Source organism: Vagococcus salmoninarum (assembly GCF_003987495.1).
GTDB lineage: Bacteria > Bacillota > Bacilli > Lactobacillales > Vagococcaceae > Vagococcus_D > Vagococcus_D salmoninarum.
Genome location: NZ_NGJU01000003.1, coordinates 57,672 through 160,567, shown reverse-complemented (window position 1 = coordinate 160,567; position 102,896 = coordinate 57,672). Strand labels below are relative to the sequence as shown.

The window sequence follows — 102,896 nt, the reverse complement described above, 5'->3', positions numbered from 1 at the left end:
AATCTTCCTCCCTGAATTGGTCTTAGCAACTTTATTCTAACTGGAAAGTTCATATGTTTCTATTTTTTTGTGTAAAAATAGGCGTGAATGAATTTCTTCATCCACACCAAAAATTATACAGCCAAAATTAAAAGTTGAGAAAGGAGCTAAGGCTTTTTTCTCAACTTTTTTCTTAAGAAAATTTAATATGTTTGCTTTTTTAGAATGCTTAGTTTAAATTTAGTCTAATAGCTAGAGGGAAATCCTCTTAATTTGAATAAAAGGAGCCGAGGTAATGAGACAATTTCAAAAATCGAGTAAATTAGAAGGTGTTAGTTATGACGTTCGTGGACCAGTTTTAGAAGAAGCCGATCGGATGATTGAAGAAGGCATTAATATTTTAAAATTAAATACCGGTAATCCAGCAACATTTGGTTTTGATGCTCCTAATGAGATTGTTCGTGATTTAATTATGAATGTACGGGATTCTGAAGGCTATTCCGATTCAAAAGGCATCTTTTCAGCCCGGAAAGCCATTGAACAATATTGTCAGTTAAAAGGGTTTCCGAATGTCTCCATTCATGATATATACACAGGTAACGGGGTCAGTGAATTAATTACGATGAGTATGCAAGGGTTACTGAATACAGGGGATGAAGTCTTAATTCCGATGCCAGATTACCCCTTATGGACTGCCTCTGTGTCTTTAGCTGGTGGCACTCCAGTTCATTATATTTGTGATGAAGAAGCCGAATGGAATCCAGATTTAGCGGATATCCGCAAAAAAGTAACGGCTAATACGAAAGCAATTGTAGTAATTAATCCTAACAATCCAACGGGTGCCTTATACCCGAAAGAAATTTTAGAAGGAATTGCCCAAATTGCTCGTGAAAATGATTTAATTATTTATTCAGATGAAATTTACGATCGTTTAGTGATGGACGGTTTAGTTCACTTGCCAATGGCGACGATTGCTCCAGATTTATTTGTAGTGACTTTTAACGGTTTGTCAAAATCTCATCGGGTAGCTGGTTTCCGCTGTGGCTGGATGGTCTTAAGTGGTAATAAGAAAAACGTCCAAGGTTATATTGAAGGCTTAAATATGTTAGCTTCGATGCGCCTCTGTTCCAACGTCTTGTCCCAACAAATCATTCAAACCGCTCTTGGTGGCTATCAAAGCAGCGATAAACTTTTATTGCCTGGGGGCAGAATCTATGAGCAACGGGAATTTATTACGAAAGCCTTAAATGATATTCCTGGAATTACAGCAGTTAAACCGAAAGCCGCCTTTTATATTTTTCCGAAGATTGATGTGAAAAAATTCAAAATCAAGAACGATGAACAATTTGTCTTAGATTTTCTACATGAACATCATATTTTAATGGTTCATGGTGGTGGCTTTAATTGGCAACAACCAGATCATTTCCGAGTAGTCTATTTACCAAAAGTCGATGAATTAGCAGAGATGACAACGAGTATGCGAACCTTTTTAAGTACTTATCAACAAAAATAACTATGAACTTAGCCGACTAATTGTCGGCTTTTTTTTATTTTAGTTGAAAAACATCTGAGAATAAATAGTTATAAAACAATAAAAAGGAGCAAGGGTTTTCTAGAAAAATTGCGCTCATAGTATGGGGGATAAGCCTATCAGTCATTTTTCTGAAAGTTTCAACACAATTTGAAGAAGTAATTACATTCCAGAGCTCTTGATATCAGCTTGAAAATGCCTTAAAATGTGAATTAGCATATAAGTAGAATGGAGCAGAGGTATGTACAAATTTGGTTCAATTATTAAGAAAATTAGGAAAGACCGCCACTTAACTCAGAAGATGTTAGCTGAAAATGTCTGTTCTCAAAGTGTTCTAAGTCGGATTGAAAATAATGAAGAAGTTCCTAATGTTGTTGTGATGCAACAGTTGTGTCATAAACTAGATATTTCAATTGACCAAGTGATGAATCAAGATTCAAAAACAATTAAAACTAATAGCCGTTGGCTGCATTTAATGGATTATTATTATCGTTCAAAAGACTTTAAACAATTAAAACAGTTAATTGACCAAGAGAGTGTTGAGAAATCTTTATTTTCAGATGAAGATTATCAAAAGTATTATTATTATTTAGGTTCCGCTATTTACATGTTAGATGGGAATCTAAAGCAATCTTTAGAATTAGTCCAAAAAGCCTTAAATATTACTTATACTAATAAAAAGAAAATTGTCTCTGATATGGAAATTCTCTTATTAAGTGAGTTAGGAAAAGTCTACTTTGAAATGGAAGACTACGAAGTTGGTGATTTCTTTTTGAAGAAAAGTATTGCGTTGTTTTACACAATACCAAGTGAGCGTCATCAAATTGAATTAACTAAAATCTTTTATAATGCCGCTGTTGCCTGTCTGAATGTTGATAAATACGAGCTAGCTTTAGAGATGATCAATCAAGGAATTAACTGGTCCCGTAAAAACAACAGTTACTATTTCTTAGATGAATTACTATTATTGAAAGGCATCGTCTATGAGGACAACGACCAATTAGCAGAGGCTGTGAAACTAGTGGAAATAGCTAATATCATTAAAATTATTGCAAGTAATGACGAATTGTAATAATGGTATACACCAATCTTGACAATTCCATAAAAGAGGCGTAATTTTATAAGTGAAAGAACTAAAACAAAGAAAGAAGGCTTATGATGAATTCTTATATTAAAGCAGATAAATTCTTTTTAAAAAGTGGTGTTGTTGGACCAGGCTATTTAGAACTTAATGAAGGGCTATTTGGCAGCTTCCTGAAAGAAGTTCCAGCTAACGCTAAAGTTCAAGATTATTCTGGAAAATGGATTGCTCCTGGTTTAGTTGATACCCATATTCATGGCTTCATGAACCAAGACGTAATGGATAATAATCCAGAAGGTCTTAAAATTATGTCAGAAGGCTTATTATCATGTGGGGTGACCGCCTTTTTACCAACGACTTTAACATCTTCCCGTGATTTATTAACAAAAGTTGCCAAAACGATTGGTGAAGTTAAGGAAGAAGTGACTGGGGCTAAAATCAAAGGCATTTATTTTGAAGGCCCATTCTTTACTGAAAAATATAAAGGGGCTCAAAACCCAGGTTACTTCTCTGATCCAAGTCTGGAAATCTTTAATGAGTGGCAAGCAGCTTCAGGGGGAATCATTAAAAAAATCGCTTTAGCACCAGAACGTCAAGGAGTGACTGAATTTGTTGAAACAGTCACAAAACAAGGGGTAGTTGTGGCTTTAGGACATAGTGACGGCACTCTTGAGGAAGCACAAAAAGCTGTTGAAGCAGGCGCAAGCGTCTTCGTACACGCCTTTAACGGCATGCGTGGCTTACATCACCGTGAACCAGGCATGGTCGGGGCAACGATGACTCTACACGATGTCTACGCAGAATTAATTTGCGATGGCCACCACGTTCACAAAAATGCCATGGACGTTTTAGTCAAAACGAAAGGCCATGATCACATTGCCTTAATTACTGACTGTATGATGGCTGGTGGGATGCCTGATGGGGATTATATGTTAGGGGAATTCCCAGTAGTTGTGGCTGAAGGAACTGCTCGTATGCAAGACGGTAACTTAGCTGGTAGTATCTTAAAACTAAAAGAAGCCTTAAAAAATGTCGTTGACTGGGGCATGGCAACACCAGAGCAAGCCGTCATGATGGCAAGTTTAATTCCCGCAGTGAGTTGCAACATTGACGACACTTGTGGTTTAATTGCTAAAGGTCGTGAGGCTGACTTTATCGTCTTATCAGATCAAATGGAATTAGAAGCGACCTTCTTAAATGGCGAACTACGTTACGAAGCTTAACTATTAATTAGTAATATAGAGACACCTCAAAATTTTGAGGTGTTTTTTTATTTTGTGGGTTTTTAAAAATAGTTTAATCTTTTAGCATAAGTGGCAAGAATCAGGGAAATAGTTAGTAGTTTTTATAGAAAATCAAAGATGTTGAAGAGCGCAAACAAGGGGGAATAGGAAATGTTGATTAGCGTGAAAAAGATTTTTTAGTAGTTAAAGCTAAAAAAATCAAGAGCGACTACCTGATAAGTTAGTATAAAATGGCACTGAGATTAGAATTAGATTAAAAAAAGATTGTTTTATTCTAATCGTTATAGTATGATACTTATTATATTAGAAAAAGGGTGGTTGTTTATGAAATTAAAAAAATTGGTTTATTTAGGTTTTATCTCAACAGTCGTTTTAACACTTGCTGCATGTAGCACGGACTCGGGAACCGAAGAAACAGCAGCAACAGGTGAAGAAACTTTAGCAAAAGAACAAGTTGTAAGTTTTGGGATTCCACAAGAAGTGGCCTCATTAGACTTAGCAACTGCAACAGATAAAGTCAGCTTTGGTGTGCTGAACCAAATTTACGAAGGGTTTTACCGCATGAATGCTAAAAATGAACCGATTCCTGCTGGCGCGAAAGCCTTAGCTGAAAAAAGTGAAGATGGTTTAACTTATACATTAGAACTAAGAGATGATGCTAAATGGAGTGACGGTGAACCAGTTACGGCTCAGGATTACGTTTACGCTTGGCAACGAGTGGTCACACCAGCAACAGCATCAGAATATGCCTACTTATTTGAATCAGTAAAAAATGGCGCAGCGATAATTAAAGGTGAGGCTGAACCGAAAACCTTAGGAATTGAAGCGGTCAGTGACAGCGAAGTCAAGATTACTTTAGAAACGCCAACTCCTTATTTTGATTCATTACTAGCCTTTCCAACCTTCTTCCCACTACAAGAAAAAACAGTGGAAAAATATGGCAAAGACTTTGCTAATAGTAGTGAAACTGCGACTTATAACGGACCTTTCGTTTTAGCCGATTTTGATGGGGTAGGCTCTGATTTAGAATGGTCATACAAAAAGAATGATCAATATTGGGATGCAGAAGCGGTTAAATTATCAGAAGTTAAGGCTGTCGTAGTTAAAGAAGCTTCAACGGCATTAAACTTATTTGAAGATAACATGTTAGACGATGTTATTTTAACTGGTGAATTAGCTCAACAATACCGTGACAATGATAGTTATATCGGCGAGCGTGATGGTCGAACAGTCTACATTGATACGAATAAAGGGGACAAAGATTCCCAATTTAACAACTTAAACTTACGTAAAGCGTTAGCCTTAGTCGTTGATGGTGAAGCGATTGTTAATAGTGTCTTGGGCGATGGCTCAACAGCCTCAACAGGAATTGTCCCAAGTGAATTAGCCGTCAATCCAGAAACGAAAAAAGATTTTGTTGAAGATTCAGGTGCTCATAAAACTTTCGACTTAGAAGCCGGTAAAGACTTCTTTGAAAAAGCGAAAAAAGAGCTAGGGGTTGAGACGATTAAGTTTGATATCTTAACCGATGATAATGACTCAACTAAAAAAATTGCTGAATACTTACAAGGGGTTTACAAAGAAACTTTAGGAATTGAAGCAACAGTCACAGCGGTCACAAAACCAATTCGTTTAGATCGCATGTCAAAAGGTGACTTTGAAATGGGACTAACAGCTTGGGGAGCAGATTATAATGACCCGAGTTCGTTCTTAGATTTATTTGTCACTGGGAACTCATATAACCGAGGACTTTACACGAATCCTAAATATGACGCCTTGATTGAAAAAGCTAGTACGACGGATGCCACTGATCCAAAAGCTCGTTGGGCGACTTACTTAGAAGCTGAAAAATTATTATTGTCTGAAGATTATGGGGTTATGCCAATCTATCAAGTTGTCGAAGGACACTTACGTAATCCGAAAGTTAAAGGCTATGTCTCTCACACAGCAGGAGCCTCTTACGATTACAAAGATATGTACGTCATTGATTAGAAATTAAACAAATAAACCCGTTCGCCCTAAAAGGTGAACGGGTTTATTTATTTGAAGAAACGGGCTAAGAAACCTTTTTTAGGTTCTTCTGTGACCGGACTTATATCTAAGTCAGGAAGCTCTTCTGCTTCATTTACTAGTGATTCATGAGGTTGATAAGTCGGTAAGGTGTGGGACACTAATGTTTGTTCTTCATAGGCGACAAAGAAATCAATCACTGCTTGGGGGAAGACTTCGATGTCAGCAGTCATAAAGGACTTAGGAATGACAAAGGTCTGGTGATCATTAGCTAAAATAAAGTCACCATCAATCGTCATCGCCACGACTTCAGCCCCTTCTTCAGTTAAAAAATCAGGCGAAAGAGTCACTTCCGATGCTAAATGCGCAACATTATTTAAAAACAAACGTTTAATTCTAGCTTGGTCTAACAAAAAATAGTCGTCGTATTGAAAAATTCGTCGTTCATCAAAATAGTTAATAAACGTTGTGACTTTCTTGTCAGCAATCCGGTATTGTAAGACGATAAAGACTTGTTCCATCTGGCCCATCTCCTAACGTAAATTTAAAATACTAATATTAAAATTGATACTACCTTTGTCACTAACACTTTGGCCTTGCATATGAATTTCTGTCGGCTTTAAGTCTTTAGCATCATCGTAGATTGGAATTACTCGGTAACGGACAGTTTCACCATTATCAACGGCCACTCTGATCATGTTCTCGTATTCAGTCATTAAAGGACTATTAACAGGATCTTGATAGATAGTAACTAAGTTTTGTAAACTATCGCCACTGCCACCAAATTGGCGCCCAATTAAGTGTCCCCGGGAGTGGCCATAAGGTTCTAAACCTGAGATGAAACCTGGGGGCTTAACATCACGATTGGCTTTTGTTCCAGTGTTGATCATTTTCTTTTTGATTAGAGCATCACCGCCAGTTGCTCGTTCAAGACTATCTAACTTGTGATAAGTCACCCACCCAGTGCTAGAATCAATTAATTCTTCTTTAGTAAAGGTGGCAAGTCCATGATCGATTATGCCTGGGTTTTCTCCTAATTCAGGCTCAGCAGTCTGATTAGGCTTATTTTGAGGTGTTTGTTGAGTGGTTTTCGGACCATCAACACCAAAGTAATCTTGAATAATTTCTGGTACTTGGACTCCTAAGGAACCGAGTAATAATAAAACTAAAATCCCAATTGTTGCAATGGTTGGATTTAGTTTCGCCTTGCTATTTCTTTTTTTTGCCATGTCATTCCCCTTTTCTCTCATTTGATATTATACGTAACTTTAACTAATAACTCAAAGAAAAGTGTGTAAAGTTTCGGTGAAAGCCGTGAACAAGTCATTTTATATGTGTTAAAATAGGAATAGATAAATAATAAGCTGAAAATAGCTTAGTAACTAATACAAATAGCAATCAGTAAGATAATAGGAGCGGATGTTAATGAGCTATGTAGAGTTATCAGGAGTTTTTAAACGATACCAGATGGGTGAAACAACCATAACAGCTAATAATGATATTAATTTTTCAATCGAAAAAGGGGAGTTTGTTGTAATTTTAGGGCCAAGTGGCGCTGGCAAGTCAACAGTTCTAAATATTCTTGGCGGCATGGATCAAGCAGATGAAGGGCAAATCATTGTTGATGGAACTGACATCGGTAAATACAATGAACGAAAATTAACGACTTACCGGCGCTTAGACGTAGGTTTTGTCTTTCAGTTTTATAATTTAGTTCCTAATTTAACGGCAAAAGAGAATGTGGAGTTAGCTTCACAAATCTCTCCAAATGCCTTAGATGTAGTAGAAGTCTTAAAGCAAGTCGGTTTAGGGGAGCGGCAAGGAAACTTTCCTGCCCAACTTTCAGGTGGGGAACAACAGCGGGTGGCGATTGCCCGAGCCTTAGCTAAAAATCCTAAATTACTTTTATGTGATGAGCCAACAGGCGCCTTAGATTATGAAACGGGCAAACAAATCTTGAAACTGTTACAAGACAGTTGTCGCCAAACTGGTACGACAGTCATCGTCATTACTCATAATTCAGCGATTTCGCCAATGGCGGATCGGGTCATCCGGATCAATGATGCTCAAGTGAGAAGTGTCGTAATGAATGAGCAGCCGATGCCAGTAGAAAATATTGAGTGGTAGGAAGTGAACCAATGAAAAAGAAAGCTTTATTAAAATCAGTTTATAGAGAAATTTTTGAGTCGAAAGCCCGATTTCTCTCCATTCTAGGGATTATTCTTTTAGGTGTTTGTTTCTATGCCGGTATCAAAGCGACTGGCCCAAATATGAACAATACCGCTAGTCGCTACTTTCAAGAGCAGCAATTAATGGATTCCCGTTTAATTTCAACGATGGGTTTAACGAAGGAAGACTTAGCGTTACTTGAAACTGATCCGAACATCGAAAAAGTTCAAGCCACTTATAGTAAAGATGTCAATATGAGTAACATTAATCGGGTAATTAAGTTTTACGGTTATGACTTACAGGCTAAAGATCAGTTGAATCAGTATCGTGTAATCGAGGGCCGTTTACCTGAAAAAAACAACGAAATTGCTTTAGATAATTTAGCAGCAATCTTCAAAGATTATAAAATCGGTGATACGTTTAAAATTGAAGCTGACAAGAAAGTTTTAGCAGATTTTAAGCTTAAAGAATACACTGTAGTTGGTTTCGTTAACTCGCCAATGTTTATTGAAAATATGTCCCGGGGGACAACGACAGTTGGGAAAGGCTCGATTGACTACTTTGCAGTCTTGCCAGTTGAAAACTTTCAGCTCGATTATTATTCTGAAGTTTTCCTAACGTATAACAACACTCGGAAATTGTTAGCCTATACACCGGAGTACGAAAAAGCGATGGAGGCGAACACAAAAGAATTAAAAAACTTATTTCAAGAACGACCTCAAAAAAGGTTAGCGGAAATAAAAAAAGAAGCCGAAAAACCTTTGAACGAAGCTAGAGAAAAGCTCAAGGAGGGGGAAGCTGAATTAGCTAAGGCGAAAAAAGAATTAGCAAAAGGTCGTGAAGATTTAGCTAAAGGTGAAAGGGAACTAGCGAATGCAAGAGCCCTTTATCTTGAGAAAATCGCAGCTGGTGAAAATGAGTTATGGTTAAATAGTCAGAAACTAGCTGAGGGAAAGCAAACCCTTGAAGTTGAAAGTGGCAAACTAGCCAGTGGCCGCCAAAAGTTAGATCAAAGTAAGGTGCTATTAGACCAAGGGGCAGCGGAACTAGAAACTCGAGGGATTGATCCTAATACGAATGTAGCAGAACTTCAAGGCCAACAAAGTGAGTTAATCGAACTGACTAAGTTAGCTCAAAATTTGGCAACGGACATTACTCAAACGGTTGCCGCTATTGAAGTAGGTGAAAGAATTCCAGAGAAGACTTTAAATAGTTGGTTAGCTAGTTTAAGTAACTATTCTGAGGAGTTAGCTGACTTAGGGGATGTCGAAGGAGCCTTAGCTTTAGTTGGTTCAACGCCAATGACTGAGGAAATTAAAAGTCTTGTTGCCCAAGCCGCAAGCCGTTTACCAGAAGCCACGACAGAAATTAATCAACAACTTGCTCAATTAGAGGAACTAATCAAGGCTTTATCCACTTACCAAGCAGGTCTTCAAGAGTATCAAGCAGGCGAAAACCAGTACCAAGCAGGCCTCGCCCAGCTAGCGTCAGCTAAAACTGAGTTAGCTAATGGTCAAGTCGCCTTAGACCAAGGCTATCGTGACTTGGAGCAAGGGCGAAGTGACGGCCAAGCGCAACTTGCTCAAGGTGAAAACGAACTTGCTGAAGCTGGAAGGAAGTTAAGAGACGGCGAGAAAAAACTGAAAGAATCAGCCGAAAAATTAAAAGATGGTCAAAAAGAACTGGCAGATAAAGAAGCCGAGTTAGCCAAAATTGAAAAACCGACTTATTACTTCTTTGATCGAGAGGATACGTTAGGTTATGCTGAATATCATGAAAACTCTAACCGGTTATCCTCAATAGCCACGGTCTTTCCAGTGTTCTTCTTTATGATTGCGGCCTTAGTTAGTTTAACGACAATGACCCGGATGGTTGATGAAAAACGTGGGGAAATTGGGACGTTGAAAGCTCTTGGCTACTCAAATGGTGAGATTGCTTTGAAATACATTGTTTACGCGACAGCAGCTAGTTTAATTGGTGCTGGCCTCGGCTTAATTATTGGTTTCAATGTCTTTCCCAAGGTAATTATTGATGCTTATGGCTCCTTGTATAATATCCCTCAAGGGCAAGTCATCTATTATTTAAGCTATTCACTGCAATCTCTGATTGTCGCCTTGATGTGTACGTTAATCTCGGCTATGGTCGTCTTACGTTTCGATCTATTCAGTACCCCAGCCATTTTAATGCGACCAAAGGCACCAAAGGCTGGGCAACGAATTTTCTTGGAACGATTGACTTTCATTTGGAAACGTCTGAATTTTAATCAAAAAGTAACTTTTCGGAATTTATTAAGATATAAGCAACGAATGTTTATGACTGTCTTTGGCATTGCCGGCTGTATGGCTTTAATCATTACAGGATTTGGTTTACGTGATTCGATTTCAGATGTTGTTGATATTCAATTTAGTAAGCTATGGCATTACCAAGGCATTGTGACTTATCAAGAAGAAACAACGAAAGAAGCAGAGCAAGTATTTGAAAAAGCCGTTGAAGAATTACCAGCCTTAAGTAATCGCCTCGTAATTGCCCAACAATCGATGGAAATTCGTCAAAAAGGTAAAACGACTCAAACAGTTACAGTCGATACACCAGAAGATGTTTCGATGATTAGTAAGTTCGTTCTCTTTAATAATCGAAAAACCGGGGAAGTTTACCAATTAGACGATCAAGGTGTGTTGATCAACGAAAAGTTAGCCAAAATGTTTGATTTAAAAAAAGGGGATACCTTTGAACTAACGACGAGTGATAATCAAAAATACCTAGTTAAAATTGCGAATATTATTGAAAATTACGCCATGCATTTTGTCTATATGACACCAACTTATTATGAATCAGTCTTTAATAAGCTACCGGACTTTAATTCAGAGTTGTTGTTATTTGATGGTGAAGTAACCGAAAAACAAGAAGATCAAATTTCAGAACGTTTAATGGCCTTAGATAAAGTTGTTAATGTCAGTTTCTTAACAACGACAAGTAATGCCATGGACGACACGATTGATAGTTTAAACATTGTCGTTTGGGTCTTAATTATCTCCGCTGCCTCCCTAGCCTTTATCGTTCTATATAATTTAACGAATATTAATATTTCAGAACGAATTCGTGAATTATCAACGATTAAAGTCTTAGGATTTTATAACAATGAAGTCACGATGTACGTCTATCGTGAAAATAACATTTTAACAATTTTAGGAATTGTTGTTGGGTGCTTTGTCGGTAAGTTACTTCACACATTTGTGTTAAGTACAGCTGAAGTCGATATGCTGATGTTTTCCCCGACTATTCATAAGATGAGTTACGTTTACTCGGCACTCTTGACTCTCTTCTTTTCTTTCGTTGTGATGTTAGTCATGCATCGTAAATTAAGAAAAGTTGATATGATTGAAGCCTTAAAATCAACTGAATAAAAGAAACCGTTAGTTCCCCTGTAGATTAGGGGGAACTAACGGTTTTTTCTTATAATAAATTAAGTTCTTTAGCTTTATTAACGGCATCGGAACTATTGTTAACTTGTAGCTTTTGATAGGCTAATGAGACGTGGGCTCGAATAGTATTAATCGAAAGGTTAGTAATCGTCACAATTTCTGAGAATTTGTGACCTTCAGCTAATAATTCAATCATCCGTAATTGTTGTTTGGACAATTTGATGTCAGCTGAAGTGGCGATTGGCAAAATCCCTGGTTTCTTGTTCGCCACTTCCTTTGTTAAAACGAGAATCTGGCTGAGATATGTTAAGAGTGTTTGAGAACTGTCAGGTAGTTGATTTAAACGATTTCGTAATTTAGACAAAATCGGCAACAATGCCGCCCCTTCATCAGCATACACTCTTATAAAATGATAAGGTTCAGTTTTTTCAATAATGTCTTTCATCAAAAATAAGGCTTGTTTTTGATGACCGAGAGACCAGTAACTAATCGCTAGTAAAGTGGTCACTTCAGCTTCATCGGCTAAACGTTGGAACTCTTGGGCAAAAGCTAAGATTTTTTCCCCTAGGAGAATCCCCTCATGAGTCCGCCCAGTTAAAAGGTAGGCACGAATAGTTGTAAAATGTTGAAACAAACGATAAATTTCGATGGAATCAGAAGGTGTCACATAATAACTATCGAGCCAAGCTTCTGCTTGGTCTCTTTGGCCTGACCAAATTCCAAGTCGGTGAGTATAGGCTGCATAATTAGGCGTTAAATAGTAATTACTCGTCACATTTAACCAGTTTTCTAATTGGTGTTTTAATTGTTGAAAGTCTTTGCGGTTTCCTAATAAGTAATGGAGATGGAGGAGTTGCATTGACAAAGCAAAATATAACTCATGGTTTGTTTCATCATTAATTTTGGCAAACCCTTGGGTAGCTAATTGATAGGCTTTTTGTAAATCATTACTTTCTGTGGCCAAACCAGCATAAACCGTGGTCATCGTCTGTTCAAAAGCATGTTGCAACAAAACTTTGAAATGAGGCTCAGTTAGAGCTCTAGCTTCTAGGTTTGCTAGCTCATAATAATCAATTAATCCTCGATGAAGAAAGGGGACTTGTAAAGTTAATGAAATCGTACTACCAGAATGGGTTTTCGATGGTGTATCTGGGAGAGAAACAAATTGAGTAATTGAGCTAGTTTTTTCTAACAAAGTTTGGCGAGTATCTAAGCCACAGACTAAGACAATCTCTTCTAAGACGTGAGGGGAGTCAACGGCAATTTTTGCAAAGTTAAGGAGTAGCTGATCAATATGTTCGGCTAATTTAGTCCCCCGACCTGTTAAGTAGTAGTACCATGCTGGAATTAAGTGGAAAGCCGGTTCCCGTTCAAAAAGGACCGCTGGAATATTCATTGCTTGAAATTTTAAAATCGTATCAACGTATTGTTCGGTGCTCTCCTTGTAATCTTGATACTGGCTATCATTTAATAGAGTGACAATCATTAAGTCTTCATCACGACTATTAATCGCAGCTTGACGGGCTTTAAATAGATCATTTTGCTTTAGATAGTATTGGGTCAGACGGCTGTAGACATCTGTCATAATCAACTGGGGGTTTTCATGTATTTTTCCCCGTAAAAATTCAGTAAACAAGTCATGATAGCGGAATGTCTCATCGGTCACACTTTGAATCATCATGTTTTCAAGAGCTAACTGTTGGAGATAATCAAAAGCTTGGGGATCTTCAGTCACGATTAAACAAAGCTCTGAGGTAATCTCTTCTAAAACACTTAGTTTAAGCAATAACTCACGAGTAGCCGTCGACCATTTATCCCACAACTGTTTTTCAATAAAGGCACTTAACCGATTTTCAGTTTCATTTTGCGGTAAAGCAATGGCTGGACTCATGGCTAATGTTTGGAGAGCAATTGGCCAACCCTTAGTTTGTTTATAAATTTGTTGATTTTCAGCAGTCGATAGCTGATAACCAGTCTGTTGATAAAAAAGGCTGACATCTGTTTCTGAAAAAGCTAAATCATCAGCAGTAATGTGACCAATTTTATCTTCACCATAATGATTAGTTAAATCATCAGGTAACTCCCTGCGGCTAAGGATCACAATCTTTGTTGAAAGTGAGAGTCTTTTTAAAATAAAGGGTAGTGACTTTATAATTTTAGGGTTAGTAATGACATGGAAGTCATCTAAAACTAAGGTATAAACGTCTTGATTAGTACTAAAAGCAGCTAAGGCGAGAATGGTGTACTCGACGGGTGAAGAAGTAAATTCAGGATCAGCAACAATTTTATGAAGGGGGATGTTGTCCGGTTGGGCCACAAGCAAAGCATTACAACAAATTTTATAGAAGAGTCCTGGTAAGTTATCGTATTCATCTAAAGAAATCCAGAGGGGCGTTGACTGTGACGCCGACAACCAATGGATAGTTGAGGTCGTCTTGCCATAGCCACCAGGTGCTTGTAAAAAGATGATTCGTTTATCAGTATTTTTTGCGAATAATTGACTGATAGATTCCCGAGGTAAAAAATTTGTTGGTAATGCTTCAGCAATTAATTTTTCATTTTGAATTGATCTATTATCCATCATAGTCCTCCATGTTTATAACTGATTAAGTTATTGCGGTAATCATCAGTTATTGTTTATAAATGAATTATAACTTGTGTGAAACTAAATGAGTATAAAAAAGCCTTAATAGTAGTTATTAGGAATAAAATCAGTAATTTGGCGAGAAATTAAGTAAAAACTAACCTCTTTTTTTTTTACCTCAGGATAAATGAAAAAAAGCTCAATCTTGTGAAAAAGATAATTAAAATTGACCTAACCTTCAAGGGATTGTTGAAACCAACCAGACTAGATAAACTAGAAGTAGTCTAAGAGATGACTCATAGGAAATTTAAATAAGTTAAAGAGGTAGGAGTGAATATAATGAAAAAAAAGTGGCAGATGTTAATTAAAATCTTAGTGATTTTATCTTTAACCTTACAAGTGACACCACTTATCGGACTGGCGGAAACAATCACAAACTCCGTAGCAGCTAGCAACCAATTACAGGAAGCAACCAAGGAAGAGGAGCAATTATTATACGGTCAAGAGTTAGCCGCATTTTTAGCCAATTACTCAGAAGCAGAACAAGTTCTTGAAATCAAAAAACTCACAAAGGAGCAAGTTGTCAGTTTGGAGAAATTTCACAAAGAAGAGGAAGCGGCCAGGGAATTAGCTGATTCAAGCCTAGTCAGTGATGAAGTCCTAGAGTCAACTCATACTTCAACAGCCGCAAGCTTTTCAGAGAGGCAGGAAATAGCTGAAGAGACGACAACAGAACTAGGAGTAGAAAGTGTTGAGAGTCTGACAAGCTCCTCAGAGTCAGAAACCGTGACTAGTGACGAGTCTGAAGAAGAAGCCGAAGGGCCTTTTGATCCAAGTTCGATTACTAGCTTTTTGAGTCCCGGACCGTTAATGAGTGCCTTTGAACAAGGTTCTACTGATAATTTACAGTTAAGTAAAAAGGCGACTTATAATCCATCAACTAAGCAAGTTGATTTTCAATTAGAAGCCTATGCTAAAGGGAGCATAGTGACTGAAATGCGACCAACAGACGTCGTCTTAGTCTTAGATACTTCAGGTAGTATGGCGGAGAGTTTTGGTAAAGTCACTAAAATCGGGGCATTGAGAACAGCCGTTAATGGTTTTGCTGATACATTGTTTTCAGCTGCAAATAACCCAAGTACTGACCAATACCACACAATTAAGTTAGTGACCTATAATTCTAGTGCGACTCTTAACAGCCAAACTTTTCAGACTAATCGACCAAATGATCGTGAGAAATTAAAAGAAGTAGTCAAAAATCTCAGAGTTAATGGCCAAACCCGCCATGACTTAGGTATGAGTCGCGCCGAGAGTGCAGTTAAGGCTAATCGTTCATCAGCAAAACAGGCAGTCATTTTATTTACTGATGGCAGGCCAGAAGCAAGTGGCTATTCAGCCGGATCAATTGCTGGTGCGGCAATCAGCAGTGCCTACCGTTTAAAAAACAATTTAGCTGCGACAATCTACACTGTAGGGATTCAAAATAATGCGAATCCGCTCATTACTAGTAGTAGTGACATTCCTAATAGTATGCTGAATGGAATTTCAAGTAATTACTTACAGGCACAAGTTTCTAATTTGAATAATTACCGAGATACCTTAGCCCTTGGAAGCTATTCAAATAATGGCAATTACTATTTAACGCCGAATAATGCGAATGATTTAGCGAATATTTTCCAACAAATTGCAACTGAAATGGGGAAAATCGAAGGTTTAAGTTTAAGAGATATTTTGTCGGAGGAATTGTTTTTACCAACAGTTGATAATATCCCGAATAATTTAAGTGGGGTAAAAGTTTATCGTAGTTGGGAATACCAGCCTGGATTAAAGGCAGAAACTGACGTTCAACTTAATTATCAGCAAGACAGCAAATCTTTAACAATTGAAAATTTAACTTTAGAGCCAGTGATTTTTGACGGTAACCAACAACCAACACCAGCCACTCGGAACAATAAAATAATCATCCGCTTTTCTAGTGACATTCAGCCAGATTTTATGGGTGGAAATCAAGTCTTAACAAATCAAGCTGAATCAGGGGCCTTTACTAAAAATGAAGATGGCTCTGAAACTGAGATAAAACGGTTTGAACAGCCAAAAGTAAACATCCCTTTAAAGGCGAGTGGTTTAACAAGTCAAAATCAAAAAACTTATATTGGGAATCAAACGAGTTTAAGTGATTTCTTTACGAAGGCCCAAGTCTTAGATGGTAAAAATAACCGTTACACGACAGTAACTTACCAAATCAAACAAGCTGGAAAAATGTTAGTTGAAAAAACAATTCCGGCTGGTACTGCTTTTAAAGATGAGGCCTTTAGTCAAGTTGCTGTAGAAAGCCAAGACACAGTTTACGATCTTACTTACCGGGTATCATCAGCCTTGCCGCCTTTAAGTGGGACAACAGGTGTTGCGGATATCAACAAATCAGAAAAATCTGAAATTTATCTCTTTTATCCAGAAATTAAAGCATTGGACAGAAAAATCTACTTTACAAATCAATTAGATCAAAGGCAACAATTACCAAAAATTATTAATTGGCAACACAGTAAAGCAAGTGAGTTAAAAGACTTAAGGTTTGTAGGTAACGAACCAAGTGTCATCAAAGGAACCTATGAGTTACCGACGACCTTAACCCCACCTGAAGTAACTGGAAGGATTAAAACGGTTCAACTGAGTAATCAAAAAATAATTTCAGACAAGGAGTTAAATCAAACGACGAAGGACTTAAGTTTTAAAGTCTTTATCTTTACACCTACGGTTACAAGTACGAATACAACAATTGACCTTGGTAGTCAAACGATTTTAGCGGAACGATTAAAAACAGTTACTTGGGAAAATAAGTTGACTGAGCTTGCAGGAATTGAAGGGGAAGAGCCGCTCTTAACATTCCAAGCAGCTGTCTTAGGAACAACAACTAAGCTGACGAAAGATCGTCCAGAAGCAGAAACCGCTTATTATTGGCAAGTTAATCAAGGAGCCACCGATATTAGTTCAGTCGTAACTTTCCTTAATAATGACTATCAAAAGAATCAGCAACCTCAAGGGGCTCACTTTACGATTGATGTTCGAAGGAGTCAATTAATTATTAATAAGGAAATAAAAAGTAGTGAACAACGGAACTTTGGCGAAGAGTCCTTTATCTTTGAAATCACTTGGAGTCAAGGGGATGTCAGTGAAACGTATCATCAAGTCATTACTTTAGCTAGCAATCAAAGAACTGGCACAGCAACCTTAAGCTCTTTAAAACCTGGTAATTACCAAGTGAAAGAGTTAACTGAATGGTCTAGTCGTTACTTGGCTGAAACTAAGGAGTTTCAATTAGCCTTGACAGGAGATCAAAAAGGTAGCGTGACATTCGTAAATGTTTTAAATAATAATCAATGGTTAACTCATGAAAGTCAGGTTGAAAATAAGTTTCAAGCTAAGTAGAGAAAGAGTTGAATGAGATGGGAAAGAGATGGGAAATTTTTAGCCGGTTTTTACTAGGCGGTTTAGTTGCCTTAGGTTTACTAATTGTCATTAGTCGCGCTTTAGGCTATCAATTTTTAGTTGTGTTATCCGGTTCGATGGAACCAACAATTCCAGTAGGGAGTTTAATTGTTGTTGCGCCAAGGACACTTGAACAATTATCCGTGGATGATGTGGTGACCTTTAAGAGTCAGCATAATCAAGGAACAGTCGTCACTCACAGAGTAAAGAAGCTTGACCAGAATCAGCAGTGGGTAATGACTCAAGGAGATGGCAATGAGCAGCTAGATAGCCAACCAGTGACTAAAGACCAGTTGATAGGGAAAGTTACCATAAGTTTACCAGCTTTAGGCTATCTCGTGACGTGGCTTAAATCAAAAATAAGTCTTTTATTATTACTAATTTTTAGTTTGATTAGCTTGGGTCACTTAATCTGGCGCAAGTTAATCAATCCACCAAAAAGTCCGGGACTACAAAATGGGTGAAGAGATGGGAGGGGGATCAAATGGGAAAAAAAAGAATGCTTAAATTAGGCTGGTTAGTTAGTTTAGTTGCCTTAGTTTGGTTAGTAACGAGTACGACTCACGCTTGGTTAGTCGAAAGAACAACGACTTTAGAAAACAGCCTACTCGTTGGTAAAGTTGACAATGAAATTATTGAAGAGTTTGATCAACAAGTTAAAAAGAATGTTACCGTTAAAAATACTGGTAATATCACTGCTTTTATCCGAGTTAAAGTTATCCCAAGTTGGCTAGAGCCAGAGACTGGCGTAACTTTAGGGCTACCAGCAGAAGGGACTTATAGTTTGAGTTTTAATGAAACGGATTGGTTTGAATCAGCGGGGTACTGGTATCATCGTCAGCCAGTCGCCAGTCAAGGGGAAACCAGTGTTTTAATTTATGAAGGTCAACCTAAGGCGGATTTAGCCACAGCTTATGAGGGGAAACAATTTAAGTTAGAGATTATGACTCAAAGCGTCCAAAGTGAACCACTAGAAGGAGTCATTGGGCTTTGGGGAATGAATCCCCAAGCAAACAATTAACTAATAAAAAATAGGAGGAATTATAATGTTTAAAACAAAAAAGAAAATGGTTGGAATAATTGGTTTAGGTGTAGTTGTGATGTTAGGAATTGCGAGTACATATGCCTTTTTAAGCGATCAAACAGCGCTAATCGCGAATACCTTTACAGTCGGTAAAGTTGGGATTTCTTTAGCAGAACCAGCTTGGGAGTTAGCAGGGCCAGAACATAAAATTGTTCCAGGCGGAACGTTAGAAAAAGATCCAACCTTAACAGTTAAGGCGGACAGTGAAGAAAGTTACGTCTATTTAGAACTCGACTTTTCTAATGATTTAGCTGAATTTACAGCTTACTATGAGCTTGATTACCATGCTGACTGGGAGCTAATTGCTTCAACGCCCCAAAAGAAAGTCTTCGCATATAAAGAAACAGTCGCAACGAGTAAGCAAGGGACAACGTTACCAGCTTTATTTACAACGATTAGCTTCTCAGAGGAATTAACTAGTGAGACATTAAGCCAGTTAACAGCACCGCAAATTAATGTTAAAGGCTATGCTATTCAAGCACAAGGAATTGCTACTGCTTTAGCCGGTTGGCAAGAAGTTAGTAAATAAGAGAATGAAAAAAGGGGGAATCCTTAATGACTAAGAGAAGATTAGGAGTATTATTATTAAGTTTGTTAATCGTCGGCAGTATTTACACAACTTACGCTTTATTTAATAGTAGTCAAACGAAAAAAGGGATTATTACGACAGGGAAAGTAAAAATTGCCCTTAATGACTTGGACGGCTTAGGCAATCCTTTTACTGAACCAAGTGCAAAGATGGTTCCAGGAGATGACATGCAACGAATTGTCACAGTCAAAAATGAAGGCAACAAGCCAGTTTTTGTCCGAGTCAAAGCAACAAAAGAACTCGTTGATGCGAAAGTCGATTTCAGTCGTGATGATCTCGCTTTAATTTCACTGAATTATGCAACTGATTGGCAAGTAGGGGCGGATGATTATTACTATTATCAAAGCCCCTTAGTGGCCGGGGGCGAAACTACGCCTTTATTTACCCAAGTTAGTTTGAGTAAAGAAGCTGATAATCGTTTTAGTGATCAAAAAATTGCAATCACGTTACAAGCAGATGGGGTTCAAGCAGACAACAATGGGTTGAATAGCTTAGAAGCAAGTGGCTGGCCTAATTAATTAAAGTACGTCACTTGGAGGTGAGTAAATGAGACATAAGACTAGCTTTCAAAGAAGCTTGTTAGTCCTAAGTTTGTTGTCCTGTTTCGTATTAGCTAGTAAAGTCGAGGCAGCTGATTTAAAAGCTAGCTATTTAACTTATCAAGGTAAAAACAAGACAGGGCAAGCTAATTTTGTTTTAGAGTCAGCGGATTTATTAGGTAATTTTAAAGAGATAATGCCTGGGGATCAGGTCACTCAAAAACTAACGATAAAAAATGACAGTCAGACTCAGACGGCAATCAGTTTGGCGGTCTTGAGTACAGATGAATTTGATTTGAGTTTCTTAGAGCAATTAACATTAAGTTTAAGCCAAGGGGCAAACACTTTGTACCAAGGTCGAATTAACGAGATGACCCAAGGCCAGAGCATTAGCTTAGGAGAGTTTAAAAAGAACGAAGAAAAAGTCTATCTATTACGTTTAGATGTGCCTTTAACTCTAGCTAATGCTTATAATGGTTATGAAACGATTTCTGAATGGACCTTTGTTGCCACAGATCAGCCAAGGAAGCCAGAAGAACCACAAGAACCACAAGAACCACAAGAACCACAGAAACCAACTGATCCACCAAGTCAGCCTAGTGGCCCTGGAAAGCCAAGCCAACCAGGAACAATTATCAAGAGACCTGGTAGCACGCAAAAATTGCCACAGACAAGCGAGCTTAATCATGGCAGCCTCTTAGGCTTTGGTTTATTGTTACTCTTAAGCGTTAGTTTAATTTTTCAGAAGAAATCTGAAGTATCAGAATAGGCAATATTTTTTAGAAAAATAGTTAAGAAACAATGGACTAATAAAAAAATTAAGACTGGACAACTAAGTCCCAGTCTTTTTTTGTGAGGATTAATAGAAGGGAAGTTCAATCTTATCGTAAATTTAACTCTTTAAAAGCGGAAGCCCTCAGCCTTTAGACTGATTTTTTACAAAAATGTTACGATTGTCCTATGTTTTTGTTACAAAGGTTGGTAAAATGAAGGTACAGGCTAGAACGAGAAAGGAAGTGAGCAGAATGTTAGGTGGGTATCAGTTAGAAACTATTTATTTTTACGTCTTAGTTGTCTGTGCTGGGTTAGCAGTTCTCTTGTTTGTTTTTGGTGATGTCTTTGATTTTGATGGGCCACTAGATCCGATGTTACTAGTTCCATGGATTGCCTTTACAGCCCTTTTTGGCTATATTGGCGAGCGCTTTTCAAGTTTAAACGGCTTAGTTGTCTTCCTTTTAGGCGGCGCTGTCTCAACCTTACTGGTGTTCTTGTTGAACTTCTATATCTTAGTACCACTTAGAAATTCTGAAGCGACAATTTCAGTATCGGAAAAAGACCTAGAAGGGCGAACAGCTACGGTAATGACGCCGATTCCTTTAAAAGGGATGGGTGAAATCCAAATTAAAAGCGTGACTGGCTCCATGACGAGACCAGCAAGTTTTTATGAGCCCCAAGAACAAGGGATTGCCAATGGTGAACTAGTCTTAATTATTGAAATAAGAGAACGTGTTTGTTACGTTGTGCCTTATGAAGAAAGCTTTTTAGGTTAAATAGAGGAGGAAAAAAAATGCTTTTAGTTGTAATTGGAATCGTCGTTTTTATTTTATTAATGTTGTTGATCATTTTTATTTCAAAATATCAAACAGCTAAACCAGATGAGGCACTAATCATCAGTGGTAGTTACTTAGGAACAAAGAATGTCCATAAAGATGAATCAGGTAACAAAGTTAAAATTGTCCGTGGTGGCGGGGCTTTTGTCTTACCAGTCTTTCAACGTTCAAACCGTTTAAGTTTGTTATCAAGTAAACTAGATGTGTCTACCCCTGAAGTTTATACTGAACAAGGTGTGCCAGTCATGGCTGATGGTACTTCAATTATTAAAATTGGTTCATCAGTTGAAGAAATTGCTACAGCAGCTGAACAGTTTTTAAGTAAAACTCGTGGTGACTTAGAAAATGAAGCTCGTGAAGTTTTAGAAGGTCACTTACGTTCAATCTTAGGTTCGATGACTGTCGAAGAGATTTACCAAAACCGGGATAAATTTAGCCAAAGCGTTCAAGAAGTAGCTAGTGTCGATTTAGCGAAAATGGGCTTAATTATTGTTTCATTTACGATTAAAGAAGTTCGTGATAACAATGGTTACTTAGATTCATTAGGTAAACCAAGAATCGCTCAAGTGAAACGTGATGCCAATATCGCCGAAGCAGAAGCTGATAAAGAAACGCGGATCAAACGTGCTCAAGCAGAAAAAGAATCACAAAAATCAGAATTAGAACGTCAGACAGAAATTGCTGAAGCTTCAAAAGAAAAAGAATTAAAACTAGCTCTTTATAAAGAAGAGTCAGACGTGGCCAAAGCCAAAGCCGATCAGGCCTATAACTTACAAAGTGCCCGTGCACAACAAGAAGTTGTTGCCCAAGAGATGGAAGTAAAAATCATTGAGCGTCAAAAACAAATTGAATTAGAAGAAAAAGAAATCACTCGTCGTGAGAAACAATACGATTCAGAAGTGAAGAAAAAAGCCGATGCAGATCGTTATGCTAAAGAACAAGAAGCTTTAGCTGGTAAAGCTCGTGAAGTCGCTGAAGCTGAAGCAGAGAAATTTAGAATTGAAGCGATGGCCGAAGCCAATGCCTCTCAAGTTCGCTTAGAAGGTAATGCTGAAGCTGAAGCAATTCTCGCAAAAGGTGCTGCTGAAGCCGAAGCGAAAGCTAAGATTGCCGAAGCCTTTAAACAATATGGTGAAGCAGCTGTGATGAGTATGGTCATTGATATGTTACCAAGCTTAGTTAAAGAAGCAGCACAGCCTTTAGGCAATATCGAGAAAATTTCAGTTGTTGATACAGGCCAAGGTGGCGAAGGTAGTGGCGCTAACCGCATTACTAATTACGCGACTAACTTACTTGCATCATCACAAGAAACCTTAAAAGAAACAACTGGTTTAGATTTAAAAGAAATGTTGGAAAACATGACTAAAAAACCTAGCCATAACATTGTTAATTTAACAGATAAAGACGAATAAAAAAATCCCCTGACAACTCAAGATTGTCAGGGGATTTTTTATTAGTGAAGTTTTCAAAAATTTTTCCTTACTAATTTAGCGTTTTCTCTTAGCTTTTTTGCTAATATTAGTTTCTTTCGTAATGTAGAGTGGGCGTTTTTTGACTTCAGTAAAGACGCGCCCTAAATATTGACCGATAATGCCGATACAAAATAATTGGATGCCACCTAAAAGCAAGATGACACTAATTAAGGAAGGCCAACCAGAGACTGGATCACCATAGAGTAGCGCCCGACCAACGATGAGGACTAAGAAAATTAGTGAGAGTAAAAAAGTGAAGATTCCAATAAAGGAAGCGATCGCTAAAGGGAAAACGGAAAAAGAAATAATTCCTTCAAGAGAATATTTAAGTAGTCCGAAAAATGACCAAGAGGTTTCGCCAGCAATTCGTTCGCGATTTTCAAATTCCAAATATTTAGTATTAAAACCGACCCAGCTAAAGATCCCCTTGGAAAAGCGATTATATTCCGTTAATGAGAGAATGGCATCGACCATTTGTCTCGTCATTAAGCGGTAATCACGAACACCGTCAATAATTTCAGTGTCGGAAATCCGATTGATAATTTTATAAAACTGGCGAGCGAAAAATGAGCGTAGAGCAGGTTCATCTTTCCGGTTAACCCGACGTGCCCCGACACAGTCATAAATTCCTTCTTCTAAAACTGCTACCATTTCTAACAATAGTTCTGGCGGGTCTTGGAGATCCACATCCATGACGGTCACATACTGGCCACGAGCCTCAGCTAAACCGGCATACATGGCCGCTTCTTTTCCGAAGTTACGGGAGAAGGAAAGATACTTAATCAGATCAGGGTCGATTGCCGCTAAGGCTTTAATAATGTCTAAAGTAGTATCTTTCGAGCCATCGTTAATAAAAATAAACTCAAATTCGTAAGGAGTAAGTTTTTTTTCGATTTTTTTCATTGCTTGATAAAAGAAAGTGATTGTTTTTTCTTCATTGAAACAAGGAACAACAATACTAATTAGGTTTTCCAATAATGCCATCCTCCAGTGTCTAAAAAGTCATGACTTACTTCTTAGTTTGATTTTCAAGTAGTTGATGTTTTAAGTCGTTAATTTCTGCTTGTTGTTCAGTAATGATTTCTTCTTTAGTTTTTAAGGGAACGAGTGGCTTCGCCCTTTTGCGGGAGGGGAAAACATGGTTGACGACAATCGCGACTAAGGTCCCAATAACAGTGTCCATAATTCGAGCAATGGCGTAACTGAAAGATTCAGTTTCAGGAACGGTTAAGACGATGATAAAAAAAGTCGCACAAGCCCCAATGATTCCCGGGTTAAAATTAAGTCCATCAGAAAAAATGATGATAAATGCAATTAAGCAAGGAATTAATAATAACTCAACATAAAAATTATAATTAAAAAATCTGAAAGTTAAAATATAAACAAGGGCTAAGACACCACCTAGCAAGTTACCAACGATGCGATAAGTACCAAAAGAAATCGTCGTAGAGACATCTTCCCGCATAGCGAAAACAGCAGCTAAACAAGCAATCATCGGAGTGTCACGGTCTAAGATTTGAAAAAGCAAGATACAGAGCATCACTGCTAAACAAGTTTTGATTGTTCTTAATCCAATCCGAAAGGGGCCAGCAATCATTTTGATTTCTCCTTACTTTTGGGTGCTTCTTTAATAAAGGTTTTGATTAAACTTAAAGTATAAGTGTTGTTGGCTTCGGCTTCTTCACTAATGATGTCCATAGCGCCATAAGTTCGTTGCACAATCGATAATTCTTCAGCCATATTATCTGAAGGCAAGTCAGCATAAAAATCAATTTCTTGGGCAATACTCGTCTCAACGTAAATACTCAATGAGTCAAAATTACTAATGATGATTGACAGGCTGTTACTAATTAATTTTAACTGAGCGTTATCAACATCAGCCCCATTGTTTTTAATTGTTTGGTCCAAGCTTTTTTTATGTTTTTTGATGGCCTTCTGTTGACTAACCATCTCTTGATGTAACTCTTGACGTAACGTATAATTATCGAAAATCGCCCCAGTATCCTCAGGAAAAAGACCAGTTTCTGGGCTGGCTTCCATGTCCGTCGTGAAAGCTTCAGGAATCTCATTTAAGTAGAGTGATAGTTGTTGGTAATTTTTAGTTTGGGTTTCAATATTGACTTTTAAGTCATTGACACTATTTTTTGCTTGCTCTAATTCTTCAGTAATACCACAGGCGCCAAGAAATAAGGGTAAGAAGATGAGCACTTTTAGAAACATTCGTTTATTCATTGTCGACCTCCTAATTTATACTATATATCATACCACAGAAACCAGGTTTCTTAGTTATTTAAAAGAAATTAGTATCGGAATAATGTTAGATTCATGGTATCCTTGAAGGAGTGATTAGGAGGGATTAAATGCCATTAAAAGTTGGAATGAGAACAGTTAAGACGGCTGTTTGTGCCGCAGTCGGAATTATTATCGCGCAGAAAATTGGTTTGCTGTATCCAGCCTCAGCAGGAATTATTGCGCTATTAAGTGTGACTAACAGTAAACGGTCCGCTTTTAAAACGGCGATCTTACGGGTTGGGTCATTGGCATTAGCAACGAGCATTGCTTTTATCTTTTTTAAACTCCTGGGCTTTAACGCAGTGGCTTTTGGTGTGTACTTACTAGTGTTTATTCCCCTGGCAGTTAAATACGGGATGTCCGATGGGATTCCTGTCAGCTCAGTGTTAATCACCCATTATTTAGTTGAGGAAAGTCTTTCCTTGAGTCTGATTAGCAATGCCTTTACGTTGCTAGTCATCGGTGCTGGTTTAGCCTTACTGGCTAACTCTTATATGCCAAGTAAAATCAAACTTCTAAAAGGAAACCAAGAAAAAAATGATGAAAAAATTAAAGCCTTGCTTTACGGAATGGCCTCTTACTTAGATGGGACAGCTGCTTCAATCTCCTGTGATAACTTACTAGTCAATGTGATTAAAGACTTAGAGAGCGCCGAAGAGGAAGCTAAGCGTCATGATGAGAATCAGTTGTTAGGAGAAGATGTTTATTTCTTAGATTATTTTGCCATGCGTCGACTTCAAGTTAACGTCTTAAGTAAGATGAATGAGTTAGTGAAAGTCATTAGTCATGAAAAAGGTAATGTGACTGGGGTTCAAAATCTTTTGTTAACAACAGCTGATAATTTATCAATCGAAAACGATGGTCAAAAAATGAGCGCGGAAATCCAGTTAGTTTTAGCTGCTTATCGTCAAGCCCCGTTACCTAAAAGTCGAGAAGAATTTGAAAATCGGGCAAATCTTTATCAATTATTAAACGAGTTTCAACGTTTTATAGACATTAAAATAACTTATTCTGAGAAATTAAAAACGTAAAAAAAACATCTTCCTGAAGGAAGATGTTTTTTTATTAAAGCCATTGGCTGCGCATAATATCCATTAAAGCCATAACATCCCTAGTTAGTTCTAAAGAGGTATTCTTTAATTCACCAGTAATTAACTTTGACATATTTATGACTTCATAATTCATAGCTAAGCTACTTTGCCCGACTTGGAAGTTTTCAACATGACCATCGAGAAAGGTAATCGTACAAAAGTCAGCTCGAGGGTAATCAGTAATCGTTAGAAAGGCTTTTTCAAAAGCCACAATCCCTTGTTTAGGCATCTTTGCTTGGAAACTTAAGGCCACAGTGGCCATTTCATTTTGGGGATTACGTAAAATAGTGACTGATTGCTCATCTACCCCAGTAGTAAAGGGAAGCATTGTCGATTGGACAAAGTTTGGCTGCTCTGACAAAAAGAAGCGAGTAAAAGCTAGGGCGTAGGTGCCAATATCTAGGATGGCCCCTCCTGCTAATTCTTGATTAAAGAAACGATTAGTTGGATCAGCTTCTTTGTAGCTACCGAATGAGGCTTGAATCATTTTTAAGGCACCAAATTCATCACTGTCAATTCTCGTTTTTAACGCCTGGTATAAAGGCATATTAAAAATCGTCATGGCTTCAGCTAAGACTAAGCCTTTTGCTTGAGCAAGGGTCTGAGCTTCGATTAGTTCTTGACTATTCATCGTAATCGCTTTTTCACATAAAACATGTTTATTATTATTTAAAGCTAATAAAATACTATCAAGGTGATGGTTATGTGGTGTTGCGATATAAATGACATCTATCTCAGGGTCTTTGACAATCTCCTTGTAACTACCATAGGCTTTGGGGATTTGATGAGCCTGGGCAAATGTTTCAGCTTTGGCTAGGGATCGTGAGGCGGCACCAATTAAATTCCCTGTTTCAGGGTCAAATGTTTCGGCAAATTGAGTGGCAATCTCACCTAAGCCAATAATTCCCCAGTTAAATTTTTTCATAATGGAACGCTCCTTTACTTGTCTCTAAAGGTATTATAACAGAAGGTTTTTTATTAGTGGAAAGTAAATCTTAAGAATTGTCATCTGAAGTGCTTTTTTTTGTGAAACAAGGTAAAATGAAATAAGAGAGGTGAGGTAAATGCATCAAGCAATGGTAAAAATAATTGTCGACCAAATTATTAGTCAATTTAAAACAGAAAGTCAATTTTGTGCAAGTTATTTAGAAATTTCCTTAAATGATTGGCAAGCTTGGAAAGATGGTACGCTGGTCCTCCAAGGCGAAGACATGCAAAAAATCAAAAGTCTGTTTTCTGATTACGAGTGGATGCTCATGCAAAAAATTATTAAACAAACAATTTTATTTCCTGAAAAAAGAAACTATGTTGTATTAGAATATAAAAGAGTCAAATCATTAGTCGCTAAAAAATGGATTCGTTCTGGTGAGGCGATGGTGGAGTTAATTAGTCAACGAGATTCCCATAATAAAGTTGGGATGGCTAGTCAACGTAAAGAAACAATCAATTTACGGGTTTTTTTAGATTACGATTTGTGGGGTTATGATGATATTCTAGAGTTTTGTTTACCAGCAGTTGTTCAACAGCAGATTGAAGACTCCCCAGTAGATTTACTAGAGTGGGTAAACGAAAACTTAACAGATACATACGTTCTAGACGATAAGAATTAAGTGGGGAGAATAATGATTAAAAAAATAATAAATGTGTTGTCTTTAGGGATCGTCTTAATAATGGTAGTGATTTTCTTTTTACCTAAAGAAAAAGCCCAACCTGAGTTGACGGCTAAAAGTCAAGAAGCTAAACCAAGTTCTAACAGTGTCCCTCAGGAAGAAGAGCTGTTAAAAGAGTTACCAAAGGTCAAGAAAAGCGATTGGCAGTTGCTGCTAGTTAATAGTCAACACCCAATCAAAGCTGAAGGGTCTAAACTTATACCTATGAAAAATAGCTATGAAATAGATGAACGAGTTTATGATGCTTATTATGCCTTTGAAGAAGCTGCCTTGAATGCCGGTTATTCGTTAACTGTTTTATCAGCCTATCGCTCAATTGCCCATCAGCAAGAAGTCTTTGATAATGGGGTGGCGGAACAGTTAGCAGCTGGTTTAAGTCAAAAAGAAGCAGAGTTAAAGACGAAAGAGTACATCACAGTACCGGGAACTAGTGAACACCATACAGGTCTGGCTGTGGATGTCGTCGATCAAGAATGGTACAACCAAGGTCGGGGCTTAGAAGATGGTTTTTATGACACCCCTGCTGGGAAATGGATTGATCAAAATGCCAGTAGTTATGGTTTTGTTATCCGTTATCCGAAGGGGAAAGAAGAAATCACTGGAATTAATTATGAGCCTTGGCATTTACGCTATGTTGGTAATGAAAGTGCGAAATTTATGGAAAAACATCAATTGGTTTTAGAAGAGTATTTGGAACTATTAGAAAAGTAGGGAAAGAATGACTAGCAAAACCACTAAAAGAAGACGACCAAAAGGAAAGCGGAAAAAACAACAGTTGCGAATTCAACGACTGTTTTTTTGGCTGATGATCACAGTTGTAATAGGAGCAGGCTATTTCTTTGCCCTCAACTTACTTACAACTAAAATTATGACACCTAGCTATGACAGTGGCCCAAGGAAAGAGGATTTTATTGATGAGATCAGTGATCACGCTCAAAAGCTTCAAAAACAATATGGCATCTTACCTAGTATCATTATTAGCCAAGCGATCTTAGAATCTGATTGGGGCCAAAGTCAATTAGGTCGAGAATACAATAATTTATATGGCATTAAAGCCTATGGTCAGGAAGAAAAAATTGGCTTACTGACAAAAGAATTTGTTGATAATAAGTGGGTTGAAATTGTCGCTGATTTTCGCGTCTATCCAAGTTGGGAAGCTTCTATGGAAGATCATGCCCAACTCTTTATTAACGGTGTTTCTTGGAATCCCCAACTTTATGAAAAAGTAGTAGCCAGTGACAATTATCTAAGTGCTGCCCAAGCGTTGCAAGAGGCTGGTTATGCCACTGATCCAACTTACGCTCAAAAAATAATCAAAGTAATTGAAACCTATCAGTTAAATAACTACGATTAATAAAGGGTTAGTTATTGAACTTTGTTTATATTATGGTATAATAACTTATTGTTATTTTATTTTTACTGAAAGCTACTTTAATAAACAAAGGAGACTTAAAGATGAAAAAAGAAATTAAAGCTCTGTTAAACATTCTTGGAATGTTGGCATTCATCACTGTATTTGGCGGGACCAGCTTAATAGCTGATGCTAGCACCTTACAAGCTTTACCGAACACTGGTGAAGAAATTGCCAAAACTGGGATTATCATTGGTGGTATTATTTTAGTCATCTTAATCATTATTGTTTTGATTAGACGAAAAAAAGAAAACGAAGAAGAAGAATAGCCTAAAAAGTCACTTAGTTACTAAGTGGCTTTTTTATTAATGAGAAAAACTTAATATTAAAGGATAAAATCGGAATAATATTAAGAATTGACTTGATAAAAAGGTGAAAATGATAGATAATTAAGAAAACTTTTTGAAAATTACAGCTTGTATATGATCATAATTGGTTGATCGTCTCTACCTAGTGCCGTAAACACTGGACTATAAGCAAAAAATAGGATTACCTAACCTTTTTTTGCTATTTTATTTAATAGTAAAAGAAGGTTTTTTTGTTTAGTAAAGCCCGTAATCAAAAGGATTGATAATACTAAGGGGGATCATTATGGAAAGTTTAAAGCAAAAAATTCAGCAAGATGGGACAGTTATCGGGGAAGAAGTATTAAAGGTTGATAATTTTTTAACGCATCAAGTCGACCCAAAATTAATGGCTGAAATTGGTCAAGAATTTGCTCGTTTATTCAAAGCAGAAGGGATTACGAAAGTCGTGACAATTGAGGCTTCGGGAATTGCACCGGCGATTTTTACTGGTTTAGTTTTAGATGTACCAGTTATTTTTGCGCGAAAAGCGAAAAGTCTGACAATGAAAGAAGAGTTATTAACGGCAGAAGTCTATTCCTTTACAAAGCAAGTAACGAGTAATGTCTCGATTTCTCAAAAATTCTTATCAGCAGATGACAATGTCTTAATCATTGATGATTTTTTAGCAAATGGGCAAGCGGCTTTAGGGTTAGTTGAATTATGTCGTCAAGCAGGTGCTAAAGTAAATGGCATTGGTATCGTGATTGAAAAATCATTCCAAGACGGTCGTGAACTGTTATTAAGTAAAGAGTTACGGGTTGAGTCACTAGCAAGAATTGTGTCATTAGCCAATAATCAAGTGACCTTCGTTCAGGAGGAAAACTAGTGGGAAAGACAAAACAAGAAAGTAACGGCAAAGCAGCCGTCTTAGGCTTACAACATTTATTAGCAATGTATGCAGGAGCAATCGCAGTACCATTATTAATCGGAACAGGTCTCGGCTTTAATTCAGAACAAATGACTTATTTAATTTCAATTGATATTTTTATGTGTGGTGTGGCAACCTTATTACAATTAACAGTCAATAAGTATTTTGGGATTGGGCTACCAGTCGTTTTAGGTTGTGCGATTCAAGCAGTCTCACCGTTAATTTTGATCGGTAGTACTAAAGGCATCGGCACGATGTACGGGTCAATTATTGTAGCAGGAATCTTTATTGTCTTAATTTCAGGGGTCTTTTCTAAAATTGAAAAGTTCTTCCCGCCATTAGTAACTGGAACAGTGATTACTGTGATTGGTTTAACGTTGATTCCTGTGGCAATTGAAAAAATTGGTGGTGGCAATAAAACGGCTGAAAATTTTGGTGATTTACAAACTGTCGGCTTAGCCTTTCTAACGATCGCCTTAATTTTAGTCATTCAAATCTGGGGCAAAGGGTTCGTACGCTCAATTTCCGTTTTAGTTGGATTAGTTGGCGGGACTTTAGCAGCCTTAGCGACAGGCATGGTAAATTTTGATGCAGTCAAAGAAGCGACTTGGCTCCATTTACCTCAACCTTTTTACTTCGGCTTGCCGAAATTTGATTTAATGTCTTCATTATTAATTATTGTGATTTCAATTGTTAGTATGGTTGAATCAACTGGTGTCTACTTTGCCTTAGGCGATATTACAAATCAAAAAGTTGGGAAAAATGAATTGAAAAAAGGTTACCGGGCAGAAGGTCTGGCGGTAATTTTAGGGGGAATCTTTAATACGTTTCCTTATACCGGCTTTTCGCAAAATGTGGGCTTAGTTCAATTGTCAGGAATTAAATCTCGTCGTCCGATTTATTTCTCAGCTTTCTTTTTAATGGCTTTAGGCTTACTACCAAAAATTGGGGCAGTTGCTCAGATCATTCCTGAACCAGTTCTTGGGGGAGGCATGTTAGTCATGTTTGGCATGGTAGCAGTTCAAGGCATGAAGATGTTAAGTAAATCAGATTTAAGTAATGAAAAGAACTTATTAATTATTGCGATTTCACTAGGCTTCGGCTTAGGGTTTAATATTGTTCCCCAAGTCTTCTCACAATTCCCTCAAGCCCTGCAAATGTTTACTGGCAATGGCATCGTGATGAGCAGTTTTACAGCAATGTTGTTAAACGGGATTTTCAACTACGACACTCTAAAAGCACCCAAGGCAATTGCTTTTAAGGAACAAACTTAATAATCCCGCCTAAAAGGAATGGCTAGAATTCTAAAATTTTACCTAAATGCTTACGAAAGCTTTGACACCGTCACTTCTCGTTGTTAAACTAAGAGAGTGATTGTCGAGAAGACCTTGACAAAGGAGTCAGAGAAAGTGAGGGGTAAGCATGTCGAATTTATTCATACCGGGCCAAACAATCGGAATTGTTGGCGGCGGCCATTTAGCGCGACTCTTAGCCTTATCAGCAAAGTCAATTGGTTTTCAAGTAGGAATCTTTGATCCTAAAGAAGGTTGTTCAGCAGCTGAAGTTGCTGATTGGCAAATTGTCTCGACTTTTGATGATGAATTGGCACTAGTTAAAATGGCCGAAAAATGTGATATTTTGACATTCGAATATTCTTTAGTAGCGATCGAAGTCATTAGAAAATTAGATGAATTAGTCACAATTGTTCAAAGTGATGAGCTTTTGGCGTGCCCTCAAGACCGCTTATTAGAACGACGTTTCTTAGAAGAGAGTAATATTAATATTGCTCCCTACGGTATTATTAGTCAAATTTCAGATATTGAAGGGTACATTGATTCAATTGGGTTTCCATGTATTTTGAAATCAGTTCACAAACGGGAAGGTCAAGAAACGCAACATTTAATGACGAAAGTTTCGGATATTCGCGGTTGTTTACCTTTAATAAAAGAAGGTAAATGTATTCTGGAAGCCTTGATCCCTTTTGAAAAAGAGATTGCAGTCATGGTTGTTGGCAATGGCAATGGCGATTATACAACCTTTCCAGTAGCAGAAACATTTTATGATGAAGACAAGCAGTTTGTGAGTGCCGTTGTCCCAGCGGATATCTCAACTGAAATCGTCGAAGAAGTCTATCGAATTGCCGATAATTTAGCAGTTACGTTAAATTTGCAAGGTGTAATGACGTTAGAGATGTTTATCACTTCATCTGGCATGATTTATGTCAATACGATTAATCCCGGTCCACACGATGCAGGCAGTTATTCGATGGAAGCGACTAATTTGTCACAATTTGATGCTCATGTTCGTGGTATTTGTGGTTGGCAACTGCCTGAGGTGAAACTACAGTCAGCAGCTGTTTTGCTGCAAGTTCAAGAATCCCAGCTCGTTGAGACAATCAGTTATATTCCTTTTAAAAAGAATTGGTATCACCATTACTATGGCAATGACAGCTTGAATCAAAAAGAAGTTGTCGGTCATATTACGGCGTTAACGACTGACATTGAGGGAGAACTTACAAGTATTAGAGAGACACAAATATGGCATGATAAATTTTAAAGAGATAAAGGAGTCAATAAAATGATTGAACGTTACACTCGCCCAGAAATGGGAGCAATTTGGACAGATCAAAACCGCTATGAAGCCTGGTTAGAAGTTGAAATCTTAGCATCGGAAGCATGGGCTAGTATGGGAGAAATCCCGGAAGCAGACGTTGCCAAAATAAGAGCGAATGCTAGCTTTGAGATTCCTCGCATTTTAGAAATCGAAGCCGAAACAAGACATGATGTGGTGGCTTTTACTCGTTCTGTATCTGAGTCACTAGGTAACGAAAGTAAATGGATTCATTATGGTTTAACGAGTACTGACGTTGTTGACACCGCTTATGGTTATTTATTAAAGCAAGCCAATGATCTATTAAGAGCTGATTTAGAACGTTTTACTAAGGTAATTGGTGAAAAAGCTAAAGCCCATAAAAAAACCGTTATGATGGGGAGAACCCATGGTGTTCATGCGGAACCAACGACCTTTGGTTTAAAACTGGCTTTATGGTACTCAGAAATGAAACGGAACATTGAACGGTTTGAGCATGCAGCCAAAGGTGTGGAAGCAGGGAAAATTAGTGGCGCAGTTGGGACCTTTGCAAACACGCCACCGACAGTTGAAGCTTTTGTTTGTGACAAGTTAGGAATTCGCGCTCAAGACATTTCGACCCAAGTCTTACCTCGAGATTTACATGCTGAGTATGTTTCAGCAATGGCAATTATCGCTACAAGTATCGAAAAATTCGCAACGGAAATTCGCGGCTTACAAAAATCGGAAACTCGTGAAGTTGAGGAATTCTTTGCTAAAGGGCAAAAAGGCTCATCAGCGATGCCTCACAAGCGCAATCCGATTGGTTCTGAAAATATGACAGGTTTAGCACGGGTCATTCGTGGTCATGTCTTAACGGCAATGGATAATATGGTTTTATGGCATGAGCGAGATATTTCTCATTCGTCAGCTGAAAGAATTATTATTCCAGATACGACGATTTTACTCGATTATATGTTGAATCGTTTTAGCAATCTAGTTGAAAACTTAACTGTTTTTCCGGAAAATATGAAACGTAATATGGAAGGCACATTTGGTTTGATTTATAGCCAACGTGTGTTATTACAATTAATTGATAACGGAATGACTCGTGAAGAAGCTTATGACTTAGTTCAGCCTAAAACTGCCTATGCTTGGGATCATCAAACACAATTTCGTCCGTTACTTGAAGCTGACGAAAAAATCATGAAAGTGTTAACCATGTCTGATTTAGACAATGCCTTTGATTATAATTGGCACATGAAACATGTGGATGATTTGTTTGTACGTGTTGGTTTAGCTTAAATAAACTAAGAAAGCATCTTTGCGAAGATGCTTTTTTATTTCATCAATTTTAGATAATTAGGAGAAAAGTGACAAATATGAGAAAAAAAAGAGTTGAGGAACGGGTTTATGACTATTTAAAAAGTCAAATTGACAGTGGGGTAATTGGCGAAAACACTAAAATTATTGAAGCCGACGTCGCAGAAGCATTAAGTATTAGTCGTTCACCAGTTCGGGGAGCTTTAAAATTGCTAGCAGATGAAGGGTATTTAAAATTAGCTCCTTACAAAGGCGCAGTAGTTGAAAGTCGCCAAATGACGAAAACCACTTATGTTGAACAATTACATGTCTTTGAATTATTGCTGATTCAGTATTTATTTCAAGTTGAGAGTAAAGGCTTAGAGCTTGATTACCTGAAGTTGGCGTACGCTTTGGCGGACTTGGAAAAAGCCTTGAAAAGTAAAAAAGGGAGCAAAGCTAAAGAGCTACAACTTATTTTTTTCAAGGAATTACTAGTTGCTCAAAAGAATGATTATTATAAAAGTTTATTAGTGACTATTTTAAAAGCCCTACTCAAAGCTGATTTTCCAGAGTTAATAGAAATGCGAGAAAACAGTAATTTGTTTTACTATCATATGAAGCAAATGGTCAAGTATTTACAAGAGCAAAAATTTCCCCAAGGCCGCCGGGAAATTCGGATTTTAGTCAATAGTTTAACGTTAGCGGTGATTGATCAACAAGAGCTTGGGGCAACAAAAAAATATGAAATGTAATTGGTTTCATAGTATAATGAAAGGGTCGTATAATAAGGAGGGAATTTCCAGTGAATTATCTTAATTTAGGTGGTAATGAACAGTTAAAAGTATCGCAAGTAGCATTAGGTTGTATGCGGATGAATGCCTTATCAGATCGTGAAGTCACATCATTAATTGAAACAACAGTCAGTGAAGGGATAAACTTCTTTGACCATGCGGATATTTATGGTGGTGGTGAGTGTGAAGCAATCTTTGGTCGTGGCTTAAAAGCTAGTAATGTTAAGCGGGAAGAGATTTTTATTCAAAGTAAGTGTGGCATTCGTCAAGGCTTCTTTGATTTTTCGAAAGAGCACATTATCAACTCTGTGGATGGTATTTTACAACGTTTAGATGTTGATTACTTAGATGTCTTAGCCTTACACCGTCCAGATACCTTAGTTGAGCCAGAGGAAGTCGCAGCTGCCTTTGACCAGTTAGAAAGCCAAGGCAAAGTTCGTCATTTTGGTGTTAGTAATCAAAAACCGATGCAAATTGAACTATTGGAGAAAAGTCTTAAGCAGCCTTTATTAGTCAATCAATTACAGTTTGGGATTATGGCTACTGGGATGGTCGATCAGGGCATTCATGTCAATATGCGTGATGAAGCAAGTGTTGACCATGACGGCAGTGTCTTGGATTATTCCCGTTTGCATGATATGACGATTCAAGCATGGTCGCCTTACCAATTTGGCTTTTTCGAAGGGGTCTTTTTAGATAATGACCGTTTCCCTGAATTAAATCAAGTCATTGATAAATTAGCTAATAAGTATGGCGTAACTAATACTGGGATCGCAACCGCTTGGATTAGTCGTCATCCAGCTAAAATCCAAACAATTTTAGGAACAATGAAAGAAAGTCGCATTCGTGAAGTGGCAGCAAGCACGAAGATAACTTTAACGAGAGAAGAATGGTACGAGATTTACCGCAGTGCCGGCAACATTTTACCATAATAAGTAGTCAAAGACTGGGATGATTTTATGCCAGTCTTTCTTACTATCAAGGAAGCTTGCGATTGACATGAAATGGGTTCCACCAGTTATAGTTAAACTAAAAGGTGGAGAAAGCCCATGTTAGGATTGATTGAAATTACCGCCGAAGAGACGGCCAGTCATTATGTCAAAGCTGTGATTAATCATAAGTGGTTAATCATTCATCAAGGAATTTTGCAAAGTGAAGGCTTCTTTCAAGCGTTGTACTTGCCTGAACTTATGAATGTGACTAAAGGATTAGAAACAATCAGCTTTACATATGACAATGCGACTTATCGCATTAAAAAACAAGAAACAGCCCTTTTTAACTGGTGTCAAAGGGTCTTATAAGTAGTAGAAAGGGGTGACGAGGATGTCAACCATTCATGATATTGCCAAAATAACCGGTTATTCAGTGTCGACGATTTCTCGGGTCTTAAATAATCATCCCTATGTTTCTGATGAAAAAAGGGCTCGGGTCAAAGCAGTCATCAAAGACTTAGACTATATTCCAAATAGTAACGCCCGTAGTTTAAGTTATGGTAAGTCATTACAAATTGGGATCTTATTGCCTTTAATTAATAATTCGTGGTTTGATGAAATGACGAGTGGTGTCATTGAAGAGGCTAGCAAAAAAGGCTATACAGTGACAATCCTGCCAACGAACTACGAAGCGGAATTAGAAGATAAATACTTAACAGGGGCTTTGGCGAAAGCTTATGACGGCTTAATTATTTTGTCACGAAAAAGTTCTTTAGAAAAAATCGCCGAGTATGCTGAAAAAGTCGCGATTGTTTGTTGCGAAGAAATCGGTGATTACCCAATTTCCGCTGTTTATATGGAACGTCAGCAACTTTATCAGAAGATTTTCTTAGAATTGAAAGAGGCCAATCAGCTACCAATCGGCATTACCTTAAGCCGAGATGAGCTAGCTAGTCCAAGTATGAAACAGACATTAGAAGCTTTCACGGTAGTTTTTGGTGACTTAGAGCAAGCAGTTATTTATCGTGAGTGCCGGAGCTTTGAAGAGGGCCTGGAAGCTGGCCAATTTTTTAAAAATCACGAGGCACAGCCAAAAGCAATTTTCACTAATGGTGATGAAGTAGCAGCTGGTATCGTGACATCCTATGATTCCAGTGAAAGACCAATCATTATTGGGCAAGGGAATCAATTATTAAGTCAAGTCTTGAATTTTTCTTCAGTGGCTCACCCCTTAAAAGAAATTGGGCGCGCGGCTTTTAAAGAACTTTTTACAGAAGGCCATCATCAGATTGAGCTGACCAGTCAGTTGATTAAACGTGAGGCCCTTAATTAAATGACTTAATAAAAAAAGAATTTAGCCAATTAAGGTCTAAATTCTTTTTTTGTTAAGTCGATTAACTGTGACGTGTTAGTCTCAATTTGCTGGTAGAGACATTGGCTGAGCTGCTTGCGGGAAATTGGCAAGACAGCTTTAAAAGCTTTACTAACAAGGGGCAAGCAACTAGCTATGTAAATCAAGGGACCTAAAACTAAGGTGCTAGGTTTTTGCCAACTAGTGACTAGTCCAGGTCGAATGATCACGACTGGATTAGTTAGCTCAGTCAGCTCGTTTTCAGCTTTGCGCTTGCTAAGGAGATAACTTTGAGGAATTCCTGGACCAGCGGCACTGGCGGAAAGAAATAGATAAGGGATTTCTGGCTGTATTTTAACTTCTTGACTAATTAACCGGTTAGCTAGAACAATCATCCGTTCATAAGTCAGTCCCTGGGCCGGCGTTTCTTTAATAATGCCAATTAAATTAATAACTGCCTGAGCATTTTGTAAATAAGGGTGCCAAGTTGTTTCAGTCAAAACATCAACAGCGACCCAAGTCATCAAAGGTGAGTCCCTCAGGGGGAAGTTATTTCGAGGTCGACCGTGTTTGGATAAACTAATAACGGGCTGACCGTTACTTAATGCCAGTTGAATAATCCCTTGACCAACAAAGCCGCTACCACCAAAGATGATAAGAGGTTTTTTCATAGAGGACTCCTTCCAAAAGTTAGTTGTCAATCAATCATACCATGAAACTGTCGACCCAGAATAGTTTAAGGAAGTTAGTGTTTTACAAATATGGCGTAATATGTTAAAGTGATAGAATTATCAAGAAGGGCTCAAGAAACCGTTTTAGACTAATTATTAGTCGAAAAAACCATTAATCTTGGTGTGACCTTCTTTAAAATAGTCTGTTAAACAGAGGCGTCGGTAAGAACGTGGACTCTGTTTTTTTCTGATAAAAACTGAAAGTTGGAATTAATGTGAGTATCTTAACAATAGAAGATTTAAATTATGCTTTACCAGATAAAGTCTTGTATCAAGAAGGCAATTTAGCCCTGAATCGTGGGGAACACATGGGCTTAGTTGGTAAAAATGGTGCAGGGAAGAGTACTTTAATTAAAATCTTAATCAATGAAACTTTACCCGATTCAGGTAAAATCACTTGGCAAAATAATTGTCGTATCGGCTACTTAGAACAGTACTTAGCTATTGAAGAAGGGCAAAGCATTCGTGATTTTTTGCATACGTCTTTTAGTCAATTATATAAATTAGAAGAAGAGATTCAAAATCTTTACGCTGAGTATGGTGAGAGCCTGGAAGACAGTCTCTTAGAAAAAGCTGGCAAGAAACAAGAACTGCTGGAACAACAAGGCTTTTACACGATTGAACAGACCATTGAAAAGATGTCTTATGGTTTAGGAATTGTCGCCATTGGTTTGGACAAAAAATTAAGTGAATTAAGTGGCGGTCAACGTTCGAAAGTTTTTCTAGCTAAGCTCTTACTAGAAGAACCAGACGTCTTACTACTAGATGAACCAACGAACTATTTAGATGATACACATGTCCAGTGGTTAGCGGAATTTCTGAATGAATTTCCCGGTAGCTACTTAGTCATCTCCCATGACTATCATTTTTTAGATCAAATTACTAATTGCATTTGTGACATTGAATTTGGCCGGTTACAAAAATACCCTGGCAACTTAAATAAAGCCTTAAAGCTCAAAGAAATTGCCAACGAAAATTACGTTAAAGACTACCATGCTCAACAAGAAAAAATTGACAAACTAGAAAAATATATCCGTAAATACAAGGCCGGTTCTCGTTCGACGATTGCTAAAAGTCGAGAAAAGCAGTTGAATAAAATTGATCGGATATCCGCCCCTGAAAAAACGTATCAGTCGGCATTTGAGTTCCCAGCCAGTCCAATTTTAGCTAACTATCTGATTGAAACGAAAGATTTAAAGATTGGTTATCAGGCGCCCTTACTACCGGCGATTAATTTAATTGTCCAAAGAGATGAAAAAGTTGCCATTAATGGCTTTAACGGAATTGGTAAATCAACGTTGTTAAAAACCTTAATCGGCCAAATCAAACCTCTAGGTGGCAAGGCTATTTTACCAGAAGGGGTAGCTATTAATTATTTTTCACAAGACTTAACGTGGCACAATCCGAGTTTAACACCTTTTGATTACGTGCGAGAGGCTTATCCGGAATTAAACGATAAAGAAATTCGTACCCATTTGGCTCGCAGTGGTATTCATGATGACAATGTCAAAAAAGCCATGAAGTTTTTAAGTGGTGGCGAACAAACAAAAGTAAAATTATGTATTATGACGATGATTAAAAGCAATCTCTTGATCTTAGATGAGCCGACGAACCATTTAGACACTGATACGAAACGATCCCTTAAACAGGCGATAGCAGCTTATGAGGGGACGATCTTAATCGTTTCTCACGAACAAGATTTTTACGACCAACTAGTTGATCGGGTCGTTAATATTGAAGAGTTACAAATCTGATGCTAGCCTTTTGAAAATATGATAAACTCATAGTAATTAAAAGAATAGAAAAGTTGAGGTTAGTTTAAGTGAAAGCAAAGATGCGGCGGAAAAAATTTCCTAAATTATCGACTGTCCAAATCATTACGTTAAGTTTTTTAGGAGTGATTGTGATAGGGACCATTTTATTGGCTTTACCGATTTCAAGTGTGTCAGGTAAAACTAAGTTACTTGATGCGGCTTTTGTAGCAACCTCTTCCGTGTGTGTAACTGGCTTAACAACAGTTAACACGGCTGCTCATTGGAGTCTTTTTGGGCGAGTAGTCATTTTGTCATTGATTCAAATTGGTGGTCTAAGTTTCATGTTAATGTCTTTAATTTTTACGATGGTGATTGGTAAAAAAATTAATTTTGGGACACGCTTAGTTTTAAAAGATGCTTTGAATTTAGAAGGGACGAGTGGGGTTTTAAACGTTGCTTTGTACGTAGTTAAATTTACGTTTATCGTTGAAACGATTGGTAGCTTGTTACTTTTAATTTCTTTTGGTCCTAAGTACGGCTTTTGGCAAGGCCTAGGCTACAGTGTGTTTCACGCTGTTTCAGCTTTTTGTAATGCTGGTTTTGACTTATTTGGGGACAGTTTAGAAAGTCTCCGCAGCAATAGTTTTGTCTTAATTGTTTTAGGTAGTCTTGTGATTGCTGGTGGCTTTGGTTTCATTATTTGGAAAGAACTATTGCTCTGGTTTAAAAAGAAACGCATGTCGACTCACACGAGTTTAACTTTAACGGTGATGGGAATTCTCTTAGTTACTTCCTTCGCTTTATTTTTAATATTTGAGAAAAACTTAAGTCATTATGCAGGAGAATTAACAGTTTGGCAAAGAGTAGTCAACACCTTTTTCCTAGGAGTAACACCACGAACAGCTGGCTTTAATAACTTGCCTTACAGCGAGTTAACGGATGCAAGTTTGATTTTAACGATGATCTTGATGTTTATTGGGGGAAACTCTGGCTCAACAGCAGGTGGGTTAAAAACCTCGACTTTAGGAGTCCTCGTCTTACATGCTTGGGCGAGTATTCATGGCCGAGAAGTCACAGTTTACCGTGAAAGAACGATTAGTCAAAAAGTCATTATGCGTGCCTTTGCCTTATTCTTCATGTCAATCTTCATTGCTATTTTAGCGATTACAGTCTTGACTGTCACTGAAACAATTCCTGAAAGTTTTGGGATTGAATACATTGTGTTTGAAGTCTTTTCAGCCTTTGGAACAGTTGGGGTAACGATGGGCTTAACGCCAGATTTAACAAGTATTGGTAAAGGGATTATTATGTTGTTGATGTTTATCGGTCGAGTAGGAGTCTATACTTTCCTCTTATCAATTTCCAAAAAGCAACGAATAAATGATACCCGTATCCGTTATCCAGAAGAACATATTATGGTGGGATAATTTAAAAGCTAGCAACCTCATTGTCAGAGGTTACTAGCTTTTTTAGGCTGTAACAAAATAGAAACATATGAACTTTCCAGTTAGAATAAAGTTGCTTAGACCAATTTAGGGCGGAAGATACATATGTTTGATTATGATATAATTTAAAAGACTCAAATATCACACTTTAAGGCGATACTAAATAAACTGTTTATTAAGATATGCGTATTTATTTTTTTAGTATTTGAACTATTAAAAAGAAAAGATACTATTTGCTAGATAAATATTTTATCATTTGGAGGAAACAAGATGCCCGAGAAAAAAATTTCACTTAAAATCCCCTCAGAACTAGTCGACACCTTACAATTAGAGATAGGTAAAGAAGTCCCAATAAACATTGACGGCGACCGCGTCTATTTTAAAACCAAACAGCAAAAACAAGCGATATCCTTACGAACCTTTCTTATTCCATCTGTAATTTCCAGTTTGATGTTTATCTTCTTTTTTTCCGTTAAGAGCATCAACCAAATTCCATTAACTGGCAGAGTATCGATTGCCAGCTTAGTCATCATTATTGGCCTTTTTAGCGGCATGATCAGCTTTTTACTGATTTTCATTAAAGCTAAAAAAGAAAAAGTTATCACTCAATCGAAAGATATTTATTGGCGGAACTTGCCAGCCGTTATGTTATCTATTTCAATTGCACTCTTTTTATTTTTACTCACATTCTTTAAAATTATTGGTCTAGTATTTAAAGGAGCCTCTTTCGATCTCTATACTGCGACATTGCTCTTTCTGATTTTCGTTAGCATCATTAATTACATTATGATATATAGTGCACTGACAGTGACACCATCATTATAATAAATGTCTTGATTCTCGTATTCGTATGTGGGGTTGGCCTAGCAATGGTGACAAATCGGGATTACCTTTGGTGGCAACATAATTTTAGTTTCCTAGGAACTAGTGAAGCGAGGCAGCGGTGGGAGTTTAACTTAACCTTGATTCTTTCAGCGATACTAATGATTGCTTTAATTGATTATCTATTTGTTTACTTAAATCAATCTCTCAACGCCAAAAAAAGATTGCTGACACTAAAAATTTTATTAATCTTAACTGCAATTAATTTAGGCGGTGTTGGGGCTTTTCCATACAGCGCCAACAGCCTCTCAGGTAACCTTCACAATATTGTTGCGGCTAATCTCGTTTATTTGATTGTTCTGTTGATTATCTCAATTCGCTGGTTACTCCCACAAATCAGTAAGCAGTTTTTGACTACTTCCTATCTACTTGGTGGTCTACTCGTCTTATCATGTGTGTTATTCTTAGGTGTTCATTACTTATCATTGACTGCTTTTGAGTTAATCGCTTTCATAATTGCTTTTAGTTGGATTTTACTCTTACTACAAGCCTTGCAACAGCTCACCCACCAGGGACAAAATTTAACTATCACTGTGATAGAACTCGCCAATGATACTAATTAATACAGTCAAAAAGCCCTCTTAGATCAGAGGGCTTTTCATATATGGCTTCAGTTAATTAGTTAAAAGTACTAACTTTCGCTCGTTTCTTTTGAAGCCTCTGATTTATCTGTCAATAAGGCAATCAAAGCAGCTTGTTGTTCTACGACTTCCACTAACCGTTCATTTAGCTCAATTTGGCGGCTCGTTTTAGTTCTAATCATTCTCTCTCGCAGTTGTTGATAAACGTTCAAGTGTGCCACTCCTTCAATTAAGTGTCCCACTAAAATTATCACAATGGCCATAACACTACAACCAACTAGCCAAGTTTTTAAGACAAGTAACGTCTGCCAACTGCTATCTAACAATTTAGGTATCCCTGCTATTGCTGAAGTTTTATTCACAAACTCTTTCAGTTGTTCCACTAACCCGAGAGCATTAGGAATAAAACTGTCTAAATTTAAATTGGATTTAAGAACGATCTCTTGAAGAGTATACTGAATTTCTTTAACTTCCTCTACACTCAAACTTGAAAGTCGGGAGTTGATGACCTCATAGGTCTGATAACTCGTTAGGGTCATTTTTGTTAGAATAACCATCAATGATCCGACGAGAAACAAATAACCAACAGTCACAATCTTTTCACTTAACCGCCAACTTTGTTTCTTCTTTAAGCTCCATAATAAATAAAAAATGATGCTTAACCCTGTAACGACTAAAACTAATTCAATAACAACTAGAATAATCATGTCAGTGGCCATTAACTGTAAATTGATAGTCAAATTGTCAACCCAATTATCTGATGAAAAAAAGCGAAGAATGCTTCCAATCTTTAAGCGAAAATACTTTTGAATAATGCTCTCAAAAAAACTCACTTGATTGATAACCATGATGCCTAACATCAATAAATACCCCAAACTACTTAGATGAACCGCCATCCTTAAATGTTTGTTCTTCTTAATTTGTTCAACTGTCATCCATTCTCCTACTTTCCTTTTAACCGTTGGCCAAAGCTATTTGAACACTGTTTATACCTATAATAATAACTACTTTAGTGTACCTTTAAGGACTCATTTTTACAAAATTTAACACACATTTCCTCAAAAAAGAAGCAACTTTTTCTGTACCATTGCTACCACGTTTCTACTTGTGTTTTATTTCTGACAGTCAATTCTGTCATGATTTCTCTAGTTGTTTTTCTTTCCAACGTCATTCGTATATGCAGCTTCTTTAACTTCTAAAGGGTATGAAATTTGTTTGACCATAAAAAAACACCTCCGTTTTCTTCATTTTACAGGAATTCAACGGGGGTGTTTTTATATTTCTTTCAACCTATGGGAGCAGTCTCCACTTTCATAGGGTTGTGTGACACTTTTTTAGTTATTCAATAATAAAGTCATTAATAAGAGCAAAAGGAATAACCAGTCGTTTGTTTAATTCTGCCACACGTTCAACGTCAATTGCTGAAGAGTCATTCACTTCAACTAAGGCTGACTGATCGTAAAGTTTTTCAACTTTACCTGAAAAGTGTTCTTCTAACAAAGGGCTGTTGCATTGATACGTGTTACCAATCACGATTAAATCCGCTTCCAATAGATGCCACCTACAATCTTTTCATACATAAGAAACGGAAAAAAATCTTATGTATAATTAATATAGTATCATTCTACGATAGTTAGAGAGTAATTTCAATGATTTTTTTCATTTATCTACCTTTAATTAGAACGAGAGAGCAAGCTAATGCCTAAAGACGAACAATTAACTGAGGAATTATCAATATTTAAAATAAATCAGCGATATAACTTGCAAAGTTCGGTGATTTAAGGTAAATTAACTTAGGAAGCAAACGAAAATATTGTCAGATATTGTTAATGTTCGTGTTTTCTTTCTAAAAAATGAGTAAAACTCAACAGGAGGTTATCAAAATGAAAATTTTCGATTATGAAGATATTCAATTGATTCCAAACAAATGTATAGTAGAAAGTCGTTCAGAATGTGATACTAGCGTAGTGTTAGGGAAACATGAGTTTAAAATGCCAGTAGTGCCAGCTAATATGCAAACGATTATGGATGAAACAATTGCAGAATGGTTAGCTGAAAATGGTTATTTTTACATTATGCACCGTTTTGAAGAAGACCAACGGATGCCTTTTATTAAAAAAATGGCGGAAAAAAACTTAATTTCTTCAATAAGCGTGGGCGTTAAAGCTTACGAATATGATTTTGTTAAAACTTTAGCAACTGAAAACTTAGTGCCAGACTATGTGACGATTGATATCGCTCACGGTCATTCAAATGCAGTGATTAAAATGATTCAACATATTAAAGAGCAGTTACCGGAAACTTTCGTGATTGCTGGCAATGTCGGCACACCAGAAGCCGTTAGAGAGTTAGAAAATGCTGGTGCAGATGCGACGAAGGTCGGCATCGGTCCCGGAAAAGTCTGTATTACTAAAATAAAAACTGGCTTTGGCACAGGCGGTTGGCAATTAGCTGCCTTACGTCGTTGTAGTAAAGCCGCGCGCAAGCCTTTAATTGCTGACGGTGGCATTCGAACCCACGGTGACATTGCTAAGTCTGTCCGTTTTGGCGCTTCAATGGTGATGATTGGTTCCTTATTTGCTGGTCATGAAGAATCACCTGGTGAAACAATTATCGAAGATGGTGTCAAGTATAAAGAATACTTTGGTAGTGCCTCAGAATACCAAAAAGGTGAGAAGAAAAATGTTGAAGGTAAAAAAATCTTACTCCCTTACAAAGGACCTTTAGCAGATACTTTAAATGAAATGCAACAAGATTTACAATCAGCCATTTCTTATGCTGGTGGGAATGATTTAGAAGCCATTCGTAAAGTCGATTATGTGATTGTTAAAAATTCGATTTTTAATGGTGATTCAATTTAATTGTTAATAAAAACGCCCAATTAGAGAAATCCTCTAGTTGGACGTTTTTATTTAAAATCAATTTAAGTTTAAGAGTAAAGAGCGTCGTGATTAAACTTTATGTAATCGAAAGTGAGACTTTTGATGACGCGACTGACTTTAATTAAGAGAGGTGTGGCGAGGAGGGCGGCTAAACATAGTAGCACCCCTAGTAAAAAGTTAAAGATGCCAAAGGTTTGGACACCGATAATGTGGGCGCCAATAATTAAGAAAGGTGAGACTAGGAAACTAAAAGCAGTGACCCAAGCTGAGAATAGTAAGGCGTAAACTGTTACAAATAAAGCAATTCCGATCGTAATATTAAAAAAGGTTAAACCAATTAGAGCAAAGACATTTATTTTTTTCATTTATTTCTCCTCCATGACTGTTATAACTTAATTTAAGTTTAACTTATCCAGGGATTAAAGAACATCGATCTTTATACGTAACAATTAATCAGCCTAAAGTCTCAGTTAAAACTACTTGACCTGTCGTAGTAATAACGCTAAGATTTAATTACTACGGCAGACGTAGTATATCAGGCGTAGTAAAAAAGGAAGTGAGTAGATGATTAGTAGTGATGTGATTCGTGGCTACAATGATCCAATGATATTATCGATTTTAATCAAAAATGATTCTTATGGCTATGAGATTTCCAAACAAATTAAAGAAATTTCAGAAGAGAAATACATCATTAAAGAGACAACTCTTTACTCAGCATTTACCCGTTTACAAAAAAAGGGCTTTATCGAATCTTATCCTGGTCAAGAAACCTTTGGTAAAAAGCGCACTTATTACCGAATCTTACCAGCTGGGTTGGATTATTATCTTGAAAAACGAGCCGAGTGGGAGATTACTAAAGATGTAGTTAATCAATTTATTGGAGGAGAAATAGATGAAAACAATTAGCGATTACTTAGATACAATGTTTTTAAATTTACCACATACAAGTGAAGTCAAACAATTAAAAATAGATTTGTTGGCTAATATGGAAGATAAGTACCGGGAGTTAAAAGACTCAGGGCGAACTGAAAATGAAGCGATTGGCACGGTGATTGCTGAGTTTGGAAATATCGAAGAAATTTTAGAAGAATTGAACATTCCATTAACAGAGGCTGAAGAAGTAATCGATAGTCAAGACTTACCGGTGATTCATTTATCAGAAGCCTTAACGTATATTGAAGATAAGAAAAAAATTGGTTTAGGTGTAGGAGCAGGCGTTTTAGTCGCGGCGATTGCCGTTGGGTTGTTTATTTATCTGAGCCTAGGTGTTCAGGGAAGATATGTTGATTTTTCACCTCTAGGCTTTATCCCTTTAATCTTGTTCGGAGGAATTGCCGTCGGCTTGTTTATCGTCTTTGGCATGAAAAACGCCCATTACGAATTTTTGCAAAAAGGCTTTGTCATGACTGAAAGTACCCGTCAAACAATTGAGGCTGAAAAAAAAGCTTATGAACGCTCCCATATTGTCAGCATTGTAATGGGGATTGGCATTTGTTTAATCTCACTCTTGCCTTTATTATTTAACTTGAATTATAATGGTCACCGCCCTCAAGTTCCTTATGGCAGTATCGCGTTACTACTGATAATTGCAGCTGTAGGTGTCTTACTATTTATTTATTCAGGCAATATTTATTTAGCTTATAACATTTTATTAGACTTTGGTGAAAAGCGTCAACCTAGCCCGCTTGAGCAAAAAGTCAAAAAACAAGAAGCGGCCTTTGAAGCAATTTACTGGCCAATTGTCGTTGTGATTTTCTTCCTTTGGAGTTTTGCTGGGCACAGAGATCGCTGGAGTTATACGTGGGTTATCTTCCCACTAGCAGGTGCTCTCCAAGAGGCCGTCAAACAATACTTAAAATCTAAGACGTATAAATAAAAAAAGTTTCGCTTCTTTAGTTATTAAAAGAAGCGAAACTTTTTTATTTAAAATTAAGAGTTGTTCGTTGATAAAAGGTATCAACTATTTTTTTCACTGGATAATATAACAGGGTCACGATAATAATCGTTGAAATAACGTTAATGACTGACGTTGGAATGGTGGTTGCTGAAGCGATAATCGCTGGTTTTAAGTCAGCGCCTAAGATTAGCATTTTGACAATGCCTTTTAAAAAGGTCATGGCAAGTTTTGCTAAGCCAGCAGCTATTGCCACAGCAGTCACTTTGTAAAGAGGTCGGTCTTGTCTTCCTAGAGCGATGAAGACTAAAGTTGCCACCCCTCCAACAATAAAACTTTCAAAAATAAAATAAGGGGCTTCAGCAGCATAGCCATTTAGGACGTCAAAGATGGCAAAGCCCATCCCGCCGGCTAAAGCGCCTTTACGGTAGCCTAATAATAAAACGGCTAATAGTAAGACGGAATTACCTAAGTGAATAAAGGGTGCACCAACAGCGGCGGGCATGGGGATGCGAATCATCGTACCGACAAAGGTTAAAGTAGCAAAGAGTGCAGTTAAAACGATGTCAGCTGTTGTAATTCTTTTTTTAGTTGTCATAGTAAGTTCCTCCAGAACAGCAATAATTAGTCTTTTTTCATAAATAAAGGGTTAGCTTGGCCATAAGCGCCGTGCCAAACGTGGCCTAAGAATGGGTTGATTTCAAGGCCATTTTGAATAGCTGCTGCCACAAAATCTTTTGCTAGAATGACAGCCTCTTTAACAGTTAAGCCCTGACCTAAGCCAGCAGTAATTGCCGCAGCAAAGGTGCAGCCGGCACCGTGATTATATTCGGTGTCGTATTTTTTATTTTCTAATAAAGTAAAGTCAACGCCGTCGTAAAAAACATCAATGGCTAAGTCGCCAGGTAGTCGTTTGCCACCTTTTACGATGACATTTTTCGGTCCTAAGGCGTGAATTTTAACTGCGGCGGCTTGCATATCTGCCACCGATTTTAATTCCCCAAGGCCTGATAAAATCCCTGCTTCAATTAAGTTAGGCGTTGTAATTGTTGCTACTGGTAATAGGAACTCAACCATTGTCGCCACATTTTCAGGTTGTAATAATTCAGTCGTTCCTTTACAAGCCATAACAGGGTCAACTACGACATTTTGTTGGTTAAACTCATCGATGAACTGACGGGCTAACTTGATCGTAGCAATCTCACCGAGCATACCGGTTTTTAGGGCTTGGATAGGTGCCCCAGCAAAAATTGTTGTTAGTTGTTTTGCGACTAAATCCGCATCTAGGGAAGTCACAGTATGAGACCAACCAGCTGTTGGATCCATTGTCACAAAACTCGTAATGGCTGAGAAGCCAAAAGTTCCAAATTCTTGAAATGTTTTTAAATCTGCTTGAATACCTGCGCCACCACTTGAGTCGGAGCCGGCAATTGTCATTATTTTAGGAATCATTATTTACCTCCAATTACTTGATAGCTTTATCATAACTGAGGAAGTCTTTGACAAAAACAGCCAATTGGGTTATTTTTAACTCATCCAATTAATTGAAGGAGGAATAGCCGTGTGGGAATTAACAAGGTTACCTAAACAACCAATTTATCAAAGCATCGTCCAATTGATCTTAGAACACATTAAAACTGGTCGTTTATTACCAGGGGAGAAACTCCCACCTGAACGAGAGCTTGCGACGTTGTTCGGAGTTAATCGCTCGACTGTTGTTCATGGGTTAGATGAACTTGAAGCCATGGGAGTGATTATTCGCAAACAAGGGAGTGGCACATTAGTTAATGAGGGCAAGTGGGGCGTTTATACTGGGAGTCGGACTAATTGGCGGACTTACTTAGCCCAAGGATCTTTAAAAGAAAGTCATCCTTACTTAGCCAAACTGCAAGGGTTAGTTACAGCCGATGATCCAGAGCTGATTGACGGGTTTACAGGTGAACTGCCATTAGACTTGATTCCAAGTATTGACTTACCTAATATTTCTTGGAAAGAGTTTATCAATGAAGAAAAACGGCAAGATCTACGTGGCTATCAACCGCTACGTCAAGGAGTTATCAAACAGTTAGCCCAGGAGAATCACTTAATGATTAATGATGACGAGTTACTGATTACTTCTGGGGCACAGCAAGCCTTGTTTCTAATTATTCATGTCTTACTAAAAAATGGTGACGGGGTGGCGATTGAAGACCCGTCATCCTTCTATGGGTTATCACTTTTCCAAGGAGCGGGGATTCGTCTCTTTGGGGTGCCTTTAGATTCTGAGGGGATGAAACTGACAGAGTTAGAAGAGTTAATTATTCGCCGAAAAATAAAATTAGTCTTAGTCAATCCCAACTTACAAAATCCGACAGGGAAAACGATGAGTGAAAGTAGGCGCCAAAATTTAGTCGCTCTCTGTGGAAGTTATCACATTCCGATTGTGGAAGATGATGTTTTCGGTCAATTGTTCTTTGATAAAAAAAGGCCAGTTAGTTCATTAAAAGAACTCGATCCTAATAATGTGATTTACATTGGTTCTTTGTCAAAAATATTAGGGGGAACAACGAAAATTGGCTGGTTAAGTGCACCTAATCGGGTTGTCTTACAGTTAGCCGAAGCTCATCAAGGAATTGATGCTAGTCTGAGTGTCTTCCCTCAAGTTTTAGCCTCTTACGCGTTACAAGATCAGACTTACGAAAGTAAACTAGTCGCTTTACGCCAGTCTTTATGTCAACGGCGAGATCGATTAGTCGCCTTATTAGAGGCAGAATTAGGGGATAAACTTACTTTTGAAATACCTTTAGGGGGATATTTTTTATGGGTGACAGTTATTAGTAAAGAATTAAAGCAGACGGATTATGACTTGCTCCTAAAAAATAAAATTTTAATTAGTCCTAGCTTCTTATTTGGTGGCGATTATCAATCGATGAGGATCAATTTTGCCCGGTTAACCGAGGACCAAAGTAGTCACTTAGTCTCAGTTTTAAAGCAAATGTTGGCGTGATTTCATAAAATATGTCATAGTTAAAGTAGTAAAAGTCAGAAAAGGGAGATAGCCAATGACGGAAATAATTGATTTAATGTTAGAACATCGTAGTTATCGTGATTTTGAAGCAGGTCATGAGTTAAGTCCTGAAGAACTTGCTAGTATACTAGCAGCGGCACAACAAGCCCCAAGTTGGATGAATGGTCAGTTTTACAGTATGATTGTTCTGAAAGATCGAGAAATTAGGGAACAGTTAGTTGCTTTAAATCCAGGAAATCCTCATATTTTAAACTCTTCAGTCTTTATTTTATTTATAGCTGATTTTAATCGGACGTATCACGTTAGCCAAAAGTATCACGTCCCTTACCAAATAACTAATAATCATGATGCCTTAATTACTGCCACGACAGATGGGGCCTTAGCTTTTGAAAATGCCTTAGTGGCAGCGGAAAGTCTTGGTTATGGCTGCTGTCCAATTGGTAGTATTCGAAAGCAATCACTAGCAATTATTGACTTACTTAATTTACCGGCCTATACGTTGCCCTTATTTGGTTTAGCCATTGGCAAACCAACTGTGGCAATGAAGGTTAAGCCTCGTTTACCAAAGGGGGCAGTCATTCACTACGATGGCTATCAAAGTTATGACTATGCTTTAATCGAAAGCTATGATCAAGTCATGGCAAAATTCGGTGAGAAGCGGGAAACTAAAGCTTGGAGTCAGAAATTTGCCGATTACTTTGCGAATGCCAAGCTAAGTGATTATGATGAAGTCTTACGACAACAAAAGTTTATTGATTAATTAAAAACAACTATTTGAATCAATCAAATAGTTGTTTTTAATTTTTAAGTGTAAGCGTTTGCTTTAATAGTAGAAATATGGTATAAATTAATTATAAGGAGTCAGAGAAATTCCCTTAAAGAACAGCCAAGTAAATAAAGACTGTTTGTCAGAGAGCATTACTAAAATAAAATAACTCTCTAAAGGAACCATTTGATTTCAAAAGAAAAGGAAGTGGGAATTTGAGTAACTCCTTATTAAGAAAATATGATCTGACAGGCATAGCATAGTACCGATCGTGCAGACGTAAGAGACTCGATCAATAACGTATAAACGCTAACTTGCTCCTGTTAGATCTATTTTTATGGAAAAAATTAAGCGTGGAAGGTAGGACTCGAACCTACACCTCGTAGTTAAGCTGTGTGCTAACTACTTTATGGGGAAAACCACCTTGGTTCATCCACGAATTATGACTTACTAAAGCTATCATACAAGTTATTGTTTAAAAATAGGTAAATAATCTAGGACTAATCTGTGACTAATTGTGACTTATTTAAATGTCAAAGCAAAGAAATTTTTTTAAAAAAATAAAAAAAGTCAAGGAATATCTGTCCTGATAACTCCCCAAAAAATATATTTATACATTTAGAAATGGTGAAATAACAAGATAAATCAGTAAGTTTAAGGAATGGGAAGTGTGCTTGTCATTTTTTATAACAGGAAAGATTTGACAAATTAAAGTTTACAGGCTAACATCGTAAGTGAATAGAAAATAAAATAATCTGTTAGGTGAGGCTCCTATATGGAAATACGCTGCTGCCCAAAAACATCGAGAGATGCCAATGGGTCAACTGGAATTGTCGAGAAAGGCTCTTCTTAATGTAGCTGACACTTGTGTCTAAGCCATATAGTGCTAAAACTCGACGATGAGATTAGCTTTTTTGCGTTGCAATAAATACGTATTGTAGATGCACTTCTCACGTGGAGAAGTGCATCTTTTTATTGTTTCAGACTATTTTATTAATAAACTATGAGAGGGTGAAGGAAATGGCAAAAAGCGGATTAGCTGAGCCGAGTGAACCAGGGAGTCATCGATGGCAGAGTAGTCAAAGTAGCCATTTCTTCTTAAACATTGTTTGAGAAAGCCGGCTAACTTAGTGCTCTGCAACTAAAGAAAAGAAGGAGTAGAGCCATGAATAAAAAAACAAATAAAAAAAATATTGCAATCAATAATCGTCAAGAAATGAAAGATTCAGAATTAAAAAAATTAGCGGCCTTATCTGAAAGAGAATTAATGATGGAGTTTCGCACTTCTGCCGCCGGTTTAACCAAAGAAGATGCTGAGAAACGGCTAGAAGAATTTGGGCCTAATGAAATTTCAGCACAAAGTCCTACACCAGCTTGGAAATTATTTATTCAATCTTTTCAAGATCCTTTTGTTTACGTCTTAATGTTGTTATTAATCGTTTCAGCCTTAACAGGTGACTATGAAGCAGCAATTATTATGGGAGTCATGATTTTGTGTAGTGTAATTATTCGTTTTATTCAAGATTATCGGTCGCAAAAAGCTAGCTTTGAATTAAAAGAAATGATTGAAAATACGTGTGCGATTACCCGAGATGGGGTTACGACAGAAATTCCCATGGATGAAGTTGTTCCAGGCGATATTGTTTCGCTATCAACAGGGGATATGATTCCTGCTGATGCGGTCTTAATCTGGACGAATGATTTGTTCGTCAATCAGTCATCATTGACTGGTGAGTCGATGCCGATTGAAAAATTTGTTGAAGCAGGCATTGATCAAGAAAAAATTAAGTCAGATGACTTAACAGCCCTTGATATGGAAGATTTAGTCTTTATGGGGACAGATGTTTTAAGTGGTCAAGGACGAGCCATAATTTTAAGAACTGGGGAAGGCACCTTCTTCGGCGACATTGCCAAAAATGCGTCGGTAAAGCGTGGGGATACCGCCTTTGATATCGGCATTAGCAAAGTAAGTAAATTACTTTTACGAATGGTTGCTGTGTTGTTCCCAGTAGTCTTATTGCTAAATGGTTTTACGAAAGGTGACTGGAGTCAAGCCTTTTTCTTCGCAATTGCTGTAGCAGTTGGTTTAACGCCAGAAATGTTACCGATGATTGTAACGAGTAACTTAGCCAAAGGGGCCCTAACTCTTTCTAAAAAGAAAGTGATTGTTAAAGAACTGGCATCGATTCAAAATTTAGGCAGTATGGATATTTTATGTACAGATAAAACTGGGACGATTACAGAAGATCGGGTCGTTCTAGTTGAACATGTTAATCCTTTAGGGGAAGATTGTGACGCTGTTTTAAATATGGCTTACTTAAACTCTAAATATCAAACAGGGTGGAAAAACTTAATTGACCACGCAGTAATTAATTTTTATGATGAATTTCCAGAAAAGCACACCTTTAAAGAAATTGAAAAAATTGATGAAATTCCCTTTGATTTTAGTCGTCGTCGCTTAACTGTAGCAGTTGAAGTCGATGGCCATCACTTGATGGTGACTAAAGGGGCAGTTGAAGAAATGGAAACTGTCTGTACTCATGCGGAAATTAATGGTGAGTTAGTAGAATTAACTGATGAATTGCGCCAAGAAATGCGGGCAGTCAATGTTAAAATGAATGAACAAGGGATGCGAGTGATTGCTGTTGCTTATCGTCAAGACGTTCATAGTGAGCCAGTTTATTCAGTTAAAGATGAAAAAGAGATGACCTTGATCGGTTTTGTTGGTTTCTTAGATCCAGCCAAACAATCAGCCATCACTGCCATTGCTTCATTACAAGGTCATGGCGTGAATGTTAAAGTCTTAACCGGTGATAACGAAATTGTTGCCCGAAAAGTCTGTAATGATGTTGGGATCAGTGTGGATCAAGTCTTAATCGGTAATCAAATTGCGGAAATGACTGATGATGAGTTACGTAGTAAAGTCGACGACATTAACTTATTTGCTAAATTGTCACCAATGCAAAAATCACGGATTATTAACTTACTCCAAGAAAATGGTCATACCGTTGGTTTCATGGGTGACGGCATCAATGACGCCCCAGCATTAAGAAAAGCCGACATCGGTATTTCTGTTGATACGGCGGCGGATATAACGAAAGATGCTAGTTCGATTATCTTATTAGAGAAAAGTTTAAACGTCTTAGAAGATGGTATTTTAGAAGGTCGGAAAGTCTTCAGTAATATGATGAAATACATTAAAATTACAATTAGTTCTAACTTCGGGAATGTCTTTTCCGTCCTCGTAGCGAGTGCTTTTCTACCATTTTTACCAATGCTTTCGATTCAATTACTAATTCAAAATTTAATTTACGATATTGCTCAATTAACAACACCTTGGGACAATGTTGATGAAGAAGACATCATTAAACCAGTTTCTTGGGAAACGACCGGTCTTTTAAAATTCACGTTATGTATTGGACCAGTTAGTAGTATTTTCGATATTATGACTTTCGTTGTGATGTGGACAATCTTTGGTGCTAACACAGTTGCCGAACAAGGGTTATTCCAAGCGGGTTGGTTCTTAGTTGGTTTGATTAGTCAAACCTTAGTCGTTCACATTGTTAGAACAGAAAAATTACCGTTTATTCAAAGTCGTGCCAGCTGGCCTTTAATTATTTCAAGTCTAGCAGCGATCGTGGTTGGTTTAGTGATTGCCACAACATCTTTACGTGGGGCTTTTGATTTTACAGCCTTGCCGGTTAGTTACTGGCCATGGTTGATTGGTATTTTAATCGCCTATATGATTACTACTGAAGTTGCTAAACGAATTTACATTAAATTTAATAAAGAGTGGCTATAAAAGAGTTATCGGACTTCCTAGGAATAGGAAGTCCTTTTTTTTCTGTTAAATATTAAAAGCTATGTTATATTAATTATGAGGGCAATAGGGATAGAGAGGTGAGGTTATGCTGGAATTAACAATCTTAATGTTGGAACGAAGTGGCTTAATAGTCATATTAGCCTTTGTTTTGATGACAATGCCGTATTTAAAGAATTTAATGAACCATCGTAAGGAAAAGAAAACAATTATTCTTCTAATTGTTATTTTTGGCTTTTTTGCAATTATTTCGAATTTTACTGGCGTTGAAATTAACAACAATTTATTAATTTTAGATAAACCGATGCATGGTTTGTCAGCTAATTCATCTTTAGCCAATACACGGGTTTTAACGATTGGTGTCTCTGGTTTAGTCGGTGGCCCGATTGTCGGCATCGCTGTCGGTTTAGTATCAGGAGTGACCCGTTTTTTCCAAGGAGGAGAAAGTGGCATAACTTACGTCGTTTCCTCATTACTAATCGGTAGTCTCTCAGGCTTATACGGCTTACGAACATTAAAAGTTGATCGTTTTCCCAAAGTATCTCAAGGAATGATGATTGGTGCTTTAATGGAGATTGTCCAAATGGTCTGTATTGTCACTTTTAGTTCTAGTTGGGCTAAAGGGTTAAGTTTAGTCGAGTTTATTATTATCCCAATGACTTTAGCAAACAGTATTGGGACAGCGGTTTTTTTGTATATTATCAAATCATCACGGGAAGAGGAAGAGCGAACAAAAGCTGTTCAAACTCAAGATGTCTTGAATTTAGCGAATGAAACCTTACCTTTATTTCGAACAGGTTTAACCGAAACTTCTTGTACGGAAGCGGCTGAAGCAATTAAAGAGTTAATCAAAGTTTCTGCCGTAAGTATTACTAACCAAGAACGAATCTTAGCCTTTGTTGGTGAGGGCAGTGACCACCATCAACCTAGCTCGGAAATCTTAACAGACTTATCTAAACAAGTGTTAAGAGAAGGGAAAATTAAAGAAGTCAAAACCGCGGCAGCGATTGGTTGCCATCACCCAGCCTGTCGTTTAACGGGAGCAATTGTGATTCCCTTAATCATTAATCAGCAAGTCGTGGGAATTTTAAAACTGTATTTTACAGATACGACTAAAATCACTTTTGTCGAACGGCAATTAGCAGAAGGCTTAGGCCGGATCTTTGCCAGTCAAATCGAATTAGGGCAAATTGAAATTCAAAATATGTTACGCCAAGATGCTGAGATTAAAGCCTTACATTCCCAAGTTAACCCCCACTTCTTATTCAATACTTTAAATACCTTATCGGCGTTGATTAGAGTTGATAGTGAAGCTGCTCGCAAATTGTTATTAGAATTTAGTCATTTCTTCCGTTATAACATTGAGGGCAGTCGCGGGCAATTACTGCCCTTGCATCATGAACTGCGGTATGTCGAGGCTTACGTTAAATTAGAGCAAGCCCGTTTTCCTAATAAATATCAAGTGTTACAAGACGTTCAGCCAGAAGCTTTAGACAGTCTCTTGCCACCTTTTATTATTCAAGTCTTAGTTGAAAATGCCTTTAAACATGCTTTTGGTTCAAGAATAAAAGACAATCAAATTATTGTCAGTGTGGCGGTTTCAGAAGAGAAACTGTCAATAAAAGTCACTGATAATGGCCAAGGCATTCCTAGCCAACGCTTAGTGCTACTGGGTCAGGAGCAAGTAAGCTCGATTAGTGGTACAGGGTCAGCTTTAGACAATTTAAATAAACGTTTAAAAGGCTTGTTTGGCGAAGGTGCAGGTTTAAAGTTCGTCAGTTCTGAAAAAGGCACAGAAGTTTCCTGTGTTGTACCAGCTATCAAGGAGGAAATTAAATGAAGATTTTATTAATCGATGATGAACCTTTAGCTCGAAATGAATTGAGTTATTTGTTAAAAGAAGCAATGACTGACTTAGAAATCTACGAAGCTGCAACAATTGCTGAAGGGGTTGATCAATTATTACTGCAAGAACCAGCGATCGTCTTTTTAGACATTCATTTAACGAATGAAAGTGGCTTAACGTTGGCGAACAAAATTAATAAAATGGCTAAATCACCCTTAGTTATTTTTGCAACAGCTTATGATAACTATGCCGTTAAAGCCTTTGAACTAAACGCTCAAGATTACTTAGTCAAACCCTTTGAATTAAGTCGAGTAACAGCCGTTTTAGCAAAAGCCGTAAAAAGACTAACTGAGGAACCAGTCCCGGCAAAAAGTGACTTAAAAGAGCTTGAAGATATTCGTTTGCCTGTTAAAACGAAAGAGCGAATTTATTTAGTTCCTTCAGCGGAGATTATCACAATTAGTGTGGCAAATGGTGTGACAGAAATTAATACTCCGACGCAAAAATACGCAATTCTCGAGCCCTTAAATGGGATTAGTGAAAAGTTGCCTTGTCAACGCTTTTTACGGGTTCATCGAAGTTACTTAATCAACTTATTTGAGATAAGTGAAATTCAACCTTGGTTTAACCAAACTTTACAAGTTACGATGTCTAATGGTGATAAAGTCCCTATTAGCCGTTCTTATTTAAGTCAATTTAAAGAACGAGTAGGCTTGACATAAGCTTCAAGTATTTCAGGGGAGTAAGTATGTAAGTCAGCCGAAAAATAGGCTATTCTAGCCAATAAACATCTCAGAGAACAGCCTCTTTAGTAAACTACAAGTATAGCAAAGAATGAAAACGCTAACTTTGCAGTGAAGGAGAGACTAAGATGTTAACATTATTAGGTGGTATTGGATTACTTTTAGTTGGTTACTTAGTTTATGGGAAGTACATTGAAAAGAATTTTGGAATCGAACCCGGACGGGAAACGCCCGCCGAAGTTTTGCGGGACGGTTATGATTTTGTCCCAATGTCAAAAGGAAAAAATGCAATTATTCAATTACTAAATATTGCTGGTACAGGTCCAATCTTTGGGCCAATTATGGGGGCACTTTACGGGCCCATCGCTTACATTTGGATTGTCGTTGGCTGTATTTTCGGCGGGGCAGTTCACGATTACATGACAGGGATGATTTCGTTACGGAATAACGGTGCTCATTTGCCGGAATTAGCTAGTAAATATTTAGGAAAACCAGTCAAACATGTCGTTAATATTTTTTCAATGTTGTTATTAATGCTTGTTGGAACAGTCTTTGTCACAACCCCAGCAAGTTTGATTAAAAGCATTATGCCTAGTTGGTTATCTTTAAATGTCATTATTGGTTTAATCTTTCTCTACTATATAATATCAACGATTTTACCAATTGATAAAGCTATGGGGAAAGTCTACCCATGGTTCGGCGGAATCTTAATAATTAGTACAATTGCCATTGGTTTGAGTTTGATTTTTGGTGGTCACCAATTACCTAACTTAACGCCTGCTACAATGAGTAACTGGCATCCGAAAGGAACCCCAGTCTTTCCAATTTTATTTTTCACAATATCTTGTGGGGCGATCTCAGGTTTCCACGCAACACAATCACCAATGGTTTCGCGAACTGCACGCAATGAAAAAGAAGGTCGCTTTGTTTTTTATGGCATGATGATTGCTGAAGGCGTGATTGCCATGATTTGGGCGGCAGCTTCAATGAGTTTATTTAATGGGCAAACATTAAGTGCAATGATCGACAATGGCACACCATCAATTGTTGTTAATCAAGTGTCTTACATGTTGTTAGGTAGTGTATTTGGCACTTTAGCGATTATGGGCGTAATTGTCTTGCCGATTTCTTCAGGTTTATCAGCTTTTAGAAGTTTACGGACAATCGTTGCTGATTACCTACACATTAAACAAGACACATTAAAGAAAATCTTAATTGTCACATTGCCTTTATATGTCATCTCATTATTTTTAACGAAAGCCGACTTTAATATGTTATGGCGCTACTTTAACTGGGCGAATCAAGTCACTGCGGTAGTCGCATTGTTAGTTGCCACGCGCTACTTATACTTAAAAAATAAAAATTATTTTGTTGCCTTAATACCAGCAGTCTTTATGATGTTTGCTTGTATCATTTATATATTAAGTGAACCGATTGGCTTGAAGATGGGCCTAGGGCCAGTAACTTATTTAACTGGTGGAGTAATCACCATTGGAATAATGATCGTATTCGTTATTAGTGGTAAAAAACAAAAAGTAACGACTGACCCAGAAGATCAATTATTCAATGATCATTTACCAATTAGCACTTTTATAAATTAATATTATTAAAAGTTCAATTGTTAAACAAATTAATTAATTCACTAACTATTGTCATTTTGAAGTTGTCGGAAAAAATGAAACCGTTGTTGCTTAAGGAAAATAAGCTAGCGGTTTCATTTTTTTAATTCTTTAGTTTTGTGAAATAGCTAAAATGGCCTAACTAAGTCAGCATAAGTGTTGATAAATCAGAGTCCTCTCCTTTATAATTAAGATGTTATAGAACAGAGTAGACTTTTGAGTAGTACAGAATATGACAGGGCGGAAGGGAGGAGAAAGAGCCGCTGTAAAAAGTATTTGAATATAGTGAATCTTTTCACTATATGTAACAGAATAAGCTTCTGTGGCATTATTGTGAGAAATGAGATTTTTAAAGCGATATACTTGCATTAGTTAATGTCTCGTGTTAAATTAAGGATGTAAAGGCAGGGAATACTAATACAGATTTTCTGCTCTGTTTGGAAACAAACAACAATCAATTATGGATAAAAGAGAGGATTGTGTAACAATGGCGACTAAAAAGAATAACGTACTTGATTTTGAAGCTATGTTAGCGAATATGAGTGCTGATTTTTCAACTCTACAAGTACTAGATGAAAACGGAAAAGTAACAAACCCGGATCTAATGCCTGATTTAAGTGATGAGGAATTAGTAGCACTGATGACAGATATGGTATGGGCACGTGTCCTAGACCAACGTTCAACAGCTTTAAACCGTCAAGGTCGATTAGGTTTCTACGCTCCGACAGCTGGACAAGAAGCAAGTCAATTAGGTAGTCACTTTGCATTAACGAAAGAAGATTACTTATTACCAGGATACCGTGATGTCCCACAATTAATTAAACATGGCTTACCATTGAAAGAAGCTTTCTTATGGTCTCGTGGTCATGAAGCTGGTAGCAAATATGCACCAGAATTAAAAGCTCTACCACCACAAATTATTATTGGTGCTCAATACGTACAAGCTGCCGGTGTGGCACTTGGACTTAAAAAACGTAACAAAGCAAACGTTGCAGTAACTTATACTGGTGACGGTGGCTCATCTCAAGGAGATTTCTATGAAGGAATTAACTTTGCCGGAGCTTACAAAGCTAACGCACTATTCTTCATTCAAAATAATGGCTATGCGATTTCGACACCACGTGAAAAACAAACAGCCGCTGTAACATTAGCTCAAAAAGCTGTAGCAGCTGGAATTCCTGGTATTCAAGTTGATGGAATGGATGCTTTAGCAGTCTATGCCGTAACTAAAAAAGCCCGTGAATGGTCAATCGCTGGTAATGGACCAGTTTTAATTGAAGCTTTAACATTCCGTTACGGACCACATACTTTATCAGGTGATGATCCAACTCGTTACCGTACGAAAGACATCGAAGATTACTGGGAAAAACGTGACCCATTAACTCGTCTACGAATCTTCTTAACTGAAAAAGGTTTATGGTCAGAAGCTAAAGAAGAAGAAATTATTGAAGCAACTAAAGAAGAAATTAAAGTAGCAATCAAAGAAGCAGATGCAGAACCTAAACAAAAAGTTTCAGGATTCTTGAAAAACATGTTTGAAGTTTCACCACAAAGCATCCAAGAACAAATTGCATACTACGAAGCGAAGGAGTCGAAATAAAAATGGCACAACTTACAATGATCCAAGCAATTACAGAAGCACTTGCAATTGAATTAGAAAATGACGAAAATGTCTTAATGTTCGGTGAAGACGTTGGTAATAACGGCGGAGTCTTCCGTGCAACAGAAGGCCTACAAGCAAAATTTGGTGAAGAGCGTGTCTTCGATACTCCTTTAGCTGAATCTGGTATTGGTGGTTTAGCTTTTGGTTTAGCTTTAGAAGATTACCGTCCAATTATGGAAGTTCAATTCTTTGGTTTTGTCTTTGAAGTATTTGACGAAATCATTGGCCAAATGGCTCGTACTCGTTACCGTATGGGTGGCACTCGTGCGTTACCAATCACTATTCGTGCGCCATTCGGTGGTGGAGTTCATACACCAGAAATGCATGCTGATAACTTAGAAGGTTTAATCGCTCAATCACCTGGTATTCGTGTCGTTATTCCATCGAATCCATATGATGCTAAAGGCTTATTAATTTCAGCTATTCGCGACAACGATCCAGTTGTTTTCCTTGAGCACATGAAATTATACCGTTCATTCCGTGAGGAAGTACCAGAAGGCGAATACACTGTGCCTTTAGATAAAGCGGGAATTACTCGTGAAGGAACAGATATTTCAATTATTACTTACGGAGCAATGGTTCGTGAGTCAATTAAAGTTGCTGATAAATTGGCTGAAGAAGGTATTTCAGTTGAAATCATCGATTTAAGAACAGTGGCACCATTAGACGTTGCAACAATCATTGCTTCAGTTGAAAAAACTGGCCGTGTTGTTGTTGTCCAAGAAGCCCAAAAACAAGCCGGTGTTGGCGCTCAAGTCGTTTCAGAAATTTCAGAACGTTCAGTTCTTTCATTAGAAGCTCCAATTGGCCGCGTCTCTGCTCCAGATACAGTTTACCCATTTGGTCAAGCCGAAAATGCTTGGTTACCAAATGCAGCTGACATCGAAGCGAAAGTAAGAGAAATTTACGAATTCTAATTCAACTAAAGACAAGTTAGAAGTTTAGAAACAAATAGATGGGAGTCTGCCTTAGGCAGCTCCCTTAACTAGAAATTACTAGGAAAAGAAGGGAAGAATGCGATCATGGCATTTAAATTTAAATTACCAGATATCGGTGAAGGCATTGCAGAAGGCGAAATCGTAAAATGGTTCGTAGCAGTTGGCGACACAATTAACGAAGATGATACGCTTTTAGAAGTACAAAATGATAAATCAGTGGAAGAAATTCCATCTCCAGTTACCGGGAAAGTTTTAAACATCCTTGTCGGTGAAGGGGTTGTCGCTAATGTTGGCGATGTTTTAATCGAGATTGACGCACCTGGTCATGAAGACGAAGAACCTGCAGCACCAGTTGCAGCAGCAACACCGGCTCCAGCAGCACCAGCAGCATCAACTGGTGGCGTGTTCCAATTCAAATTACCAGACATCGGTGAAGGAATTGCCGAAGGGGAAATCGTCAAATGGTTTGCCGCAGTTGGTGAAACAATCAATGAAGACGACACACTTTTAGAAGTTCAAAATGATAAATCAGTGGAAGAAATTCCATCGCCAGTTACCGGAAAAGTTGTTAATATTCTTGTTGGTGAAGGCGTAGTTGCCAATGTTGGCGATGTCTTAATCGAAATCGATGCTCCTGGCCACAATGATGCTGTTTCAGCAGCACCAGCGGCACCAGTAGCAGCCGCAACAACAGCGCCAGCTGCCGTTGCAACAGAAGTACCTGTTTCAGCTAACCCGAACAAACGTGTCTTAGCGATGCCTTCAGTTCGTCAATATGCTCGTGAAAAAGGCGTGGATATCTCATCAGTTGTTGCAACTGGTAAAGGTGGACGTGTCATTAAAGCGGATATCGATGGCTTTACCGCTGGCGGAAGTGTTGCAACTGAAACTGTGGCAACAACAACTGATGCAGCAGCGCCAGTAGCTAAAGCAGCAACACCGGCAGCACCAGCAGTACCTTATGTTGGTCAAGGTGGCGAATTAGAAACACGTGAAAAACTGACACCAATGCGTAAAGCAATTGCTAAAGCAATGGTGACAAGTAAACATACAGCACCACATGTCACTTTATTTGATGAAGTTGAAGTGTCTAAAATGTGGGATCACCGTAAGAAATTTAAAGATGCAGCTGCCGCTAAAGGCACTAAATTAACATTCTTACCATACGCTGTTAAAGCATTAGTTGCGACTATGAGAGACTTCCCAGTCTTAAATGCGACAATTGATGATGCCTCACAAGAAATTGTTTACAAAAACTATTACAATATCGGAATTGCTACAGATACACCAAGTGGTTTATTCGTACCAAACATTAAAAACGCAGATTCAAAAGGCATGTTTACAATTGCTGATGAAATCGTTGAAAATGCTGGTAAAGCCATTGAAGGTAAATTAGCAGCTGCTGAAATGCGTGATGGCACTGTAACGATCAGTAACATTGGTTCCGCTCGTGGAGGCTGGTTCACACCAGTTATTAACTACCCTGAAGTAGCTATTTTAGGTGTTGGTACAATTTCACAACAACCAATCGTTAACGAAGACGGCGAACTTGCTGTTGGTCGTGTGATGAAATTATCATTGAGCTTTGACCACCGTATCGTTGATGGTGCAACTGCTCAAAATGCTATGAACAATATTAAACGTTTATTAGCAGATCCAGAATTATTATTGATGGAAGGATAAGGTGAGAAACTAATGGTAGTAGGAGATTTCGCTCTAGAATTAGATACAGTAGTAATCGGCGCTGGACCTGGAGGGTACGTAGCAGCTATACGTGCCGCTCAAATGGGTCAAAAAGTTGCGATTATTGAACGTGAGTATATTGGTGGAGTTTGTCTTAACGTAGGGTGTATCCCTTCAAAAGCACTAATCAGTGCTGGACATAAATACCAAGAAGCCTTAGATTCAGCTATTTTCGGTGTAACAACTGAAAATGTTAAATTAGACTTTACAAAAACTCAAGATTGGAAAGACAACGTTGTTGTTAACAAATTAACAACAGGTGTTGAATTCCTTTTAAAGAAAAACAAAGTTGAAGTAATTAAAGGTGAAGCGTTCTTCGTTGACGAGCACACTCTACGTGTTATCCATGAAGACTCAGCTCAAACTTATGAATTCAACAATGCGATTGTGGCAACTGGTAGTCGCCCAATTGAAATTAAAGGCTTTAAATTCGCTGGCCGTGTCTTAGACTCAACAGGCGGTTTGAATTTACCAGAAGTTCCTAAAAAACTTGTCATTGTTGGTGGCGGTGTAATCGGGGCTGAACTAGGTGGCGCTTATGCTAACCTAGGTGCTGAAGTAACAATTCTTGAAGGGTCACCACAAATTTTACCAACTTTTGAAAAAGACATGGTTAAATTAGTTGAAAAATCATTCAAAGATAAAGGCGTTAAAATCGTAACTAAAGCAATGGCTAAAGAAGCTGTTGACAATGGTGACAGCGTAACTGTTAACTATGAAGTTAACGGTAAAGCTGAATCAATTGAAGCAGATTACGTGATGGTAACGGTTGGTCGTCGTCCTAACACTGACGATTTAGGTCTAGAATTAGCTGGCGTTGAAATGACTGATCGTGGTTTAGTGAAAGTTGATAACCAAGGACGTTCTAATGTGAAAAGTATCTTTGCCATTGGTGATATCGTTCCTGGCGCAGCTCTTGCTCACAAAGCGAGTTACGAAGCTAAAATTGCTGCTGAAGCAATTTCAGGTAAACCTGTAGCTGTTGACTACCGTGCAATGCCGGCAGTAGCCTTTACAGATCCTGAATTAGCAACAGTTGGTTTAACTGAAAAAGAAGCTAAAGAACAAGGCTTAGATGTGAAAGCATTTAAATTTACTTTGGCAGGAAATGGCCGTGCGATCTCTCTGAACCAAATGGAAGGTTTCGTTCGTCTTGTAACTACTAAAGAAGACAATGTCATTGTTGGAGCACAAGTTGCTGGTGTGAGTGCAAGTGATGTGATTGCTGAACTTGGTTTAGCAGTTGAAGCTGGCATGAATGCTGATGATATTGCTTTAACAATTCACTCTCATCCATCATTGGCAGAAGCCGTTATGGATACAGCTGAATTAGCTTTAGGTCTACCAATTCACGCATAATAATCAAAAGAAACCTGAAAGCTCCGTGCTTTCAGGTTTCTTTTTGGTTTAAAATAGTTTTCGTAAATTGGCTTGGTACTTGACTTTCGTATAACCTACCGATTCATAAAACAGGTGGGCTGCTTCTCGTTCTGCTCCAGAATTTAGTCGTACCCCTTTAGCATTTCGTTCCTTAGCCCATGCTTCAATATGAGTCATTAACGCTTTACCAAGGCCCTTGCCTTGTTGATCTTTAGCAACTGCTAAGGCTAAGATGTTAACTAGGGCTGGACTGTAGAAAGTTAAGTAATAGGCTCCATGAACGTAACCAACGACTTCTTGATTAATCGTAGCAACAGTTAATAGATCATGGGGGCTACTAATAATAGTTAGCAGTTGTTCTTTCATTAAGTCCTTAGGATAATCGTAGCCTAGTGAGGTTTTGGTAATCTCATAAATAGTATCAATATCTGCTGGTGTTGCTATACGTAGTAACATAAAAGCCTCCTTTATTGTTATCATTATTATAGCGTGGTAGTGTCAAATAATAAAAGGAGTCTTACAAATGCGTAAGCAAGACCGAGAGTCCGCTATGATATAATAAACCTATAAAATAAAGAGAAAGGTCGTGAGTACATGGAATTAGTTATAGATACTATCGATAAATCTTTTGATAGTAAGAAAATATTAAAAAGTGGTTCTTTTACTTTTGAAAAAGGTAAGATTTACGGCTTATTAGGCCGTAATGGTGCCGGAAAAACTACCTTATTTAATTGTATTTCGAAAAATTTATCAGTCGATCATGGAGAAATTTATTTTATCGATGAAAGCGGCCAGAAAATTCAATACGACAATACAGAAATTGGCTTAGTTCACGCCACGCCTCACTTGCCAGGCTTTATGACTGGTTTTGAATTTGTAAAATTCTTTATCGATATTAATAAAAAACGTCTGCCTCAAGCAGAACACCCTAAATTTTATTTAGACAAAGTTGGGATTGCTGAAGATGATCAGCACCGATTGTTAAAAGATTATTCTCACGGTATGCAAAATAAAGTGCAAATGGTCGTTATGATGATGTTAAAGCTACCTGTCTTGCTCTTAGACGAGCCTCTGACTTCTTTTGATGTAGTTGCCGCCCACGAGATGAAAGAGCTGATAATCGGTCTAAAAAGTGAGTCTATCATTATTTTTTCAACTCATATTTTACAATTAGCCCAAGACTTATGTGATGAGATTGTCTTGTTACATCATAGTCGTTTACGGGGAATTCCGGCAGCTGACATTCACAGCCAAAGTTTTGAAGGGGAAGTAGTCTCCTTATTGTCTGCCAGTGAAGAACTTGAAGAGGTTACTTTAGAAGAAGAACTACGTTCAGAAGTTGGTGTTGGGAATGAAGACAATTAGCCAGTACTTTCAAAGTTTTTGGTATTTTGAAAATAGTAAATTGAGAATTAAAATTAATGGTTTGCTTTATTACTTAAGAAAGATTCCTTTGATTGGCAAGAAAATCCCCGAGACTATTTATAAAAACTATGAATTAAAAGACATATTGTTTGTTTTAGGGGTTATTGCTAACCTTTTGACAAAGGTTTTAATGAAAGGTCTCTGGCTAGGTATTCCACTAGCAATGGCAAGTTTTAACCCATTGCCAGTCTCTGGCAGTATGTTTGAAGAAGGAATTATTTATTGGCTGATTTTAGTTCCTTTAGGTATGAATTTTTACGAAGGCTTTTATCAAATGTTAGAGCCAAAAGAATTAGACTATGTGGCGCACTACCAAATATCTCCCAAAAAGTTTTTTAGAAGCCAAATGTTTGTTAGCACCCTTTATAATGGTCTAGCTTACTTACCAATTTTCATTGTTTTAGGGATTAGTCAGAAAAGTGGCTTATTACCAATTAATTTGATCTTATGTTACCTTACTAGCGGCTTTGTCTTTTTCACCTTAGGCAGAAAATTAATTGATCTAAAGTTGCCAATGCGCATAGCTTTTGCTAGTTTTTATTTACTTTTTTTACTTAGTTTGATTTACGGAAGTGCTTATTTTGATGTTAATGAAGTAGTTTTAAAAGGCGTTAAAAGTTTTTGGGGATTATTAATCTTAAGTGGCTTGTTATATATCAGTCAAAGAAAGTTATTTAATTATCAAAAAGAAGGGGAATATTTTAATAAAGTGATGGCAAAGTCTTTTGATTTAAAGACTAAAAGTCAATTAGCAGCCAGTAGTACGAACACTTATTTAGGGGATGGAATTAAGATGCAAAAAGCCCTGACCCTTGGTGGGAAATCTTATTCAAACTTAAAAGGGAGCCATTATTTAAACGCACTGTTGTTTAGTCGGTACGGTCTAACTTTAAAAAAACAACTATTACGCCGAGTTTTAATTATCTTGTCAGTAGGCATCGGGGGGGTAGTCTTACTATCTTTTATCGGCAAAGAACAATTAACCGAAAAACTCATGATCGGTCTGCTACCGACCTTATTTTTTGTAATGTATTTAGCGAATTTTGGTAAGAAAATCGTTCAGCTAGCATTCATCAATTGTGACTCATCCATGCTTTTTTACCCGTTTTACCGGGAAGCAAAAACAATTTTAGCTGGCTTCTTTTTTAGATTTTGGAAAACCTTACTTTACAACAGTGGCATCGCTTTGGCGATTTTTCTGCCGATAGCCTGCTTTGGCCTAGTTAATCCGGGAATATTATCTTTGAAGTTTTTCTTAATACTGACTTTTCTATTAATTAGTTTAGCCTTTTTATTCTCTTTCCATGAATTGTTTATTTATTATTTATTACAACCTTTTACTAGCGATTTAGAAGTGATTAACCCAATCTATAAAGGGGTTTCTGGTGCCCTCTATTGGGTAGCTTATCTTAATTTACAATCAAATGCGTCAGGTTTAAATTATGTCATAATAATCTCTGTAGCTAGTTTATTATATGTGCTGATTGGTTTAATAATTATTAGCTTAGTAGCGCCCAAGACCTTTCGTTTTAAAGGTTAGATTAGAATAAATAAATATGAATGACAAACCACCCTTTTTAGTTTAAACTAAGAGGAGACTATTGTTTAGATTAGGAGGATATGATGTCAGTTAAGAAACGTAAACGTAAGCAACGTGACTCTAGTGAAATTCTAGATGAGTTTATTGATGATACTTTGCGGCCAAGTAGCACTAAACGCAGGCGCAAAAGACGGTCAACAACGACATCAGATCCTGAGAACACATCTAAAAAAACTAGTTCCAGCCAATCAGGCAAGCGACGTCGACGCCGACATTTATCGGCGGAAGAAAAGCTAGCACAGCAGAAAATTGCTCGCAGAAAAAAAGTCAAAAAGATATTTGATGGTCTTTTGATTGGTCTATTCTTAGTTATTTTTTGTAGTATGTTAGTTTTTTATTTGAAATTTGATCGAGCAGAAGTTGTCAGTGGTTCCATGGAACCTACCTTGATGACAAACGAAAAAGTGATTATTATCAATGGCAAAGAAGTCAAACCTTTTAATATGTTAGTCTTTTATCCACCGAGTACGACAAAAGATAAGTATGTTAAACGAGTCATTGGTTTGCCTGGAGATGAACTTGAATTTAAAGAAGACAAACTATTTATCAATGGCAAAGAGTATTCAGAACCATACCTAGATAGCAATAAAGAAGCCTACCAAAAAGAACACCCAGGGGAAAGTTACACGAAAGACTTTCAGTTAGATATGATTCCTGGAGTGACGAGTGGTACAACGAAAATACCGAAAGACATGTATTTAGTTTTAGGGGATAACCGTCAAAATTCACAAGATAGTCGCTACATCGGTCTAATCCCGAAAGAAAACGTCATAGGTGTTGTCTGGAAAAAAACTTCATTAAATAAGAAGTAATCGATTAAGTGATGAAAATTTCAGAAAATAACCACGATTAAAAAAAATTGTGATATAATTTTTTTATAGGATAGTAATAGGAGGAATGGAAAATAATGAACATTATGAGACAGAAAGAATTCGTAGAGGCTTTTCACTACGATATGAACAGTCCAGAGACAAAAGCTGAGACTGAAATTAAAGTAGAAATTAAACCAATCGATATGAGCGAACAAGCAGATTTCCCAAGTGCTGACAGTTCAGTTCTTGGTTTGCGAGTAATCTTTAAAATTGTATTTGATGAATTTGCTATTACAGGTGGGGTTAGACAATTAGTTACGCTTAATGGTCAAAAAGTTGAAAAAGTTGAAGACTTAGAACAAAGCGAATTAGATGAGCTAATGCGTCCACTCTTTTCTTTAATTGAAAGAATGACTTATGAAGTGACTGAAATTGCTTTGGACCGTCCTGGAGTTCAATTGAACTTTGGCAACCAAGCAGAATAGTATGTTAGAAAACTGAGGCCCTTGCTTCAGTTTTTTTATTTTTAATGAGTGTCATTTAATCGTTGTTTATTAAAAAATGTTATACTAAAAATAAGAGAAGCGAGGTGCCGAAGATGAAAGCTTATTTATATGCAATAGGAGACATTCATGGTGATTACGGCGGCTTACTAGAATTATTGAAAGACTTTGATTTTAACAGCCAGCAATTAGTTCTAATCGGTGACTTGAATGACCGAGGGCCTTTTAGTAAAAAATGTTTGTACTTAGGAAAAAAACTAGTTGAAACGTATCAAGCTGTTTATTTAAAAGGCAATCATGAAGACATGCTGTTACAGTTTCTTAATGATCCTGAAACCCGTTACCCTAACTATTTAAGGAATGGCGGGGGGGAAACAATCAATGACTTGTTACATCCAGGGGCCACGGAAGAATATTCTCCTACGGAAATGAGTTTATTGATTAAAACTCATCATGGGGAGCTAATAACGTTTCTGGAAGAGTTGCCTTATTTTTTTGAATGGCACCAGTTTTTATTCGTTCACGCAGGGGTGGATCTAAGTAAAAAAGATTGGCGTCAAACTAGCCCGCGAGATTTTATGTGGATTAGGGAGCCTTTCCATCTTGGTCGGAACGACACTGGTAAAACAATTGTTTTCGGTCACACGATTACCCCCTCCTTACATGGGGATAATCAAACAACAGACTTGTGGCGAAAAGACCATAAAATTGGCATTGATGGCGGTGGTATATACGGTGGGAGTCTCCATGGTGTGATTTTTAACAAGGAACATTTGATTCAAGACATTGAAATTGAACCGAAAGTCAATCCGTGGCAACCAGACTTTTAAGTCTCACGATTGAGTCAAGAGGCTATTCTATGGTATAATTAACACTTATCGAATTAGCGGAACAGTCCCCTAGAAAATAAGCAGCTAGTGACGTCTTATTTTTAAAGGTATTAGGAACAAACGAAGGAGCAACTTGAATGAATGAATTATTGAACCAACACATTATGAAATTATTACAACAAGAGCTAGTAGCCTATAAGCCGAGCCAATTAAAGACCGTTCTCGGATTACTTGAAGAAGGCAATACAGTGCCTTTTATCGCCCGTTACCGGAAAGAAATGACTGAAAGCTTAGATGAAGTTCAAATTCGGGAAATCGAAGAACGGCATCATTATTTACAAAATATCGAAAAACGTAAAGAAGAAGTCTTAAGAATTATTGAAGAACAAGGGAAATTAACGCCAGAGCTAGCCCAAGAGATTAAAGGGGCAACTAAAATGCAACAAGTTGAAGATTTGTACCGACCTTATAAACAAAAACGCCGGACAAAAGCAACTATTGCGAAGGAAAAAGGCTTAGAACCTTTTGCCGACTGGTTACTGACTTTCCCGACTAAGGGCGATGTGGCCTTGGAAGCTGGGAAGTATCTCAACGAAGAATTAGCAGTTGCTACAGTTGAAGAAGTTCTAGCTGGGGCTCATGAAATCATTGCCGAAGCAGTTGGTGATGAGCCTAAGTATCGGACATGGATTCGTGACTTCACCTTTAAAAACGGTCAGTTAGAAAGTACTGTTAAAAATAAAGCTAAAGACGAAAAAGCAGTCTTTGAAATGTATTATGAATACAGTGAAGCCTTAAATAAAATTGTTTCTCACCGGATTTTAGCAACTAACCGGGGGGAAAAAGAAGACGTTTTAAAAGTCGGCATTACCGTTGATGAAACAAAAATTATGCAATACTTGTACCGCCACACAATTGGCAATCATGAGCAATCAGTCACGGCTGAGTATGTTGCCGAAGCATTTAGAGACAGTTATAAACGCTTTATTGGACCGGGAATTGAAAGAGATATTCGCAACGAACTTTCTGAAAAAGCTGACGAACAAGCAATTAATATTTTTGGCGAAAATTTACGTAACTTATTGTTGCAATCGCCTTTAAAAGGCAAAGTCGTCTTAGGCTTTGACCCGGCCTACCGAACAGGTTGTAAACTAGCAATTGTTGACCCAACAGGAAAAGTCCTAGGGATTCAAGTGATTTATCCTCACAAACCTGCTGGGGAAGCTAAAAAAGCCCAAGCAGCTAAAGAATTTTTAGCATTAATTGAAAAGCATCAAGTTGAAATGGTGGCAATTGGTAATGGCACAGCTAGTCGGGAGTCTGAACTTTTTGTCTCTGAGTTACTGAGAGAAATCAAACGAACGGTCTATTATGTCATTGTTAGCGAAGCTGGGGCTTCAGTTTATTCCGCTAGCGATATTGCCCGTCACGAGTTTCCTGAGCTACAAGTTGAAGAACGTAGTGCAGTTAGCATCGCCCGTCGTTTACAAGACCCATTAGCAGAACTCGTTAAAATTGATCCTAAAGCAGTTGGTGTTGGTCAATACCAACATGATGTTTCACAAAAAATGTTAGCTGAGCAATTAGATTTTGTCGTGGAAACAGCGGTTAACCAAGTTGGTGTCACGGTTAACACAGCTAGCCCAGCTTTATTACAACATGTCTCTGGCTTAAATAAAACAACCGCTCAGAATATTGTGACATATCGTGAGGAAAATGGGGCCTTCACAAGTCGCCCCCAATTAAAGAAAGTTCCCCGATTAGGACCAAAAGCTTACGAGCAAGCTGTAGGATTTCTACGTATTCCTGAAAGTAAAAACATTTTAGATAATACGGGAATTCACCCAGAAAGTTACAGTGTTGCGAAGAAAGTGATTGAAATCGCCGGAATAGCCACTAAAGAATTAGGAACTGCACCAAGTAAAGCCTCTTTAGAGCAACTTGATCAAATCAAATTGGCGGAAGCAGCAGCAGTTGGTCAAGCAACATTAACAGATATTATCTCAGCGTTAATTCAACCAGGACGTGATTTACGGGATGAAATGCCAGCTCCTTTGTTACGACAAGACGTCCTAAGTATGGGAGATTTAAAACCAGGGATGGAGTTACAAGGAACTGTCCGCAATGTCGTTGATTTTGGTGCCTTTGTCGATATTGGTGTGAAACAAGATGGCATGGTCCATATTTCAAAATTAAGTAATAAGTTTGTCAAACATCCAACAGACGTAGTAGCTGTCGGTGATGTGGTCACAGTTTGGGTTGACGAAGTTGATTTACACAAAGGTCGAATCGCTTTAAACATGCGTGGCCCTGTGGCAGAGAAAGGATAGAAGGCTGTGATGGTTTTAAGCCAAGTAGTTGAAGATGAAACGGATTATCAAAGCTTACTTGATAATCCGAATGAATTAACAGATCAGGAGTTGCAGTCATTGGTAGAGACAATCTCCCTCAATGACTTTGGCAAAGCCTTTAAACATCAGGCCTTTTTTAACAATCGTTTACGGACGACAGGAGGCCGTTATCATTTAAACAGTCATCACTTAGATTTTAATCCCCGTGTCTTTGAACGTTACGGCTTAGTTGAATTAGTTAACGTCATTAAACATGAATTATGCCATTATCACTTACATCTAGCTGGTCTTGGTTATCAACATCGAGATGCTGATTTCAAGAATTTGCTCAAACAAACAGGTGGTAGTCGTTTCGTGAAACCTTTAGAAGAGCAAAAACCAGAAAATTATCATGAATACGAATGTGCCAAATGTCATAATTTAATTTTACGGAAAAGACGAGTGAATACAAGAAAGTATAGTTGCCGCTGTGGTGGCCCCTTAAAACAGCTATAATTAGTTGTCATAAAGCCACCTCTTAACAGTCGGTCTTCAAGAAAAGTCAGTCGCTTTAAATATTGCGAGAGTGGTGGAATGGCAGACACGCAGCCTTGAGGGGGCTGTGAGAGCAATCTCGTGCGGGTTCAAATCCCGTTTCTCGCATCAAGCTTCGATTAGTGAAAGAATTCTGAAAATGTCAGAATTCTTTTTTTGTTGAAATAAAGCTTTAAGGATCACTATATTAATGCTGTTATTTAATTTAAAATGTTCAAGAGGAATTTAAGACTTGTGAAGGACTTTAGTACTGTTATTTCACAAAAAGAATGTTTTTTAAACAGCAATAGGACTATAGTACCATTGACTTTTAGTCAGTTATTATGCTATTTTGAAGTATAAGTATAATAACTGAGCTGTTTTTTTGCTCAAATGGAGGATGTAATGAAAAAGAAGTTAAGTATAGTTACCGTAATGATGAGTTTAGTTGTCTTGTTTGTAGGATGTGCAGCAAATCCTCGTGATCAATTTGCTAAATACATTGAAGAACAACAAGGGAATAAGTTTAACGCAAGTAGTTTCGAAATGAAAATCGCAGATTTAGAAATGGATCTAAGCGGTGAAGAAGAAGCCAACCCAATGATGGGGATGGTGATGTCCCAATTGAAAAATATTACTTTAAAAGGTGATGTTCAAATGGATGCTAAGGAAAAAGAAAACTTTAGCATGAAGATGAGTTTAGACTTAATGGGAATGGAAGTTCCTTTCGAAATGATGGGTAGTTTGAAAGACGACGTTAAAATGTATGTGTCAACTAACACGATTTCATCAGTCGTTGAAATTGCTAGTACTTTTGGTACCCCTGGTTTACCTTCGGTAGAAAGTTTTGCAAGTATTAAAGACAAATATATTGATATCACTGACTTACAAGAAGAAGCGATTGATTTTGATACAAAAGCTTATAAAAAAGAACTGAAAAACACTGAAGAATATTCAAAAGCTTACGCAAAAGAAGCGATGACTTATCTGAAAAGTTTAGATAAAAAATCATTTGTTAAAAAAGACGACACAATCACTCACACGTTTAACAAAAAAGAAATCATTGATTTAATGAATTTATCTCAAAAAGTCGCTAAATCAAATGATAAATTTAAAGACTATGTGGCTGAAGAAGAACTTGATGCTCAAGAAGTTTTCAAAGAACTTGAAGAGTTTTCGGTTAAAACAGCAATTAACGTTAAAGATAATAGCTATAAATTAATGTTTACTTTAGCGCCAGCAGCAGGAGAAGCTGATGGGTTTAAGAGTATCAAAGTTTCGTTCAATGGTAAAAACACTAAAAATGATAAAAAAGTTACTTTGCCTAAAAAAGCTGAAGTCGTAACAATGCCAGAATTAGAAAAATTAGTCCTTTCGATGAACCCAGAAGGTCAAGTCGATTTATTAGAGGAAGAGTTATTCTCAGAAGAAGATTTCGCAGAATTTAAAGAAGAAATCAAAGCTGGTTTAGGTGCTTTAAGTAAAGAAGACAAAGAAATGCTATTGGAAACATATAAAGGTATTTTAAGTGAAAAACAATATAAAGAACTAGCTGATTTAATGAAATAAATATTTTGAAGATCTTTTTAGAGGCGAAAGACAAATGTCTAAGCCTCTATTTTTCTTTTTTTTCATTAATCATGAAAAGAATTTGAAAGTAGACCGCATATCGGCTATAATTAATAAGGTTAGAAATGAACAAGATTAATATATGGAGGGTGTTTCAATGGCTCAGAAAGTTTTTTCTGAAAAGAAAATGGAAAATGTAACTAGTCAAGCTCAAGAATGGTTTGCAGCATTTGAATTGGATCAATTATTTACAGAATTACCAAAGGATGTGCAAACGCAAGTTGAAACTGTGACGGCTGCTTTTTCAGAGTGGATGTATCGTGAAGAGTTAAGAGCTGGTCGTGAATGGACAGCTGGATCTTTGGAAAATATTTTAGTCAATGTTTTCCCACGAGAGTTAGCGGCTTACCCTACGTTAAAACAAGACCTTTTACTAATTTTAACAAACTATTTTACTTTTTTAAAAAATGAAAAGAAAATTAGTAATGCAGATACGCTAGTCCGTAAATTAGAAAGCTTAGATTTTTCTAATACAGAGGAAGCAAGCATTGTTGAAACAAAGAAAAAGCCAGTTCAAGCAACAAAAACTAAGAAATCAATGAAAGCACCGACTTATTCAGCTGGAGAAATTGCTCAGTTTAATCGCTTTGCCATGGGTAATGAGATTAACCAACGAGTGGCCTCAAAACCAGTTGTCCAAGAAGTTAAGCAAGTTGAAAAAGTAGTTGGGCGTAATGAACCATGTCCTTGTGGTAGTGGTAAAAAATATAAAAAATGTCATGGTAAATAGTGACTAGAATGACTAGGACTATCAGCTTTAGCTTTTTTATTTAAAAATAACTTGCATTATATTTAAAAGTCAGTATAATAAAAGTTAGATATTTAATACGCTTTCATTTCAAATGGGTGTTACTGTTAAATCAGGCATAACCAAGAAACTTGTTGCTAACAAGTTTCTTGGTTATTTTTTTATTCTTAGGAGGTGAAGATTAAGTTATGGAAATTATCCAATCATTTAATCAAAATGCGGTACTTGCAGTAGATAATGACGCAAGGGAAGTTATTCTAATTGGTAAAGGAGTTGGCTTTGGCAAAAAAAAGGGCGATAGTGTTAATGAGCAGCAAATATCTAAAGTTTTTCACTTTGACTCTAGTCCCCAAGAGCACAAAATTGTCGAGTTACTAAAAGATGTCAATGAAGATCTTGTATTAATGGCTGAGGATGTGGCAACTAAAAGTCAGTTTTTCATAGAGGATGAAATGAGTCCTTCCTTTATTATTGCATTAGCTAGCCACATTCAATTCACGCTAGAAAGAAACAAAGAAAATATTGTCATTCCTTCACCCTTTCAATATGAAATGAAATATATTTACCCGAAAGAATACGAAGCGGCTAAATGGGCAGTTAACTATTTGAATGAGGAGTACCAACTAGCTTTACAAAAATCTGAAGTAATTTTTTTCACCTTACATTTTGTTAATGGGTTACAAGAAACAGGGGAGTTTAGTGAAGTCGTTAAATTAAGTAATATTCTTAATGATGTCACTCAACTCATTGATAGCTCGGTGGTTGACCCCATCGATAAAGAAGCAATCCAGTATGCACGATTCATCGTTCATGTTAGATACTTTATTATTCGCAGTATGGAAAAGAAAGTCACCAAAGTCAAAGCAAATGTGTCAGAACTCTATAAAATGAGTAGTTCAATGTTTCCGATTGGTAGTAAAATCGTGACTGAGATAAATGAGATGTTAAAACGAGAATATGATATGAGTTATGGGATTGAAGAGGAATTTTATTTATTATTACATATTACAAGATTAATAGACGAAGGGGGTAACTTTCAGGAGGCCTAACCTATGCATGACAGTCAGAGGACTGCCGGCGTAGGTTATTTTTTATTAACAGAAAGAAAGCGGAACTATTAAATATCAAAGAGCTCAACTAAAAATGACCATCGTTTTAACAAATAAATGACGGAACATATCGGAGGAAATACTATTGGAAGCGGATATTATGAAACTATTTAAACTAGAATTAATCAATTTGGCAGTTCAAGCAACGAGTGTCGATGACTTTTTCACTCAAAAAGCAACTGAGTTAGTGGCTAAAGACTTTGTCGAAGAAAGTTTTTTAGCAGCAATTCAACAAAGAGAAAAAGAATTTCCAACGGGTCTAGCACTAGCTGGTATTAACATAGCTATTCCTCACACAGATGTGATCCACATTAAAGAACCGTTTATTGCTATTAATCGGTTAGGGAACCCGTTAACTTTTATGCAAATGGGAACGGATGATGTTGAGGTTGAAACAAGTGATGTCTTTGTCTTAGGTATCAAAGACCCGAAAAAACAAGTAGGTTTATTGTCAGCTCTGATGGACATTTTTGCTAATCCAGAATTTGTCAAAGCCTATCAAAAAGCTGCAACAACAGATGAAATAATTGAATTATTTACTAAATACTAAAAACTAATAGGAGGAATATTATTATGAAAAAAATTATTGTCGCATGTGGATCAGGAGTTGCAACATCGCAAACAGTCGCATCTAAGTTGGAACGGTTATTAAAGGAAAAGAACATTAATTGTAAAATTGAAGCAGTTGATATTAAATCTTTAAAACACCATGTTAAAGGGGCCGACGGTTATGTCTCAATTGTTAAGAGTAAAGAAGATTTTGGGATTCCAGTTTTTAATGGGATTGCCTTTTTAACAGGGATGGGTCAAGAGGAAGAGTTACAAAAAATCATTGATTTAATAGAAGGGTAAGGTGACTTAGATGGAAACACTACAAACAGTTGTAAATTTTGTCTTAAATGATCTTGGAGCAGCAGTTTTTGTGCCACTGTTAATGTTAATTATTGGTTTAGCGATGAAGATGAAATTTAGTGAAGCTTTTGTTTCAGCTTTAACTTTAGGGATTGCTTTCTCAGGAATGAATTTACTGATTGGTTATATGATGGGGTCGATGGGCGATGCCGCAGCTAGTTTAGCTGAAAATACGGGAATCACTTTGTCAGCTATTGATGGTGGTTGGCCAGGTATGGCAGCTATTTCTTGGGCTTGGCCATATGCGTTCTTACTATTCCCCTTAACGATTGGAATTAATGTTTTGATGTTAATTTTCAATAAAACCAAGACGTTAAATGTCGATATGTGGAACGTTTGGAATAAAATCTTTACAGCAGTCATGGTTTCTTACATTACTAAAAGCGTCTTATGGGGATTTGTGGCAGCCTCAATTCAAATCGTTTTAGAGTTACTATTAGGCGATATGTTTGCGCCAGAAATTGAACGTTTAACAGGTATCCCAGGCGTGACAGTTCCTCACTTTGTTGTTTTAATCACAGTAATCTTACACCCAATTGATGAGTTACTGAAAAAGATTCCCTTCTTCAGCAAACCAATGGATGCTGATTCATTAAAAGAAAAAATTGGAATTTTTGGTGAAAACTCCGTTATGGGAGCGATTATTGGTTTCTTATTAGGTTTAGCTTCAGATTACGGGATTGCCGGCGCCTTGTCTCTAGGTGTCCAAGCTGCAACAGCGATGACTTTATTCCCAATGATTTCTAAATTGTTTTCGCAAGCATTGTCACCGATTTCAGATGCGATTTCAGAATTTATGCGTAAGAAGTTTTCAGGCAAAGAAGTTTACATTGGCTTAGACTGGCCCATTTTAGCTGGTCGTAACGAACTATGGGTAGCAGTAATTATCACAATCCCAGTGTTGTTAATTATGGCAATCATTTTACCAGGGAACATTGTCTTACCTTTCGCAGGAATTATTAACTTATCATTCGTTGTGGGAGCATTACTATTAACCAATGCTAACTTAGGGCGGATGATCTTCCATGGCATTGTATCGGCACCATTATTCTTATATGGGGCAACATTCTTTGCACCATATATTACGCGCTTAGCCAATGAAACAGGGGCAGCCACAGTTGAAGCAGGAAAAATGTTGTCATGGAGTACGTTTGAAGGCCCAGATTTCCGTTACTTAACAGCGACTGCATTTTCTGGAAGTATTATTAGTATCATTCTACTAGTGTTGTGGTTTGGCTTATTCGTTTGGTTGTATAAGAGCCGGATGAAATACAATAGCGAGATGGCTTTAAATGAAAAATAATCAATTATTAAAAAAAGGGTATTGGATTAGTGTAATACTCCTAGCTGTGATCTTATTACTTGCTAGTTTTGCCTTAAAGCAACCGTTACTAGCAGTCCTCGGTTTAGGCTTAAGTTTAATTGCTAAAAAGCAAAGTTATGAGCTATTGTTTAAAAACTATGATTTAAACATCGCAGCTAAAAGACAAAGTATATTGAAGAAAAGGGGAAATATTAATGAGTAAATTTATTGAAAGCGAGATTATTAAAGAGTTAGCAGATTTAACTTACACGATGTGGTCAATGGGTTGGGATGAAAAAAATGGCGGTAATGTTAGTATCATTTTGTCAGAAGAACAAATCAGTCAACTTGAGTCAAGTCAGGCTAGTCAAAAAGTTAGCTTAGCTAACATACCGACTAATTTAGTCGGTAAATACATCTTAATCACGGCTTCTGGGAGTAATTTCCGAGTGTTGCGAAATGACTTAATTCACTGCACTGGGGTTGTTAAAGTAACCGCCGACGGTTATGAAATCGTTTGGGGCTTTGCGGATAATAATCGACCAACTAGTGAAATTTATATGCACTTATTATCTCATAGTGCCAGAGTCTCAGTAGACCCTACTCATCGGGTGATTGTTCATAATCACGCCACAGAAATTTCGGCAATGACCTTTGTCCATGAATTAGATGAACAAAAATTAACGAGAACATTATGGGGGATTATTACAGAGTGTGTCGTTGTTTTTCCAGATGGGATCGGCGTGTTGCCATGGATGGTTTGTGGCAATGAAGACATTGGGGTGGCGACAGCTAAAAAAATGTTAGATTGCCGCATTGTTATTTGGGCTCATCATGGTATCTTAGCATCAGGTAGCAGTTTAGAAGATGCCTTAGGGTTAATCGAAACAGTTAACAAAGCAGCTAAAATCTATATGATGACTTATCAAAAACCTTTAACAACAGGTATTACTGATCCTGAGCTATGGGCTGTCTGTGAAGCATTTGACTTAACGCCAAAAGCTGGTTATTTAAAATAATTTTTAAATCAATAATGATAACTCTAAGTGATAAGACTTAGAGTTATTTTTGTATCAAAAAGAAGACTTTTTTGTAATATTTCAATTTCATTCTTAAAAGTCCATTAAAAAATGGTATAATATTATCATTATTATATAAGAAAAAGGAGTCACTAATTATGACATTAATTTACCAAAGCACTCGCGACAGTAGCCAACGAGTCAGTGCGTCTCAAGCCATTCTTCAAGGGTTATCAGTCGATGGGGGATTGTTTGTTCCAACTGAGCTACCAAGCTTGGCTTTTGATTTTAAAGCAATGAGTCAAATGAGTTACCAAGAAGTTGCCTACATCGTAATGAAAGAATTTTTAACGGATTTTAGTGAAGGGGAACTGAAGGCGTGTATTAAGCAAGCCTATGATGAAAAGTTCACTCATCCTAGTATTGCCCCCTTGAAAAAAGTTGGGGAAGATTATTACTTAGAGTTATTTCATGGTAGCACGATTGCTTTTAAAGATTTGGCTTTAGCGTTGTTACCTCATTTAATGGTGACAGCTGCTAAGAAAAATAATTTAGAAGATGAAATAGTCATTTTAACAGCGACATCTGGTGATACTGGTAAAGCTGCTATGGCTGGCTTTGCCGATGTCCCTGGCACTAAGATTATCGTTTTTTATCCTAAAAATGGTGTCAGTGGCATTCAAGAACAACAAATGTTAACCCAAAAAGGCCAAAACACCTCAGTAGTGGGGATTACTGGTAACTTTGATGATGCCCAAACAAAAGTTAAAGAGATGTTTAATAATTCCTTGCTTAACCAACAATTAAAAGAGAACCAAAAACAATTCTCATCAGCCAATTCAATTAATATTGGTCGCTTAATTCCGCAAATCGTTTATTACGTCTATGCTTATGCGCAACTAGTTGGCCTAGGGAGAATCAAAGCCGGCGAGGCAATTAACTTTTCAGTACCGACAGGGAACTTTGGAAATATTTTAGCTGGTTACTACGCTAAAGAGATGGGGGTACCGATAAAGAAATTGATTTGTGCTTCTAACGAAAATAATGTGTTAACAGATTTCTTTAATAAAGGTATTTATGATCGCAACCGTGAATTTAAATTAACGAGCTCGCCTTCGATGGATATCTTAGTCTCGAGTAACTTAGAACGTTTAATCTTCCATGTAACTGGCAATGACAGCCAAGCTTGCCAAGGCTTAATGAATCAGTTAGATACTAAAGGCGTCTATGAGATTACCCCTAAGATGCAAGCCAAGCTCGCTACTTTTGTCGCTGGTTATGCGTCAGAAGAAGTTGTTAGTCAAAGAATTGAAAAAGTTTTTAATGAAAGTAGCTACGTGATCGATCCTCATACGGCAGTCGCAGATGCAGTCAAAGAGGAACAAGGATTAGCCGGCGTAACAGTCGTTGTTTCAACAGCCAGTCCTTATAAATTTCCTCAAGCAGTTGTAAACAGTCTAAGTCAAGAGTCTCAAGAGCTAGAAGATGATTTTCAATTAGTTGATCAACTTCAGCTATTATCACAAGTTCCGATACCTGCTGCTGTGACAGAAGTGAGAGGGGCTGACATTCGCCATGACTTAGTTGTCGAAACAGCGGATATGCAACGGGCAGTAGAGTCACTATTAAAATTAAAGTAGGTGTTTAGCATTCAACTCACAACTGAAATTAAAGCTTTTTGGCAAAGATATTGCCAAGAGGAAAACTTAGACTGGCAAAAGACAAGTTATCAAGCATGGGCCTTCGGTGATAGTCCTGTCATGGCAGAGGAGTTATTAGCCTTAGTTTTATCCGGTCAGAAGACAGGAACATCAAGTGCTTATCAAGCTTATGAAGATGGCGATGAGCCACTGCCTCAAGTCACTGATTTGAGCATTATTTTAAACGGTCAAGGACAGCCAGTCTGTCTGATTCAAACAACGAGCGTTGAAATTTCACCTTTTAATCAAGTCAGTGAGATTCAGGCTTTTAAAGAAGGGGAAGGCGATCGAACCTTAGCCTACTGGCAAACAGTCCATCAAGAGTTTTGGGAAAGAGAATTTCAAGGGTCGACCTTAACTTTTAAGCCAGAGATGCTAATTGTCTATGAAGAGTTCAAAGTTATCTTTCAATAAAAAAAGAAAGTCCTAAAAACTAGGACTTTCTTTTTTTAGACTTGTTCAACCATAAACTCTGCTAATTCAGTTTGAGCTAAGTTGGCATTTAAAGCAACTAATAATTTAATGCGAGCTTTTTGGCTGTTAAGGCCATTACAGAAAAGCACACCTTTGTCTTCTAGTTGCATGCCCCCACCTTCGTAATCGTAGACTCCTTCAGCAATGCCGTTAAAGCAACGAGAGACTAAAACGATCGGGACACCTTCAGCAATTAAATTATCGATGGCAGGAATTGTCAAAGGTGGTAAATTACCAGCACCTAAGGCTTCAATGACTAAGCCATCAATTTGATTGGCTGACAGTAAGTCGAGAATACTAGAGCCCATGCCAGCGTATGACTTAACAATCGGAATACGGCCGCTGACAGAAGTCACATCTAAAGTATGAGAAGTGATTAGTTGTTGATAGAAACTCACTTGATGTTTATTAATTAGTCCCACTGGTCCAAAGGTCGGTGTTCTGAAGGTTGCCACATTTGTCGTGTGAGTTTTAGTAACGTAACGAGCAGTATGAATTTCATCGTTCATCACAACAAGTGTGCCTTTACCTAGGGCATCATTGCTAGCTGCCACCCGAATAGCCGATAAGTAATTATAGAGACCGTCAGAACCGACTTCATTACTAGAGCGCATGGCACCAGTTAAAACGATTGGCAGTTGATCACCGACAGTAATATCTAAAAAGTAAGCTGTTTCTTCAAGTGTGTCAGTTCCGTGGGTGATAACGACACCATCGATACCAGCAGCGATCCCAAGTAAAATTCGGTTTTTTAGTAAAAGCATATGTTCCGGTGTAATATGAGGAGAAGGGATAAATAAAAAGTCTTCAACAATCAAATTAACGTCAGTCTTAATGTCTAAGGTGAAATCTAAAAGAGGATTACTATGATCTGTAGAGACACCGCCTGTTTGGCTATCTTCAGACATGGCAATTGTTCCTCCTGTATGTAGAACTAGGATATTTTTCATTGTCGTCACCACTTTCCGTGAATAATTTCTTCATGCTTGCTTATTATAACAAAAGTGTCAAACAATCGCTCGTTTTTGCTAAACAAATTAAGATTGTGTAAAATAGAAGTGAGAGGTGAAGGTGATGATAGAAATCGGCTTAACTACATGGTCCGAGCATCCAAGTTTATTAAATAAAAATAAAATTACTTTAGCAGAGTACAGTTCAAAATTGCCAGTCGTTGAAATTGATACGCCTTTTTATGGAATTCCAACGCCGCAAACAACTGCTAAGTGGGTCAGTGAAACCCCAAAAGACTTTGGGTTTATTCTGAAAGGCCATCAATCAATGACAACTCATAGCCCTTGGCAAGATCATTACCCAACAGAAAAAGAAATGTACGAGCGCTATTTTGCCATGCTGGAACCGCTGATTACTAGTCAAAAATTAAGAGGGATTTTATTACAATTTCCAGCATCCTTTAATTGTACAGCAGAAGCAATCTTACATTTAAAACGATTACGAAAAATCTTTAGCGATTTACCAGTCGTTATCGAATTTAGACATCCTAGTTGGTATGAGGCTGATTTCTTACAAGGAACATTAGCTTTTATGAAAGAGCAAGAGTTTATTTTAATGGTCGTGGATGAGCCTCAGTTACCAGGGAAATCAATCCCTTTCTATCCAATCGTGACCAATAAACAACAAGTAATCTTCCGTTGTCATGGCCGTTACCAAGCAGGCTGGACCGCAAAAGGTGATGATTGGCGAAAGAAACGAACACTCTACCGTTACAATGAAGAAGAGTTAACTGAGTTAGCTAACGCCCTCCAACAAATTGAAAAAGACTGTCCCCTAGTGACAATCATCTTTAACAATAATTCTGGTGGCGATGCAGCAGCTAATGCCTTAACATTAAAAGAGTTCTTAGGGATTAACTATGAAGGGTTGAATCCAGAGCAAATGGATTTATTTTAGGAGGGAGTCACATGATTAAAGCGGCATTTTTTGATATTGATGGGACCTTAGTGACAAGTAAAGCGAAGGCCCTTGACTCAACGAGAAGGGCAATTGCAGAATTGAAAAAACAAGGAATTATTTGCGGTATTGCCACTGGCAGAGGACCTTTTCGCTTAGCGGAACAAATTGATCAACTGACATTTGATGTGTATGTCACATACAACGGTCAGTACGTTTATACTGACAAAGAAGTCCTTTATGCGAATGCGTTCCCTAGGGAGACAGTGGAACAACTAATTATCTTTTGTGAGACTAACAATCGCCATATCTTATTTGGCGCTGCCGATGAAATGGCTGGCAGTTCAGTCATGATGTTTGGTCAAAAAGCCAGCGCTAAACGACTCCAAAAATTTTTACCAAAAGGCCCTTTGAAACGACTTATTATGAAAATAGCAAAGACCTTTCCCCAAAAAAGTAAAAATAAACGTTATCGTCAATTAGCAGTTTTAAAGAAACCAATTTATCAGTGTGTCATGATTAGCCCTTTAAAAGAGCAAGGGGCTTTGGAAAAACTCTTTCCAGAATGTAAGTTCACTCGTTCCAATCCTTACACCGTGGATATTATTCTTAAAGACAGTTCTAAAAGTGTGGGAATTGAAAAAGCGGGAAGCCTTTTTGATTTTACATTGAAAGAGACAGTAGCTTTTGGGGACAGTTGGAATGATGAAGAAATGTTGAGAGATGTTGGCATTGGAGTTGCTATGGGAAATGCCATGGCAGAAATTAAAGAGTTAGCTGATTATATCACCAAAAGTAATACTGAAGATGGCATTGACTATGCCTTAAGGCAATTAAAACTACTCAAGAAAGAAAGTGACTAAATGCTAACACCTTATAATCAAGTAAAAGAATTCCATCAGGCCTTTGATCCTGTTGATCATCAAGGCGGGAAAGTTTTTACTGCTCAGCAAGCCCTATTTCGAACAATGTTTAAGGGAGAAGAATTAGTTGAATTTTTATATGCAGCAGCAAATAATGATCAGCAGTTGTTTACTAATTTAGTTAGTGAATTTCAAACAAGCATTGATGAAGCCAAAGTTAAAATCGAGAAGAAGCATCAAAAAGTGACCGATCCGTTAGTTGAGCAAGCGGATGCTCTTATCGATTTACTGTATTTCACTTACGGCTCCTTTGTACAAATGGGAGTGGATCCAAGTGAGTTGTTTTCAATTGTTCATCAAGCGAATATGGGTAAATTGTTTCCTGATGGGCAACCTCATTATCATCCAAAAACTGGTAAAGTCATGAAGCCTGATAATTGGGAAAAAGATTTTGCACCTGAAGAAAAAATCCGGGAAGCAATCAAAAAACAGTTGAAATGAAGTCTATTTTCAAGGACTTGTGATTTTGGGCTGCTTTACAAATAAGGAAAAAGAGTTGAAATATCAAGTCCTTGATAGAGTTCCAGATAATAAATAAAAAGCAAAGCCTCTCAGAGGCTTTGCTTTTTATTTGAAGAAGGAATGGTAAAGAGCTTCAATTGCTTTTGTTTCATGACACGTTTTAATGCCAAAAAGGATACTAACTTCGGAAGAGCCTTGGTTAATCATTTCTAAGTTGACTCCGGCTTGGGCTAGAGCTGAGGTACTTTTGGCAGCCGTTCCGATGTTGCTTTTCATCCCTTCACCGACGATTGCTAACATTGATAAGTTGTGTTTAACATGGATTTCATCGACCTGAAGTTCCTCTTGAAAACGATGGATGAGTCGGTCCTCAACAGCAGCTGTGATTTGTTCCTCTCGTAGAATAACTGAAATGTCGTCAATCCCAGAAGGCATGTGCTCGTAGTTTAAGCCTTCGTCTTCAATAATAGCCAGGACTTTTCGACCAAATCCAACTTCTCTATTCATTAAGTACTTGCTTAAGTAAATTAAGGCAAAGCCAGAATCGGCTGCGATGCCGATAACTCCTTGATCGCCTATTTCTCGATCTAATAATATTTTAGTGCCAGGGGCATCAGGGTTGTTGGTGTTTTTGATAACGACTTCAATGCCAGCTCGAAAGGCTGGAATCAGTGCTTCATCATGGAAAACTCCAAAGCCAGAGTAGCTTAGTTCCCGCATTTCTCTAAAGGTTAATTCTTTGATTTTATGTGGTTCCTTAATCACCCGGGGATCAGCCACATAAATGGCATCAACATCAGTGAAGTTTTCATAGAGGTCTGCTTGAACACCAGCTGCTAAAATAGAACCTGAGACGTCAGAGCCACCACGAGAAAAAGTACAAATTTCGCCAGCTTCAGTGTAACCGAAAAAGCCAGGAACAACGATAATATCTCCCCGATCACGAAGCTCCATAATTTTAGGAAAAGAACTATCGAGAATTAAGGCATTTCCAGGTTCGTCAGTGACGATTAAGCCCGCTTCTTGAGGATTAAGGTAATTAGCATCAAGACCTTTCAATTGGAGAAAAGCAGCGACTAATTTCGCGCTATTGTCTTCACCGCTAGCTTTAAAGCGATCAAGAACACGACGCTTGTCTTGGTCCTTGCGATTGGACAAGGTTAAATTTTTGAAGGATTGGGCAATTTCTTGGATGATTTGTTGGGGTAAGGCTAATTCATTAGCAATCAATTCATAACGAGTGATGATTGCGTCTTGAACTTTCTGGTAGTCATCACCTGCTAAGTAAAGCTCCGCATACTCAATCAATAAATCAGTGACTTTTTGATCGTCAGCTTGTCTTTTACCTGGGGCAGAAACGACAATTATTTTTCTCGTTGAATCAGACTTAATAATTGAAACGACTTTATTTAACTGTGTACTTGAGGCGAGTGAACTTCCGCCAAATTTAACGACTTTCATATCCGACAACTCCTTCAATTTCCCGATTTAAACAGTGTTTATCTACCAGAATACCTAATAAGACTGCTAAAATCAATATCAATAAGTAATAAAAAGTCTCTTTGGTAACTTTGTCTCAATAATTTTCCTTTCTTTTATATAGTAGAGACTTAAAAATATCTTTTTATTCCCTAACTAATTTAAAAGATAGGCTAGTATTAATTAGAAATACCATGTATAATATCAAAAGTAAACGCCATTTTTATGGGCTTTTTTATTTAGTAAATCAGCCTGTTAAGAAGGGCCTAAGTGGAAAACTATAAATTGTTAGTGAATGACAAGCTATCATATGTTATAATTTAATGCAGGTGCAAAACCAGATTAATAGAAAATAAACTATAAAAAATTACTTTTCTTGTGTTTTAAAAGTAAGCGTTGTAGACTAGATGTTTGCTTAAAGAGAAAAGTTATGATGATAATTGAAAGAAAAGACGGAGGAAATTTAATGAAACCAAATACAATGCTTTGGATATTTTTAGCAGTTTTTGTTGTAGCTGCCTTACTATATTTAATTGCAATTTTAATGAAACGCAGAAATGAAGAACGTTTGGATGAATTAGAAAAACGAAAGATTGACCTATTCGATTTGCCCGTCATAGAAGAAGTTGAAGAAGTAAAAAAAATGCATTTAGTCGGTCAAAGTCAAAACACTTTTCGTGATTGGAATCAAAAGTGGACAGACATTTCAACAGCGTCATTTGCTGAGTTAGAAAGTCGCATCTTTGAAGTTGAGAACTTAAATGAGACCTTCCGCTTTATGAAAGTTAAAAGTGCCATTGAAGAAGCTTATGAAACAATGGACGAGATGGAAAATGAAGTTGAGTACATTCGAACAGGCTTGAAAGAACTTCGTGAAAGTGAAGAACGGAATTCACTAGCTGTCCAAGAAGCCTTAGATAAATATGAAGAAATTAGCGCTTTAGCTAAACAAGAACCAAAACAATTTGGACCAGCCATTGATGAAATTCAAAAACAAGTTCAAAGCATTGAAAATGAATTTACCCAGTTTGTTGCTTTAAATACTGCGGGTGATCCTATGGAAGCTCGTTCAGTCTTAGAACAAGCAGAAGGTCGCACTTACGCTTTAGAAGCAACGATTGTTAATATTCCGCCTTTATTCGAAGAATTAGATAAGATGTTCCCAGAGCAGATGCAAGAAATTATTAGTGGTCATAAAAAATTAGTTGAGCAACAATTTAAATTTCCAGAAGATGAGATCAAAAAAGACATTGTCAAAGTTAATTCCAAAATCAAGAAAAACTTAGCTTACTTAGAAAAATGTGAAGTCGCGGTTGTCCAAGAAAACAATGCTGATATTAGTAATCGCATTGATAAATTATATGATGTCATGGAAATTGAAATGAAAGCTCAGTCTTATGTTAAAGCTAACATGAAAACAACTAGAGATTATATTGGACATGCCTTTAAAAATAATCGTCAACTTTTAATTGAATTGGACCATACGTCACAAAGTTATGCTTTAAATCATAATGAATTAGGTCGTGCTAGAGGCTTCCAAACAAGATTAGAAGAATTAGGTAAAAGTTTCACGACCATTGAAGAGAATTTAAAAAACAAAGTTGCAGTCTTTTCAAAAGTAGAAGAAGAACTAAAAGATACGTATCGGATTTTAGATGATATTGAAAACCAACAAATCGAAATAAATGGTTCACTTAAAACCCTTCGTAAAGGTGAAAAAGTCGCACAGAAAAAAATTGATGAATTTGAGTTTAGTTTACGGAACATGAAACGCTATGTTGATAAACAACGCTTACCAGGTGTTCCACCGGAATACTTAGAATTCTTTTTCGTAGCAACTGATCGGATTGAAGAGTTAAGTAAAGAACTGAACAAAATTAGAATTGATATGGAACGCATCAATAAATTAGTTGAGTACTGTAGTAAAGACATTGAGATTCTTGAAGAAAAAACCAATGAATTAATCGATAGTGCGGCTTTAACAGAGCAAATGTTACAATACTCTAACCGTTACCGTCATAGTCATGGTGGTGTTAGTGAAGCCATCGATAAAACGTTATATCTTTTTACTAAAGAACATCGTTATCAAGATGCCCTTGATGAAATTGGTTCGGCATTAGAACGAACTGAGCCAGGAGCCTTTAAGCGAATCGAATCTTTCTACTTTAATAATAGAGATCGCATGGCCGAATTTTAATTAGACGTTACTACCCCTTAAGCCAGAGTTAATCTGTTGCTTTTGGGGTTTTCTTTTTGAGAGCTAATTATAAAGGAGCTTAGATTGATATTAACGTCGTTTACGTTTATAATAGGAAAGACTTTTTAACAAGTAAAGCAACAGCGGTTATGTTAAATTCAAGGAGGAAAGCAATGATTTATTTTGATAATAGTGCCACAACTAAAATAAATAAAAGTGTCTTAGATACTTATGTTAGAACAAGTGAACGAGTTTACGGTAATCCTTCAAGCTTACACCATTTAGGAACACAAGGAACGCGACTGTTAGACCAAACGAGAAAGCAAATTGCCGAAGGCTTAGATGTACTGCCAACAGAAATTTATTACACAAGTGGCGGCACGGAAGGGAACAACTGGATCATTAAAGGCACAGCGATTGAGAAACGCCAGTTTGGCAATCATTTAATTGTCTCGGCTGTTGAACATAGTGCCGTCACAAATGCGGCTAGACAGTTAGAACAATTAGGATTTGAACTTAGTTACGCTCCAGTCGATCAAAAGGGATTTGTCATTGTTGAGGAATTAGCTAAATTAATTAGACCGGAAACAATTTTAGTGTCGGTGATGGCAGTTAATAATGAAGTCGGGACAATTCAACCAATTGCAGAAATCAGTCAGGTCCTCGCTGAGTACCCAACGATTCATTTCCATGTTGACGGGGTCCAAGCTTTAGGGAAAGTACCAAGTCCTCGATGGTTAACCTCTCGTGTTGACTTCGCCACCTTCTCTGCTCATAAGTTTCATGGTCCTAAAGGTGTCGGCTTTATTTTTTGGCGCAAAGGTCGCAAAATTGCTGAATTGATCAGTGGTGGCGGTCAGGAAAAAAATCAACGGAGCGGCACAGAAAATGTTCCTGGCATCGTAGCGATGTCACGGGCTGTCAGATTACACTTAGAAGACCAAGAATTAAAAAATAAGCGTGAACAAAACATTAAAGAGTATTTAATTGATTCTTTAAACAAATATGAGAAGGTCAGTCTGTTTTGTGATAGTAGTGAAGACTATGCTCCACATATTGTTTGTTTCGGTGTTAAAGGTGTCAAAGGCGAAGTTTTAGTCCATGCCTTTGAACAAAAAGATATTATTATTTCGACTACTAGTGCTTGTTCTAGTCGCAGTAAAGTGGCTGGTAGCACCTTGCATTCAATGGGAGTAGCAGATCCGATTGCCACAACGGCAGTTCGCTTAAGTTTAAATCATGAGTCGACAATGGTCGAAGCCGAACAATTCATGATTGTGTTCAATCAGCTGTATCAACAATTTTCAAAAATTAATTAAGTAGAGGAAGGACTTATTATGAATTACACAGAAATTATGGTTCGTTATGGCGAACTCTCAACTAAAGGTAAGAATAAGAAACGTTTTATTAGTATGTTAGCAGCCAATGTTAAAAATGCCTTAACAAGTTATCCTTTAGTTAAAGTTCATGCTAATCGTGACCGGATGCATTTACTCTTAAATGGTGAAAACAGTCAAGAAGTGATGGCATGCTTATCACCAATTTTTGGGATTCAAAATTATTCACCAGCTATTAAAGTTGAAAAAGAAATGGCAGTCATCTATGAAACAGCCATTCAAATGGTCAAAGAAAACTTTACAGAAGGTCAAAGTTTTAAAGTCAATGCCCGTCGTTCAGATCATTTATTTGAGTTAGATACAAATGAATTAAACCGGGAAGTTGGTCACCATGTGATTCAAGCCATTCCGACGATTAAAGTTCAAATGAAACAACCGGATATTACTTTACGAGTTGAAATTCGGGATGACGGTGCCTTTTTATCTTGTGAAACGATTAATGGTGCCGGTGGTTTGCCAGTTGGTTCAAGTGGTAAAGGGATGTTAATGTTATCTGGGGGAATTGATTCTCCTGTGGCTGGTTACTTAGCTATGAAGCGAGGGGTTAAAATTGAAGCTGTTCATTTCCATAGCCCACCTTACACTAGCGAGCAAGCTTTAAATAAGGCGAAAGACTTAACCGTTAAATTAGTGCCTTACGTTGGCAGCATTCAATTTATCGAAGTTCCTTTTACTGAAATTCAAGAAGAAATTAAAAAGAATGTTGAAGAAGGTTATTTAATGACTATTACACGCCGCTTCATGTTGCGAATTACAGATGAGATTGTCAAAAAACGTCGTGGTTTAGCAATTATTAATGGTGAGTCTTTAGGTCAAGTCGCCTCACAAACATTGCATAGTATGATTGCCATTAACGATGTCACGACAACACCGATTATTCGGCCAGTCATCACTTTAGATAAAAATGAAATTATAGAAATTGCTGAAAAAATTGACACCTTTGATTTGGCAATCCAACCATTTGAAGATTGTTGCACAATTTTCGCTCCGCCAAAACCAAAAACTAAACCAAGACTAGACCGTTCTCGTGAATATGAAAACAAACTAGATATGGAAGGGTTAATTGCCCGGGCAGTAGCTGGCATCAAAGTTAGTGAAATTCAACCAGGTCAGCAATATTTAACGAGCGAAGCAGATGAATTTAGTGATTTACTTTAAGGATAAAGCTTGATAGAGGGATGAATTAGTAGGCGCTAATTCATTCCTTTTTTTGTTATCGTAAAAAAGTTCACAAAGTTGTTGTCAAGGACTAAGGGGAATGGTACACTAAGAGTGTGAATGTTTTAACAAGAGGTGAGAAAATGGAAAAAGTAGAAGAAACTAAAATACCCAATGCAACAGCTAAAAGAATACCGTTATACTATCGTTACTTAAAAACTTTGGAAGAATCTAATGTGGAAAGGATTAAATCTAAAGATTTTAGCCAATTAATTCAAGTGCCCTCAGCAACGATTCGTCGTGATTTTTCACATTTTGGAGAACTAGGAAGAAGTGGCTATGGTTATGATGTTAGTTACTTAATTCAAGTCTTTAGTCATATTTTGAATACGAAAGTTGAAAAACGAATTGCCTTAATCGGCACAGGGAACTTAGGCAAAGCGTTAATTAAAAATAATTTTCGCCGGAATGAAAATTTAAACATTGTTAGTGCCTTTGATTCTGACCCTGAATTAATTGGGACAAAGATTAACAATATCGAAATCCGTGACTTAGCAGATTTAGCGGAAATTGTTAAAAAAGAAGGCATTACGACGGCTATTTCAACTGTACCAAGTAAGTATTCTCAAGCAGCGGTTGATGGCATTGTTGAAGCCGGCATTACGGCTATTTTGAATTTTGCTCCTGGTCGCGTGAAAGTACCTGACAAAGTTAAGATTCAATACATTGATTTAACAACGGAGTTACAAACCTTAATTTACTTCGACGAGAACTTTACGTCGAATCATCAATTTAACTTTGCTACTCAGTAACAAGCAGTACGTTTGTTTTTATAGGTTCTTTCTCGTATACTGAAGGTATCACAAAACGAGAGGGGTTTCTTAAAGATGGAAGTAACATTAAAAGGTAAACCAGTAACATTAGCAGGAGAGCAAGTTGAAGTGGGGCAAAAAGCACCAGACTTTTCTTTAGTTAATTTAAATAAACAAGTCATTCAATTGTCAGATTTATCTGATAAACCGGTGATTCTAACAGTTGTTCCGAATATTGAAACGAGTGTTTGTCAATTACAGACGAAACGTTTTAATCAAGAAGCTGCTAAAATTGATGGCGTACACTTCTTAACGATTTCGAATAATACTAAAGAAGAACAAGAAAAATGGTGTGCCGCTGAAGGTGTTGATATGGAAATGCTCCATGACACTGAAAATGAATTCGGGAAGCTGTATGGTTTATTTATTCCAGAAGTTGGGTTACTAGCTCGTGCAATTTTTGTTATCGATAAAGATCAAAATGTCATTTACAGTGAGATTGTTGAAGAAATTGCTCAAGAACCAGATTACGAAGCAGCCTTAGCCGTAGCTAAAGCTTTATAGTTAAACTAAAAAGACTTTCGAGTCTTTTTTTTGTCTAAAATCAATCAAGAAGCTGCTTTTGCAGACAGACAGTTATGGCTTGAACTTTTGACGTGACGTTGATTTTACAAAAAAAGCCGAAAGACTGACAATCTTAACCTCTCACTTAAAAACGGAAATTCAAGGGCTCTGTGATGAAGTGATTGTTGTTAGCGATGGTGAAGTTGTCAGCCAAAGTCAAAAGTCAGTTTGACGAAAGGCAGATTAACATGTAAAATATGAGCAAGACGTTGAACAAGGAAAGTACTTAACGAACCATCACAGAAAGAAAATCATAGCTGAAAGATTTTCATGCCATTTGTTAAGGAAAAGTAACTTGGGAGTCGAATGACTGAACTAACAGTAAGTCATTCCGAGTCGTGATCGCTAACTCACGCTAGAGAAATAGTAGAACACTACTATAAATTAGGTGGTACCGCGTATACTAACGCCCTAAGACAGCAATGTCTTAGGGCGTTTTATTTTGCAAAAAAGCCGTTGTTTCCGGAGCATCACCACCGAATTCCGCTAGTGGCAGAGGCTAGTCGTTGAACTGCGGGCGAGACTAAGAATGATTTAAGGAACTAATGATCAGCTTAATTAAAGTAAATTATAGACGAAAGAGGGATCAAGATGTCAGAAGATAAAAATTTAGCACCAAAGTATGCACCACAAGAAGTTGAAGCCAATCGTTATGAAAAATGGGTGAAGGAGGAGCGTTTCAAGCCAAATGGTAACCCAGATGCGAAACCTTATTCAATCGTCATCCCACCACCTAATGTAACTGGTAAACTTCATTTAGGCCACGCTTGGGACACAACGCTCCAAGATATTATTATTCGTCATAAACGGATGCAAGGGTATGATACGTTATGGTTACCAGGGATGGACCACGCCGGGATTGCTACCCAAACGAAAGTCGAAGAACAGTTAGCGACAGAAGGCTTAAGTCGTTACGACTTAGGACGTGAAAAGTTCGTTGAAAAGACGTGGGAATGGAAAGAAGAATACGCCGGTCATATTCGGGAACAATGGGGAAAAATCGGGATTTCAGTCGATTATTCACGAGAACGTTTTACCCTAGACCAAGGCCTGTCAGATGCTGTTAAAAAGGTCTTTGTGAAGCTCTACGAAAAAGACTTAATTTACCGTGGGGAATATATTATTAACTGGGACCCGAAAGCTAAAACGGCCTTATCGGACATTGAAGTGATTCATAAAGATGTGGAAGGGGCTTTTTACCACATGTCTTACTTACTAGCTGATGGCAGTGGTGAGGTCTTAGAGATTGCGACTACTCGTCCGGAAACGATGTTAGGTGATACAGCTGTAGCCGTTCATCCGGAAGATGAGCGTTACCAACACTTAATTGGTAAATCAGTGATTTTACCATTAGTGAATAAAGAAATTCCGATTATTGCTGATGATTACGTCGAGATGGACTTCGGAACAGGGGTCGTTAAAATTACTCCAGCCCATGATCCAAATGACTTTGAAGTCGGTAACCGTCATGACTTACCAAGAGTTAACGTGATGGAGGCGGATGGGACTATTAATAGCCTTGGAGGCAAGTATGCTGGTTTAGACCGTTTCGCTGCTCGTAAAGCTGTGATTAAAGATTTAGAGGCAGAAGGCCGCTTAGTGAAAATTGAAAAAATGGTCCACAGTGTCGGTCATTCAGAACGGAGTGGGGTTGTTGTTGAACCTCGTCTATCAACTCAATGGTTCGTTAAAATGGAGCCACTAGCGAAAGAAGCTTTAGCTAACCAAGAAACAGCTGATAAAGTTGATTTTTACCCACCACGCTTTAATCAAACATTCTCAACTTGGATGGAAAATGTCCACGATTGGGTGATCTCTCGTCAATTATGGTGGGGCCATCAAATTCCAGCTTGGTATCACAATGAAACAGGGGAATTATATGTTGGCGAAACAGCCCCAGCTGATAGTGAAAACTGGACCCAAGATGAAGATGTCTTAGACACATGGTTTAGTTCAGCTCTGTGGCCTTTCTCAACGATGGGCTGGCCAGATGAAAATGCGCCAGATTTCCAACGCTATTTCCCGAACTCAACCTTAGTCACTGGTTACGATATTATTTTCTTCTGGGTTAGTCGAATGATGTTCCAAAGTCTCGAATTTACAGGGAAAGCACCCTTTAAAAATGTCTTAATGCACGGTTTAATTCGGGCAGAAGATGGCCGTAAGATGAGTAAGTCTTTAGGCAACGGGATTGACCCGATGGAAGTGATTGAGAAGTATGGTGCTGATGCTTTACGTTGGTTCTTATCAAATGGCTCTTCACCTGGTCAAGACATGCGTTTCAGCTATGATCGAATGGATTCATCATGGAACTTTATTAATAAAATTTGGAATGCCAGCCGTTTTGTCTTAATGAATACGGAAGAATTTACCTTTGCCGACATTGATTTAACTGGTCATAAGACAGTAGCAGATCGTTGGATTCTGACACGATTAAATGAAACAATCGAACGGGTGAATTCATTGTTCGAACGTTTTGAATTTGGTGAAGCAGGTCGTCATTTATATAACTTTATTTGGGATGATTTCTGTGATTGGTACATCGAAATGAGTAAAGAAGTCTTGTTTGGTGAAGATGAAGTCCAAAAACAAATGACACGAAGTATTTTAGTTTACACACTAGACAATATTTTACGGTTATTACACCCAATCATGCCTTTTGTGACTGAAGCTATCTGGGAAAAAATCCCTCATCAAGGGGAATCAATTGTGACAGCTGTTTATCCAACGGTTCAACCGGAGTTAAGTGATGAAAAAGCCGCCAAAGGGATGGAAGTACTGAAAGAACTCATTCGCTTAGTTCGTAACATTCGCTCAGAAGTGAATACACCTTTATCCAAAGCGATTACGTTACTGATTAAAACGAACCAACCTTCAGTTGAAGAATTCTTATTGGAAAACCAAAACTACATTCAACGTTTCTGTAATCCAGAGGAATTAGTTATTTCAGCTAGTGTCGTAGCACCGGAACTGGCGATGAGTGGGGTAATTACCGGGGCAGAAATTTACTTACCTTTAGCAGACTTAATTAATATTGAAGAAGAAATTATTCGACTAGAAAAAGAATTAGCTAAATGGACAAAAGAAGTTAAAATGGTTCAAGGTAAATTATCCAATGAACGCTTTGTTGCTAACGCCCCAGATGAGGTAGTAGCTGGCGAACGTGAAAAAGAAAAAGGTTACTTAGAAAAACAAGCCTCAGTAACTGAAAGAATTGCCACATTAAAAAATAAATAGCAATCTAGGAGCAGGAAAGCATGACATATACAGAAGCTTTAAGGTGGATCCATAGTCGTTTAGCCTTTGGTTCGCGGCCAGGTCTTGACCGAATTGAAGCCTTGCTGGACTTACTGGATAATCCTCAAAATAAAATTAAAACGATTCATGTGGCAGGGACTAATGGCAAAGGCTCAACCGTTAGTTTTTTACGATCCCTCTTAGAAGGTGAGGGCCTCAAAGTTGGGACCTTTACCTCACCGTATATTACGGTTTTCAATGAGCGTATCGCCCTTAATAATCAGCCAATCAGTAACCAAGAGTTAGTGGCTTTAGTTGAAAGGTTTCAACCTCTAGTCGCCAGCCTTGATGCTCAACCGGCCTTAGCTGGTGTGACAGAATTTGAAATCATTACAGCTATGATGTTTACTTATTTTGCAGAAGCGCAAGTTGATGTTGGGATTATTGAAGTTGGCTTAGGTGGTACCTTAGATTGTACGAATGTGATTACCCCGTTGATTGCTAGTATTACAACGATTGGTTTAGATCATATGGCAATTTTAGGTAACACTTTAGAAGAGATTGCCGCTCAAAAAGCCGGCATCATTAAAGCTTATCGACCAGTTGTAACTGGTAATTTACCAGAGGTAGCTTTGAAGGTCATTCGTGAGGTCAGCGCCAAGCTCAAAAGTCCCTTAATCGAATTAGGACAAGGGTATCAGTTTAAACTGGAAGAGAAACAAGGGGCATTTGGTGAAGTTTTTACTTTTACTAACCAGCAATTTACGTTACCCCATTTAGAAATTAGTTTAAATGGGCAACACCAAATTGAAAATGCCAGTTTAGCAATTGAGTTATATTGCCAAGTAGCGCCTGATTTTGAGTATATTGCTACTGAAGCAACAATCAGAGCAGGCATTCAATTTGTCGCTTGGCCAGGGCGGATGGAAGTTCTGCAGACAGCGCCCTTAGTTATTTTAGATGGGGCACACAATGAGCCAGCGATTAAAGTCTTAGTCAATAATTTACAACAGGAATACCAAGGCAAAGCTATAAAAACCGTCTTTGCCGCGATTCAGCCCAAAGAAGTTGGGAGTATGTTAAACTTGTTAGGAGAAGTTGAAAATCAAGAACTCTTTTTGACGACTTTTGATTATCCAAAAGCCTATCAGTTAAAGGAGTATCCTTTGTTAAGTCATTTGCCAGTAACTCACTTACCAGATTGGCAAGTAGGGATTGAGCAATTAATAAAAGCTGGCACTTCAGCTGACTTAATTTTAATTACTGGTTCTTTGTATTTCATTTCTCAAGTAAGAACACATATCTTAGGAGGTTCCAATGAAAAAACCGTTTAAAGGAATTATATTTGACATGGATGGCTTGCTATTTGATACAGAGAGTTTGTATTGCCAAGCGAACATGAAAATCGCTCCAAAACATGGTATTAAGAATTACGATGAAGAGTATTATCGAGGTTTAATTGGTTTGTCAGATGAAGAAACAGCTGAGATTTATTACGAAGATTTTGCTGAAGCTGGTAGAACTGCCATTGATGCCTTCATTTTAGAAGGGCATTTAGAAGTTAAAGAGATGTTCTTAGCTGGCTTAGCGCCAATCAAACCAGGGGTCATTGAGATTTTAACTTATTTAAAAGCTGAAAAAATCCCGTGTATCGTGGCTTCGAGTAATTTACGTCAGTTTATTGATATCTTACTTGAAAAAGCGGAAATTCGTCGTTACTTTATCGACATTATCTCTGGCGATGATGTGGCAAAAGCCAAACCAGATCCGGAAATTGTCCATAAAGCCTTAGCTAAACTTGAATTAGCACCTGAGGAATGTTTAATGTTAGAAGATTCCCGTAATGGGATTTTAGCATCTTACCGGGCAGGTGTGCCAGTCATTATGGTGCCTGATATGATTGCGCCGACACCAGAAGTTGCGGAAATGACTTTAGAAATTTTACCAAGTCTCCACGAAGTTATCAATTATTTAAAATAAAAAATTAAGCCTCCGAATGCGTATCTAGTTACATAGAAACGGTTAGGAGGTTTTTTTTATGGCAAGTCGTCACCAAAATCAATTTGAAGCCCGCATAATTCAAGAGCTAAGACCACGAGAGCGACTCCAAGAACTAGGTGGGGCAGCCTTGTCGGAACAAGAACTATTAGCCATTGTTTTGCGAACAGGGGCAAAAGAGTGTGATGTGCTGACCTTGGCAGGGGAATTACTAAATAAATTTGGGAATTTATACGAATTAAAGCAAGCTAGCACTAGCGAACTGGAAAAAATTAAAGGCATTGGCCCGATTAAAGCTTTAGAACTCGTAGCTACCTTTGAATTAAGTCGCAGGGTCAATCGTTCACGGCAAATTAAGCTAGGCACAGTCACTTCAAGTGCTAGTATCGCTGGGGTTATGATTGAGGAGCTAAGAGACAGTGTCCAAGAACAGTTAATTGGGATTTACTTAAATACTAAGAATCAAATTATTAAAAAAGTTTTATTGTTTCAAGGCAGTTTAAATCAAAGCATTGCTCATCCACGGGATATTTATCACCATGCTGTTAAATGTTCTGCCGCTCGGATTATTTTAGTACATAATCATCCATCTGGGGATTGCCGACCATCTGCTAATGATTTAGAATTCACTAAGCGAGTAGTTAAATGTGGGGAGTTAATGGGGATCGAAATATTAGATCATCTGATTGTTGGGTGTGATACTTATCGTAGTTTAAAAGAAGATGGCGTTATTTAATAACCCTTTCATTCTCAGTTGTGAAAACGTTCTACTTGCATTTGTTTTATTAATACGTTATGATTATAGTTGTAATTCTACTTAGTTAACAGGGGAATTTAAGCCTCAGTTTCACGGAAGAAAAGGGTTACAATATTATGTGCAGAAATAGGCACGAGGAGGAAACACAACATGGAACAAGGTTCAGTAAAATGGTTTAACGCAGAAAAAGGTTTTGGCTTTATCCAACGCGAGAATGACGGTGGCGATGTTTTTGTTCACTTTTCAGCGATTCAAGGCGAAGGATTCAAAGCATTAGAAGAAGGTCAATCAGTAACTTTTGAAATTGAAGATACAGATCGTGGCCCACAAGCAGCTAACGTAACTAAAAACTAAAAAAATTAATTCAAAACACTTAGTCGGGAGATTAAGTGTTTTTTTGTATAATAAAACAGACATAATAAGATAACTTATCATGTCTGTTTTAGTTGCCAGCTTAATTGAAAAGTTAGGCACTCTTCAGTTATTTAATTAGCGAGCACGACTTTTTCTCATAGCTTTCCGACGATTGTCTTCAACCATGTTTTCTTTTTCTTCGATTGGTTCGATCACTGTTTTTTTGACGCCATATAATAAACCAGCTAAGGTAGCGACAGTGATAGTTGTTCCTGTTACAAAACCAGTTACAAATTTCTTCATGTTTATCACCTTCTCACTCAGATATATGTTCTATTATCCAACATATTGTCAAAAAAAGCTAGTAAAAAAGAAATAGCTAGATAGATACACCTTTATCGTAGAAAGTGATAGAATAAAAGAGAACTGGAGGCTAGTAATATGACAAAAGTAATTGCCCACCGTGGCAGCAAAGGAACCCACCCGGAAAACACCTTAGTAGCGTATCAAGAAGCCATCGATTGTCAGGCTGATGGGATTGAAATTGATGTCCAATACACGAAAGATCGCCAACTAGTAGTTATCCATGATAATACTGTCGATCGCACGACTAATGGTCATGGGGAAATCGATTCATTGACTTTAGCAGAAATTCAACAATTAGATGCCGGTAGTTGGTTTGATGAGAGTTATAAAAACCAACGAGTGCCGAGCTTTTTAGAAGTATTAGATTTTTTACAAAAACAAAATTTTAAAGGGTTACTTAACATTGAAATAAAAACTGATGAAAAACCTTATTTGGGGATTGAGAAAGATATAGCGGCGATGTTGCAGACTCAAAGCTGGTCTTTTAGTTACTTATATTCTAGTTTTAATTTGAAGTCATTGGAATTAATTCAAGAACTTGATCCTGAGCCAGAAAAAGCCTATATTATTGGGACTTCTGAAAAAAAAGTAAAAAGAGCCCGAGAATTAATTGACATCGCAAGCATTCATCCGGATCTTCGTTGGGTGATGAAAGCGGGGGATAAAGTGAAAGAGTATCCTAAAAATATCCGTCCTTGGACAGTTAATGAAGAGCATCAAATGCAATATTGTTTCCGTAAAAAGTTAGCTGGTATTCATACAGACTACCCACGAGAAGCAATCCGCTATCGAAAATTAATGAAACCGACACTAGAATAGGAGTAACTATGACTAAGAGACAAAAAGTATTAGTGATTATCGGACCAACAGCCGTTGGCAAGACGGCTTTAAGTATTGAGTTAGCCCAAGAGTATCAAGGCGAAATTATTAGCGGCGACTCTTTACAAGTCTATCAAGGCTTAGATATCGGTACAGCTAAAGTGACAGAAGAGGAAAAAGCTGGTGTTCCTCATCATTTGATTGATATTAGAACATTGGCAGAAAGTTTTTCCGTGGCGGATTTTCAAGAATTAGCTCGAGAGAAAATTACGGAAATTGCTGAGGCTGGTAAATTACCAATCGTCGTTGGCGGAACGGGGTTATACATTCAAGCCTTATTATTTGATTTCGAATTAGGGAGCCAGGACAAGTTATTAGACACTAGTCAGTTACGAAAAGAACTGACTGAGCTAGCAGAACTAGAAGGCAACGTCGGTGTCTGGGAACGTCTTCGGCGCCAAGATTCAGCGGCGGCAGAGAGTATTCACCCGAATAATCTGAAACGAGTGATTCGGGGAATTGAACTGATTGAATTAACGGGTAAAAGTATTACTGAGCAGAAGCAAACTGATTTTCGCGATTTAAGCAATAGTTTGTACGATGTTAAATTAATCGCCTTAGAAACGGAAAGGGACTTACTTTACCAACGAATTAATCAACGAGTCGATCAGATGATGAAAGCTGATTTGTTAAGTGAAGCCAAGCTATTCCTTGACCAACGTGACAGTCAAGGAACCCAAGGGATCGGCTACAAAGAGTTTTTCCCGTACTTTGATGGCGAGATTGAATTACAAGTAGCCGTGGATCAAGTGAAACAAAATTCTCGCCGCTACGCTAAAAGACAGTTGACTTGGTTTAAAAACCGGATGACTGCAGAGTGGTGGGATTTAGTAACAAAACCAGAGGAGCAATCGAAGTTAGTCAATGAAGTTGGCAACTGGTTAGATAGTGGAAGGGAGCAGGATTAGTTTTTGTTAGAAAGAGAAAAAGTCATTTTAGTTGGGGTTGAAACCCAAGACAATCAGCAATATTTCGCAGAATCAATGTCTGAACTACAAAATTTAACGGAGACCGCCCAAGGGGAAGTTGTGTTTAATTTACTGCAAAAGCGTCAAAAAGTTGACCGTCAAACGATTATTGGTAAAGGGAAGTTACAAGAGCTTGTCCAATTAGTCGATGCTTATGAAGCTGATCTCGTCGTCTTTAACCAAGCGTTAACCCCCCGTCAAAGTCAGTTAGTCAACGATGCGGTCTCTGTTCGAGTCTTAGATCGGGTTCAGTTAATTCTTGATATTTTTGCGATGCGGGCCCAATCGAAAGCCGGTAAGCTCCAAGTAGAATTAGCCCAGTTAAATTACTTACTGCCACGATTGTCTGGTCAAGGGACTAGTTTGTCTCGTTTAGGTGGTGGGATCGGCACAAGAGGTCCTGGGGAAACAAAACTCGAAACGGATCGCCGTCATATTCGGAATAAAATTACGGGGATTCGCCGAGAGTTAAAAGAAGTCAGCGCCAGCCGCGATCGGAACCGGCAAAAACGCAAAGATGCCAATGTTTTTCAAATTGGTTTAATTGGTTACACTAACGCAGGGAAATCGACTTTATTAAATATGTTAACAGATGCTGGGACGTATTCTGAAGATCAGCTATTTGCGACCTTAGACCCTTTAACGAAGCAATGGCAAATGACAGAAGGCTTTCAAGCAACCTTAACTGACACTGTTGGGTTTATTCAAGACTTACCGACTCAATTAATCGAAGCCTTCCAATCGACTTTAGAAGAAAGCCGTAATATGGACTTACTGCTTCATGTAGTAGATGCAAGTTCAGAAGACCGCCATCTACAAGAACAAACTGTTTTGTCTTTAATGTCAGAATTGGAAATGAGTCAATTACCAGTCTTGACTGTCTATAATAAAATGGATCAAGTTGTGGCCCACGATTTTGTGCCAACCTTATTTCCTTATGTGCAAATCTCATCAAAAAATCCGACAGACAAAGGCGTAGTTGAAGATGGCATTCGCAAAATGTTGATGGAAACATTTGAACCGTATGAAAAGCACTTAGGCGCAAGTGAGGGCTATCTTTTAAATCGCCTAGCAACAGATACGTTGTTAATTAGTCAAGAATTTGATGAAAATCAAGAAGAGTACATCGTCAAGGGTTTTGCAGCAACTGACTCTCGTTGGCTTGAAGGAACAGAGGAATAAAAGGCTTATTTTTAGAGTGATAGTTAAGGCTGCTTATTTTTGAATTCCTTGGAAAAAATAGCTTAGAGGAAAATAGTTGTCTTAATGTTTTTAAGTTGGTCTAAATGTTTTAACGTGTGATTTTAAAACGCCGACACATTAATTACT

Annotated in this window: 93 protein-coding genes, 1 tRNA gene, 1 pseudogene, 2 riboswitches and 1 other annotated feature; of the genes and pseudogenes, 78 read left to right on the top strand and 17 right to left on the bottom strand. The window is 37.6% G+C overall.

Features of this window, described 5'->3' with window-relative positions:
* Positions 1-274: 274 nt before the first annotated feature.
* The 4 genes from CBF35_RS03370 to CBF35_RS03355 all read left to right on the top strand — a co-directional run bounded on the left by CBF35_RS03370 (position 275) and on the right by CBF35_RS03355 (position 5,827).
* On the top strand, positions 275-1,492 hold the full coding sequence (locus CBF35_RS03370) for a pyridoxal phosphate-dependent aminotransferase (RefSeq protein ID WP_126778570.1): 1,218 nt from the start codon (positions 275-277) through the stop codon (positions 1,490-1,492).
* A 259-nt stretch (positions 1,493-1,751) separates the two neighbouring features.
* Entirely contained in the window at positions 1,752-2,582 is an 831-nt protein-coding gene (locus CBF35_RS03365) for a helix-turn-helix domain-containing protein (protein WP_126778569.1), read from the top strand.
* 86 nt (positions 2,583-2,668) lie between these two features.
* On the top strand, positions 2,669-3,814 hold the full coding sequence (gene nagA, locus CBF35_RS03360; RefSeq protein ID WP_126778568.1) for an N-acetylglucosamine-6-phosphate deacetylase: 1,146 nt from the start codon (positions 2,669-2,671) through the stop codon (positions 3,812-3,814).
* A 345-nt stretch (positions 3,815-4,159) separates the two neighbouring features.
* Complete coding sequence (locus tag CBF35_RS03355; RefSeq protein WP_126778567.1) at positions 4,160-5,827, top strand: peptide ABC transporter substrate-binding protein; 1,668 nt, start codon at positions 4,160-4,162, stop codon at positions 5,825-5,827.
* 47 nt (positions 5,828-5,874) lie between these two features.
* On the opposite strand, the gene CBF35_RS03350 is transcribed toward CBF35_RS03355, so the two are convergent.
* Both CBF35_RS03350 and CBF35_RS03345 read right to left on the bottom strand, forming a co-directional pair.
* Entirely contained in the window at positions 5,875-6,366 is a 492-nt protein-coding gene (locus tag CBF35_RS03350; protein ID WP_126778566.1) for a hypothetical protein, read from the bottom strand.
* Between the two features lie 12 nt (positions 6,367-6,378).
* Positions 6,379-7,074: a DNA/RNA non-specific endonuclease gene (locus CBF35_RS03345; RefSeq protein ID WP_126778565.1), complete on the bottom strand. Its 696-nt coding sequence runs from the start codon at positions 7,072-7,074 to the stop codon at positions 6,379-6,381.
* A gap of 196 nt (positions 7,075-7,270) precedes the next feature.
* Between CBF35_RS03345 and CBF35_RS03340 the strand changes: the two genes are divergently transcribed.
* Together CBF35_RS03340 and CBF35_RS03335 are read left to right on the top strand one after the other, a co-directional pair.
* Complete coding sequence (locus CBF35_RS03340) at positions 7,271-7,972, top strand: ABC transporter ATP-binding protein (protein WP_126778564.1); 702 nt, start codon at positions 7,271-7,273, stop codon at positions 7,970-7,972.
* An 11-nt stretch (positions 7,973-7,983) separates the two neighbouring features.
* On the top strand, positions 7,984-11,418 hold the full coding sequence (locus CBF35_RS03335; protein ID WP_126778563.1) for an FtsX-like permease family protein: 3,435 nt from the start codon (positions 7,984-7,986) through the stop codon (positions 11,416-11,418).
* 49 nt (positions 11,419-11,467) lie between these two features.
* On the opposite strand, the gene CBF35_RS03330 is transcribed toward CBF35_RS03335, so the two are convergent.
* Positions 11,468-14,017, bottom strand: coding sequence for a winged helix-turn-helix domain-containing protein (locus CBF35_RS03330; protein WP_170174699.1), 2,550 nt, complete (start codon positions 14,015-14,017; stop codon positions 11,468-11,470).
* Positions 14,018-14,359: 342 nt separating this feature from the next.
* Here CBF35_RS03330 and CBF35_RS03325 point away from each other — a divergent pair, with 342 nt between their 5' ends.
* The 8 genes from CBF35_RS03325 to CBF35_RS03290 all read left to right on the top strand — a co-directional run bounded on the left by CBF35_RS03325 (position 14,360) and on the right by CBF35_RS03290 (position 22,740).
* Positions 14,360-17,446: a vWA domain-containing protein gene (locus tag CBF35_RS03325; protein WP_126778559.1), complete on the top strand. Its 3,087-nt coding sequence runs from the start codon at positions 14,360-14,362 to the stop codon at positions 17,444-17,446.
* Between the two features lie 17 nt (positions 17,447-17,463).
* Positions 17,464-17,970 carry a signal peptidase I gene (locus tag CBF35_RS03320; protein WP_126778557.1) on the top strand — a complete coding sequence of 169 codons (507 nt, stop codon included), beginning with the start codon at positions 17,464-17,466 and terminating at the stop codon, positions 17,968-17,970.
* A gap of 20 nt (positions 17,971-17,990) precedes the next feature.
* Entirely contained in the window at positions 17,991-18,527 is a 537-nt protein-coding gene (locus CBF35_RS03315; RefSeq protein ID WP_126778555.1) for a hypothetical protein, read from the top strand.
* A gap of 25 nt (positions 18,528-18,552) precedes the next feature.
* Entirely contained in the window at positions 18,553-19,119 is a 567-nt protein-coding gene (locus CBF35_RS03310) for a hypothetical protein (protein WP_126778553.1), read from the top strand.
* A gap of 26 nt (positions 19,120-19,145) precedes the next feature.
* On the top strand, positions 19,146-19,697 hold the full coding sequence (locus tag CBF35_RS03305; RefSeq protein WP_126778551.1) for a hypothetical protein: 552 nt from the start codon (positions 19,146-19,148) through the stop codon (positions 19,695-19,697).
* A 28-nt stretch (positions 19,698-19,725) separates the two neighbouring features.
* A complete protein-coding gene (locus CBF35_RS03300; RefSeq protein ID WP_126778549.1) occupies positions 19,726-20,487 on the top strand; it encodes an LPXTG cell wall anchor domain-containing protein in 762 nt (253 codons plus the stop codon).
* Between the two features lie 256 nt (positions 20,488-20,743).
* The gene (locus CBF35_RS03295; RefSeq protein ID WP_126778547.1) at positions 20,744-21,268 is read left to right on the top strand and encodes an NfeD family membrane protein; all 525 of its coding nucleotides are present in this window, start codon (positions 20,744-20,746) and stop codon (positions 21,266-21,268) included.
* A 17-nt stretch (positions 21,269-21,285) separates the two neighbouring features.
* A complete protein-coding gene (locus CBF35_RS03290; protein ID WP_126778545.1) occupies positions 21,286-22,740 on the top strand; it encodes a flotillin lipid rafts scaffold protein FloT in 1,455 nt (484 codons plus the stop codon).
* 75 nt (positions 22,741-22,815) lie between these two features.
* Here CBF35_RS03290 and CBF35_RS03285 read toward each other — a convergent pair whose 3' ends face one another.
* The 3 genes from CBF35_RS03285 to CBF35_RS03275 are packed head-to-tail and all read right to left on the bottom strand — an operon-like array spanning position 22,816 to position 25,032.
* Positions 22,816-23,775 carry a glycosyltransferase family 2 protein gene (locus CBF35_RS03285; RefSeq protein WP_425330179.1) on the bottom strand — a complete coding sequence of 320 codons (960 nt, stop codon included), beginning with the start codon at positions 23,773-23,775 and terminating at the stop codon, positions 22,816-22,818.
* Positions 23,776-23,809: 34 nt separating this feature from the next.
* A complete protein-coding gene (locus CBF35_RS03280) occupies positions 23,810-24,397 on the bottom strand; it encodes an FUSC family protein (RefSeq protein ID WP_126778541.1) in 588 nt (195 codons plus the stop codon).
* Positions 24,394-25,032, bottom strand: coding sequence for a hypothetical protein (locus CBF35_RS03275; protein WP_126778539.1), 639 nt, complete (start codon positions 25,030-25,032; stop codon positions 24,394-24,396). Before CBF35_RS03275 ends, CBF35_RS03280 begins: the two co-directional genes overlap by 4 nt.
* 128 nt (positions 25,033-25,160) lie before the next feature.
* On the opposite strand from CBF35_RS03275, the gene CBF35_RS03270 reads away from it, so the two are divergent.
* The gene (locus CBF35_RS03270) at positions 25,161-26,123 is read left to right on the top strand and encodes an aromatic acid exporter family protein (RefSeq protein WP_126778537.1); all 963 of its coding nucleotides are present in this window, start codon (positions 25,161-25,163) and stop codon (positions 26,121-26,123) included.
* Between the two features lie 34 nt (positions 26,124-26,157).
* Here CBF35_RS03270 and CBF35_RS03265 read toward each other — a convergent pair whose 3' ends face one another.
* Complete coding sequence (locus CBF35_RS03265) at positions 26,158-27,108, bottom strand: Gfo/Idh/MocA family protein (RefSeq protein WP_126778535.1); 951 nt, start codon at positions 27,106-27,108, stop codon at positions 26,158-26,160.
* Positions 27,109-27,247: 139 nt separating this feature from the next.
* On the opposite strand from CBF35_RS03265, the gene CBF35_RS03260 reads away from it, so the two are divergent.
* The 12 genes from CBF35_RS03260 to CBF35_RS03205 all read left to right on the top strand — a co-directional run bounded on the left by CBF35_RS03260 (position 27,248) and on the right by CBF35_RS03205 (position 37,408).
* Positions 27,248-27,793: a hypothetical protein gene (locus CBF35_RS03260; RefSeq protein ID WP_126778533.1), complete on the top strand. Its 546-nt coding sequence runs from the start codon at positions 27,248-27,250 to the stop codon at positions 27,791-27,793.
* A 12-nt stretch (positions 27,794-27,805) separates the two neighbouring features.
* Positions 27,806-28,564: a M15 family metallopeptidase gene (locus tag CBF35_RS03255; protein ID WP_126778531.1), complete on the top strand. Its 759-nt coding sequence runs from the start codon at positions 27,806-27,808 to the stop codon at positions 28,562-28,564.
* A 7-nt stretch (positions 28,565-28,571) separates the two neighbouring features.
* A complete protein-coding gene (locus CBF35_RS03250; protein ID WP_244922555.1) occupies positions 28,572-29,207 on the top strand; it encodes a glycoside hydrolase family 73 protein in 636 nt (211 codons plus the stop codon).
* Between the two features lie 101 nt (positions 29,208-29,308).
* A complete protein-coding gene (locus CBF35_RS03245) occupies positions 29,309-29,533 on the top strand; it encodes an LPXTG cell wall anchor domain-containing protein (RefSeq protein ID WP_126778529.1) in 225 nt (74 codons plus the stop codon).
* Between the two features lie 127 nt (positions 29,534-29,660).
* A riboswitch (purine riboswitch) is annotated at positions 29,661-29,757 on the top strand.
* A 98-nt stretch (positions 29,758-29,855) separates the two neighbouring features.
* Positions 29,856-30,437, top strand: coding sequence for a xanthine phosphoribosyltransferase (locus CBF35_RS03240; protein WP_126778528.1), 582 nt, complete (start codon positions 29,856-29,858; stop codon positions 30,435-30,437).
* Complete coding sequence (locus CBF35_RS03235; protein WP_280530453.1) at positions 30,437-31,753, top strand: nucleobase:cation symporter-2 family protein; 1,317 nt, start codon at positions 30,437-30,439, stop codon at positions 31,751-31,753. Before CBF35_RS03240 ends, CBF35_RS03235 begins: the two co-directional genes overlap by 1 nt.
* A gap of 148 nt (positions 31,754-31,901) precedes the next feature.
* On the top strand, positions 31,902-33,035 hold the full coding sequence (locus CBF35_RS03230) for an ATP-grasp domain-containing protein (RefSeq protein WP_126778526.1): 1,134 nt from the start codon (positions 31,902-31,904) through the stop codon (positions 33,033-33,035).
* A 21-nt stretch (positions 33,036-33,056) separates the two neighbouring features.
* Positions 33,057-34,352, top strand: coding sequence for an adenylosuccinate lyase (purB, locus tag CBF35_RS03225; protein ID WP_126778524.1), 1,296 nt, complete (start codon positions 33,057-33,059; stop codon positions 34,350-34,352).
* A gap of 77 nt (positions 34,353-34,429) precedes the next feature.
* A complete protein-coding gene (locus CBF35_RS03220) occupies positions 34,430-35,104 on the top strand; it encodes a GntR family transcriptional regulator (protein ID WP_126778522.1) in 675 nt (224 codons plus the stop codon).
* A 50-nt stretch (positions 35,105-35,154) separates the two neighbouring features.
* The gene (locus CBF35_RS03215; protein ID WP_211345287.1) at positions 35,155-36,075 is read left to right on the top strand and encodes an aldo/keto reductase; all 921 of its coding nucleotides are present in this window, start codon (positions 35,155-35,157) and stop codon (positions 36,073-36,075) included.
* 117 nt (positions 36,076-36,192) lie between these two features.
* Positions 36,193-36,444, top strand: a complete 252-nt coding sequence (locus CBF35_RS03210; protein ID WP_126778520.1) for a hypothetical protein — start codon at positions 36,193-36,195, stop codon at positions 36,442-36,444.
* 22 nt (positions 36,445-36,466) lie between these two features.
* The gene (locus CBF35_RS03205; protein ID WP_126778518.1) at positions 36,467-37,408 is read left to right on the top strand and encodes a LacI family DNA-binding transcriptional regulator; all 942 of its coding nucleotides are present in this window, start codon (positions 36,467-36,469) and stop codon (positions 37,406-37,408) included.
* 29 nt (positions 37,409-37,437) lie between these two features.
* Here the strand turns inward: CBF35_RS03205 and CBF35_RS03200 are convergent, their stop codons facing one another.
* Complete coding sequence (locus tag CBF35_RS03200; protein ID WP_126778516.1) at positions 37,438-38,097, bottom strand: NAD-dependent epimerase/dehydratase family protein; 660 nt, start codon at positions 38,095-38,097, stop codon at positions 37,438-37,440.
* 275 nt (positions 38,098-38,372) lie between these two features.
* On the opposite strand from CBF35_RS03200, the gene abc-f reads away from it, so the two are divergent.
* The 4 genes from abc-f to CBF35_RS03180 all read left to right on the top strand — a co-directional run bounded on the left by abc-f (position 38,373) and on the right by CBF35_RS03180 (position 42,801).
* Positions 38,373-39,911 carry a ribosomal protection-like ABC-F family protein gene (gene abc-f / locus CBF35_RS03195; protein ID WP_126778514.1) on the top strand — a complete coding sequence of 513 codons (1,539 nt, stop codon included), beginning with the start codon at positions 38,373-38,375 and terminating at the stop codon, positions 39,909-39,911.
* Between the two features lie 80 nt (positions 39,912-39,991).
* A complete protein-coding gene (locus CBF35_RS03190) occupies positions 39,992-41,338 on the top strand; it encodes a TrkH family potassium uptake protein (protein WP_126778574.1) in 1,347 nt (448 codons plus the stop codon).
* Between the two features lie 288 nt (positions 41,339-41,626).
* Complete coding sequence (locus CBF35_RS03185; RefSeq protein WP_126778513.1) at positions 41,627-42,181, top strand: hypothetical protein; 555 nt, start codon at positions 41,627-41,629, stop codon at positions 42,179-42,181.
* Positions 42,182-42,225: 44 nt separating this feature from the next.
* Entirely contained in the window at positions 42,226-42,801 is a 576-nt protein-coding gene (locus tag CBF35_RS03180) for a DUF998 domain-containing protein (RefSeq protein WP_126778511.1), read from the top strand.
* Between the two features lie 68 nt (positions 42,802-42,869).
* On the opposite strand, the gene CBF35_RS03175 is transcribed toward CBF35_RS03180, so the two are convergent.
* Positions 42,870-43,754, bottom strand: a complete 885-nt coding sequence (locus CBF35_RS03175; protein WP_126778510.1) for a hypothetical protein — start codon at positions 43,752-43,754, stop codon at positions 42,870-42,872.
* 403 nt (positions 43,755-44,157) lie between these two features.
* Positions 44,158-44,370 (bottom strand): hypothetical protein, encoded by a 213-nt coding sequence (locus tag CBF35_RS03170; protein WP_126778508.1) that lies wholly within the window; start codon positions 44,368-44,370, stop codon positions 44,158-44,160.
* Positions 44,371-44,702: 332 nt separating this feature from the next.
* On the opposite strand from CBF35_RS03170, the gene guaC reads away from it, so the two are divergent.
* Entirely contained in the window at positions 44,703-45,680 is a 978-nt protein-coding gene (gene guaC, locus CBF35_RS03165) for a GMP reductase (RefSeq protein WP_126778506.1), read from the top strand.
* 68 nt (positions 45,681-45,748) lie between these two features.
* Here the strand turns inward: guaC and CBF35_RS03160 are convergent, their stop codons facing one another.
* Positions 45,749-46,066 (bottom strand): DUF1700 domain-containing protein, encoded by a 318-nt coding sequence (locus CBF35_RS03160; RefSeq protein ID WP_126778504.1) that lies wholly within the window; start codon positions 46,064-46,066, stop codon positions 45,749-45,751.
* Between the two features lie 199 nt (positions 46,067-46,265).
* On the opposite strand from CBF35_RS03160, the gene CBF35_RS03155 reads away from it, so the two are divergent.
* Both CBF35_RS03155 and CBF35_RS03150 read left to right on the top strand, forming a co-directional pair.
* On the top strand, positions 46,266-46,607 hold the full coding sequence (locus CBF35_RS03155) for a PadR family transcriptional regulator (protein WP_126778502.1): 342 nt from the start codon (positions 46,266-46,268) through the stop codon (positions 46,605-46,607).
* Positions 46,594-47,577: a permease prefix domain 1-containing protein gene (locus CBF35_RS03150; protein WP_126778500.1), complete on the top strand. Its 984-nt coding sequence runs from the start codon at positions 46,594-46,596 to the stop codon at positions 47,575-47,577. Before CBF35_RS03155 ends, CBF35_RS03150 begins: the two co-directional genes overlap by 14 nt.
* A 43-nt stretch (positions 47,578-47,620) precedes the next feature.
* Here CBF35_RS03150 and CBF35_RS03145 read toward each other — a convergent pair whose 3' ends face one another.
* Both CBF35_RS03145 and thiD read right to left on the bottom strand, forming a co-directional pair.
* Entirely contained in the window at positions 47,621-48,193 is a 573-nt protein-coding gene (locus tag CBF35_RS03145; protein ID WP_126778498.1) for an ECF transporter S component, read from the bottom strand.
* Positions 48,194-48,219: 26 nt separating this feature from the next.
* Positions 48,220-49,047, bottom strand: a complete 828-nt coding sequence (gene thiD / locus CBF35_RS03140; RefSeq protein ID WP_126778496.1) for a bifunctional hydroxymethylpyrimidine kinase/phosphomethylpyrimidine kinase — start codon at positions 49,045-49,047, stop codon at positions 48,220-48,222.
* A gap of 109 nt (positions 49,048-49,156) precedes the next feature.
* Here thiD and CBF35_RS03135 point away from each other — a divergent pair, with 109 nt between their 5' ends.
* From CBF35_RS03135 to lpdA, 10 genes are all read left to right on the top strand, one after another.
* Positions 49,157-50,581, top strand: a complete 1,425-nt coding sequence (locus CBF35_RS03135) for an aminotransferase-like domain-containing protein (protein WP_126778494.1) — start codon at positions 49,157-49,159, stop codon at positions 50,579-50,581.
* A 55-nt stretch (positions 50,582-50,636) separates the two neighbouring features.
* A complete protein-coding gene (locus CBF35_RS03130) occupies positions 50,637-51,362 on the top strand; it encodes a nitroreductase family protein (RefSeq protein WP_126778493.1) in 726 nt (241 codons plus the stop codon).
* 753 nt (positions 51,363-52,115) lie between these two features.
* Positions 52,116-52,280, top strand: a riboswitch (M-box (ykoK) riboswitch).
* A 253-nt stretch (positions 52,281-52,533) separates the two neighbouring features.
* On the top strand, positions 52,534-55,170 hold the full coding sequence (mgtA, locus tag CBF35_RS03125; RefSeq protein WP_126778491.1) for a magnesium-translocating P-type ATPase: 2,637 nt from the start codon (positions 52,534-52,536) through the stop codon (positions 55,168-55,170).
* Positions 55,171-55,276: 106 nt separating this feature from the next.
* The gene (locus CBF35_RS03120) at positions 55,277-57,028 is read left to right on the top strand and encodes a sensor histidine kinase (RefSeq protein WP_126778489.1); all 1,752 of its coding nucleotides are present in this window, start codon (positions 55,277-55,279) and stop codon (positions 57,026-57,028) included.
* The gene (locus CBF35_RS03115; RefSeq protein WP_126778487.1) at positions 57,025-57,756 is read left to right on the top strand and encodes a LytTR family transcriptional regulator DNA-binding domain-containing protein; all 732 of its coding nucleotides are present in this window, start codon (positions 57,025-57,027) and stop codon (positions 57,754-57,756) included. Before CBF35_RS03120 ends, CBF35_RS03115 begins: the two co-directional genes overlap by 4 nt.
* A gap of 149 nt (positions 57,757-57,905) precedes the next feature.
* A complete protein-coding gene (locus CBF35_RS03110) occupies positions 57,906-59,378 on the top strand; it encodes a carbon starvation CstA family protein (protein ID WP_126778485.1) in 1,473 nt (490 codons plus the stop codon).
* Between the two features lie 505 nt (positions 59,379-59,883).
* Entirely contained in the window at positions 59,884-60,996 is a 1,113-nt protein-coding gene (gene pdhA, locus CBF35_RS03105; RefSeq protein ID WP_126778484.1) for a pyruvate dehydrogenase (acetyl-transferring) E1 component subunit alpha, read from the top strand.
* A gap of 2 nt (positions 60,997-60,998) precedes the next feature.
* Entirely contained in the window at positions 60,999-61,976 is a 978-nt protein-coding gene (locus tag CBF35_RS03100) for an alpha-ketoacid dehydrogenase subunit beta (protein WP_126778482.1), read from the top strand.
* 105 nt (positions 61,977-62,081) lie between these two features.
* Entirely contained in the window at positions 62,082-63,680 is a 1,599-nt protein-coding gene (locus CBF35_RS03095; protein ID WP_126778480.1) for a 2-oxo acid dehydrogenase subunit E2, read from the top strand.
* 12 nt (positions 63,681-63,692) lie between these two features.
* Positions 63,693-65,099 (top strand): dihydrolipoyl dehydrogenase, encoded by a 1,407-nt coding sequence (lpdA, locus tag CBF35_RS03090; protein WP_126778479.1) that lies wholly within the window; start codon positions 63,693-63,695, stop codon positions 65,097-65,099.
* A 48-nt stretch (positions 65,100-65,147) separates the two neighbouring features.
* Here the strand turns inward: lpdA and CBF35_RS03085 are convergent, their stop codons facing one another.
* A complete protein-coding gene (locus CBF35_RS03085) occupies positions 65,148-65,576 on the bottom strand; it encodes a GNAT family N-acetyltransferase (RefSeq protein ID WP_170174698.1) in 429 nt (142 codons plus the stop codon).
* 138 nt (positions 65,577-65,714) lie between these two features.
* On the opposite strand from CBF35_RS03085, the gene CBF35_RS03080 reads away from it, so the two are divergent.
* The 18 genes and pseudogenes from CBF35_RS03080 to CBF35_RS02995 all read left to right on the top strand — a co-directional run bounded on the left by CBF35_RS03080 (position 65,715) and on the right by CBF35_RS02995 (position 81,988).
* Positions 65,715-66,485 (top strand): ABC transporter ATP-binding protein, encoded by a 771-nt coding sequence (locus CBF35_RS03080; RefSeq protein WP_126778475.1) that lies wholly within the window; start codon positions 65,715-65,717, stop codon positions 66,483-66,485.
* Positions 66,472-68,085 (top strand): hypothetical protein, encoded by a 1,614-nt coding sequence (locus CBF35_RS03075; protein WP_126778473.1) that lies wholly within the window; start codon positions 66,472-66,474, stop codon positions 68,083-68,085. The genes CBF35_RS03080 and CBF35_RS03075 overlap by 14 nt, the downstream gene beginning before the upstream one ends.
* Positions 68,086-68,168: 83 nt before the next feature.
* Positions 68,169-68,957, top strand: a complete 789-nt coding sequence (gene lepB / locus CBF35_RS03070; protein ID WP_170174697.1) for a signal peptidase I — start codon at positions 68,169-68,171, stop codon at positions 68,955-68,957.
* Between the two features lie 95 nt (positions 68,958-69,052).
* A complete protein-coding gene (locus CBF35_RS03065; RefSeq protein WP_126778470.1) occupies positions 69,053-69,442 on the top strand; it encodes a DUF1149 family protein in 390 nt (129 codons plus the stop codon).
* 113 nt (positions 69,443-69,555) lie between these two features.
* Complete coding sequence (locus CBF35_RS03060; protein ID WP_126778573.1) at positions 69,556-70,290, top strand: metallophosphoesterase; 735 nt, start codon at positions 69,556-69,558, stop codon at positions 70,288-70,290.
* Between the two features lie 137 nt (positions 70,291-70,427).
* A complete protein-coding gene (locus CBF35_RS03055; protein ID WP_126778468.1) occupies positions 70,428-72,620 on the top strand; it encodes a Tex family protein in 2,193 nt (730 codons plus the stop codon).
* Between the two features lie 9 nt (positions 72,621-72,629).
* The gene (locus CBF35_RS03050; RefSeq protein WP_126778466.1) at positions 72,630-73,136 is read left to right on the top strand and encodes a SprT family protein; all 507 of its coding nucleotides are present in this window, start codon (positions 72,630-72,632) and stop codon (positions 73,134-73,136) included.
* 64 nt (positions 73,137-73,200) lie between these two features.
* Positions 73,201-73,283 (top strand) — tRNA-Leu (locus tag CBF35_RS03045).
* Between the two features lie 276 nt (positions 73,284-73,559).
* A complete protein-coding gene (locus CBF35_RS03040) occupies positions 73,560-74,723 on the top strand; it encodes a hypothetical protein (protein ID WP_126778465.1) in 1,164 nt (387 codons plus the stop codon).
* Between the two features lie 712 nt (positions 74,724-75,435).
* Positions 75,436-75,513 (top strand): annotated as a pseudogene (locus CBF35_RS15095) (SEC-C metal-binding domain-containing protein); the annotation flags it as partial.
* Positions 75,514-75,719: 206 nt separating this feature from the next.
* Complete coding sequence (locus CBF35_RS03030) at positions 75,720-76,580, top strand: PRD domain-containing protein (RefSeq protein WP_126778463.1); 861 nt, start codon at positions 75,720-75,722, stop codon at positions 76,578-76,580.
* A 160-nt stretch (positions 76,581-76,740) separates the two neighbouring features.
* The gene (locus tag CBF35_RS03025; RefSeq protein WP_126778461.1) at positions 76,741-77,190 is read left to right on the top strand and encodes a PTS sugar transporter subunit IIA; all 450 of its coding nucleotides are present in this window, start codon (positions 76,741-76,743) and stop codon (positions 77,188-77,190) included.
* A 23-nt stretch (positions 77,191-77,213) separates the two neighbouring features.
* Positions 77,214-77,492 (top strand): PTS sugar transporter subunit IIB, encoded by a 279-nt coding sequence (locus tag CBF35_RS03020; protein WP_126778459.1) that lies wholly within the window; start codon positions 77,214-77,216, stop codon positions 77,490-77,492.
* A 10-nt stretch (positions 77,493-77,502) separates the two neighbouring features.
* Positions 77,503-78,855 carry a PTS galactitol transporter subunit IIC gene (locus CBF35_RS03015; protein WP_126778457.1) on the top strand — a complete coding sequence of 451 codons (1,353 nt, stop codon included), beginning with the start codon at positions 77,503-77,505 and terminating at the stop codon, positions 78,853-78,855.
* Positions 78,845-79,078: a hypothetical protein gene (locus CBF35_RS03010; RefSeq protein WP_126778455.1), complete on the top strand. Its 234-nt coding sequence runs from the start codon at positions 78,845-78,847 to the stop codon at positions 79,076-79,078. Before CBF35_RS03015 ends, CBF35_RS03010 begins: the two co-directional genes overlap by 11 nt.
* A complete protein-coding gene (gene rhaD / locus CBF35_RS03005) occupies positions 79,071-79,874 on the top strand; it encodes a rhamnulose-1-phosphate aldolase (RefSeq protein ID WP_126778454.1) in 804 nt (267 codons plus the stop codon). Before CBF35_RS03010 ends, rhaD begins: the two co-directional genes overlap by 8 nt.
* Before the next feature lie 158 nt (positions 79,875-80,032).
* A complete protein-coding gene (gene thrC / locus CBF35_RS03000; protein ID WP_126778452.1) occupies positions 80,033-81,514 on the top strand; it encodes a threonine synthase in 1,482 nt (493 codons plus the stop codon).
* Positions 81,515-81,988 (top strand): ASCH domain-containing protein, encoded by a 474-nt coding sequence (locus tag CBF35_RS02995; protein ID WP_211345286.1) that lies wholly within the window; start codon positions 81,515-81,517, stop codon positions 81,986-81,988.
* 35 nt (positions 81,989-82,023) lie between these two features.
* Here CBF35_RS02995 and CBF35_RS02990 read toward each other — a convergent pair whose 3' ends face one another.
* A complete protein-coding gene (locus CBF35_RS02990; RefSeq protein WP_126778450.1) occupies positions 82,024-82,998 on the bottom strand; it encodes an asparaginase in 975 nt (324 codons plus the stop codon).
* Positions 82,999-83,122: 124 nt separating this feature from the next.
* On the opposite strand from CBF35_RS02990, the gene CBF35_RS02985 reads away from it, so the two are divergent.
* From CBF35_RS02985 to CBF35_RS02975, 3 genes are read left to right on the top strand one after another with little or no spacing between them, the layout of a single operon-like run.
* A complete protein-coding gene (locus CBF35_RS02985; RefSeq protein ID WP_126778448.1) occupies positions 83,123-83,956 on the top strand; it encodes a DUF72 domain-containing protein in 834 nt (277 codons plus the stop codon).
* Between the two features lie 11 nt (positions 83,957-83,967).
* Positions 83,968-84,819, top strand: coding sequence for a Cof-type HAD-IIB family hydrolase (locus tag CBF35_RS02980; protein ID WP_126778447.1), 852 nt, complete (start codon positions 83,968-83,970; stop codon positions 84,817-84,819).
* Entirely contained in the window at positions 84,820-85,320 is a 501-nt protein-coding gene (locus CBF35_RS02975) for a pyrophosphohydrolase domain-containing protein (protein WP_126778445.1), read from the top strand. It abuts the gene before it with no gap.
* A 126-nt stretch (positions 85,321-85,446) separates the two neighbouring features.
* Here CBF35_RS02975 and CBF35_RS02970 read toward each other — a convergent pair whose 3' ends face one another.
* Complete coding sequence (locus CBF35_RS02970; RefSeq protein ID WP_126778443.1) at positions 85,447-86,802, bottom strand: aspartate kinase; 1,356 nt, start codon at positions 86,800-86,802, stop codon at positions 85,447-85,449.
* 484 nt (positions 86,803-87,286) lie between these two features.
* Here CBF35_RS02970 and CBF35_RS02965 point away from each other — a divergent pair, with 484 nt between their 5' ends.
* From CBF35_RS02965 to CBF35_RS02920, 10 genes are all read left to right on the top strand, one after another.
* Positions 87,287-89,017 carry a septation ring formation regulator EzrA gene (locus CBF35_RS02965; RefSeq protein WP_126778441.1) on the top strand — a complete coding sequence of 577 codons (1,731 nt, stop codon included), beginning with the start codon at positions 87,287-87,289 and terminating at the stop codon, positions 89,015-89,017.
* A gap of 173 nt (positions 89,018-89,190) precedes the next feature.
* Complete coding sequence (locus CBF35_RS02960; RefSeq protein ID WP_126778439.1) at positions 89,191-90,336, top strand: cysteine desulfurase family protein; 1,146 nt, start codon at positions 89,191-89,193, stop codon at positions 90,334-90,336.
* A gap of 18 nt (positions 90,337-90,354) precedes the next feature.
* The gene (thiI, locus tag CBF35_RS02955) at positions 90,355-91,572 is read left to right on the top strand and encodes a tRNA uracil 4-sulfurtransferase ThiI (RefSeq protein ID WP_126778438.1); all 1,218 of its coding nucleotides are present in this window, start codon (positions 90,355-90,357) and stop codon (positions 91,570-91,572) included.
* A 143-nt stretch (positions 91,573-91,715) separates the two neighbouring features.
* Complete coding sequence (locus CBF35_RS02950) at positions 91,716-92,384, top strand: redox-sensing transcriptional repressor Rex (protein WP_126778436.1); 669 nt, start codon at positions 91,716-91,718, stop codon at positions 92,382-92,384.
* A 75-nt stretch (positions 92,385-92,459) separates the two neighbouring features.
* Positions 92,460-92,948 (top strand): thiol peroxidase, encoded by a 489-nt coding sequence (gene tpx, locus CBF35_RS02945; RefSeq protein ID WP_126778434.1) that lies wholly within the window; start codon positions 92,460-92,462, stop codon positions 92,946-92,948.
* A 260-nt stretch (positions 92,949-93,208) separates the two neighbouring features.
* Positions 93,209-93,425 (top strand) — a binding site (T-box leader).
* A 174-nt stretch (positions 93,426-93,599) separates the two neighbouring features.
* A complete protein-coding gene (locus CBF35_RS02940) occupies positions 93,600-96,245 on the top strand; it encodes a valine--tRNA ligase (protein WP_126778432.1) in 2,646 nt (881 codons plus the stop codon).
* Between the two features lie 20 nt (positions 96,246-96,265).
* A complete protein-coding gene (locus CBF35_RS02935) occupies positions 96,266-97,579 on the top strand; it encodes a bifunctional folylpolyglutamate synthase/dihydrofolate synthase (RefSeq protein WP_126778430.1) in 1,314 nt (437 codons plus the stop codon).
* Positions 97,563-98,225, top strand: a complete 663-nt coding sequence (locus tag CBF35_RS02930) for an HAD family hydrolase (RefSeq protein ID WP_126778428.1) — start codon at positions 97,563-97,565, stop codon at positions 98,223-98,225. The genes CBF35_RS02935 and CBF35_RS02930 overlap by 17 nt, the downstream gene beginning before the upstream one ends.
* Positions 98,226-98,283: 58 nt before the next feature.
* On the top strand, positions 98,284-98,979 hold the full coding sequence (gene radC / locus CBF35_RS02925; protein WP_126778426.1) for a RadC family protein: 696 nt from the start codon (positions 98,284-98,286) through the stop codon (positions 98,977-98,979).
* A 171-nt stretch (positions 98,980-99,150) separates the two neighbouring features.
* Entirely contained in the window at positions 99,151-99,354 is a 204-nt protein-coding gene (locus tag CBF35_RS02920; RefSeq protein WP_126778425.1) for a cold-shock protein, read from the top strand.
* Positions 99,355-99,489: 135 nt separating this feature from the next.
* Here the strand turns inward: CBF35_RS02920 and CBF35_RS02915 are convergent, their stop codons facing one another.
* Positions 99,490-99,657: a DUF3042 family protein gene (locus CBF35_RS02915; RefSeq protein WP_126778423.1), complete on the bottom strand. Its 168-nt coding sequence runs from the start codon at positions 99,655-99,657 to the stop codon at positions 99,490-99,492.
* A 138-nt stretch (positions 99,658-99,795) separates the two neighbouring features.
* Between CBF35_RS02915 and CBF35_RS02910 the strand changes: the two genes are divergently transcribed.
* Genes CBF35_RS02910 through hflX form a run of 3 tightly spaced genes read left to right on the top strand, consistent with a single transcriptional unit; the run spans position 99,796 to position 102,749 of the window.
* Entirely contained in the window at positions 99,796-100,539 is a 744-nt protein-coding gene (locus CBF35_RS02910; protein WP_126778421.1) for a glycerophosphodiester phosphodiesterase, read from the top strand.
* A gap of 8 nt (positions 100,540-100,547) precedes the next feature.
* On the top strand, positions 100,548-101,507 hold the full coding sequence (miaA, locus tag CBF35_RS02905; RefSeq protein WP_126778419.1) for a tRNA (adenosine(37)-N6)-dimethylallyltransferase MiaA: 960 nt from the start codon (positions 100,548-100,550) through the stop codon (positions 101,505-101,507).
* A gap of 3 nt (positions 101,508-101,510) precedes the next feature.
* Complete coding sequence (hflX, locus tag CBF35_RS02900) at positions 101,511-102,749, top strand: GTPase HflX (RefSeq protein ID WP_126778417.1); 1,239 nt, start codon at positions 101,511-101,513, stop codon at positions 102,747-102,749.
* The last annotated feature ends 147 nt before the right edge of the window (positions 102,750-102,896 follow it).

Coding starts and splice junctions, on each gene's coding strand:
- CBF35_RS03370 (WP_126778570.1), top strand. CDS start 275: ATGAGACAATTTCAAAAATCGAGTAAATTAGAAGGTGTTAGTTATGAC.
- CBF35_RS03365 (WP_126778569.1), top strand. CDS start 1,752: ATGTACAAATTTGGTTCAATTATTAAGAAAATTAGGAAAGACCGCCAC.
- nagA (WP_126778568.1), top strand. CDS start 2,669: ATGAATTCTTATATTAAAGCAGATAAATTCTTTTTAAAAAGTGGTGTT.
- CBF35_RS03355 (WP_126778567.1), top strand. CDS start 4,160: ATGAAATTAAAAAAATTGGTTTATTTAGGTTTTATCTCAACAGTCGTT.
- CBF35_RS03350 (WP_126778566.1), bottom strand. CDS start 6,366: ATGGAACAAGTCTTTATCGTCTTACAATACCGGATTGCTGACAAGAAA.
- CBF35_RS03345 (WP_126778565.1), bottom strand. CDS start 7,074: ATGGCAAAAAAAAGAAATAGCAAGGCGAAACTAAATCCAACCATTGCA.
- CBF35_RS03340 (WP_126778564.1), top strand. CDS start 7,271: ATGAGCTATGTAGAGTTATCAGGAGTTTTTAAACGATACCAGATGGGT.
- CBF35_RS03335 (WP_126778563.1), top strand. CDS start 7,984: ATGAAAAAGAAAGCTTTATTAAAATCAGTTTATAGAGAAATTTTTGAG.
- CBF35_RS03330 (WP_170174699.1), bottom strand. CDS start 14,017: ATGGATAATAGATCAATTCAAAATGAAAAATTAATTGCTGAAGCATTA.
- CBF35_RS03325 (WP_126778559.1), top strand. CDS start 14,360: ATGAAAAAAAAGTGGCAGATGTTAATTAAAATCTTAGTGATTTTATCT.
- CBF35_RS03320 (WP_126778557.1), top strand. CDS start 17,464: ATGGGAAAGAGATGGGAAATTTTTAGCCGGTTTTTACTAGGCGGTTTA.
- CBF35_RS03315 (WP_126778555.1), top strand. CDS start 17,991: ATGGGAAAAAAAAGAATGCTTAAATTAGGCTGGTTAGTTAGTTTAGTT.
- CBF35_RS03310 (WP_126778553.1), top strand. CDS start 18,553: ATGTTTAAAACAAAAAAGAAAATGGTTGGAATAATTGGTTTAGGTGTA.
- CBF35_RS03305 (WP_126778551.1), top strand. CDS start 19,146: ATGACTAAGAGAAGATTAGGAGTATTATTATTAAGTTTGTTAATCGTC.
- CBF35_RS03300 (WP_126778549.1), top strand. CDS start 19,726: ATGAGACATAAGACTAGCTTTCAAAGAAGCTTGTTAGTCCTAAGTTTG.
- CBF35_RS03295 (WP_126778547.1), top strand. CDS start 20,744: ATGTTAGGTGGGTATCAGTTAGAAACTATTTATTTTTACGTCTTAGTT.
- CBF35_RS03290 (WP_126778545.1), top strand. CDS start 21,286: ATGCTTTTAGTTGTAATTGGAATCGTCGTTTTTATTTTATTAATGTTG.
- CBF35_RS03280 (WP_126778541.1), bottom strand. CDS start 24,397: ATGATTGCTGGCCCCTTTCGGATTGGATTAAGAACAATCAAAACTTGT.
- CBF35_RS03275 (WP_126778539.1), bottom strand. CDS start 25,032: ATGAATAAACGAATGTTTCTAAAAGTGCTCATCTTCTTACCCTTATTT.
- CBF35_RS03270 (WP_126778537.1), top strand. CDS start 25,161: ATGCCATTAAAAGTTGGAATGAGAACAGTTAAGACGGCTGTTTGTGCC.
- CBF35_RS03265 (WP_126778535.1), bottom strand. CDS start 27,108: ATGAAAAAATTTAACTGGGGAATTATTGGCTTAGGTGAGATTGCCACT.
- CBF35_RS03260 (WP_126778533.1), top strand. CDS start 27,248: ATGCATCAAGCAATGGTAAAAATAATTGTCGACCAAATTATTAGTCAA.
- CBF35_RS03255 (WP_126778531.1), top strand. CDS start 27,806: ATGATTAAAAAAATAATAAATGTGTTGTCTTTAGGGATCGTCTTAATA.
- CBF35_RS03250 (WP_244922555.1), top strand. CDS start 28,572: ATGACTAGCAAAACCACTAAAAGAAGACGACCAAAAGGAAAGCGGAAA.
- CBF35_RS03245 (WP_126778529.1), top strand. CDS start 29,309: ATGAAAAAAGAAATTAAAGCTCTGTTAAACATTCTTGGAATGTTGGCA.
- CBF35_RS03240 (WP_126778528.1), top strand. CDS start 29,856: ATGGAAAGTTTAAAGCAAAAAATTCAGCAAGATGGGACAGTTATCGGG.
- CBF35_RS03230 (WP_126778526.1), top strand. CDS start 31,902: ATGTCGAATTTATTCATACCGGGCCAAACAATCGGAATTGTTGGCGGC.
- purB (WP_126778524.1), top strand. CDS start 33,057: ATGATTGAACGTTACACTCGCCCAGAAATGGGAGCAATTTGGACAGAT.
- CBF35_RS03220 (WP_126778522.1), top strand. CDS start 34,430: ATGAGAAAAAAAAGAGTTGAGGAACGGGTTTATGACTATTTAAAAAGT.
- CBF35_RS03210 (WP_126778520.1), top strand. CDS start 36,193: ATGTTAGGATTGATTGAAATTACCGCCGAAGAGACGGCCAGTCATTAT.
- CBF35_RS03205 (WP_126778518.1), top strand. CDS start 36,467: ATGTCAACCATTCATGATATTGCCAAAATAACCGGTTATTCAGTGTCG.
- CBF35_RS03200 (WP_126778516.1), bottom strand. CDS start 38,097: ATGAAAAAACCTCTTATCATCTTTGGTGGTAGCGGCTTTGTTGGTCAA.
- CBF35_RS03190 (WP_126778574.1), top strand. CDS start 39,992: ATGCGGCGGAAAAAATTTCCTAAATTATCGACTGTCCAAATCATTACG.
- CBF35_RS03185 (WP_126778513.1), top strand. CDS start 41,627: ATGCCCGAGAAAAAAATTTCACTTAAAATCCCCTCAGAACTAGTCGAC.
- CBF35_RS03180 (WP_126778511.1), top strand. CDS start 42,226: ATGGTGACAAATCGGGATTACCTTTGGTGGCAACATAATTTTAGTTTC.
- CBF35_RS03175 (WP_126778510.1), bottom strand. CDS start 43,754: ATGACAGTTGAACAAATTAAGAAGAACAAACATTTAAGGATGGCGGTT.
- guaC (WP_126778506.1), top strand. CDS start 44,703: ATGAAAATTTTCGATTATGAAGATATTCAATTGATTCCAAACAAATGT.
- CBF35_RS03160 (WP_126778504.1), bottom strand. CDS start 46,066: ATGAAAAAAATAAATGTCTTTGCTCTAATTGGTTTAACCTTTTTTAAT.
- CBF35_RS03155 (WP_126778502.1), top strand. CDS start 46,266: ATGATTAGTAGTGATGTGATTCGTGGCTACAATGATCCAATGATATTA.
- CBF35_RS03150 (WP_126778500.1), top strand. CDS start 46,594: ATGAAAACAATTAGCGATTACTTAGATACAATGTTTTTAAATTTACCA.
- CBF35_RS03145 (WP_126778498.1), bottom strand. CDS start 48,193: ATGACAACTAAAAAAAGAATTACAACAGCTGACATCGTTTTAACTGCA.
- thiD (WP_126778496.1), bottom strand. CDS start 49,047: ATGATTCCTAAAATAATGACAATTGCCGGCTCCGACTCAAGTGGTGGC.
- CBF35_RS03130 (WP_126778493.1), top strand. CDS start 50,637: ATGACGGAAATAATTGATTTAATGTTAGAACATCGTAGTTATCGTGAT.
- mgtA (WP_126778491.1), top strand. CDS start 52,534: ATGAATAAAAAAACAAATAAAAAAAATATTGCAATCAATAATCGTCAA.
- CBF35_RS03120 (WP_126778489.1), top strand. CDS start 55,277: ATGCTGGAATTAACAATCTTAATGTTGGAACGAAGTGGCTTAATAGTC.
- CBF35_RS03115 (WP_126778487.1), top strand. CDS start 57,025: ATGAAGATTTTATTAATCGATGATGAACCTTTAGCTCGAAATGAATTG.
- CBF35_RS03110 (WP_126778485.1), top strand. CDS start 57,906: ATGTTAACATTATTAGGTGGTATTGGATTACTTTTAGTTGGTTACTTA.
- pdhA (WP_126778484.1), top strand. CDS start 59,884: ATGGCGACTAAAAAGAATAACGTACTTGATTTTGAAGCTATGTTAGCG.
- CBF35_RS03100 (WP_126778482.1), top strand. CDS start 60,999: ATGGCACAACTTACAATGATCCAAGCAATTACAGAAGCACTTGCAATT.
- CBF35_RS03095 (WP_126778480.1), top strand. CDS start 62,082: ATGGCATTTAAATTTAAATTACCAGATATCGGTGAAGGCATTGCAGAA.
- lpdA (WP_126778479.1), top strand. CDS start 63,693: ATGGTAGTAGGAGATTTCGCTCTAGAATTAGATACAGTAGTAATCGGC.
- CBF35_RS03085 (WP_170174698.1), bottom strand. CDS start 65,576: ATGTTACTACGTATAGCAACACCAGCAGATATTGATACTATTTATGAG.
- CBF35_RS03080 (WP_126778475.1), top strand. CDS start 65,715: ATGGAATTAGTTATAGATACTATCGATAAATCTTTTGATAGTAAGAAA.
- CBF35_RS03075 (WP_126778473.1), top strand. CDS start 66,472: ATGAAGACAATTAGCCAGTACTTTCAAAGTTTTTGGTATTTTGAAAAT.
- lepB (WP_170174697.1), top strand. CDS start 68,169: ATGTCAGTTAAGAAACGTAAACGTAAGCAACGTGACTCTAGTGAAATT.
- CBF35_RS03065 (WP_126778470.1), top strand. CDS start 69,053: ATGAACATTATGAGACAGAAAGAATTCGTAGAGGCTTTTCACTACGAT.
- CBF35_RS03060 (WP_126778573.1), top strand. CDS start 69,556: ATGAAAGCTTATTTATATGCAATAGGAGACATTCATGGTGATTACGGC.
- CBF35_RS03055 (WP_126778468.1), top strand. CDS start 70,428: ATGAATGAATTATTGAACCAACACATTATGAAATTATTACAACAAGAG.
- CBF35_RS03050 (WP_126778466.1), top strand. CDS start 72,630: ATGGTTTTAAGCCAAGTAGTTGAAGATGAAACGGATTATCAAAGCTTA.
- CBF35_RS03040 (WP_126778465.1), top strand. CDS start 73,560: ATGAAAAAGAAGTTAAGTATAGTTACCGTAATGATGAGTTTAGTTGTC.
- CBF35_RS03030 (WP_126778463.1), top strand. CDS start 75,720: ATGGAAATTATCCAATCATTTAATCAAAATGCGGTACTTGCAGTAGAT.
- CBF35_RS03025 (WP_126778461.1), top strand. CDS start 76,741: ATGAAACTATTTAAACTAGAATTAATCAATTTGGCAGTTCAAGCAACG.
- CBF35_RS03020 (WP_126778459.1), top strand. CDS start 77,214: ATGAAAAAAATTATTGTCGCATGTGGATCAGGAGTTGCAACATCGCAA.
- CBF35_RS03015 (WP_126778457.1), top strand. CDS start 77,503: ATGGAAACACTACAAACAGTTGTAAATTTTGTCTTAAATGATCTTGGA.
- CBF35_RS03010 (WP_126778455.1), top strand. CDS start 78,845: ATGAAAAATAATCAATTATTAAAAAAAGGGTATTGGATTAGTGTAATA.
- rhaD (WP_126778454.1), top strand. CDS start 79,071: ATGAGTAAATTTATTGAAAGCGAGATTATTAAAGAGTTAGCAGATTTA.
- thrC (WP_126778452.1), top strand. CDS start 80,033: ATGACATTAATTTACCAAAGCACTCGCGACAGTAGCCAACGAGTCAGT.
- CBF35_RS02990 (WP_126778450.1), bottom strand. CDS start 82,998: ATGAAAAATATCCTAGTTCTACATACAGGAGGAACAATTGCCATGTCT.
- CBF35_RS02985 (WP_126778448.1), top strand. CDS start 83,123: ATGATAGAAATCGGCTTAACTACATGGTCCGAGCATCCAAGTTTATTA.
- CBF35_RS02980 (WP_126778447.1), top strand. CDS start 83,968: ATGATTAAAGCGGCATTTTTTGATATTGATGGGACCTTAGTGACAAGT.
- CBF35_RS02975 (WP_126778445.1), top strand. CDS start 84,820: ATGCTAACACCTTATAATCAAGTAAAAGAATTCCATCAGGCCTTTGAT.
- CBF35_RS02970 (WP_126778443.1), bottom strand. CDS start 86,802: ATGAAAGTCGTTAAATTTGGCGGAAGTTCACTCGCCTCAAGTACACAG.
- CBF35_RS02965 (WP_126778441.1), top strand. CDS start 87,287: ATGAAACCAAATACAATGCTTTGGATATTTTTAGCAGTTTTTGTTGTA.
- CBF35_RS02960 (WP_126778439.1), top strand. CDS start 89,191: ATGATTTATTTTGATAATAGTGCCACAACTAAAATAAATAAAAGTGTC.
- thiI (WP_126778438.1), top strand. CDS start 90,355: ATGAATTACACAGAAATTATGGTTCGTTATGGCGAACTCTCAACTAAA.
- CBF35_RS02950 (WP_126778436.1), top strand. CDS start 91,716: ATGGAAAAAGTAGAAGAAACTAAAATACCCAATGCAACAGCTAAAAGA.
- tpx (WP_126778434.1), top strand. CDS start 92,460: ATGGAAGTAACATTAAAAGGTAAACCAGTAACATTAGCAGGAGAGCAA.
- CBF35_RS02940 (WP_126778432.1), top strand. CDS start 93,600: ATGTCAGAAGATAAAAATTTAGCACCAAAGTATGCACCACAAGAAGTT.
- CBF35_RS02935 (WP_126778430.1), top strand. CDS start 96,266: ATGACATATACAGAAGCTTTAAGGTGGATCCATAGTCGTTTAGCCTTT.
- CBF35_RS02930 (WP_126778428.1), top strand. CDS start 97,563: ATGAAAAAACCGTTTAAAGGAATTATATTTGACATGGATGGCTTGCTA.
- radC (WP_126778426.1), top strand. CDS start 98,284: ATGGCAAGTCGTCACCAAAATCAATTTGAAGCCCGCATAATTCAAGAG.
- CBF35_RS02920 (WP_126778425.1), top strand. CDS start 99,151: ATGGAACAAGGTTCAGTAAAATGGTTTAACGCAGAAAAAGGTTTTGGC.
- CBF35_RS02915 (WP_126778423.1), bottom strand. CDS start 99,657: ATGAAGAAATTTGTAACTGGTTTTGTAACAGGAACAACTATCACTGTC.
- CBF35_RS02910 (WP_126778421.1), top strand. CDS start 99,796: ATGACAAAAGTAATTGCCCACCGTGGCAGCAAAGGAACCCACCCGGAA.
- miaA (WP_126778419.1), top strand. CDS start 100,548: ATGACTAAGAGACAAAAAGTATTAGTGATTATCGGACCAACAGCCGTT.